The 81,579-nt window shown below is 65.0% G+C and carries 70 protein-coding genes and 3 tRNA genes (1 of these 73 running past the window's edge); 39 read left to right on the plus strand and 34 right to left on the minus strand.

Annotation, left to right across the window (positions count from 1 at the left end):
* From pdxA to QBJ92_RS03285, 3 genes are all read right to left on the minus strand, one after another.
* On the minus strand, positions 1-956 hold the 5' portion of the coding sequence (gene pdxA / locus QBJ92_RS03275) for a 4-hydroxythreonine-4-phosphate dehydrogenase PdxA (RefSeq protein ID WP_431358361.1). 16 nt of this gene lie to the left of the window's left edge; the window shows 956 of its 972 coding nt (coding positions 1-956); its start codon is at positions 954-956; the stop codon falls past the left edge of the window.
* Positions 957-996: 40 nt separating this feature from the next.
* Complete coding sequence (locus QBJ92_RS03280) at positions 997-2,418, minus strand: peptidylprolyl isomerase (protein WP_347342778.1); 1,422 nt, start codon at positions 2,416-2,418, stop codon at positions 997-999.
* A 101-nt stretch (positions 2,419-2,519) separates the two neighbouring features.
* Entirely contained in the window at positions 2,520-4,757 is a 2,238-nt protein-coding gene (locus tag QBJ92_RS03285; RefSeq protein WP_277968258.1) for an LPS-assembly protein LptD, read from the minus strand.
* Between the two features lie 166 nt (positions 4,758-4,923).
* Here QBJ92_RS03285 and QBJ92_RS03290 point away from each other — a divergent pair, with 166 nt between their 5' ends.
* From QBJ92_RS03290 to QBJ92_RS03305, 4 genes are all read left to right on the plus strand, one after another.
* Entirely contained in the window at positions 4,924-6,396 is a 1,473-nt protein-coding gene (locus QBJ92_RS03290) for a leucyl aminopeptidase (protein WP_277968259.1), read from the plus strand.
* A gap of 118 nt (positions 6,397-6,514) precedes the next feature.
* Positions 6,515-6,958, plus strand: coding sequence for a DNA polymerase III subunit chi (locus QBJ92_RS03295; RefSeq protein ID WP_277968260.1), 444 nt, complete (start codon positions 6,515-6,517; stop codon positions 6,956-6,958).
* A gap of 84 nt (positions 6,959-7,042) precedes the next feature.
* On the plus strand, positions 7,043-7,465 hold the full coding sequence (gene ndk, locus QBJ92_RS03300) for a nucleoside-diphosphate kinase (RefSeq protein WP_056058698.1): 423 nt from the start codon (positions 7,043-7,045) through the stop codon (positions 7,463-7,465).
* Complete coding sequence (locus tag QBJ92_RS03305; protein ID WP_277968261.1) at positions 7,458-7,991, plus strand: GNAT family N-acetyltransferase; 534 nt, start codon at positions 7,458-7,460, stop codon at positions 7,989-7,991. The genes ndk and QBJ92_RS03305 overlap by 8 nt, the downstream gene beginning before the upstream one ends.
* A 5-nt stretch (positions 7,992-7,996) precedes the next feature.
* Here QBJ92_RS03305 and QBJ92_RS03310 read toward each other — a convergent pair whose 3' ends face one another.
* Together QBJ92_RS03310 and moaA are read right to left on the minus strand one after the other, a co-directional pair.
* The gene (locus QBJ92_RS03310; RefSeq protein ID WP_277968262.1) at positions 7,997-8,776 is read right to left on the minus strand and encodes an NAD kinase; all 780 of its coding nucleotides are present in this window, start codon (positions 8,774-8,776) and stop codon (positions 7,997-7,999) included.
* Positions 8,773-9,786 (minus strand): GTP 3',8-cyclase MoaA, encoded by a 1,014-nt coding sequence (gene moaA, locus QBJ92_RS03315; protein ID WP_277968263.1) that lies wholly within the window; start codon positions 9,784-9,786, stop codon positions 8,773-8,775. Before moaA ends, QBJ92_RS03310 begins: the two co-directional genes overlap by 4 nt.
* Positions 9,787-9,930: 144 nt before the next feature.
* Here moaA and QBJ92_RS03320 point away from each other — a divergent pair, with 144 nt between their 5' ends.
* Positions 9,931-11,892, plus strand: coding sequence for a putative bifunctional diguanylate cyclase/phosphodiesterase (locus QBJ92_RS03320; RefSeq protein ID WP_277968264.1), 1,962 nt, complete (start codon positions 9,931-9,933; stop codon positions 11,890-11,892).
* Between the two features lie 10 nt (positions 11,893-11,902).
* On the opposite strand, the gene mfd is transcribed toward QBJ92_RS03320, so the two are convergent.
* Together mfd and QBJ92_RS03330 are read right to left on the minus strand one after the other, a co-directional pair.
* On the minus strand, positions 11,903-15,355 hold the full coding sequence (gene mfd, locus QBJ92_RS03325; RefSeq protein WP_277968265.1) for a transcription-repair coupling factor: 3,453 nt from the start codon (positions 15,353-15,355) through the stop codon (positions 11,903-11,905).
* A 43-nt stretch (positions 15,356-15,398) separates the two neighbouring features.
* Positions 15,399-15,665, minus strand: coding sequence for a succinate dehydrogenase assembly factor 2 (locus QBJ92_RS03330; RefSeq protein ID WP_277968266.1), 267 nt, complete (start codon positions 15,663-15,665; stop codon positions 15,399-15,401).
* 85 nt (positions 15,666-15,750) lie between these two features.
* On the opposite strand from QBJ92_RS03330, the gene recG reads away from it, so the two are divergent.
* A complete protein-coding gene (recG, locus tag QBJ92_RS03335; protein WP_277968267.1) occupies positions 15,751-17,808 on the plus strand; it encodes an ATP-dependent DNA helicase RecG in 2,058 nt (685 codons plus the stop codon).
* A gap of 2 nt (positions 17,809-17,810) precedes the next feature.
* Here recG and QBJ92_RS03340 read toward each other — a convergent pair whose 3' ends face one another.
* From QBJ92_RS03340 to serS, 5 genes are all read right to left on the minus strand, one after another.
* Entirely contained in the window at positions 17,811-18,125 is a 315-nt protein-coding gene (locus QBJ92_RS03340; protein ID WP_277968268.1) for a PilZ domain-containing protein, read from the minus strand.
* Positions 18,126-18,271: 146 nt separating this feature from the next.
* Positions 18,272-19,498 (minus strand): tyrosine--tRNA ligase, encoded by a 1,227-nt coding sequence (gene tyrS, locus QBJ92_RS03345; RefSeq protein ID WP_277968269.1) that lies wholly within the window; start codon positions 19,496-19,498, stop codon positions 18,272-18,274.
* 51 nt (positions 19,499-19,549) lie between these two features.
* A complete protein-coding gene (locus QBJ92_RS03350; protein WP_431358358.1) occupies positions 19,550-20,581 on the minus strand; it encodes a peptidoglycan DD-metalloendopeptidase family protein in 1,032 nt (343 codons plus the stop codon).
* Between the two features lie 241 nt (positions 20,582-20,822).
* The gene (gene surE, locus QBJ92_RS03355; RefSeq protein WP_277968270.1) at positions 20,823-21,587 is read right to left on the minus strand and encodes a 5'/3'-nucleotidase SurE; all 765 of its coding nucleotides are present in this window, start codon (positions 21,585-21,587) and stop codon (positions 20,823-20,825) included.
* Entirely contained in the window at positions 21,587-22,867 is a 1,281-nt protein-coding gene (serS, locus tag QBJ92_RS03360; RefSeq protein WP_277968271.1) for a serine--tRNA ligase, read from the minus strand. The genes surE and serS overlap by 1 nt, the downstream gene beginning before the upstream one ends.
* Before the next feature lie 1,213 nt (positions 22,868-24,080).
* Between serS and dksA the strand changes: the two genes are divergently transcribed.
* Positions 24,081-24,542, plus strand: a complete 462-nt coding sequence (gene dksA / locus QBJ92_RS03365; protein ID WP_277968272.1) for an RNA polymerase-binding protein DksA — start codon at positions 24,081-24,083, stop codon at positions 24,540-24,542.
* A 92-nt stretch (positions 24,543-24,634) separates the two neighbouring features.
* A complete protein-coding gene (locus tag QBJ92_RS03370) occupies positions 24,635-25,018 on the plus strand; it encodes a PilZ domain-containing protein (RefSeq protein ID WP_277968273.1) in 384 nt (127 codons plus the stop codon).
* Between the two features lie 44 nt (positions 25,019-25,062).
* Here the strand turns inward: QBJ92_RS03370 and QBJ92_RS03375 are convergent, their stop codons facing one another.
* On the minus strand, positions 25,063-25,221 hold the full coding sequence (locus QBJ92_RS03375) for a YdcH family protein (RefSeq protein ID WP_277968274.1): 159 nt from the start codon (positions 25,219-25,221) through the stop codon (positions 25,063-25,065).
* Between the two features lie 178 nt (positions 25,222-25,399).
* Here QBJ92_RS03375 and QBJ92_RS03380 point away from each other — a divergent pair, with 178 nt between their 5' ends.
* Together QBJ92_RS03380 and QBJ92_RS03385 are read left to right on the plus strand one after the other, a co-directional pair.
* Positions 25,400-25,597 (plus strand): YdcH family protein, encoded by a 198-nt coding sequence (locus QBJ92_RS03380; protein WP_277968275.1) that lies wholly within the window; start codon positions 25,400-25,402, stop codon positions 25,595-25,597.
* Positions 25,598-25,692: 95 nt separating this feature from the next.
* Positions 25,693-26,157 carry a DUF1465 family protein gene (locus tag QBJ92_RS03385; protein ID WP_431358362.1) on the plus strand — a complete coding sequence of 155 codons (465 nt, stop codon included), beginning with the start codon at positions 25,693-25,695 and terminating at the stop codon, positions 26,155-26,157.
* A gap of 6 nt (positions 26,158-26,163) precedes the next feature.
* On the opposite strand, the gene QBJ92_RS03390 is transcribed toward QBJ92_RS03385, so the two are convergent.
* Positions 26,164-27,123, minus strand: coding sequence for an NAD(P)H-dependent flavin oxidoreductase (locus tag QBJ92_RS03390; RefSeq protein ID WP_277968277.1), 960 nt, complete (start codon positions 27,121-27,123; stop codon positions 26,164-26,166).
* Positions 27,124-27,236: 113 nt separating this feature from the next.
* Between QBJ92_RS03390 and QBJ92_RS03395 the strand changes: the two genes are divergently transcribed.
* Positions 27,237-29,822, plus strand: a complete 2,586-nt coding sequence (locus QBJ92_RS03395) for a M1 family metallopeptidase (RefSeq protein WP_277968323.1) — start codon at positions 27,237-27,239, stop codon at positions 29,820-29,822.
* Between the two features lie 269 nt (positions 29,823-30,091).
* The gene (locus tag QBJ92_RS03400; protein ID WP_277968278.1) at positions 30,092-31,243 is read left to right on the plus strand and encodes an acyltransferase family protein; all 1,152 of its coding nucleotides are present in this window, start codon (positions 30,092-30,094) and stop codon (positions 31,241-31,243) included.
* 30 nt (positions 31,244-31,273) lie between these two features.
* On the opposite strand, the gene QBJ92_RS03405 is transcribed toward QBJ92_RS03400, so the two are convergent.
* Positions 31,274-33,169, minus strand: a complete 1,896-nt coding sequence (locus QBJ92_RS03405) for an ABC transporter ATP-binding protein (protein ID WP_277968279.1) — start codon at positions 33,167-33,169, stop codon at positions 31,274-31,276.
* Positions 33,170-33,332: 163 nt separating this feature from the next.
* Entirely contained in the window at positions 33,333-33,857 is a 525-nt protein-coding gene (locus tag QBJ92_RS03410) for a gamma carbonic anhydrase family protein (protein WP_277968324.1), read from the minus strand.
* A gap of 117 nt (positions 33,858-33,974) precedes the next feature.
* Here QBJ92_RS03410 and QBJ92_RS03415 point away from each other — a divergent pair, with 117 nt between their 5' ends.
* The 5 genes from QBJ92_RS03415 to QBJ92_RS03435 all read left to right on the plus strand — a co-directional run bounded on the left by QBJ92_RS03415 (position 33,975) and on the right by QBJ92_RS03435 (position 39,423).
* Positions 33,975-34,421 (plus strand): YaiI/YqxD family protein, encoded by a 447-nt coding sequence (locus tag QBJ92_RS03415; RefSeq protein ID WP_277968325.1) that lies wholly within the window; start codon positions 33,975-33,977, stop codon positions 34,419-34,421.
* A gap of 92 nt (positions 34,422-34,513) precedes the next feature.
* Positions 34,514-35,413, plus strand: a complete 900-nt coding sequence (locus tag QBJ92_RS03420) for a glycosyltransferase (protein ID WP_277968280.1) — start codon at positions 34,514-34,516, stop codon at positions 35,411-35,413.
* A gap of 87 nt (positions 35,414-35,500) precedes the next feature.
* On the plus strand, positions 35,501-36,091 hold the full coding sequence (locus QBJ92_RS03425; protein ID WP_431358359.1) for an RNA polymerase sigma factor: 591 nt from the start codon (positions 35,501-35,503) through the stop codon (positions 36,089-36,091).
* Entirely contained in the window at positions 36,084-37,037 is a 954-nt protein-coding gene (locus QBJ92_RS03430) for a FecR family protein (protein WP_277968281.1), read from the plus strand. Before QBJ92_RS03425 ends, QBJ92_RS03430 begins: the two co-directional genes overlap by 8 nt.
* A gap of 355 nt (positions 37,038-37,392) precedes the next feature.
* Positions 37,393-39,423, plus strand: a complete 2,031-nt coding sequence (locus QBJ92_RS03435; RefSeq protein WP_277968282.1) for a TonB-dependent receptor — start codon at positions 37,393-37,395, stop codon at positions 39,421-39,423.
* A gap of 20 nt (positions 39,424-39,443) precedes the next feature.
* On the opposite strand, the gene QBJ92_RS03440 is transcribed toward QBJ92_RS03435, so the two are convergent.
* The 3 genes from QBJ92_RS03440 to QBJ92_RS03450 all read right to left on the minus strand — a co-directional run bounded on the left by QBJ92_RS03440 (position 39,444) and on the right by QBJ92_RS03450 (position 43,163).
* Entirely contained in the window at positions 39,444-40,814 is a 1,371-nt protein-coding gene (locus QBJ92_RS03440; protein WP_277968283.1) for a cell wall hydrolase, read from the minus strand.
* Positions 40,815-40,965: 151 nt separating this feature from the next.
* On the minus strand, positions 40,966-41,886 hold the full coding sequence (gene cysK / locus QBJ92_RS03445; protein WP_277968284.1) for a cysteine synthase A: 921 nt from the start codon (positions 41,884-41,886) through the stop codon (positions 40,966-40,968).
* Positions 41,883-43,163 carry an MFS transporter gene (locus QBJ92_RS03450; RefSeq protein ID WP_277968285.1) on the minus strand — a complete coding sequence of 427 codons (1,281 nt, stop codon included), beginning with the start codon at positions 43,161-43,163 and terminating at the stop codon, positions 41,883-41,885. The genes cysK and QBJ92_RS03450 overlap by 4 nt, the downstream gene beginning before the upstream one ends.
* Positions 43,164-43,336: 173 nt before the next feature.
* Between QBJ92_RS03450 and pdhA the strand changes: the two genes are divergently transcribed.
* Together pdhA and QBJ92_RS03460 are read left to right on the plus strand one after the other, a co-directional pair.
* Complete coding sequence (gene pdhA / locus QBJ92_RS03455; RefSeq protein ID WP_277968286.1) at positions 43,337-44,380, plus strand: pyruvate dehydrogenase (acetyl-transferring) E1 component subunit alpha; 1,044 nt, start codon at positions 43,337-43,339, stop codon at positions 44,378-44,380.
* On the plus strand, positions 44,380-45,801 hold the full coding sequence (locus tag QBJ92_RS03460; protein WP_277968287.1) for a pyruvate dehydrogenase complex E1 component subunit beta: 1,422 nt from the start codon (positions 44,380-44,382) through the stop codon (positions 45,799-45,801). The genes pdhA and QBJ92_RS03460 overlap by 1 nt, the downstream gene beginning before the upstream one ends.
* Positions 45,802-45,883: 82 nt before the next feature.
* On the opposite strand, the gene QBJ92_RS03465 is transcribed toward QBJ92_RS03460, so the two are convergent.
* From QBJ92_RS03465 to QBJ92_RS03475, 3 genes are read right to left on the minus strand one after another with little or no spacing between them, the layout of a single operon-like run.
* Complete coding sequence (locus QBJ92_RS03465) at positions 45,884-46,645, minus strand: TadE/TadG family type IV pilus assembly protein (protein ID WP_277968288.1); 762 nt, start codon at positions 46,643-46,645, stop codon at positions 45,884-45,886.
* Entirely contained in the window at positions 46,645-47,271 is a 627-nt protein-coding gene (locus tag QBJ92_RS03470) for a TadE/TadG family type IV pilus assembly protein (RefSeq protein ID WP_277968289.1), read from the minus strand. The genes QBJ92_RS03465 and QBJ92_RS03470 overlap by 1 nt, the downstream gene beginning before the upstream one ends.
* A complete protein-coding gene (locus QBJ92_RS03475; RefSeq protein ID WP_277968290.1) occupies positions 47,268-49,238 on the minus strand; it encodes a TadE/TadG family type IV pilus assembly protein in 1,971 nt (656 codons plus the stop codon). Before QBJ92_RS03475 ends, QBJ92_RS03470 begins: the two co-directional genes overlap by 4 nt.
* A 144-nt stretch (positions 49,239-49,382) precedes the next feature.
* Here QBJ92_RS03475 and QBJ92_RS03480 point away from each other — a divergent pair, with 144 nt between their 5' ends.
* Together QBJ92_RS03480 and QBJ92_RS03485 are read left to right on the plus strand one after the other, a co-directional pair.
* Positions 49,383-50,051: a squalene/phytoene synthase family protein gene (locus QBJ92_RS03480; RefSeq protein WP_277968291.1), complete on the plus strand. Its 669-nt coding sequence runs from the start codon at positions 49,383-49,385 to the stop codon at positions 50,049-50,051.
* A 59-nt stretch (positions 50,052-50,110) separates the two neighbouring features.
* Positions 50,111-50,590, plus strand: a complete 480-nt coding sequence (locus QBJ92_RS03485) for an EF-hand domain-containing protein (protein WP_277968292.1) — start codon at positions 50,111-50,113, stop codon at positions 50,588-50,590.
* A gap of 4 nt (positions 50,591-50,594) precedes the next feature.
* Here QBJ92_RS03485 and trmFO read toward each other — a convergent pair whose 3' ends face one another.
* Positions 50,595-51,926 carry a methylenetetrahydrofolate--tRNA-(uracil(54)-C(5))-methyltransferase (FADH(2)-oxidizing) TrmFO gene (gene trmFO, locus QBJ92_RS03490; RefSeq protein ID WP_277968293.1) on the minus strand — a complete coding sequence of 444 codons (1,332 nt, stop codon included), beginning with the start codon at positions 51,924-51,926 and terminating at the stop codon, positions 50,595-50,597.
* Positions 51,927-52,058: 132 nt separating this feature from the next.
* On the opposite strand from trmFO, the gene QBJ92_RS03495 reads away from it, so the two are divergent.
* A complete protein-coding gene (locus QBJ92_RS03495) occupies positions 52,059-52,493 on the plus strand; it encodes a DUF488 domain-containing protein (RefSeq protein ID WP_277968294.1) in 435 nt (144 codons plus the stop codon).
* Positions 52,494-52,511: 18 nt separating this feature from the next.
* Here the strand turns inward: QBJ92_RS03495 and QBJ92_RS03500 are convergent, their stop codons facing one another.
* The 4 genes from QBJ92_RS03500 to yaaA all read right to left on the minus strand — a co-directional run bounded on the left by QBJ92_RS03500 (position 52,512) and on the right by yaaA (position 57,170).
* The gene (locus QBJ92_RS03500; protein WP_277968295.1) at positions 52,512-52,868 is read right to left on the minus strand and encodes a DUF952 domain-containing protein; all 357 of its coding nucleotides are present in this window, start codon (positions 52,866-52,868) and stop codon (positions 52,512-52,514) included.
* Entirely contained in the window at positions 52,865-55,636 is a 2,772-nt protein-coding gene (gene gyrA, locus QBJ92_RS03505) for a DNA gyrase subunit A (RefSeq protein WP_277968296.1), read from the minus strand. Before gyrA ends, QBJ92_RS03500 begins: the two co-directional genes overlap by 4 nt.
* 89 nt (positions 55,637-55,725) lie before the next feature.
* Positions 55,726-56,421, minus strand: a complete 696-nt coding sequence (locus QBJ92_RS03510) for an SDR family NAD(P)-dependent oxidoreductase (RefSeq protein WP_277968297.1) — start codon at positions 56,419-56,421, stop codon at positions 55,726-55,728.
* A complete protein-coding gene (gene yaaA, locus QBJ92_RS03515; RefSeq protein WP_277968298.1) occupies positions 56,418-57,170 on the minus strand; it encodes a peroxide stress protein YaaA in 753 nt (250 codons plus the stop codon). The genes QBJ92_RS03510 and yaaA overlap by 4 nt, the downstream gene beginning before the upstream one ends.
* Before the next feature lie 197 nt (positions 57,171-57,367).
* Here yaaA and QBJ92_RS03520 point away from each other — a divergent pair, with 197 nt between their 5' ends.
* On the plus strand, positions 57,368-58,648 hold the full coding sequence (locus QBJ92_RS03520; protein ID WP_277968299.1) for a tetratricopeptide repeat protein: 1,281 nt from the start codon (positions 57,368-57,370) through the stop codon (positions 58,646-58,648).
* A gap of 61 nt (positions 58,649-58,709) precedes the next feature.
* On the opposite strand, the gene QBJ92_RS03525 is transcribed toward QBJ92_RS03520, so the two are convergent.
* Positions 58,710-59,177 (minus strand): Lrp/AsnC family transcriptional regulator, encoded by a 468-nt coding sequence (locus QBJ92_RS03525; RefSeq protein ID WP_277968300.1) that lies wholly within the window; start codon positions 59,175-59,177, stop codon positions 58,710-58,712.
* Positions 59,178-59,362: 185 nt separating this feature from the next.
* Between QBJ92_RS03525 and QBJ92_RS03530 the strand changes: the two genes are divergently transcribed.
* The 4 genes from QBJ92_RS03530 (at position 59,363) to QBJ92_RS03545 (ending at position 62,410) form a co-directional block, all read left to right on the plus strand.
* Positions 59,363-61,087 (plus strand): sensor histidine kinase, encoded by a 1,725-nt coding sequence (locus QBJ92_RS03530; protein WP_277968301.1) that lies wholly within the window; start codon positions 59,363-59,365, stop codon positions 61,085-61,087.
* A 2-nt stretch (positions 61,088-61,089) separates the two neighbouring features.
* Positions 61,090-62,127 (plus strand): polysaccharide deacetylase family protein, encoded by a 1,038-nt coding sequence (locus QBJ92_RS03535; RefSeq protein WP_277968302.1) that lies wholly within the window; start codon positions 61,090-61,092, stop codon positions 62,125-62,127.
* 13 nt (positions 62,128-62,140) lie between these two features.
* A tRNA-Ile gene (locus tag QBJ92_RS03540) sits at positions 62,141-62,217 on the plus strand.
* 116 nt (positions 62,218-62,333) lie between these two features.
* Positions 62,334-62,410: transfer RNA gene (locus QBJ92_RS03545), tRNA-Pro, on the plus strand.
* 54 nt (positions 62,411-62,464) lie between these two features.
* On the opposite strand, the gene QBJ92_RS03550 is transcribed toward QBJ92_RS03545, so the two are convergent.
* The 3 genes from QBJ92_RS03550 to ald form a co-directional block, all read right to left on the minus strand.
* Positions 62,465-64,966 (minus strand): putative bifunctional diguanylate cyclase/phosphodiesterase, encoded by a 2,502-nt coding sequence (locus QBJ92_RS03550; RefSeq protein ID WP_277968303.1) that lies wholly within the window; start codon positions 64,964-64,966, stop codon positions 62,465-62,467.
* 308 nt (positions 64,967-65,274) lie between these two features.
* A complete protein-coding gene (locus tag QBJ92_RS03555) occupies positions 65,275-66,624 on the minus strand; it encodes a hypothetical protein (protein ID WP_277968304.1) in 1,350 nt (449 codons plus the stop codon).
* Between the two features lie 41 nt (positions 66,625-66,665).
* Positions 66,666-67,772, minus strand: coding sequence for an alanine dehydrogenase (gene ald, locus QBJ92_RS03560; RefSeq protein ID WP_277968305.1), 1,107 nt, complete (start codon positions 67,770-67,772; stop codon positions 66,666-66,668).
* A gap of 130 nt (positions 67,773-67,902) precedes the next feature.
* On the opposite strand from ald, the gene QBJ92_RS03565 reads away from it, so the two are divergent.
* The 6 genes from QBJ92_RS03565 to trxB all read left to right on the plus strand — a co-directional run bounded on the left by QBJ92_RS03565 (position 67,903) and on the right by trxB (position 72,597).
* Positions 67,903-68,343 carry an Lrp/AsnC family transcriptional regulator gene (locus QBJ92_RS03565; RefSeq protein WP_277968306.1) on the plus strand — a complete coding sequence of 147 codons (441 nt, stop codon included), beginning with the start codon at positions 67,903-67,905 and terminating at the stop codon, positions 68,341-68,343.
* 175 nt (positions 68,344-68,518) lie between these two features.
* Positions 68,519-70,420, plus strand: a complete 1,902-nt coding sequence (locus tag QBJ92_RS03570) for a potassium transporter Kup (protein ID WP_277968327.1) — start codon at positions 68,519-68,521, stop codon at positions 70,418-70,420.
* Complete coding sequence (locus tag QBJ92_RS03575) at positions 70,417-70,938, plus strand: 2'-5' RNA ligase family protein (protein WP_277968307.1); 522 nt, start codon at positions 70,417-70,419, stop codon at positions 70,936-70,938. Before QBJ92_RS03570 ends, QBJ92_RS03575 begins: the two co-directional genes overlap by 4 nt.
* Before the next feature lie 58 nt (positions 70,939-70,996).
* Positions 70,997-71,073 (plus strand) — tRNA-Met (locus QBJ92_RS03580).
* Positions 71,074-71,139: 66 nt separating this feature from the next.
* Positions 71,140-71,523 (plus strand): VOC family protein, encoded by a 384-nt coding sequence (locus tag QBJ92_RS03585; RefSeq protein WP_277968308.1) that lies wholly within the window; start codon positions 71,140-71,142, stop codon positions 71,521-71,523.
* 108 nt (positions 71,524-71,631) lie between these two features.
* Positions 71,632-72,597 (plus strand): thioredoxin-disulfide reductase, encoded by a 966-nt coding sequence (trxB, locus tag QBJ92_RS03590; protein WP_277968309.1) that lies wholly within the window; start codon positions 71,632-71,634, stop codon positions 72,595-72,597.
* 27 nt (positions 72,598-72,624) lie between these two features.
* On the opposite strand, the gene QBJ92_RS03595 is transcribed toward trxB, so the two are convergent.
* From QBJ92_RS03595 to QBJ92_RS03605, 3 genes are read right to left on the minus strand one after another with little or no spacing between them, the layout of a single operon-like run.
* Entirely contained in the window at positions 72,625-73,419 is a 795-nt protein-coding gene (locus QBJ92_RS03595) for a hydrolase 1, exosortase A system-associated (RefSeq protein ID WP_277968310.1), read from the minus strand.
* Positions 73,407-74,120 (minus strand): hypothetical protein, encoded by a 714-nt coding sequence (locus QBJ92_RS03600; protein WP_277968311.1) that lies wholly within the window; start codon positions 74,118-74,120, stop codon positions 73,407-73,409. Before QBJ92_RS03600 ends, QBJ92_RS03595 begins: the two co-directional genes overlap by 13 nt.
* Positions 74,121-74,127: 7 nt before the next feature.
* Positions 74,128-74,400, minus strand: coding sequence for an acyl carrier protein (locus QBJ92_RS03605; protein WP_277968312.1), 273 nt, complete (start codon positions 74,398-74,400; stop codon positions 74,128-74,130).
* Between the two features lie 115 nt (positions 74,401-74,515).
* On the opposite strand from QBJ92_RS03605, the gene QBJ92_RS03610 reads away from it, so the two are divergent.
* The 6 genes from QBJ92_RS03610 to QBJ92_RS03635 all read left to right on the plus strand — a co-directional run.
* Complete coding sequence (locus tag QBJ92_RS03610) at positions 74,516-76,018, plus strand: AMP-binding protein (RefSeq protein ID WP_277968313.1); 1,503 nt, start codon at positions 74,516-74,518, stop codon at positions 76,016-76,018.
* On the plus strand, positions 76,015-77,244 hold the full coding sequence (locus QBJ92_RS03615) for a pyridoxal-dependent decarboxylase, exosortase A system-associated (RefSeq protein WP_277968314.1): 1,230 nt from the start codon (positions 76,015-76,017) through the stop codon (positions 77,242-77,244). Before QBJ92_RS03610 ends, QBJ92_RS03615 begins: the two co-directional genes overlap by 4 nt.
* Positions 77,245-77,347: 103 nt before the next feature.
* Positions 77,348-77,992, plus strand: coding sequence for an XrtA/PEP-CTERM system exopolysaccharide export protein (locus QBJ92_RS03620; protein WP_277968315.1), 645 nt, complete (start codon positions 77,348-77,350; stop codon positions 77,990-77,992).
* Between the two features lie 13 nt (positions 77,993-78,005).
* The gene (locus tag QBJ92_RS03625; protein ID WP_277968316.1) at positions 78,006-79,526 is read left to right on the plus strand and encodes an XrtA system polysaccharide chain length determinant; all 1,521 of its coding nucleotides are present in this window, start codon (positions 78,006-78,008) and stop codon (positions 79,524-79,526) included.
* The gene (locus QBJ92_RS03630; RefSeq protein ID WP_277968317.1) at positions 79,523-80,470 is read left to right on the plus strand and encodes an exopolysaccharide biosynthesis protein; all 948 of its coding nucleotides are present in this window, start codon (positions 79,523-79,525) and stop codon (positions 80,468-80,470) included. Before QBJ92_RS03625 ends, QBJ92_RS03630 begins: the two co-directional genes overlap by 4 nt.
* The coding region (locus QBJ92_RS03635) for a hypothetical protein (protein ID WP_277968318.1) at positions 80,467-81,579 on the plus strand (1,113 nt) is incomplete at its 3' end. The genes QBJ92_RS03630 and QBJ92_RS03635, both read left to right, overlap by 4 nt.

Genomic DNA, 81,579 nt, shown 5'->3' on the forward strand with positions numbered 1-81,579 from the left:
GCGCGACGATCGGCAGCGTCGCCCGCCAGCCGGATCGCCGCGATCATCGCGCCCGGTTCGGCAATGTTCTTGCCCGCGATATCGAACGCGGTCCCGTGATCGGGCGAGGTCCGCACGATCGGCAAACCCAGCGTGATGTTGACGCCTTCGTCGAAATACAGCGTCTTGATCGGGATCAGCGCCTGGTCGTGGTAGCAGCACATCACCGCATCATAGTTCAGCCGAGCGCGCGGGTGGAACAGCGTGTCGGCGGCGAACGGTCCGGTCGCAGCGATGCCCTCGGCGCACAATTGGGCGACCGCCGGGGCGATGATGTCGATTTCCTCGCGCCCGATCGCGCCGCTTTCGCCCGCATGCGGATTGAGCCCCGCGAACGCGATGCGCGGCGCTGCGATACCGAAGTTGCGAGTCAGCCCACGCGCAGTCGCGCGGCCCTTGGACACCAGCAGCTCGACCGACAGCAAGCCGCCGACATCCGCGAGCGCGACGTGCGTCGTCATCGGCACGACGCGCAGGTCAGGACCGGCCAGCATCATCACCGCATTCTCACCCGCAATGCCACAGCGTTCCGCGACGAATTCGGTCTGGCCCGGGTAATTGAACCCGATGTGGTAGAGCTGCGCCTTGGAGACCGGCGCGGTCACCAGCGCGCGCGCGGCGCCCGACCGGACGAGGCCCGCCGCAAGCTCCAACGCGCGCAACGCACAGCGCGCACCCGCGACGTCGGGATGGCCGGGAACGATCTCGCCGCCATCCTCCACCGTCAGCACGGGCAGGGCATGGTCGAACACGCCGCGCGCAGCGTCCGGGTGGAGGATCGCCTCGACCGGGCCATCCCATACCGCCGCGATCGCGCGCACGTCGCCCGTCGCGAAGAACGCCGGCAAACCGGCATCGCGTCGCTTCATCCAGGCCTTCGCCAGGATTTCCGGACCAATCCCGGCCGGGTCGCCCATCGAGACGACAAGCGGCGCGAGCTGCGTCGAGGCGACCGTCTCAACGATATTCGATGATCGCATCACGGCGGAGATCGCGCAGCAACTGGTTGGCGCGCAAATTGGTACGTGCGTTCTCCATCTGGCCGCGCACCTGCTCCACGCCGGGGACCGTGCTGCCCGACGCTTCGTCGCGACCGCACAGCACGAGCGACCGGATGCCGTCCTTGGCCGAACCGAACGGCGGGGTGGACTCGCCGACGCTCAGCTTTGCCATGATGTCGCGCAATGCCGGCGGAAGATCGCGGATCCGGACCGAATCATTGTCGACGACTTCGGCACCGAGCGCCGAGGCGACCTTGGCCACTTCGCCGCAACCCCGGATCGTCTTGGACAGTTTCGCGAATTCTGTGACTCGCGCATCAGCCTGCGCCTGCGAGATCCCTTCGGGGAAGCGCACGCTGAGCTGCTTGAGCGTCAGGCGCGAATCGAGCGGGTCCGCGACGCCGACCTTGCGCGTGTCGACCAGATAGATGATCGAGAAGCCGCCGGGGACTTCGATCGGCCCGGCCAGATGCTCGGGCTGCATCGTCTTGATCGCCTCGACCAGCGACGGCGGAAGCTGTGCCAGCTGGTTCTCGTTGAGCCACCCGAGATCGCCGCCGGTCGAGCGCGTCGACGCCTCCGACATCGCGCCAGCGTAATAGCCGAAGCTGTCGTCGCCTTTCTCGCGCTTCTGGATCGACGCCATGATCTGCTGTTCCTGCGCGAACACTTCCTGCGCGCGGTCACCGCCTGCGGACAGATAGATCTCTCGCACGTGATATTCGGTCGTGCCCTGCTGTTTCTTCAGCTTGTCGATGATTGCCTGGACTTCCTCGTCGCCGACGCTGATGTCGACCTTGCGGCGCAGGTAGCGATTCCACGACAGCTCTGCCTCGACCTGCCGCTTGAACGAACGCTCCGACGAGCCGACGCTGCGCAGATAGGTGCGCATGTCCGCGGCAGACTTGCCGAAGTTGCTGCGGACGATCGAATCGTAGCTCTTGTTGACTTCCTCGAGTGAGATTTTGACGTCCGCGGTCTTGGCTTCCTGGATCTGGAGCGTCTCGTCGATCAGCTGCCGGATCACGAGCAGGCGGTATTGCGCCATTTCCTGTTCGGACAGCTTCATGTCGCGCGCGGCGAGCAGAAAGGCGAGGCGCTGGTCGACGTCGGTCCCGGTGATCACCGTTCCGTTGACGATCGCGGTCGGCTTGCGGACGTTGGGATCCACCTTGCCGAAAATCTCTGGATTGCTCGGCAAATTGAGATTGCCGGTACGATCGACCGATGCCTGCGGCGGGGCACCATCCTGTGGCGCGGCGTCGGGAGCGGTCTGCGCGATCGATCCCCCCGCCATGGCGAGAGAAGCCGCGAGCATCGTACCGAACCCGAAACGGCGCACCGTGCGCGCCGTCTTGCCTGTAGTCGTCGTCACCAAATCTCAATCCCATTCCGCATGGCCGAACCCTGGCCATGCCCCTAATGCGGCCATGTGGCTGAACCGTGGCTTAGCGGCCACAGGTCGTACGCCTATTAGCGTTAGCGCCCCAAATTCTTGAACGCCAGCGTCAACAGATAGCTGTTGCCGCTGCGCGCGTCGCCGGTGTTCTGGTAATCGCGCCGCCACGTGACGCCGAGCCGAAGGCAATCGTCTTCATATTGGACACCCAGGCGGTGGCGAACCGGGTCGAATCCGTCCGCCAGCGACAACGAGTCCTCGCTGCGATTGGTCAGGTCGACCACGGTCGAGCCGAACGCCGACCAGAACCGCGCGAACTGGATACGCCCGCCGAGGCGGATTTCCTCGCGGTCACGCAGATCTTCCAACGTCGGGTCGATGTTGCGGTTGAGCCGGAGATAGCCGACCAGGAAATAGGTGCTGCGCGAACCGACGGTGGCGTCGAGCTCGTTGCGGCGTACCGCGAACCCGTCCTTGTCGAGCCGATAGCGATGGATCACCGACACGAAGTCGCGGAAGCGCAACTCGGTCCGTCCGACGACATCGGACAGGCGGCGCGACAGACCGGTGCCGTCCGGAAAGAACGGCGTTTCGCTGTTGAGGCGGTAGCTCTGCCCGATGTTGGTGCTGAACGACAGCCCGGGCAGGTCCACCTGCCAGTCGGCACCGTAGGTGAGGCGGGTCGAGGCCTCGAAACGATCGTATCCGGGGAAGCGATTGAGCGCGAACAGGTTCGAATCTTCGAGATCGACCGAGCGGGCATCCTCGTTCGGGATCTCGAGCGACCCGGTCTGCGGCGAGGTCACCACCTGGAAACGCGGAATCAGCCGCTGCGTACCGCTCAAAAACGTGCCGATCAGCGGATATTTGATGTCGACCGCGAACGCCCCGATCAGGCGCCCGTGGAACCCGTCCACGCCGCGATAGCTCGCCACCGAGGTCGAGATCGCGTCGTTGGTGTTGTACACGTCGCCGCGTCCGAATGCGGTAAAGGTTACTTCCTGCCCCCAGGGGGTAACCTTGCGCAAATCCCAGCGGGCGCTGGCGAAGGCGCGTTGGGTGTCCTGCCCATCGGTGCGGCTTATGGCGAGGCTGTTGACCTGGAATTCGAACGTGCCGCCCAGCAGGCTGTTGGGCATGCGGCGGCGATAGTCGATCGCGGGCAGTGCGAACGGCTGGGTGCCCTGTGGGTCGGCCGCCCGCAGCGTCTGCACATACCATCCCGCGAGCGAGAAATAGCTGTTCTCGTCGATCCGCTCGAGATTGATCGTCGTGCGCAACCGATCGTCGCGCGAGATGTCGTAGCGGCGCAGGAAGGTTCGGTCGCTGGCAAGCCGGAGCGAGCCGGACACGCTCCAATTGGGGTCGAGCTGGAACCGCCCCGAAGCGTCCAGATAGCCGCGGAACGAGTTGGGCGTGTTGGGCGGGGTCGGTAGCAGCAAATTGTTGCTGCGCGGGCTTTCGGTGACATAGCCCGAAATCCGGTACGCACCGAGCGTGTTGAGCGCCTGATAGTCCGCCTGGAGCATCGGCAACACGCGGCTGAAGATCCGCGGCGTGATGGTCAGGCCGCGGTTGGGCGACAGCGCGATGTGGTAGGGTTGCGCGAATTCAAGCCCGTTCACGCGTCCGTAGCGGAAATCCGGGCTCAGCAGACCGCTGTCGTTCCCGCCACCAATCGGGTTGGAGAAAGCGGGCAGCGGGATCGACGGCAAGCCGAACAGATCGATCCGCGCGCCCTTGTAATAGATCCGGCTGCGCTCGGGCCGATAGATCACGCGGACCGCGGTGATCTTCCACGACGGTTCCTTCGGGCAGTTCGAAGCGTCGGTAACGGCGCAGGGGGTATAGGCCGCGTCCTCCAGCGTGACGGTCTCGTCGAGCGCACGCGTGCCCTTGCGCGCCGCCAGCCTTCCGCCTTTTTCGAGGACCAGCAGCATGTTGTCGACCATGCCGTCCTTCAGCGCATCGGTCAGTTCGATCGAATCGCCATAAGCGGTGTCGCCGCCGGGATTGACGATCGCGATGTTGCCGGTCGCCATGACCTTGCCGGTCTTGCGGTTCCACACGACCTTGTCCGCGCGCAGGCGATCCCCCGCGCGGTACATGCGGACGTCGCCGGTCGCGGTGACGATCTCGTCGTTGATGTCATATTGCAACGTGGCGGCGTTGAACTGGACCTGATCGTCGCTGACGCTCGTCGTCGCGGCCGGGGGCGGCGGGGCGACGGTACGGGTCTGCAGATCCTGCGCGACGGCGGGAAGGGCGATCAGCGCGGCAGGCGCGACGCAAGTGGCGAGGAAAACAGCACGCTTCACGGCGGTAGAACATCCAAATGCGATGGGGCCGGCGGCCGTTGGTCGATCATGCCCTATCGCATCGACGCGGAGCCGCTGCAATCGCGCAAAGCGCGCTTTGCCAGCGACGGCGCACTGGCCTAGAGACTGACGACTCACCGTGACCGACCGATCGAGGCTTGTTTCCATGCATATCGAGTTTTCCAGTGCAGCCCCCGCAGCCGATGCGACGCTTGCCCTCATCGTCGAAAAGGACGGGCTGTCGCGGCTCGCCAGCGGCTTTGTCGGGCAGAGCGCGATCGATCTGCTCAAGGCCGCGGCCAAGGCGAGTCGCTTCGACGGCGAGACCGGCGCGATCGTCGAGACGTTCGTCGATCGGGACGGCAGCGCGCAGCGCGTGCTGTTGATCGGCGCCGGTGCCGGCGGCGAGATGGACTTTGAAAAGGCCGGCGGTGCCCTGACCGGACGCCTGCTCACGTCGGGAGTCACTCAGGTGAGCGTCGATTTCGCCGGTGCGGGCGCAACCGGCAAGGCCGCCGCACGGTTCGCCGGCGCAGCCGCGCAGCGCAGCTGGCGGCATGACATCTATCGCACCAAGCTGCCCGAAAAGTCGAAGCCGACGTTGACCAGCATCGTGCTCCACAACGCGCCCGACGGTACCGATGCCGCCTGGGCACCGCAGAAGGCGCTGACCGAGGGTCTCGAACTGACCCGCACGCTCGTCGCGGAACCGCCGAACGTCATTTACCCCGAGAGCTTCGTCGCCAAGGTGCTGGCCGAGGTCGAGGGGCTCGGTCTCGAAGTCACCGTCCTCGGCGAGGACGAAATGCACGCGCTCGGCATGGGCGCGCTGCTTGGCGTGAGCCAGGGCTCGGTCAAGAACGCGCAGCTGCTCGCGCTCAAGTGGAGCGGTAAGGGTGCTGGCGATCCCGATCTGGCGCTGGTCGGCAAGGGCGTGACGTTCGACACCGGCGGCATCTCGCTCAAGCCCGGCGCGGGCATGGAAGACATGAAGTGGGACATGGGCGGCGCAGGCGCGGTCGTCGGCGCGATGAAGGCGATCGCCGGGCGCAAAGCCAAGGCCAACGTCATCGGCGTGTGCGGCCTGGTCGAGAACATGCCCGATGGTAACGCGATCCGCCCGGGCGACGTGCTGACCTCGATGTCCGGCCAGACGATCGAAGTGCTCAACACCGACGCCGAGGGGCGTCTCGTGCTGTGCGACGCGCTGACCTGGGTCCAGCGGACGCATCGCCCCAAGACGATCGTCGATCTGGCGACGCTGACCGGCGCGATGATCGTCAGCCTCGGCCACGAACATGGTGGCTGCTTCGCGAACGACGATGCTCTGGCCGACCAGTTGCTCGCGGCGGGCAAGGCCTCGGGCGACCTGCTGTGGCGCTTCCCGATGAGCGATGCGTACAACAAGCTGATCGACTCGCCGATCGCCGACATGAAGAACGTCGGCCCGCGCGGCGCCGGATCGATCACCGCGGCGCAGTTCCTGCTGCGCTATATCGAGAATGGCGTGAAGTGGGCGCATCTCGACATCGCCGGGATGGTCTGGTCGGACAAGGCCGGTCCGAACCACGAAAAGGGCGCGACCGGCTATGGCGTGCGCCTGCTCGACCGGTTCGTGGCGGAAAACTTCGAAGGCTGATGTGCCAGCGGCTTCTGTTCTCCTGCGAAAGCAGGAGTCCAGGAGTCCGATAAGCCGCAGGCGTTATCTTGCATGACCTTGGGTTCCTGCCTTCGCAGGAACACGGCGAAGGAAAGCAATGCAGGTCGATTTCTACCACCTGACGCTACAACCGCTCGACCGCGTGCTCCCGCGCATTGCGGAGCGAGTGGTCGGCGGCGGCGGGCGGTTACTCGTCGTGGCGGAAAGCGGCGACCAGCGGGCTGGGCTTGACCGGTTGCTCTGGACGTATGCGCCCGAAAGCTTCCTTCCGCACGCGCAGGTTGCGGGGGACGACACCGATGCTGCCCAACCGGTCCTGATTTCGTCCGCCACCGATGCCATCAACGCCGCGCGCAACATCGCGCTCGCTGACGGCGTGTGGCGGGAAGACGCGCTGAAATTCGACCGCGCGTTCCATTTCTTCGACGACGAGCGGATCGTCGAGGCGCGCGCGGCGTGGCGCGCGCTGGGCGACCGCGACGGGGTCGATCGCCGGTACTGGAAACAGAATGACGAGGGCCGCTGGGAGCAGGCCGCCTGAACCGGCGCTGCGGCTTGCATCGCTCCGGCGCGCCGACTAGGGGTCGCGCACTTCCATCCTTCATCACACAGGAGCTTCACGGTCATGGCCGCGAACCGCACGTTTTCGATCATCAAGCCCGACGCCACGCGTCGCAACCTGACGGGTGCCGTCACCAAGATGCTCGAGGAAGCCGGCCTGCGTGTCGTCGCCTCCAAGCGCATCCAGATGACCCGCGAGCAGGCCGAGGGCTTCTACGCCGTTCACAAGGAACGCCCGTTCTTCGGTGAGCTGGTTTCGTTCATGATTTCCGGCCCGGTCGTCGTTCAGGTTCTCGAAGGCGAGAACGCGATGCAGCGCAACCGCGACATCATGGGCGCAACCAACCCGGCGAACGCCGATGCCGGCACGATCCGCAAGGAGCTCGCCGAGTCGATCGAAGCCAATTCGGTCCACGGGTCGGACAGCGACGAGAATGCCGAGATCGAGATCGCCTATTTCTTCAAGCCCGAAGAAATCGTTGGCTGATTCCAACTGGCGCGTGCGGGCGGCAGGGGCGGCGGATGCCGATGCCCTGTCGCTCGTCGCGTCGGCGACGTTTCTGGATACCTACGCGGGGTCGCTCGACGGCAGCGACATGGTCGCGCACTGCGCCGCCAATAACCGGCCCGAGAAATTCGCGGGCTGGATCGCCGACCGCAGCGATGCGGTAACGATCGCCGAAATCATCCCCGGGTTTGCGCCCGTCGGGTACGCCGTGCTGACCAGCACGGTCGACTTGCCGGTCACACCCGAACCCGGCGACATCGAGCTGCGCCGGATCTACACCTTGTCGCGGATGCGTGGGTCGGGGCTTGGCCCCGCCCTGATGCAGCATGTGCTGGACGACTCCGCCCGTCTGTCCTGCCGCCGGATCCTGCTCGGCGTATGGGGCGAAAACCACCGCGCGCACCGCTTTTACGAGCGCCAGGGCTTCACGGTCGTCGGAACGCGCCAGTTCCGAGTCGGCACCGTCGTTCACGACGATCTCGTCTACGCGCGGACGGTCGTCTGATCGGCTCAGGCCGCGAACTGCTCCATCGTGATCCGGTCATCGAGCGCATGTTCCGGGTCGAACAGCAACGTCAGCTCCCGGTTTCGGTCGATCACGATCTCGACCAAAGCCACGTCTCGAATCTCGCGTTGGTCCGCCACCGCGCTGACCGGACGCTTGCCGGGCTCGAGCACACGCAACCGGATTCGCGCCTTGTCCGGCAGGATCGCCCCGCGCCAGCGCCGTGGGCGGAACGGACTGATCGGCGTCAGCGCCAGCATGTTCGACCCGAGCGGCAGGATCGGCCCCTGTGCCGATAGGTTATAAGCGGTCGACCCCGCCGGAGTCGCGACCAGGATCCCGTCGCAGGCCAGTTCGGGCAGCACGACCCGGTCGTTGACCGTTACTTCCAGCTTGGCGGTCTGGCGCGTTTCGCGCAGCAGCGACACCTCGTTGATCGCCGGCAGCGCATGGACTTCGCCGCTGATCGTCGTCGCGGTCATCGCAAGCGGGACGACCTTGAACGCCTTGGTGCGTTCCAGACGCCCCTCAAGACCATGCGAGCGCCATTCGTTCATCAGGAACCCGATCGTGCCGAGGTTCATCCCGAACACCGGCACCACCGGTTTGCGCCGCTCGAGCATCGCATGCAGCGTCTGCAACATAAACCCGTCGCCACCGAGCGCGACGATCATGTCGGCCTCCTCGGGCGGGACCCAGTCGTGACTTTCGGTCAGCGTCTGGAAAGCCGCTTGCGCCGGGGGGGTAGGCGACGCGACCAGCGCCCGTCGCAACGGCTGGTTCATCCGCCCGTGACGCTCATGTGCCGTGCGACCGCAGGGGCGGCGGCATCGATGTCAAAGTCGTGGCGCGCGGGCTTGGTCAGCATTGCGCCATCCAGCGCAGCATCGAGCCCATCGACGCCCTGTTCGCGCAACACCGCCTTGAGATCGACCTTATCGTCATGCCCTAGACACGTGTAGAGTACACCCTCAGTCGTCAAGCGCACGCGGTTGCACGTATCGCAGAAATTCCCAGTCAGCGGGGAGATCAGGCCAAGCTTGGTGGTCGTCCCGTCGACTCGCCAGTAGCGGGCGGGGCCGCCGCTGCGATGCGAATCCCGGACCAGCGGGAACTTGCCCGACAGATCGTCGAGAACCGCGGTGAGCGGAACGAAGCGGTCAGCGCGATCTTCGTCGATCTGGCCCAGCGGCATCGTTTCGATCAACGTCAGATCCAGCCCTTCGGCAATGCACCAGTCGAGCATCGGAGCGATATGGTCCTCGTTCAGCCCCTTCAAGGCGACCATGTTGATCTTTACGGACAGCCCGGCATCGCGCGCCGCAAGGATGCCGGCCGTTACCCGGGCCACGTCGCCGTGGCGCGTGATGTAGCGGAACGTCTCCGCGTCCAAGCTGTCGAGGCTGACGTTGATCCGCCGCATTCCCGCCGCGACCATCGCTGCGCTATGCTCGACCAGCGCATTGCCGTTGGTCGTCATCGTCAGCTCGTCGAGCCCGGTGCCGACGTGCCGGCCAAGACGCCGGACCAGTTCGCCCACGTCGCGCCGCACGAGCGGCTCGCCGCCGCTAAGCCTGATCTTGTTCACGCCGCGCGCGATAAAGCGTTCCGCGATGATCGCGATCTCTTCCAGGCTCAGCAACGCACTGCGCGGAAGGAACGTCATTTTTTCGGACATGCAATAGCGACAGCGCAAATCGCACCGATCGGTCACCGAAATCCGCAGATAGCTGATCGTCCGCCCGTGGCGATCCTGCAGCGGGCGGTTGAGAGAGGGGGAAAGTATCGCCATCATCCTTGAGCTAAGCCTTGGGATCATGCGGAACAAGTCCGTCACGCACCCTAGGCCATCATGTTGTAATCTTCTAAACCCCGCTCGGGCACATCTGCTCCCGCCGATCGAAGAAAGACGTCCGCCATCGCCCCGCCGTCCGCTCCTTTGTTCGTTTTGTCGTTCCGCCAACGCGACGAACTCGCTTCGATTGCCGCAACCGGCGGATGGCACGTCGTCGCGGCGCGCCGCGCGGGGGGCGCCGAACGGAGGTTCCTGTCGAGCGGCGCCGCGGTTGCGGTCGTCGATGCGCGGGGAGCAACCGCAGAGGGAATTTCGGCCACGGCAGCGCTGGGCAGCGCGGTCGAAGCCAATGGCGGCGCCCTGCTGACGCTCGTTTCGCGCGGCGAAAATGCCTCGATCACCGCGCTTTATGGCGCCGGGGCAACGCATTTCCTCGCAAGCCCCTTCAGCGATGCCGAATTCCTCCAGGCTTTGCGATTCGCCGCGCGGCATGCCGAGCGAATCGCTCGCGAATGGCACACCGGCGCGGTGTTTACGCCGCTCGGGTGGCGGTACACGCTCGCTGATCGTTCGCTCGTCCTCACGCCAGGACTTGCCGCATTGCTCGATTGCGCAGAGACGCTGACGGTTCGGGAGATGCTGCGCCTTTTGGATCGAAACGACCGGCTGGCGGCGACGTCGGCATTCCGGCGGATGTCGCCGCAACGATCCGCGACGGCATTTGCGCATGACATTGCGGGGGTCGGTCGGATCGTCCAGCACCTCCAGTTCGATGCCGCCGCTGGCCAGATCGACACGGTGGTCGAGCCGCTCGGCACGACGCCCGAACCCGCCGCCGAAGTCCGCGAGGCGCTTTCCGGCGCGCGCGACGCCGGAAGTGCGCGCCGCTGGATCACCCGTCATCTTGGGGAGGCGGCCGGCCCGCCGCTCCACCTCCTGCTCATCGCGCTCAATCGGTTCGAAACCGTCAACACCGCTTACGGGCGCGTGGCGGGGGACGCGCTGTTGCGATCCGCGCAAACCCGGATCAACGACGCGGTCGTCGAGATGCTCGGGCGGGATGCGCTGGTCGCGCGGATGGGTGGTTCGACCTTCATGGTTGCGACGCAAGCGCCGCGATCGCGCGTGGACCTGGTCGCGGAGCGAATCGTCGGGGCGCTGACTCGGCCGTTCGTCAGTGGCGATACGATTGCCCTGCTCGGATGCCGGATCGGGCTGGCGGAGGCGGGGCCGGAGGACGATGCCGCCCGGCTGCTGCGGCGCGCCAGCGAAGCGTTGGCTGAGGCGCGCGAATCAGACAGCGCCACGTTGCGCGTCGCCGACGCGGAGAATGGCGGGGCGACGATCGGACGACTGGCGGTCGAGCTGCACCATGCGATCGAACACGGTGACATCGGCATCCTGTTCCAGCCGCAGGTCTCGATCGCGACCGGAAAGATCGTCGGCGTGGAAGCACTTGCGCGTTGGCAGCATGCGACGTTCGGCACGATCGGGGCGGAAACGCTGTTTGCCGCCGCGCAGCGCGCCGACCTCGAAATCGGACTGTCGGATCATATCCAGCAGCTCGCGCTCGCCAAGGCGGCGAAGTGGCCAGCGTTGCTTGCCGACGTACGCCTGTCGCTCAATCTCACCGCCGCCGATATCGCACGGCCCGGATTCGCCGACCTGTTCCTGGCACGGGTCGATGCCAGCGGGTTCTCCCGCAAATGCCTCACGCTCGAAATTACCGAAAGCGGGCTGATCGAGGATCTCGGCATCGCGTCGGCGTTGCTGTCGCTGCTGCGCGGGGCAGGGTGCCGGACCGCGATCGACGATTTCGGGACGGGCTATTCCAGCCTCGCGTATCTCAAGGCGCTTCCGCTCGATTATCTCAAGATCGACAAGAAGCTGGCGCAGGACATCACCGGCTCGCCGCGCGACCGGATCGTCGTGCGCGGCGTGATCGACATGGCGCGCTCGCTGGGGCTGACCGTCATCGCGGAGGGCGTCGAGACACAGGAGCAACTCGACGGGCTGGCGACCGAAGGCTGCCAAATCTACCAGGGCTTCCTCTGCGCCGAGCCGCTGACCGAACCCGCGCTGATCGCCCTGCTCGACCGGTCGTAACGAGCGGCGCTTAGCCCGCCGCCCGTGCCAGTCCCTTCGACAATTGCAGCGCACCATGCAGCCGCGCCTTGGGATCCCCCCAGCTGCGCGTCACCACCAGCTTCGAGTCGGGCCGCAACCGCGCTACGCCATCGAGTTTAGCGACCCACGCCAGCAAGCCATCGATATTGGGCGGCTTGTCGTCGAAGAACGACACGAGTGCGCCCTTCGGGCCGACATCGATCTTGGACACGCACGCCTTCTTGGCGTTGAGCTTGATCTCGATGAGGCGGACGAGGTTTTCGGTCGGCCCCGGCAGCGCGCCGAACCGATCGATCAGTTCCGCCGCGAACCCTTCCAGCGCATTCTGGTCCTCGACGTCGTTGAGGCGGCGATACAGGCCCATGCGCAGATCGAGGTCGGGGACATACGTCTCGGGAATGAGGATCGGCGCGTCGACGGTGATCTGCGGCGAGAAATCCTTCGGCCGCAGCCGCTGCCCGCCTGCCTTGGCGTCCATGATCGCCTCTTCCAGCATAGACTGGTAGAGTTCGTAGCCAACCTCCTTGATATGCCCCGACTGTTCGTCGCCGAGCAGATTGCCCGCACCCCGCTGGTCGAGGTCATGGCTGGCGAGCTGGAACCCGCCGCCGAGGCTATCGAGATCGGACAGGATCTTGAGCCGCTTCTCCGCGGTCTCGGTCAGGATCCGGTCGGCAGGCGTGGTGAGATAGGCATAAGCGCGCGTCTTGGCGCGTCCGACACGACCACGAAGCTGATACAGCTGCGCTAGCCCGAAGCGATCCGCGCGGTGGATGATCATCGTGTTCGCGCTCGGGATATCGAGCCCGCTTTCGACGATCGTGGTCGAGACGAGCACCTCGAACTTCTTGTCGTAGAACGCCGACATCCGCTCCTCGACCTCGGTCGGCGACATCTGCCCGTGTGCGACGACGAAGCGGATCTCGGGGACGGATTCCCGCAGGAATTGCTCGATCTCCGGCAGATCCTTGATCCGCGGTGTCACGAAGAAGCTTTGCCCGCCGCGATAATGTTCGCGCAGCAACGCCTCGCGCAGGACGATCGGGTCCCACGGCATGACATAGGTCCGTACCGCGAGCCGATCGACCGGCGGGGTCTGGATCACCGACAATTCGCGCAAGCCCGACATCGCCATCTGGAGCGTCCGCGGGATCGGGGTCGCGGTCAGCGTCAGGACGTGGACGTTGGCCTTGAGCGACTTCAGGCGCTCCTTGTGCGTGACGCCGAAGCGTTGCTCCTCATCGACGATGACGAGCCCCAGGCGCTTGAAATCGATGCCCTTCGCCAGGATCGCATGCGTGCCCACGACGACGTCGAGCGTGCCGTCGGCAAGCCCCTCCTTGGTCGTCTTCGCTTCACCCGCGGGCACGAGCCGCGACAATCGCCCGACGTTGAGCGGAAAGCCTTCGAGCCGCGCCTTGAAGTTGTTGAAATGCTGCCGGGCGAGCAAAGTCGTCGGACAGACGATCGCCACCTGCAACCCCGCCATCGCCGCGGCGAAGGCGGCGCGGAGCGCAACCTCGGTCTTGCCGAAGCCGACGTCGCCGACGACGAGGCGGTCCATCGGCGTGCCCTTTTCGAGATCGCCCATGACGTCCTCGATCGCGCGATCCTGATCCTCGGTTTCCTCATACGGAAAGCGGTCTACGAACGCGGCATAGCCACTGTCGCGTTCGATCGTGTCCGCCGGACGCAACGCGCGTTCGGCGGCGGTCGCGATCAGTTCACCCGCGATTTCGCGGATGCGTTCCTTCATCCGGCTCTTGCGGCGCTGCCACGCCTCGCCCCCGAGCTTGTCGAGGCTGGCACCGTCGGAATCGGCGCCATAGCGCGTCAAAACCTCGAGATTCTCGACCGGAACGAACAATTTGTCGCCACCAGCGTACGTCAAAGCGACGCAATCGTGCGGTGCCTGGCCGACCGGAATCGAGGTCAGCCCTTCATACCGACCGATGCCGTGGTCCGCATGCACGACCAGATCGCCCGGCGTGAGCATCGCCAGCTCGGCGAGAAACGCATCTGCCGACTTCTTGCGCTTGGTCCGCCGGACGAGCCGGTCGCCCAGCATGTCTTGCTCGGTCAGCAGCGCGACTTCGGGCCCGGAAAAGCCATGGTCGAGCGGCAGCACGAGCAAGGCGACCGATTTGGCACCGACGCCGAGCGCCGCCTGCCAGCTGTCGACCTTGACCGTGTTGGTCAGTTCGTGATCGGCAAGCAACCCAGCGAGGCGATCGCGCGACCCGGTCGAGTAACTGGCGAGGATCGCTTTCTTGCCGGATTTCCGAATCTTGTTGAGGTGCTCTACGACGGCTTCGTAGATGTTGACGCCATTCGCCCGCTCCGCGCCGAAGTCGCGCGGGCCATCCACGCCGAAGTCGAGCACGCTCGCGCTCTCCGGTTCATGGAACGCGGTGATGCGGTGTGCGGGGGCGCCATCGAGCCGCTCGGCAAGGTCCGTGGCGGTCAGGTACAAGGCGTCTGGCGGCAGCGGGCGATAACTGCCCGGGTCGCTCGACTGCGCCTTGACGCGATTGCCGTGGTAATCGGTGATCGCTTCGAACCGCGCCTCCGCCGCCGCAACCGCCCCGGCATCGCGGACCATGACCGCGTCGTCGCCGAGATGGTCGAACAGCGTCGCCATCTTCTCCTCGAACAGCGGAAGCCAATGCTCCATCCCCGCGAGGCGCCGCCCGTCGCTGATCGCCTGATACAGCGGGTCGCCCGTCGCGGTCGCGCCGAAACGTTCGCGGTAGCGCGCGCGGAACCGCTTGATGCTGTCCTCGTCGAGCAGCGTCTCCGAGGCGGGGAGCAGGACGAACCCGTCGATCCGCCCGGTGGTGCGCTGGTCCGCCGGGTCGAACGTGCGCACGCTTTCGATTTCATCACCGAAGAAATCGAGCCGAAGTGCTTGCGATTCCCCTGACGGATACAGATCGACCAATCCGCCGCGCACGGCGAATTCCCCAGCATCGGCAACGGTTTCCACGCGAACGTAGCCATTGGCTTGCAACAGTGTAGCAAGCCGATCACGCCCGATCCGTTCCTTCGGCGCAAGCCGCGCGACGAGCTGGCGAATACGGAACGGTGTCAACGTGCGCTGCGCGATCGCATTGACCGTCGTCACCAGCAGTTGCGGGCCGTTCGGCTTCTGCTGGAGCCGGTGCAGCGTCGCCATCCGCTCCGCCATTACGCGCAACGTGGGTGACGCACGGTCGTAGGGGAGGCAGTCCCACGCCGGGAAGGTCAGCACCTCCAGTTCCGGCGCGAACGTCTGCGCGGTCGAGGCGATCGCGCGCATCGCGGCTTCGTCCGGCGCGACGAACACTGCGCGGGCTTTGGCGGCGCGCGACAGGTCGGCGAGCAGCCACGGCTCGAACCCGGTCGGGACGCCCGCCAGCGTCAGCGGGGTCTTGGCAGTGAGGATCGTCTGAAGGTTGGGCATTCTTTTCTTTCTCCCTCTCCCCGCTTGCGGGGAGAGGGGGGTATTACTTGGCGACCGGCACGTAATTGAGCTGTTTCAACGCCTCGACGATCGACCCGGCATAGCGTTCCGGCGCGGGTTCGATTCCGATCGCCCAGGCCATGATATCGACGTCCTGTTCCTCGATCAGTTCCTCGAACAGCGCGATCTCGGCATCGCTCCAGCGTGCGTGCGCGGAATCGAAAAACCCGCCGATCAGCAGGTCGGCTTCCTTGGTGCCGCGATGATGGCTGCGGAAATGCAAGCGCTTGAGGCGGATATCTCGGTCCATGCGGATCCCAACGACAATTGCCCGATACCCGCGCGCGGGTGCTGGCGGCGGGGATCGGGGAGGGGTAAGAGCGCTTCAGATAGACATGCGACCCGACATCCTCAATCCATTGTTCGCCGAAGTTACGGCATTGAAGGGCATCGGCCCCGCGCTCGCCAAGCCGCTCGAGCGGCTCGGGCTCGCACGCGTGGTCGACGTGGCGTTCCACCTGCCGACCGGCTGGGTCGATCGGCTGCCCCGCGAAGAGCTCGACATGGCCGATTCCGGGCGGGTGATCGTCATCACGCTGACCGCCGTTTCGTATCGCAGCAGCAACGGGCGTGGACCGACCCGTGTTCAGGCGACCGACGCCAAGGGCAATTACGTCAGCCTCGTGTACTTCGGCGGACACCCCGGCTGGGCGAAGAAACTGGCGCCGCTGGGGGAACCGCGCCGCGTGTCGGGCAAGCTCGAGCATTACGGGCAGGACTTGCAGATGGTCCACCCGGACTATGTCTTGCCGCTCGACGAGGCGGGCGAGATGGTCGAGCGCGAGGCGATCTATCCGTTGTCGGAAGGCATGTCGTCGCGGCGGATGGGGCAGCTGACGGCGCAATCGGTAGAACGCGCGCCCGATTTGCCCGAATGGATCGAACCCGGCTTGCTCGCGAAACAGGAATGGCCCGCCTGGCGCGAGGCGCTCGCGCGGATCCATGCCGATCCCGCCGATGCGAAGGCGCGCGAACGGCTCGCCTATGATGAGCTGTTCGCGAATCAACTGGCGTTGATGCTCGTTCGCCAGTCCTCACGGGCGCGCAAGGGGCGGGCGCTGGCGGGGGATGGGCGGCTGCGCGACGCGCTGAAACTTCCGTATGAACTGACCGGCGCGCAGGCGCGCACCGTGCGCGAGATCGAAGGCGATCTGGCGCAGGCGCAACCGATGCTACGTCTGCTGCAAGGCGATGTCGGTTCGGGCAAGACGCTGGTCGCCGCGCTCGCGATGCTGGTCGCGGTCGAAGGGGGCGCGCAGGCCGCGTTGCTCGCCCCGACCGAAATCCTCGCACGGCAACATTATGAATCGCTGCGGCGACTGCTCGGCGGCTTGCCGATCGAGATCGCGGTGCTGACTGGACGCGACAAGGGGCGGGTCCGCGAGGGCGTCCTCATGGGGCTCGCCGCAGGGCAGATCCATATCCTGATCGGGACGCACGCGATCTTTCAGGAAACAGTCGCCTATAAGGATCTTGGCCTGGTGGTGGTCGATGAGCAGCACCGCTTCGGGGTCGCCCAGCGGATGCTGCTGCAAGCGAAGGGACGCAGCCCGCATTTGCTCGCGATGACCGCGACGCCGATCCCGCGGACGCTGACGCTCGCCAATTACGGCGAGATGGATGTCAGCCAGCTCGACGAAATGCCCCCTGGGCGCCAGCCGATCGAAACGCGCGTGATCTCGGAGGATCGGCTCCCCGAAGTGGTCGAGGCGCTGGCGCGGCATCTCGCGGATGGCGGGCAGGCCTATTGGGTGTGCCCGCTGGTCGAGGAAAGCGAAAAGAGCGACATGGCGGCGGCGGAAGCGCGCGCGGAGACGTTGCGCGCGCGCTTTGGTGACGCGGTCGGGCTGGTCCACGGCCGGATGAAGCCTGCGGACAAGGACGCCACGATGCAGGCGTTCGCCGAGGCGCGGCACGGCGTGCTGGTCGCGACCACGGTGATCGAAGTCGGGGTCGACGTGCCCAATGCGACGCTGATCGTGATCGAGCATGCCGATCGCTTCGGATTGGCGCAGTTGCACCAGTTGCGGGGGCGGGTCGGCCGCGGCGGCGGGAAATCGAACTGCCTGCTCATCCGCGGCGGCAGCCTCAGCGAAACCTCGCGCGCTCGGCTCGCGCTGATGCGCGAGACGACCGACGGCTTTCGCATCGCCGAAGAGGATCTTCGGTTGCGCGGGGCGGGGGAGTTGCTCGGGACGCGGCAATCGGGCGAGGCCGGGTTCCGGCTCGCGACCCCGGAGATGCTTGGCGCGCTGCTCCCGGTGGCGACCGACGATGCCCGCTTGCTGATCGACCGCGACGGCGGGCTGGAGGGCGTGCGCGGACAGGCGGCGCGGACGGCGCTGTACCTGTTCGAGCGGGACGCCGGAGTCGCGCTGCTCCGCTCCGGCTGAGGTCAGCGCCGCATCGCCTCAAGGACACGGGGATAGTCCGCCGTGTCGATCGGGGTCGGGAAGGCGAAGCCCATCCGGCCGCCGAGCACCCAGCGGATTTCCGCATCCCAGGCGCCAACGATCGGCAAGCTGATTTTCACGAGATCACCGACGCCGCCGGGCATGTCGCCACGCGCCATCAGGCCCATCGCGGTGATGTTAACGATCAACAGGGTCATCCCGCTGCCGTTCGGCGCGATGAACCGCGCGCGAACTTCAACCTCGTCACGCTCCAGGGCGCGCGTGTGTGCCGTCGTCAGCGCCAATGCCTTTTCCATCACCGGGTCCCTCGTGCGGAGCCGCCATGGCTACCCGTCCCGCATGAAGCAGCACCCAACGATCTTGGTTAAGAGTGCAATGTCCTCGCCGTGCGTACCCTCGAAACGGCGGCGTAAATGGCTGCAATCATGCGCAGAAACGGCGATTATGCGCGGATAAGGATGCCGTGATGCTTCTTTCCGGCGGCAATCCGCACGGGATCGTCGCCGACTGTGACGACCAACGTCTCGTCAATGACCTTGTCGGCGCCGACACGCGCGCCACCGCCCTTTATCAGGCGGCGCGCCTCACCCTTGGACGCAGCGAGACCCAAGCCAACGAGAGCGTCGATGATCCCAATGCCGCCAGTGACCGCAAAGGTCGGCAACGATCCGCCAGCACTGCCTTCCTCGAATGTTTTTCTTGCAGTTTCAGCGGCTTCTGCGGCGGCGTCTGTTCCGCGACACAAGGCCGTCGCGGCGTCCGCCAGTATCTTCTTCGCCTCGTTGATCTCGGCACCCTCGAGCGCCTCCAGACGCGCGATCTCATCGAGCGGAAGATCGGTAAACAATCGGAGGAACCGCCCGACATCCCGGTCATCGGTATTCCGCCAAAATTGCCAATAATCGAAATGCGGTAGCTGGTCCTCATGGAGCCACACCGCGCCCGCCATCGTCTTGCCCATCTTGGCGCCGTCGGCGGTCGTGATGAGCGGCGTCGTCACGCCGAACACTTCGGTCCCGTCCATCCGGCGCGCAAGCTCGATCCCGTTGACGATGTTCCCCCATTGGTCCGATCCGCCCATCTGCAGCCGGCACTCGGCGCGCCGCGATAGTTCAAGAAAATCATAGGCTTGCAGGATCATGTAGTTGAATTCGAGGAAGCTGAGCGATTGTTCGCGGTCGAGCCGGAGCTTGACCGAATCGAAGCTCAGCATCCGGTTGATCGAGAAATGCTGCCCGACGTCGCGCAGGAACGGGATGTATTCGAGCGCATCGAGCCACTGTGCATTGTCGAGCATCACCGCATCGGTGGGACCATCGCCAAAGGTCAGGAATCGCTCGAAAATCCGCCGGATCGAGGCGACGTTGGTCGCGAGCGTATCCTCGGTCAGCATCTTGCGCGCTTCGTCCTTGAAGCTCGGGTCACCGATCTTGCCGGTGCCGCCGCCCATCAGCACGATCGGCTTGTGCCCGCTCTGCTGAAGCCGCCGGAGCAACATGATCTGGACCAGGCTGCCGACATGGAGGGAGGGCGCGGTCGGGTCAAAACCGATATATCCTGGAATGACTTGCTTGCTTGCCATCGCATCGAGGGCGGCGGCGTCGGTCACTTGGTGGATGTAGCCGCGCGTCGACAGGAGGCGGAGCAGGTCGGAAGAGAAGCTGGTCATGCGCGCTGCTCTACAAAAGTCCGATCGCCACGTCACCCTGCAAGCGCCGGGTCAGATTGCGGGCAATTGCCGTTGCGGGTCGATCGGCGTGCGGCCCTTGCGCATCTCGAAATGTACCTCGGGTCGCGGGGCGCCGCCGGAATCGCCCGACAGCGCAATCGTCTGGCCGCGGCGGACCGATTGTCCACGCTGAACGAGCAACTTGCTGGCGTGTCCGTAAACCGTCGCCCAGCCTTCGCCATGCCGGATGATGATCACGTCGCCCAATTGCGGAATTCCGCCACCCGCATAAGCGACGACGCCGTCCGCGGCGGCGAGCACGGGTGTGCCGCGCGGGACCGCGATCTTGACACCGTTGTAGCGCTCGCCACTCGCACCCGGCCCGAACCGCGTGACGATCCGGCCATGGACCGGCCAGTCGAAGCCGCTGCTCAACCGCGTCGGTGCCGCGATCGCCTGGGTCGGCGCCAGAACGCGCGCGGAGGATGTGGTCGGCCGCGCCGGGCGCTGGTTCGCGGCGAGCGCAGGCTCGCTGCCGGTCACGAGATCGTCGATGTCGAGCGTGAAGGCGGCGGCGCGTTCGGCGGCGGTACTGCGCGACGCGGATCCCGGGATCAGGACGCGCATGCCGACGCGCAGCGTATAGGGTTCACGCAAATCGTTGGCGCTTACGATCCTCGACCAGTCGACGCCGTAAGCGCGCGATATCGCGATTCCGGTCTGCCCCGCCGCAACCCGGTGGTATCGTCCCCCCGGAATGGAAAGCCGCTGACCCGTGCGGACGGTAAACGGAGCGGCCAGCCCGTTGGCACGCGCGATCGCCTCCGATCCTGCGCCGGTGCGGTCACCGATTGCCCCGAGCGTATCGCCAGGGCGCACGACATAGGTCGAGGGGGCGACCTGCTGCGCGGACGGTGCGACCGGGCGGGCTTGCCAGGGGGATAGCGAGACTGGAGAGGAGCGGACCGTGCCGTGATCGTCGGGGTCAAGTCTTTCCGAATATCGCGGGCGATAGCCGCCTCGAGGCTCGTACGGCTGTTGATCGTCGCGGGGTTCGTATCGGCGTTCGGGGGCAGCACGCACCGGACGCTGCGGGCGGCTTCGCGGCGGTGGTGGTTGTCGGTAGGCGTCGTCTCGCCAGTTTCTCGGCGTCTCGTTCGGTGCCGATCGCGGGACGGGGCGGGCTGGGGCGGGGCGCGGCGCGGCGTTCGGGCGCGGGTACTCCCCGACAGGTCGATCATCCTGCGGAATGCAGGCGGGCAAGGCGAGAACCATCGCCGCAACCGGAAAGACCATCATCCCGAAAGGTCCCTTCCGCATCCCTTTAGCCGTACCGCTCCGCGAGCATGGCCATCGACGAACGATGCGTCAGGTCGAGATGCAGCGGCGTTATCGCGATGTACCCGTCTGCAATTGCTTCCAGATCGGTCGAGTGTGCAGGCGTGTCCACCGCCTGGCCCAGCGCAAACCAGTGATACTCATACCCACGCGGATCGTGGTTGGTGACGATGTTGAGCCGACCGTAATCGCGCAGTCCTTGCTGGACGACCTTGATGCCCTTGACGGCGTCCGCGGCGACCGCCGGGAAGTTTACGTTGACGAGGCTGCGCGGTTCGAGCGGCGCATCGAGCAGCGGACGCAGCACGCGTTCTCCCCAAGCCGCCGCCGCGTCGAACGGAACCGCGTCGCCGGCGCCTTCGCGGCTGTAGACCTGACTGAGCGCAATCGAGCGGACGCCCGCGAGCGCGCCTTCCATCGCCGCCGACACCGTCCCCGAATAGGTCACGTCCTCGGCCAGGTTCGCACCGCGGTTGACGCCGGACAGGATCAGGTCGGGTTTGTGATCCTGCATGATCCGCGCGAGCGCCATCATCACCGCATCGGTCGGCGTCCCGGCGACGGCAAATCGCTTGTCGCCATGGTGGCGAACCCGGATCGGACGGGTCAGGGTGAGCGAATGCCCGGCACCCGACTGTTCCTCCGCTGGCGCTACGACCCAGACGTCATCCGACAGGCGCGCGGCGATCGCTTCGAGAACCTTCAACCCGGGTGCGTGATAACCATCGTCGTTGGTCAGCAGGATCCGCATCAGCGCGCGGGCTCGAGCAGCGTCATCCCGCCGAGATACGGCACCAGCACGTCCGGAACGGTGACCGTGCCATTCTCCTGCTGATAATTTTCCAGCACCGCGACCAGCGTCCGACCGACGGCGAGGCCCGACCCGTTCAACGTGTGGACGAACCGCGTGCCCTTTTCGCCCTCAGGGCGATAGCGCGCGTTCATGCGCCGTGCCTGGAAATCGGCGCAGGTCGAACAACTGGAAATCTCCCGATAGCGATCCTGCCCGGGGAGCCACACTTCGAGGTCATAGGTTCGCGCACCGGTGAACCCCATGTCGCCGGTGCACAGCTTCATCCGGCGGAACGCAAGACCGAGCGCGATCAGGATCGACTCGGCGCAGGCAGTCATCCGCTCATGCTCGGCTTCGGAATCCTGCGGGGGAACGATCGAGACCATCTCGACCTTCTCGAACTGATGCTGTCGAATGAACCCGCGCGTATCGCGTCCCGCAGCGCCGGCTTCGGACCGGAAGCAGGCCGTGAGCGCGGCAAAGCGCAGTGGCAATTCGGTCTCGCTCAGAATGCGGCCCGCGACGATATTGGTCAGGCTGACCTCGGCGGTCGGGATCAGCCAGCGCCCATCGGTGGTGTGGAACAGATCCTCGGCAAACTTGGGCAATTGCCCCGTGCCGAACAGCGCTTCGTCACGCACGAGCAGCGGCGGGACGACCTGCTCATAGCCGTGCCGGTCCGAAAGCGTATCGAGCATGAACTGACCAAGCGCACGGTGCAGCTTTGCGGCGGCACCGCGAACCAACGTGAATCGAGCGCCGGACATCGCTGCACCCGTCTCAAAGTCCAGCCCGAGCGGCGGGCCCAACACGTCGTGCTCGATCGGTTTGAACGCGAAGGTCGGACGCGTCCCATGTTCGGCGACAACGACATTGTCGTCCTCATCGGCGCCTTCGGGGACATCGGCCAGGGGAAGGTTGGGCAATACCGCAAGGCATTCCTGCAGCGATTCGCCGAGCGCCTTGGCTTCGGCTTCGATCGTTGGAAGACGTTGCTTCAACAGCGCGACTTCTTCCATAAGGGCGGCAGAGGCGGTTTCGTCCTTTGCAGCCTTGGCGGCGCCGATCGCCTTGGAAGCCTCGTTGCGTCGTGCCAGCGCAGTTTGTGCTTCAGTGGTCAGCGCGCGGTGGCGCTCGTCGAGCGCCACCAGATCACTGGCAACCGGGGCTACGCCGCGCCGGGCAAGCGCGGCATCGAAAGCGGCGGGATCGTCGCGGATAAGGCGTATATCGTGCATGGTCCGGCTATGACGCGGCCCTGACGGCTAGGCAAGCCGCCGCACGGCCTTCCGGGGTATCAGGACGTCGCGGCGGTGCGTCGACCCCAGCGATTGCGGATGACGAGTGCCGCTGCCGCCGCGCCGAACAGCCATACCATCGGAGGCGCCGGAACCGGGGCCGGAGGTCCCCCCGGGGACCCTGGGACGCCGGTTCCCCCGGCGCCGGGGAGGTCCGATGGCACCGTGCTGCTTCCGCCGGAAGAGGGACGTTCCGCTGGGGAACCGTTTTCCGCATCGCCATTCGTCGGCGACCCAACCATCGGCATGCTCGTTGCACTACCTGATCCGCTTCCGGTTGATGAAGGGTTTGTCAGGAAAGTGGAACCACCCCCGGTTGATCCCGGACGGTTGGTACCGTCCCCCGGCAAGGAGACGGAGACAGTACCCGGGGTGTTGGAACCAATCATCGTGGCCCTGCCTGGAGCGCCGGCACCCGGCCCGCCCGTAAATCCGGCGGACAAAAATCCATTGCCGCCGAAACCACCCGCTCCACCGAGGATCGTCGGCCCGCCATATCCCCCACCGGTAAAGCTGGCTGGACCCGAACTTCCGCCAAGGTAGGTCGACGGATCGTTCTGCGCAGCGAGCAGGGCGTTTTGCGGCACGCCGCTGGTGCAGGGGGCAACGGGCGCGGCACGAACGCTGCGGTGCGCAGCCACCGGACGTGCCGCGTGCGCTGCCGGCCTGATCTTTCGAGGGGCATGATATGCGCGCGGTGGCGCACGGTCGACCAGATGAACCGCGCCGCCGCCCATGACCGCCCCACCGCATACGCACGCACAGAGTTTGGCCGCAGCCATCCGAACTGACATCACGCTTCTCGCTACTTGTCCGCGAATACAAACGCGGTCTTCCGCCCCGAAGATTGCCAGAAGACAGGTGGAGATTGCGTTAAGTCGGCCGCCGTGCGCGCAGGGGTCTGGTACTCCGCGGCTGATTTGTCTCGGTATGAAACGACTTCCAGCAATGGGGTTGTCTTTCCCGTCTCAGGAAACCGTTTCCGTCAAAATTGAAGGCTGTCTCGCAATCATTCGGCAAGAAAGACCAGCCGCTTGGTAACAGTGCTGCTTGTGGAGTGGCGGCGTCATGCTATAGGCGCGCTCACTAGGGAGTTGGCCCGGGGGGGTCCGGAGATGCACAACGCATCCGGTGACCGAGCGGAGAGATTGGGATGGCGACGGTCTTGAATCGATTGGACGAATCCGAGCAGTTCGCGGTACCGGAAGGTACTGACGACGGTTACCGACCGAGCGCCGATGAGGCGTTCATGAATCCGCGGCAGCTTGCCTATTTCCGAAACAAATTACAGGCTTGGAAAGAAGCGATCCTGCGGGAGGCGGCGGGGACGTTGTCACAACTGCAAGTGGACACGCTTCGCGAAGCGGACTTGACCGATCGCGCTTCGAGCGAGACCGATTGGTCGATTGAACTCCGCACACGCGATCGCCAGCGCAAGTTGATTTCCAAGATCGAAGCGGCGCTGCGGCGGATCGACGAGGGCGAATATGGATATTGCGACGTGACCGGAGAGCCGATTTCGCTCGCTCGCCTCGAGGCACGCCCGATCGCGACGATGACTGTCGAAGCGCAGGAGCGCCACGAACGACACGAGAAGGTTTCTCGCGAGGAATAGCCGGAGCGCCCCGGCCACCCCGATTTTAATCCGTTCTAAACCAGTTTTTGTGTATAGAAGCACTTTGAACGGGATCGGCACGACCTTCTGCAATGGACCAGTATTCGTCAGAGCATCCATCCGTTTCCGCTGATGACGCGGAATCGAATCGGCAGGACCCGCGCGACAGCCTGTTCCTGATGGCACTGTTACGATTGGCGAAGACCGACGAGGGGACCCCGGTCCGGGTGCGGAACCTCTCCGCGGGGGGCATGATGGCCGACTACCCTGAGGGGCTCGATCGCGATGTCACCCTTGAAGTCGAGATTCGCGGGATAGGTTGGGTTCCGGGGCACGTTGCCTGGTCGACCTCCGGACGAATCGGGATTGCGTTCAACCGTCCGATCGATCCGATGCTCGCGCGCAAACCTGTCGGGCAGGGGGCGCACACCCCGGTGTTCGTAAAACCAATCCTGCCGCGCGGTAACTTGCGTTAGATCGTCTGAAACGATCCGGGCGCATCGCGCCCGGACCAAGCGCCTTATTGAAGTTGTTCGATTTCCTGTTTGATCTGCAGCTTCTGCTTCTTCAATGCCGCGATCGTCGCCGTGTCGGGCAAGGGCCGTTGCGCCTCTGCGGCGATCTGACGGTCGAGCACTGCATGTTTGGCTGCCAGGGCCGAATGATGTGCGGTCTGCATACTCTGCGTACCTCCTTCATGTGCTGCTTGGGGAGGTGAGTAAACCATCACCGGTTGCTCTTGTCTCCCTATGATTTCAGGATCGCGAGATACATTCACCGATTTGTGCGACCGATTGCATTTTATCCGGACCAAGCGGCTTCGATTTGCTAAGCGAGAAGGATCGAATGGGGACCCGATGGACGATAGCCTGATCGCAAAGCGCTTGGAGATTCTACGAGTCGAACATCGCGATCTGGATTCCGCAATCGCGGCGTTGCTGGACGGATCGTCGACCGATCAGCTTCAGCTTGCCCGCTTCAAGAAGCGCAAGCTGCGGTTGCGCGATGAAATAGTGCTGCTCGAGGACCAGCTGGTACCCGATATCATCGCCTGATTGCGGGAGTGTTCCGTTTTGGGACGATCGGCGGTTCGTCGCACGGGCCGGGCGAAACCGTACCGCGCGCGATGCATTTGTGCGAGATGGACGCAATGACCGCAGCTTTAAACGAATCGCGAATGCACCGCCGCGTGATCGACACGCTCTACATGGACGCGATGATCCTCGCAGACGAAGCGCGGAGTTACTTCGACGACGGTGGACGCTGCGACCGCGAAGCGTTGGAGCCGATGGCTCGCGTCTCGTTCAGTTGCGAATCGCTGAAGGTGACGACGCGGTTGATGCACGTGATCGCCTGGCTCCTGACGCAACGTGCGGTCGACTCCGGGGAGATGGAGTTGCGTGAGGCACTGGATCCGTCGCGCCGGCTCGCGGACGCGCCGGCCAGTGACGGCGTGGCGCTTTTCGCGCTGCCGGCGGGAGCGCGCCGTCTCATCGCCGCCAGTTGCCAGTTGCACGACCGCGTCGCCCGGTTGGACTCGGCGCAGGGAAGCACGCCGCCGGTGGTGTCCAGCCCGGTCCATTCGCTACAGGGGCGTCTGGCGCTCGCCTTCTAGCGCAGCTCAGACGTTCAGCCGCGCTTTCGCCGCTCGGTACTGCCGCTCGAACCGATCGACCATGTCGGCAACCGACTCGACCCGGTCGATCACGCCGATGCCCTGACCCGATCCCCAAATGTCCTTCCATGCCTTGGGCTTCGACCCGTTGCCGGTGCCGAAATCCATCGTCTTCAGGTCCCCCTCGGGCAGATTGTCCGGATCCATTCCGGCGCGTTCGATCGAACCGCGCAGGTAGTTGCCGTGTACGCCGGTGAACAGGTTGGAATAGATGATGTCGGACGCTTTGCCGTCGACGATCCCCTGTTTGTACGCCGCGTCGGCATTGGCCTCGATGCTGGCGATGAACGGCGACCCGATATAGCCGAAGTCCGCGCCCATCGCTTGCGCGGCAAGCACCGCATCCCCCGTCGCGATCGACCCGGACAGCGCGAGCGGTCCATCGAACCACTGGCGGATTTCCTGAATGATGGCGAACGGCGAAAGCCGTCCCGCGTGGCCGCCAGCGCCAGCCGCCACCGCAATCAGGCCGTCCGCCCCTTTCTCTATCGCCTTGTGCGCAAACCGGTCGTCGATCACGTCATGCAGCGTGATCCCGCCCCAGCCGTGCACGGCGGTATTCAGGTCCTCGCGTGCGCCGAGCGAGGTGATCACGATCGGGACTTGCCATTTGGCGCAGGTCGCGAGGTCCGCTTCGAGCCGCTCGTTCGAGCGGTGCACGATTTGGTTGACCGCGAAGGGAGCAGCCGGGCGATCCGGGTGCGCGCGATTGTGCGCGGCCAGTTCCTCGGTGATGTGGTGAAGCCATTCGTCGAGCATCGCCTGCGGACGCGCGTTGAGCGCCGGGAAGGATCCGACGATCCCCGCCTTGCACTGCGCGATGACCAGTTCCGGTCCCGAGATGATGAACAGCGGCGAGCCGATGATGGGAAGCCGCAAGCGATCGAACAGCGGAGGAATGCTCATATGCGTTTCATAGCGCAACCGAAACGCCTGTCCAGCGAGCCTATAGTTGCAGCGGTAACTGAAACGCGTAAGGACCGTGAAAATCCTGCGATTCCGGAGTTCTGTGCGTGAAGATGTCCCTTGCCGCCGTTTTGCTGTCTGCCGTCGCGACTCCGGCGTTCGCCGTCGGGCAATTGCCGACCGGCGTTACCCCGTTGACCTATGACATCACGGTCCGTCCAAATGCCAAGGCGATGACCTTCGCCGGCGAAGAAACCGTGGCGATCGACGTAACCAAGCCGATGTCGACGATCGTCCTCAACGCCGCCGACCTGAAGATCTCGCGCGCGACGCTCGACGGCAAGACGGTGTCGTTCCGGCTCGACGAAGCCAAGCAGCAGCTCATCCTGACCCCCGGATCGACGGTAGCGGCGGGCAAACATGCACTCGCCTTTGCGTGGACCGGCACGATCAATACGTCCGCGGCCGGCCTGTTCGCGATCGATTATACCAACACTGACGGGTCCGCCTCGCGCATGCTCGTGACGCAGTTCGAAGCCCCCGACGCCCGCCGCTTCGCACCGCTGTGGGACGAACCCGCCTTCAAGGCGCGCTTCACGATCAGCACCGTTGCCCCCGCCGGGCAGACCGCTTTCTCGAACATGCCCGCCAGCAGCGTGACCAAGCAGAACGACGGCAGCACCCTGTATCGCTTCGCCGAAACGCCAAAGATGTCGAGCTACCTGATGTTCCTCGGCATGGGCGACGTCGAACGCAAGACGGTGATGGCGGGCAAGACCGAAATCGGCGTGATCACGCGGCGCGGCGTGGTCGATCAGGGGGACTATGCGCTGGCGCAGGGCAAGCGGCTACTGGCCTATTACAACGACTATTTCGGCCAGCCCTATCCGCTCCCCAAGCTCGACATGATCGCGGGGCCGGGGTCGAGCCAGTTCTTCGGCGCAATGGAGAATTGGGGCGCGATTTTCTACTTCGAGCCGGAACTGCTCTACGACGCGAAGCGCGCAACCCAGAGCGGCAAGCAGCGCATCTTCACCGTGGTCTCGCACGAAATGGCGCACCAGTGGTTCGGCGATATGGTGACGATGAGTTGGTGGGATGACCTGTGGCTCAACGAGGGCTTCGCCTCGTGGATGGAAAACAAGTCGAGCGTGGATCTTAACCCCGAATGGTATGCCGCCGCCACCGCGGTCGCGCAGGACCGCGAGGGGGCATTGCAGGTCGACTCGACCAGCGGCACGCACCCGATCATCCGCCACGTCGAAACGGTCGATCAGATTGGTCAGGCGTTTGACGGCATCACCTACATGAAGGGTCAGGCGGTCATCGGCATGCTCGAATCGACGCTAGGAGCGGATACGTTCCGCGCGGGCATCCGAAGCTACATGGCGAAGTACAAATACGGCAACACCGCCACGGATCAACTCTGGCAGGAATTGTCCGCCGCCGCCGGAACGCCGGTTGCGCCGATCGCGCATGATTTCACGCTGCAGCCCGGCGTGCCGCTGGTGACGATGGCGGGGTCGCGCTGTGTCGCCGGAAAGACCCAGGTCACCCTGTCGCAGAGCCGCTTCGCCTATGACGATTCCGCCAAGAAGGCCCAGACATGGCGCGTCCCGATGACGCTTGGCGTCCTTGGACAACCGGACAGTCGGGCGATCGTGCGGGGGCCAACGAACCAGGTCGTCACCGCACCGGGATGCGGCACGGTCGTGCTCAACCGCGAAAAAGCGAGTTACGCCCGGGTCCAGTATAGCGCGCCCGCGCACGCCGCAATCGTGCGCGATTTTGCCAAGCTCAAGCTGACTGACCAACTTGGTACGCTGGGCGACGATTTTGCCCTAGCCAAGGGCGGCAATCAACAGCTCGACCGCTATTTCGCGGACGTCGGCGCGATCGGGATCGAAGCGAACCCATTGCTGTGGCAGACCGTTGCAAGTCAGCTGTCGGACCTCGATGGCCGGGTGGCGAAGGGGCCAACGCGCGACGCAGTCAGCGCCAAGATCGTGCGCACGTTGCAACCCGTCATGGCGCGTGTGGGTTTCGATGCTGGAAGCGACGAAGGCGCGTTGACCGCCACGCTGCGCGAGACGCTGATCTCCGTGCTGGGCAATCATGGCGACCCCGCTGTTGTGGCGAAATCACGCGCGTTGTTTGCAGCATTGCAGCAGAACCCCGATGCGATCCCCGCGGCAATCCGAGCGCCGATTCTCGGAGTCTTCGCACACAATGCGACATCGGCGGATTGGGACGCCTTGCTTGCACTGACCGTCGCCGAAAAGAATCCCGTGACCAAGAACAGCTACGTCCGCCTGCTCGGCGCAGCGAACGACGATGCACTAGCGCAGCGGGCGCTCGACTTGCTCGCAACGGACCGCTTTACGGCGCCACAGAAGGCCAGCTTGTTACGCACGGTCGCAAACGAGCATCCCGACATGGCGTTTGATTATGCTGTCGCGCACATCGCGCTGGTCAATACACTCGTGGAGACGAGCACGCGCGCGGGCTTCGTCGCGGGACTTGGGGCAGGGTCGGACGATCCGGCAATGCCAGCCAAGATCAACGCCTTCGCTTCCGCCAATCTGCCCGCCGAGGCACGCGGGGCCGCGACACGCATCGTCTCGACGATGGCAGCGCGCCGTCAGGTCGATGCGCGGATCCGTGACGACGTTGCGGCATGGGGGCGGACTGCTTCCTGATCATCTGGGACCGGCCCCGCCGCTGACGTTCGGCGCGGGGCCGACCGGTTGCGATCAAGGAAGTCGAGGCGGCGTAAGGCGGCCGTTCCGTTTTCCGACCCGTTTGCTAGAATCAACCCTCTGCATCGGTCGCCCACATTCGTTGGTCGACCGCTAAGAGCAGACGTAGCCAAGAACAGAATACCCCTCAAGGTGAGTATGGTCCTGCCTGCTGAGGCATGGTAATCGAATAGGTAACATAGAAAATAGCGATAGGCCGGGCCGGCACTATGCAGGATAAAATGGTGTATTTGTCCGGTGGAGGCTGCGCCGGAAATCACGGTATGCTTCCTTATAGCCTTTTCATTATGCCGCCTTCTGGAAAGAAGCGCTATCTGTATTCACTGGACCTCGCGCGCGGCGCAGGCGCAATTGCAATTCTGTTCTGGCACTATCAGCACTTCTTCTATCATGGAGCCGATCATCGGCGATCCGTTCCGATCGAACAGCAGCCGCTCTATTCCGTCTTCGGCTTGCTCTACCGCCACGGGGATTGGGCGGTTCAGTTCTTCTGGCTGATTTCCGGCTTCGTTTTCGCGGCCACATACGCGGGTCAGCGCGTTCCGGCGGCGGCGGCGTTCGTTCGGGTGCGGGCGTCGCGCTTGTATCCGTTACACTTTCTTACGCTGATCGTCGTTGCTGTCCTCCAATACGGCAGCGTCGCCATGCTCGGGCACTCGCAGATTTACGGTAACAACGACGCGTATCATTTTGGCCTCAACCTGTTCTTTGCCGCCTCCTGGGGGTTCGAACGCGGGAGCTCGTTTAACGGACCAGTCTGGTCAGTGTCGGTCGAAGTTCTGGTCTATGCCGTTTTCTGGCTGTGCATGGGACGCATTTTCAAGCGGGGCGTCGTCTTTCCGCTGGGCGTTGCGGCGTCGGCGCTTTTCCTAAGGTTCATTGCCCCGCCCGGCGACCTGAAACAGATCAGCACGTGCTTGGCGTATTTCTTCATCGGAACCGCGGTGTATGTTGCCTATCGCGCGGTGGAAGCGAAACCGATCGTTCTCCTTGTCGCGGCGGTTCCGCTGGGCGTTCTGGGGATCGTTGCGAGCCAAATGTCCGGACCGGTAGGCACTGCGGGATCGGTCCTGTTCTTGAGCGGCATCCTCGTCGCGGTCTGCGCGGTGGAGGCGTCGACGCAGGGGAGGCATCTGGAACGACTGCGCTGGATCGGCGACAACAGTTACGGAACGTATCTCTGGCACGTGCCGATCCAGATAGCGACGTTGGTGCTGCTCGACCGGTTCCGGATCGACCACGACATTGCTCGCAGTCCGCTGTTTTTGGCGGGGTTCATCTCGCTTGTGATGATCGTCGCCAGGATCTCGTACCTCTGGTTCGAGCGGCCACTTCGCAACTGGCTTCGTACTTCGTCCTGAGCACGACGAAGCCGCTCTACCGTTGCAGGGTCAGGCGCGGTCGCGCTCCGCCATATTGCTCCATGCGGAACGCATGGCGCGGTGTAACATCCGGCCCCGCGCCATCGACGCTCTGCGCAGCCGCCCGCTGGCAGCGACGAAGTCAAGTCCGGGCTGCGACGCCTGATCCAGTCCCTCGACCTGCATCAGCCAAAGCTGGCGGAACGCTCCATCCTTCTGGCGCAACAGTTGCTGCGGTGGTCCATCCTCGATCACGCGGCCACGCTCGACGACGATCACCCGGTCGAACCCGACGATTGTGGACAGGCGGTGCGCGACGGCAATCACGGTACGGTTGCGAACGAGGGCGTCCAATCCGTTCTGCACTTCCAGTTCGCTTTCCGAGTCGAGCGCGCTGGTTGCCTCGTCGAGCAGGACGATGCGGGCGTTCTTCAGGAAGGCGCGCGCGATCCCGATGCGCTGGCGTTGGCCCCCGGAGAGGTTCGAGCCGCGCTCCCCTACGACGCTGTCATATCCGTGGGGCAGGCGTCGGATGAAATCGTCGCATCCGGCCGCCTCGGCTGCCCCGTAGACGTCCTCGTCGCTGGCGTCGGGTCGCGCAATCCTGATGTTGTCGATCACTGAGCGGTGGAATAGCAACACTTCCTGCGGCACCACTGCGATCGCATCGCGCAGCGATTCTTGCGTCACGTGGTCGATCCGATTCCCGTCGATCATAATATGGCCGATCTGCGGGTCGTGGAACCGCTGGATCAACTGCAGCAGCGAAGACTTGCCGCCCCCCGACGCCCCGACGATGCCGACCTTCTGGCCGGCGGGAACGGTCAGCGACAAGTCGTGGATGATCGGATCGCTGGCATCGTAGCCGAAGGTGACGTTGGCGAGTTCGACGTGGCCCTCGCCGACGCGCAAGCGCGGCGCATGGGGCACGTCGCTCAGCGTTTGCGGGACGCCGATGATATCGAGCGTTTCGCGCAAATAGCTGAATTGCTGGCTGGTATCGATCACCGCCATCGCCAGATCGCGCGAGCCGTGCAGGATCCGGAAGGTCATCGTACTGATGATGACGACATCCCCGGTCGAGATCGCGCCAGTCGACCAGCGCCCGATCGCCCAGATCAGCGTCCCCCCGACGAGCACCGCCAGGGCGAGGTCGTGCAGGCCGCGCATCTGTTCGACGAAGAACCAGCCGCGCCGCTGTGCGCTTGCTTCCTCGTCGAGGAACCCTTCGAGCCGACTGAGTTCGCGGTCGCGCGCGGCGAAGGCCTTCACCACCCAGATGTTGCCGATGAGATCGATCAGCTCGCCCCCGGCGGTCCCGGCGTGTTGCGCGAAGGCGGTATGGTGGACGTGCCCCCGCAGCCCAAGCAGGATGAGCACGGCGGTGACGCCGAGAAAAACGGCGCCCAAAATCGCCGCCATTGCGGCGTCAATCGTCACGAAAATCAACATGGCGCCGGCAAAAGTGATGAGAGGTGGCGTCACTTCGCGCAGCAATCGATGCACAATTGCACCAAAAATCCCGGCCAGCCCGGAGATGCGGTGCCCAAGCGATCCCGCCCGCTGGTTCTGGAAGAAGGGCATCTGGTGCCCGGTCAGGTAGTTGACCATGTCGAGGCGAATGCCGACCCCGGAACTAACGGTCGCTTGCCCGAGGGTTAGTGCAGACGCTCGTTGCAGGACGCTCTCCAGAACCACCAGGCCAAGGAATCCGGCGAGCGCACCATACACCGCACCGCGTGCGCGAACCCCGCCGGTCATGGCGTCGATCAGCATCTTCATCGCATATTGCACGCCGATCGAACTGATCGATGCGGCGGCGACCAGAAGCCCCAGCACCATGAAAATACCCGGACGGGCGGCGACATAATGTGCGAGGAACCGTGTCGGGCTCTGCAGGAAGGGCAAGGAAGCGGCTCTGTCCATAGTCCGCATTTGCTGCAACGCAGCACCCCTGGATGCAACCCGAAGTTTCAGGATCAATCCGTATCCGGGGCAGTTGGTGCGTCAGACCGCATGAAATGAGCAGGTGGCCCATGCGGGCAACCCGGGCTGCGTCGCGATTTTCTGATGCAATTGTGAGGATGCGTCAGTCAATCCGCTTCAGACCCGTCGCATAGCGCTCCGCGTTCGACACGTAATGTCGAGCGGATACCAACAACATGGCCTTCGCCGCCGCGTCGAGTTCCCGAACCGCTCGGGCCGGACTGCCGACGATCAGGCTACCCGGCGGAAAGATCTTGCCCTCGGTGACAAGCGCGCCGGCGCCGACCAGCGAATCTTCCCCGATCACGGCATGATTGAGGATAGTCGCCCCCATGCCGACAAGCACACGATCGCCGATCGTGCAGCCATGCAGGATCGCGTGGTGGCCAATCGTGCAGTCTTCGCCGATCGAGAGGGGCGCGCCAGGATCGGAATGCCCCATCGCGCCCTCTTGCACGTTGCTGCGCGCGCCGATTGTGATCCGGGTGTTGTCGGCGCGGATTACGCTTCCAAACCACACACTTGCGTCTTCGCCGAGAACCACGTCACCGATCAGTTCGGCGCTTGGCGCGACCCAACTGTTGCTTCCCAGGGTGGGGGCTTTTCCGTCGATTTCGTACAGCGGCATGGGCCTGATCCTTAATGGTGGATCCTCTTGTTGCCATACCGGCATGGAAAGTCAGCAAGGCTTTGGGTAACGTCCCCGAATGATGTCGCAATTTCCCGTAGTTCCGTGACGTCGCCGTTGCACATTTACGTCGATGCCGACGCCTGTCCGGTGAAGGACGAAATCTACAAGGTCGCGCTGCGGCGGTCGGTGCCGGTGACCATTGTCAGTAACAGTTTGATTCGTATCCCGATTCATCCGCTCCTCGGGCGGATCGTCGTTGGGGCGGGGTTCGATGCGGCGGATGACTGGATCGCCGAGCGCGCCGGCAGCGGGTCTGTCGTCGTGACCGGTGATATCCTGCTGGCCGACCGTTGCCTCAAAGCCGGGGCTATGGTGCTGGCACCGAACGGAAAACCGTTCACCACGGCGTCGATCGGGAACGCCATCGCGGTGCGCGCGATCATGGCGGATTTGCGGGCGGGGGGCGATGCGATCGGAGGGCCGGCACCCTTTGCGAAGACCGATCGGTCGCGCTTTTTGTCAGCGTTAGACGACGTTCTGGTGCGGCTTTCGCGCCGTTAGACACACGTTTGGGAACGAAAAAGGTTCCTTCCTGTCCGGAATGTGTGCGGTTTACGCCGGGCCACGTCGTCATTGCAGCAGGGAGACCTGCCTTGCCGATCGCGACGCTTAACCTGAATCACTTGTACACCATTTCGAACGATTCGTCGAGTTCCGAGACCGAGACGCACTGGACCGTCGTCATACCGTTCTTCAACGAACGTGCGTTCATCGCGACCACGTTGGAGAGCCTCGCCACGCAGGACGTGCCGTTCGTGCTGATCCTGATCGACAACGGCTCGACCGATGGAAGCGGCTCCGCCGCCGCGGCGGCATGCCGCCGATTGGGACTTCGCTACACGCTGCTCGTCGAGCGGCAGCCGGGCAAGGTCAACGCGCTAACGACCGGGATCGCGCAGGTCGGAACCCGCTACGTCGCGACGTGCGATGCCGACACGGCGTACCCGAGCGATTATCTGCGGCAGGCGGGACGCTTGCTGGATGGTGGTGCCGTGGCGGCGGGGGCGTGCTTTGTCAGCCCCGGCGCCGACCCGCAGGAACAGGCGCGGGCCGGGCGCCGGATCGAACGCGCGGCCACCGTCTTTCCGCGCCAGTGCCACACCGGCGGTGCGGGGCAGGTCTTCCGCACCGCCGCCTTGCGGCGCGCGGGGCAGTTCGATTCGCGACGGTGGGGCTATGTGCTCGAGGATCACGAGATCATGCACCGGATCGCGCGACTGGGGGCGATTGCCTATAGCGGCGCGTTCCGGTGCACCCCGTCGCCGCGCGACCGCGACCGGGAATCGATCCGCTGGACGCTCGGCGAACGTCTCGCTTATCATCTGACTCCGGGGATCGCGCGCGACTGGTTCTTCTACTCGTTCCTGGCGCGGCGACTCGCGAGCCGCCGGCTGACCAGCGATCGAATTCGCGAACGGGCGTTCCAGACGCAGGACGGCGCGCCGCAGCAATCCGCCCACACCATCCTGCAAGAGGGGCGTCTGGCTGCCTGAACGTGCTTCGGTCGTGGCATACAAGCTTGCGAAGCGCGGAGATCACGGCTCTAGAATGGCGATAATGTCATGTGATTCTTCCATACTGTGACCGAAACCGGGTTGAAGGCGGTGTTCCTGCAGGAGCGACCGATGCTGCTGCGCTTGCTGGCAGCGCGGTTGGGCACGATGGAGGATGCCGAGGACGCGTTGCAGGACATCTGGCTCAAGCTCGATTCGCTCGATGGGAGCGAGCCGATCGGACGTCCCGTCTCGTATCTCTGTCGGATGGCATCGAACCTTGCGACCGACAGGCGCATTGCCGCGGCGCGGTCCGGCTCGCGGGAAACATCATGGCATGACGTCCAACCGGCGGCTGATGAACATCCGGATGCGGAACGCACGCTGATCGGGCGAGAGCGGTTGCGCGAGATCGAAGCGGAAATCGCGACGATGCCCGAGCGCATGAGGGTGGCGCTGCGCCTGTACCGGATTGAGGAACACCCCCAGAAGGAAATCGCCGCGCGGCTCGGAATGACGGTGAGCGGTGTCGAAAAACTGCTCCGCCGGGCGGTCAAGCAGATTTGCGATGGCCGTCGCGATGCAACGTCCGATGATAATCCGCCTTTGGAAAAGGAAACCAAGGCGGAATTGAGGCCGCTGAGTCGTCTGCAAGACGAAGGGAGTGGCCGTGAGTAGTGATGGCGCCGACAAGACCGATCAGGCGATCGACTGGCATTTGCGTCAGAACGACATGGACGACGCCGCGTGGCGGCGCTTCGTGGACTGGCTCGACGCGGATCCTGCAAACGCGGCGGCATATGATGCGGTCGCGCTCGATCTGGGCCTGATCGCCGATCATCCCGAACTGTTCCCGGTCGACGCCGCCGAAAGTGTGCCGCCCGCCGAGCGTCGCCGTGCGCGATCCTGGCTGCGGTGGGGCGTTGGCGGAGTCACGCTTGCGCTCGCTGCGAGCCTGTCGCTGGTCGTCCTCCCATCGCTTCCGAATACGGGCGCGGAACCCTATGTCGTAGCGACCAAACCCGGTGAGAAACGCGCGATCGCACTGGCCGATGGGACGCGGATTGACCTCAACGGCGCCACCCGGATCGAGCTTGATCGATCGAACCCGCGGATCGCGACGCTGGCGGCGGGGGAGGCGACCTTCCACGTCCGCCATGACGAAGACACGCCGTTCCTGCTGCGCTCGGGCCGCTTGAGCGTTCAGGACGTGGGTACGGTCTTCAACGCCGAACGCGAGGGCTACCGGCTCGATGTCCAGGTCGCCGAGGGTGCGGTGATGTTCCAGCCGCGAAAGGACAAGGTCCTGCTGCAAGCGGGGGCCGCCGTAACCGCGCGGGACGATACGGGGCATGTTGCGGTCTCGCGCGTCGATCCATCCCGCGTTGGGGGTTGGCGGACCGGAGACATCGTCTTCACCGGGGAACCGCTGTCGCGAGTGGTCAGCGTCCTGCGCCGTCTCGATGGCGTTGAAGTGGCGATCGAGCCGGTCTTGTCGCAGCGCCCCTTTACCGGCATGGTTCATCTGACGGGGGTAGCAGCGCAAGACGTGCCGCACATTGCCGCATTGATTGAGGCTGATTCGAATCACGATGGCAAGCGGTGGGTCATCTCACCCCGGTAGATTTCGGCTGTTTCGAGCATTCGCTCTTTACGGCATCGCCATGGGTATGGCCGCGCCCGCTGGAGCGCAGACCGTCCAGATCAAGCTGGGTTCAGGATCGCTTCAACAGGCATTGACCGAACTGGCCCGGCAGACCGGGGCCGATATCGTCAGTACCGAAACCGGTTTGTGGTCGTATGCTTCACGCGGCGTCTCGGGGAACATGACGACGCGTGCAGCGCTTGAGCGATTGTTGCGGGGGACGGGGTTTCACGCAGTCCCGATCGGTCGTCATGGGTTTCGGATCGTACGAAACCCCGTTTCCGCGCCCAAACCGATCGCGCCGATACGACATCAGCCTGCAAAACATCCTCCCGTGGCGAAAGCGGAGCCTGGACCGTCGTCCAGCGGCAAGGACATCATCGTAACGGCGACAAAGCAGCAGTCCCCCTTCCTGCGCTTTCCCGGCAGCGCGATCCTGATCGAGGGTTTCGCGCCAGAGAAACGGGGGCTGCGACCGATCGACATGGACGATCTCACGCGCGCGACCCCCGTGCTGCAGAACACCGAGCTTGGCGCCGGCCGAAACAAGATCTTCATTCGAGGGATTGCCGACAGCAGCTTCAACGGCGCGACCCAGTCCACCGCCAGCCAATATTTCGACGAGGTCCCGCTCGGTTTCGCGGGGCCGGAACCCGCGCTGAACCTGTACGACATGCGCAGTGTGCAAGTGCTCGAGGGACCACAAGGCACGCTGTACGGGTCGGGGGCGATCGGCGGGATCATTCGCCTGACGCCCAACCCGGTCGATCTCGACAAACCTTCTGCGGCGCTGACGGCTGGGGTTACGACGACGGACGACGGTGCCCCTGGGTTCGATCTGGCTGGAATGGTCAACATGCCCATCGCAAAGGGCCGTGGCGGCGTGCGCGTGGTCGGATATCGCCAACGGGCAGGGGGCTATATCGACGATCCAAGTCGGAATCTCTTCTCGATCAACCGGACCGATACGGTTGGTGGGCGTGTGACGGCACTTGCGGATGCTGGCGATGGCTGGATGGTGGAGTTCGGCGGGCTGTTCCAGGCGATCAACGCGGCAGATGCGCAATATGCCGAAGCCGGGGCGGGGGCACTCCAGCGCAAATCGCGCTTTGCGCAGCCGTATTCCAGCAGGATCAAGCTCGTGCGCAACGTTCTCCGCAAGCATTGGGACAACGGCCTCAATCTTGTGTCTGCTACGGGATATGTCGATGCGCAGACGGACGATACGTTCGATGCGACGCGCGCGCTCGGGAGTGTCGGGCCAGTGCTGTACCGCAATGTTCAGACCGACAAACTGTTCGTCCAGGAAACGCGGCTGACGCGCGCGCCGACGACGCGGATCGGCTGGTTGCTGGGCGTGTCCTATCTGAACGACCGCGACGTTCAGTCCCGCTCGCTCGGTCCACCAGGGCAGACCGCGACGATCATCGGGGTCACCAACCGCACGCAAAGCTATTCCGGTTTCGGTGAGGCGACGTGGCCGATCAGTCCTTCTTTCTCCTTGACGGCGGGAACGCGTTTGACCGCCGGGCGTACCGATGGCGAACCCACCGTCAGCCCGCGGAACAAGGGGTTCATCCGCGGGCGGGGGACGTTCCGAGTCGACCCTACGCTTGCACTGTCGTGGCTGGTGGCGCCGCATACCGCGGTGTTCGCGAAGGTGCAGTCCGGGTATCGGACCGGGGGGCTCGCGGTGGCGAACGGAGTCGGTCGGGTGACCGACTATCGTTCCGATTCCATCGTCGTCGGCGAAGCGGGGATAAGGCGACAACGCAGCGGAGAGACCGGCCTCGAGCTATCGAGTGCGGTTTCCTATGCACGCTGGCGTTCGATCCAGGCCGACCTCTACAGCCGGCGTGGGCAACCCTACACCGCCAATATCGGCGATGCCGACATTCTGGCGATCGAGGCGCAGGGGGACTGGGCACCGGTGCGGGCGCTGCACGCCCACTTTTCCCTGCTGTACACCTATAATCTGGTCGACGGGGCGTTGGCGCAACTGGCGCGGAGCCGGAACCGCCGGTTGCCCGAGACGCCGCCGTTCGCGGGCAATACCGGGCTATCCTATCAGTGGGCCGGTCATGGCACGCAGCGGTTCGACGTCGGGGTGGATGCGCGATACGTCGGGCGTTCCGTGCTCGGCACGGGCGACTTTCTCGAGCTGAGTCAGGGGCAGTATGCGACGGTTGGCGCGCATCTCGGCTGGCGCTGGCGTAACGTCGACATGACGCTGACCGGCGACAACCTCACGAACGTCCGCGGGAACCGGTTCGCCTTGGGCAATCCGCTCATCCTCGCCACCCGCTCGCAGACGACCCCGTTGCGACCGCGTAACCTGAGGATTGGCGCATCGATCGCGTGGTGACAGCGCCTCGGGGATGGGCCTCAGGGGGCGGATTTGGGGTCTGCGGCTTTCAGGACGGGTGCGGCCACGGTCGGGCGCGTGGCCGCAGCGGATTTGTCCTTGGGCGCCGCGTCTTTCCGACGGACGCCCGTCAACCCGTCCGATAGCATCGGGACGTGCGGCGGCAGTGCCGCCGCAGGGCTGGCCTCCTCGTCGGCCTTCAACGACTCGCTGACGATCTGCGCCGTCGTGAGGAAGGTTTGTGCCTTCATGCACTGGTTGGCCGCCGGGCGACGGAATTCGCGGCAATTCCACAAGGCCTTGTCATAGCCGCGCGAGCGATCGCGCAGGTAGCTGAAGGCCATGGACGCGATCTGGGACGGCTGAAGCGGCAGCGTTGCCGGGGTCTTGGTCGGATCAATCCAGCCCATGACCTTGCAATAGGCGCGGTCCCCGCAGGTACGGGTCGCATATTGCGCGAACCCGTCGGGCGACATCGTGTCGGGATCCAGCGTCACGAGGAAGCTTCCCGATGCGCCACTGACGGCGGGCGGGAGCGGCGTTTCCGCGGCGGTCTGATCGTACAGCGGCCCGGCGGCGCCCAGGAACGGCACACTCCCGTCGGCCGCGCCGCGATGCGCCTCCGAATAGGGCGCGAGCGCCGCGATGACGGGTTCGTCGCTCGATACGTGTCGGTTGAATGCCGGTGCGGTGCCCCACCATCCGGTCCAGCGGAAGAACAGGTGCGTATCGACCGCGGCGATCTTGTCGAGGCTGGCTTGCCAGTATGGGACGACCCAGTTGGTGTGGTAATGCGTCGCGTAGCCGACCTTGCCGAACACCGTTCCGTTCAACGCCGCCGCGGCCACGGTCCGCGCGCGGTTCCATTGCGTCTCGCTCCAGCGGTTGCGGATCAGCGCGCCGTCGCAGGCGAAGGTGAACTGGCAGCCGGTGCTGCGCTCCGAACCCTGGAAGACGACGCCGCAGATCGTCTTGGGGAACGCCGGGTGGCGGACCCGGTTGACGACCACCTGTGCGACCGCGCGCTGCCCGACGGTATCGTCGCCGGCTTCATAGAGGACCGCCGCCGCCATGCAGTCGGTCGCGCGCGCGCGTGCGGCCAGGTCGCCTGCGAGCCGGAACGGACGGGCCGCCGGGTTCGGGCCGTCGACAAAGGGAATGTCGGCATTGTAGGAGCGCGCATCCTGCGGATCGAGATCCTGGAACGCGACCGGTTCCACCGGCGGCAGCTCGGCCTTCGGGACGACGCGTTGCGGCACCGGGCGAATATGGTGGCGCCGCGGAACGGTCGGTGCGGTGCGGACGAGCAGGAGCGGAACCAGGATCGCCAGGAGAGCGATCGCGATCAGGACTGCGCGCAAGGCGAGGCTTGGCGGCGGGGAAGGACGCACGAGTTTCAGCGGATCAACAGGGGGCGCAGAGACGGGTTCACGGAAGGCTCCTGACCGAGATGGTCGGCGCCCTTAGCGCATTTATGCGGCGATGCGAAATACACGTCGCGCGCGGCCCGATCGACCGGCGCGACGTGCGTCCCGAAACGGATCAGCTCTCGGGCAGGAAGTCCGGCACCGACAGATACCGCTCGCCCGTATCGTAATTGAAGCCGAGCACCCGGACGTTATCCGGCAAGTCCGGCAGTTTCTGGAGGATCGCCGCGAGCGTCGCGCCGGAACTGATCCCGACGAGCATGCCTTCCTCGGCGGCGGCGCGGCGTGCCATGTCCTTGGCCACCGCAGCGTCGACCTTGATCGCGCCGTCGATCACCTGGGTGTGCAGGTTCGCGGGAACGAACCCGGCGCCGATGCCCTGAATCGGATGCGGGCCGGGCGTACCGCCCGAGATGACCGGCGATGCATCCGGCTCGACCGCATAGACCTTGAGGTCGGGCCATTCCTTCTTGAGCGCCTCGGCCACGCCGGTGATGTGACCGCCGGTGCCGACCCCGGTGATGATCACGTCGATCGGCGAGTCGCGGAAGTCGTTGAGGATCTCGATCGCGGTGGTGCGGACGTGGACGTCGATGTTGGCGGGGTTCTCGAACTGCTGGGGCATCCATGCGCCCGGCGTCTGCTCGACGAGCTCGAGCGCACGCTCGATCGCGCCCTTCATGCCCTTCTCGCGCGGCGTCAGGTCGAAGGTCGCACCGTAAGCGAGCATCAGGCGGCGCCGTTCGAGCGACATGCTCTCGGGCATGACGAGGACGAGTTTGTACCCCTTGACCGCCGCGACCATCGCGAGGCCGACGCCGGTGTTGCCGCTGGTCGGCTCGATGATCGTCCCGCCCGGCTGGAGATGGCCGTCGCGTTCGGCCGCTTCGACCATCGCAAGCGCGATGCGGTCCTTGATCGACCCGCCGGGGTTCGAGCGCTCGGACTTGATCCACACCTCGGCGCCGGGAAAAAGCTTCTGGATCCGGATATGCGGCGTGTTGCCGATCGTATCCAGGATTGTGTTCGCCTTCATGACTGCGCAACTCCTGCGGGGGTCTTGGTTAAAGCTATGTCGGGCTGGTCGAACGTCTTGGCAAGCCTGAGTTCGGGAAACAGCCGGACCCAGAGGATCGTCACGACGATCGCGCCGATCCCGCCGAACATCACCGCGCCGACGGGGCCAAGCAGCGCGGCGAGCAGCCCACTCTCGGCTTCGCCGAGTTCGTTCGAGGCGGAAATCGTCAGCTGCGATACCGCGCTGACGCGCCCGCGCATCGCATCCGGCGTGTGCAACTGGATCAGCGACTGGCGGACATAGACCGACACCATGTCGCCACATCCGGCCACCGCGAGCGCGGCGGCGCTGAGCCACAGGTTCCGCGAAAGCCCGAAGACGAGCACCGCTGCGCCGAAGACCATCACCGCGGCCAGCATCTTGACCCCGACGTTGCTCTTCATCGGGCGGACCGAGAAGACCAGCGCGGTGACGGTCGCGCCGGCGCCCATGCTCGCGGCCAGGATACCGAGTCCCTGCGGCCCGACATGGAGGATGTCGCGCGCAAAGACCGGCAACAGCGCGGTCGACCCCGCCAGCAGCACCGCGAACAGGTCGAGCGTGATCGTCGCCAGAACCAGCCGGTTGTGGCGGACGTAGGCGAACCCCTCGATGATTCGGTTAAGCGGGCGCTGGTCGGGTTGCGAGGGCGGCTGCGGGACCGGACCGATCAGGAACATCGCCACCAACGCTACGGTGAGCAGCGCGACGACGACCCCATAGGCGAAATCCGGATGCACCGCGAACATCAGCCCGCCAAGGCTGGGCCCGGCGATCGACCCGACTTGCCACGCGATCGAACTCACCGCGATCGCAGTCGGCAAGCTCGCGCGTGGGACGAGATTGGGCGCGAGTGCGGAATAGGCCGGTCCGGAAAAGGCGCGGACGATGCCGAACACGACTGCCGCGGTGAACAGCGCGGTCAGCGTGAGCGTATGCGTCGCGGTCAGCACGCCGAGCGTGGCGGCGGTCAGCAACATCACCGTGGTCGTCACCCGCACGATCCAGCGGCGGTCGACCGAATCGGCGACGAGACCGACCACCGGGGTGAGCAGGAACAGCGGCAGGAACTGCGCCGCGCCAATCATCCCGAGCAGGAACGCGGCTTCGCGAATCCCCATGGTGGCGCGCGCCAGACCGTACACTTGCCATCCGACGATCAGCGCCATGGCGGTGATCGCGACCGTCCCTGCGAGGCGTGACGCCCAATATGCGCGAAAATTGGGAATGCGGAACGGGTGGAGAGTCTCTGCCATTACCGCACGCCTTAGGCGCAGCCGCGCGGGGGCCGCAATCATCGACTTTCTTGCCCCGCTGAAACTTGCGTTCGTTCGGTCTGTCATCAGTGATTTGACGCCAGACATTGATATGCGCGGCGCAACGGGCCTATAGGCTCGCGACATTCCCCAGGATACGAGGTTGATCGTCCGTGGCCAAAGCCCCCGCCCTTCGTAAAGCTGAACCCCCGGTGCCGAACCGGGAGCGTCCCGATGAACCGAAGCCCTACGAGGCTTCGAAGGACGAGCTGATCGAGTTCTACAAGCAGATGTTGCTGATCCGCCGTTTCGAGGAAAAGGCGGGCCAGCTTTACGGTCTCGGTCTGATCGGCGGGTTCTGCCACCTGTACATCGGCCAGGAAGCCGTCGCGGTCGGCCTGCAATCCGCGCTGACCGAAAAGGACAGCGTCATCACCGGCTATCGCGACCACGGCCATATGCTGCTCTGCGGTATCCCGCCGCAGGACGTGATGGCGGAGCTCACCGGGCGCGCTGCCGGCATTTCGAAGGGCAAGGGCGGCTCGATGCACATGTTCTCCGTCGAACATAAGTTCTACGGCGGGCACGGCATCGTCGGCGCGCAGGTGTCGCTCGGCACCGGTCTCGGCTTCAGCCACAAGTACAAGGGCGACGGTGGCGTTTGCCTCGCGTATTTCGGCGACGGCGCGGCGAACCAGGGCCAGGTCTACGAGAGCTTCAACATGGCCGAGCTGTGGAAGCTTCCGGTCATCTACGTGATCGAAAACAACCAGTATGCGATGGGGACGAGCGTCAACCGCGCATCGGCCGAAGACCAGCTGTATCGTCGTGGCGAAAGCTTCCGCATCCCGGGTATCCAGGTCGACGGCATGGACGTGCTGGCGTGCCGTGGCGCCGCCGAGGAAGCGCTGGCCTGGGTTCGTGCCGGCAAGGGGCCGATCATCCTCGAGATGAAGACCTACCGCTATCGTGGCCACTCGATGTCCGACCCTGCGAAATATCGCAGCCGTGAGGAAGTCCAGGCGGTCCGCGACAAGTCCGATCCGATCGAGCACGTCAAGAAACTGCTCGAGGAAAAGGGCGTCACCGAAAGCGATCTCAAGGTCGTCGAGCAGCAGATCCGCAAGATCGTCAACGAGGCGGCCGATTTCGCTGAACAGACGCCCGAGCCCGATGCGGCCGAGCTCTATACCGACGTTCTGGTGGAAAAATACTGATGCCGATTGAGATCAAGATGCCCGCACTTTCCCCCACCATGGAGGAAGGCACGCTCGCCAAGTGGCTGGTCAAGGAAGGCGACGTCGTGAAGTCCGGCGACATCATGGCCGAGATCGAAACCGACAAGGCGACGATGGAATTCGAAGCGGTCGATGAAGGCACGATCGGCAAGATCCTCGTCGCCGAAGGCACCGACAACGTGAAGGTCGGCACCGTCATCGCGACGCTCGACGGCGAGGGCGAAGAGCCGTCGTCGGGCGAGCGTGCGGGCGATTCCGCCAATGCACAGCCCAAGGAAGCGCAGCCCGCCGACAAGGCGCCGCCAGCCCCCGAGAGCAACGTGCCGATGGCCGCCGAGAGCGGCACGCAGCAGCTCCACGCCGCTGCCGAGCAGAAGGCCAAGGTCAGCGACCCCGCGATCCCCGAGGGGACCGAGATGGTCAAGATCACGCTGCGCGAAGCGCTGCGCGATGCGATGGCCGAGGAAATGCGCGCTGACGAGCGCGTCTTCGTGATCGGCGAGGAAGTCGCGCAATACCAGGGCGCGTACAAGGTCACGCAGGGCTTGCTCGCCGAGTTCGGCGACAAGCGCGTGATCGATACGCCGATCACCGAATACGGCTTTGCCGGCGTCGGGGCGGGCGCGGCGATGGGCGGGCTTCGCCCGATCGTCGAGTTCATGACCTTCAACTTCGCGTTGCAGGCGATCGACCACATCATCAACTCCGCCGCCAAGACCAACTACATGTCGGGTGGCCAGATGCGCTGCCCGATCGTGTTCCGTGGGCCCAACGGTGCGGCGTCGCGCGTCGGCGCGCAGCATTCGCACAACTTCGCGGCGTGGTACGCCAGTGTTCCGGGCCTGATCGTGATCGCGCCGTATGACGCGGCGGACGCCAAGGGGCTGATGAAGGCGGCGATCCGGACCGATGACCCGGTCGTCTTCCTCGAGAACGAGCTGCTGTATGGCCGCACGTTCGAGGTGCCCAAGCTCGATGACTACGTCCTGCCGATCGGCAAGGCGCGGATCATGCGCGAGGGCAAGGACGTGACGATCGTCAGCTATTCGATCGGCGTCGGGCTCGCGCTCGAAGCGGCCGAGAAGCTGGCTGGCGAGGGTATCGATGCCGAAGTGATCGATCTGCGCACGCTGCGCCCGCTCGATACCGAGACGGTGCTGGCGAGCCTCAAGAAGACCAATCGCCTGGTCATCGCCGAGGAAAATTGGGCGACCTGCTCGATCGCTTCGGAAATCCAGGCGGTCTGTATGGAGCAGGGCTTCGACGATCTCGACGCCCCGGTGCTGCGCGTGACCAACGAAGACGTGCCGATGCCGTATGCGGCGAACCTGGAAAAGCTGATGCTCGTTACCGCCGACAAGATCGTCGCCGCGGTGAAGAAGGTGACCTACCGCGGCTGAGGCCTTGGTATAGCGGTGTGAGAAAAGGAACGGCGCGGGGGGATCTTCCTACCGCGCCGTTGCTGTGTTCCCGCGTGGGGCGTCAGCTCGTGTACAGATCACAGGTGGAGCGTTTGGCGGCGGGCGAAGGGTTGGACACGAGCGCGAACGTCCGCCGGTCCCGCACGATGAACGACGCGACCGAATGCAGCCGCTGGTTCCCGAGCAACCACGTTCCCGTGACGGGTACGTATTTGTAATTGACCTCGACGAACATCACGCCCGAGTCCTTGGGCGCGAACACCTTGCTGTCGGGATCGCCCATTCCGCCCTTGATGACGCTGCCGGGATGGCTCGCCGAATCGTCGGTTCCGTCGGTCTTGGTATTGGTCCCGGCGGTCGGATCATACGCCGCGCCGGTATCGTCCGCGGTCGAGGGCGTGGTGCCCTTGATCGTCGTCCGCCCATAGCTCGAGTCGTAGTCGGCGCCTTTCTGCAACCCCAGGCAGCGCTGCCAGTGGATCCGCTGAACGCCCCCCGATTCCTCCAGGCTCGAAACCGTGATGCGACCGTTGGTCGTCAGCTTGAGATCGTTGCTTTGCAGGCGAGTCGCCTGCAGCACGTCGTTGATATCGAATTCCCGCAGTTGCTGTTGCGCGAGCCCGTTATCGACTCCCACCCGGGACGCGTTGTCGGCAAGCGCGAGCGCGATCTGGCTGACCTTCATGTTCGCCAGCGCGAGGTTCGAAATCTCGATCCCGTACAGGCCAATGGCGAGGACGATCGGCAAGGACAGCGCGAACTCGAGCATCGCGACGCCGCGGCGATCCCCGCCCAGATGCCGCATGGTCTTGGGGCGCGCCATCAGGAGCACACCGGCGCCAATGCGGTCGCCGTTCCGGTCTGCGTCTGGTAGGGCTGGTTCTTGAGAAGCGTGCTCGCGACGATCGTTTGCGTCGTCGGCCAGCCGAACAGCCCCGAGACCGGGAAGACGCGCATGTAGGTGACCCGCATCGTGTAGACGGTCACGTCGCTCGCGCCACCCTGACCGCTGTTCCCGGATCCCGGGCTTGCGTCCCATTTACCGTTGCCGTTGATGTCGGAAAAGCATTCGGTCGATTGCCGGATACCGTCGTTATTGTCGTCGTTGAACGGTTCGGGACCCGCTTGCGCGAAACTGGTGAAGCTGGTGCGGGTCGAGCACCAGGTTCCGGCGGCCGGCGTGTCCGCACAGGATTGCGCCGTCGTGCCGATCAGTCCCGACATGACGCTCATGACGCGCTGGTCGAGCGTGCCGGTCTGATCCGCGCCACCCTGGATCGTGCCGTCGCGCGCCGCCTTCTGGACCGCGCCGTTGAGGACCGAGCGGCAATAGGTCTGGTACAACAGATCGCACAGACCCATCATCAGCATGATCATCACCGGCGCGACGAAGGTGAATTCCACCAACGTCGCGCCGCGGCGGTCGCGGATCAGCGCGCGCGGCTTCACTTGGAGACCCGCAGCATCGCGACTTGCTTCGCGATCGTCTGAAAAGCGTCATCCAGCCCCTTGTTGTTGCTGGCATAATAGGCCTGACCATCGGACGCGCAGGCGGTGAGCTGCGGGGTCAATGTCTGGCCGAACCCGATTACGAACACCTTGATGTTGCGGGCCTTCGCAGCGGCGCATTCGGCCAGGAAGCGCTGGTTGTGGTAGTTGGTATAGGTCGTCGCATTGGACGAATTGCCGTCCGTGACGCGCTTGTCGTAATATTCGATGCCGTACATGCCGTAGATCTGCTCGTTCGGCGCCATGTCGCCGTCCGTCATGAAAACGATGTACCGGTTGGGGGCGTTGCGACCCGGCCATGCCGAGGTATCCGCCTTGAAGATGCCGTTCGGGGAAATCATCCGCGTTCCCCAGATCATCCCGGTGTCGTGATACGTACCACCCTGCGGAACGAAGTCGGATGCGTTGACATAGTCGCTGATCTGCGTGCGCGAGAGCGTGTCGAGCCGCTGGACTGGCTTGCCGCAGGACACAAAGCCCGACGAGATGTTGGCGTACATGTTCAGCGCGGTGAATGGGCCAAGCTGGTTCGTGCCCGTATAGTCCCCATACGGACTGGTCGAGTTGCTGTAGCTTGGGTACGACGCCGAATCGAGGCTTGTGAACGAAGACCGGTAATAGATCACGTCCGACCACATTGGGCGCCACTTGGTGTCAGGATCGGAATTCGGAATGAAGTCCGGGTCGAGATCCTTGGGGAGGTTCTTCTGGTCGAAGGTCAGCGCGCCTGCCGTAGTGTCCCGTTCCTCCAGGCAACCCTGCCATTTGCTGGTCGCGCTCGTGATCTTGGTGGGATCGTCGGTCGTTTGACCCATGACGAGCGGTGCGACGTCCCACACTGCGTTTTCGTAGCGCCAGTTCGGTTTCTTGGGCGTGCCGGTAACGGTGCACGTGCCCAGACCATTCGATCCGCTTTGCCCGTTATTGTACGCGAAACTCGTGGTGTAGAGGGTCGCCTGGCCGTTGGTCGTGAAGCCCGTTGCGGGGCTTCGCCCGGCGTAGCCGTTGCACGTCGCGGTGGTCACGTTGTTATACGTCGCCGTCGAGTTTGAAATCGCGGTGTTATTCATGTCCCCGATCACGCGACGCGTATCGTAATTCCAGCTGTTCACCATATAGAGCGGATAGTTCGCGATCTTGGTGTACGTCGGGTCGGTCGGCGATACCGCCGAGACGGCGAAACCGGCGTTGACCGTCGACGTGTAGGTGACGAAGCCGTAGCGGATATGGGTCGTCGGATCGGCAGTTTTTGCGACGGTATCGTAGAAGTTCAGCACGGCGGTCCGCACGCCGGACAGCTTCGAGCCGGAGACTTCCTGCGCATAATATCCCGTGGTCCCGTCGGGCCGCGTGTAGGTTTTCGTCGCGGGACTGCAACCCGACGTCTGCGATGCCAGGCAGGCCATCGATCCGGTCGTGTCGAGCACGAACATCACGTCGGTGTCGGCGACGTCGTAGCGCGCTTCGCACGTGACGTTGATGGTCACCGCGCTGGTGCCGATGATCTTGGAGACGGTCATTGGAACGGTCGCGGAGGCGGTGCCGGCGACTTGATTGTCCGACGTCTTGGTCGGCGTGAAGCTCACCTTGGTGCTGCCGAAATAGCCGGGGGCGGCCGGCGAGGTCGTATCCTTCTTGAAGTTGTTTCCGAAGAACGCCTGCGCCTGCGCGACGGCTTCCGCGTTGAGCGTCGCGCTGTCGCTGTCGATCAGACCCTTTCGGCCAGCCAGCGCCCCCGCGTCACACGCTTGCTGCAAGCGGGTCTTGACGACATAGAGGCGGCTCATGTCGACGGCGGACCCCACCAACCCGGTCAGCGGGATCAGAAACATCGCCATCATGGCGAGCGTGTTGCCGCGAACGTCGCGCGCGAGCGACGACATCAGGCCACGCGCGGGCGTTTTCATCCTGGGTGCTTGCCCCGCCATGCTGCCTTCGTCCCTTGTACCTGATCACGCGTCTTGGCCTGCGGCTATGCCGCAGGAGGGGATAATCGTGGGTGAGCGAGCATGGTTAAGCCTCGGTAACCCCGTGGCATTGCAGGGGTTGGCATGAGCGTGCCCGACGATCCCGAACGTGCGCTGGCGCTCTCCTATGCGCCGGTGGGGATGCGGGGTGCGATCGAGGCGCTGCTGGCGCTGGATGCAAGGCTTGGCGGAATTCTGCGGACGACTCGCGAACCGATGGTTGGCCAGATGCGGCTGACCTGGTGGCACGAAGCCCTGTCCGCGCTCGATACCGCGCCGCCACCCGCGCAGCCGGTTCTGCAGGCGCTATCCGCCGACGTCGTCGCGCGCGGGATCAGTGGGACGGTGCTGGCCGGGATGATCGACGGCTGGGAAATGTTGCTCGAACCCGAGCTGCTCGACCGGGATATGCTCGAAAGCTATGCGAAGCACCGCGGCGGGAAGCTGTTCCTGATCGCGGGCGAACTCCTCGGGGCAGCTCCGCGGGATCCGCTCGAGCGGGCCGGGGAAGGGTGGGCACTCGCCGATCTCGCGCGGCATTCGCGCGATCCGGTCGCGGCCTCGCGAACGCGCGATCTCGCGATGACGGTCTTGTCCGATGCGATGCAGCATCGTTGGAGCCGCAATGCCCGAAGTCTCGGTGCCATGGCGTTGAGCGCGCGGTTTGATCTGGCCGGCGACGGCGTCTCGGCGCCGGTCACCTCACCCGCGCGGATCGCGCGACTGGCGTGGCATCGGCTTTCGGGGCACTAGGCTTTTCCGGCACCGCCAAACCGGATATCTCTCGGGTCGGGGACTTGGGGGGATGAACGATGTGGCGGTATATCGCAGGATGTTTGGCGACGCTTGCCTTGGTCACCGCGGGCGTGTTGCTTTACAATCGCAACGCGCGCTCGGTTGCCGCTTTGCCGCTCGCAGCGTTTCAGCAAGGCGCACCGGGAAGCGAAGACGCAAGCCTGCCGGATTCTGCCCCAGCCGCAACCGAAGAGACGCGGGCGGCGAAGCGTTTCGCGCGGTATGACCAGGACGATAACGGCGCCGTTGCGCGGGAAGAGTATCTTGCGCCCCGCCGCAAGGCGTTCGCCAAGCTGGATGCCAACCATGACGGCGCGCTGTCGTTCGACGAGTGGGCCGCGAAGACCGAGGCCAAGTTCGCCCAGGCGGACGCGGACAAGTCCGGCAGCATGACCCCCGCCGAATTCGCCACGACCGCGCCGAAGCGCAAACCGCCGCGCATCCGGCGGGACTGTCTGCCAGCAAGTGCCGCCGCCGCGCCCGCCGACGACGGCTGAACGATCAGGCCACCGCCAGCCAGTCGCCGAGCGCGGTACGGGCGCGATCGGTGTACATTTTCTTCCGGTCGGCCTTCTTGGTCCGGCCGGGGATTGGCGGGAACAGGCCGAAGTTGACGTTCATCGGCTGGTAGGTATCCGCGATTGCTGCGCCGGTAATATGGTGAAGGAGCGCGCCGAGCGCGGTCGTTACCGGGGGCGGCGTCATCGCGCGTCCGCCGAGTTCGGCCACCGCGAACCGCCCCGCCATCAGCCCGACCGCAGCGCTTTCGACATAGCCTTCGCAGCCGGTAATCTGCCCGGCGAAGCGGACGTTGGGGCGCGACTTCAGCCGCAACGTCGGGTCGAGCAATTCGGGCGAGCGGATGAAGGTGTTGCGGTGCAGGCCACCCAGCCGCGCGAACTCGGCATTCTCGAGTCCCGGGATCGTGCGGAACAGGCGGACCTGTTCGGAATGCTTGAGCTTGGTCTGGAAGCCGACGATGTTCCACAGCGTCCCGCTGGCATTGTCCTGCCGCAACTGCACGACCGCATAGGGCCAGCGCCCGGTGCGCGGATCATCGAGCCCGACCGGCTTCATCGGCCCGTAGCGCAGTGTATCGACCCCACGCGATGCGGCGACTTCGATCGGCATGCAGCCTTCGAAATAGGGCGTGTTCTGCTCCCACTCCTTGAACTCGGTCTTCTCGCCTTCGATCAGACCGGTGTGGAAGGCGATGTACTGCTCTTGGTTGAGGGCGCAGTTGATGTAGTCCTTGCCTTCGCCCTTGTTCCAGCGCGACTGGAACCACGCGGTGTCCATGTCGATGCTGTCGAAATGGACGATCGGCGCGATCGCATCGAAGAACGCCAGCGAGTCGGCACCCGTCGCGGACCCGATGCTCGAGGCTAGCCCGGCTGCGGTCAGCGGGCCGGTCGCGACGATCACGGGGGTGTCCGGCAGGGTGTCGACGCGTTCCCGCACGACCGTGATGTTGGGATGCCCCTCCAGCGCGGCGGTCACGCCCGCCGAGAAACCGTCGCGATCGACCGCGAGCGCGGACCCGGCGGGGACCTTGTGAATGTCGGCTTCGCGCAAGATCAGCGACCCCAGCGTCCGCATCTCCTGATGGATCAACCCGACCGCATTGCTGTCCGCATCGTCCGAGCGGAAGCTGTTCGAGCAGACCAGTTCGGCCAGCCCGTCGGTCTGATGCGCGGGGGTCATCTCGCCGCCACGGTCCGCGGGTGCGCCGCGCATTTCCGAGAGACGGACCTTGAAGCCCGCCTCGGCGAGCTGCCATGCGGCCTCCGACCCGGCGAGGCCACCGCCGATGATGTGAATGTCCTGTGTCATGCGTGTCTCTTTGGCGATCGTGGCACACCGGTCAACCATTCCTCCGCAGGTCGGGGTGGTTGCGACCGGGTAACCCACGATACCATATGGCTATTGGCGGCACGGTTCGTCGCTCGACCGGGAACGCTTCGCATGAAAATCTTCACGATCGGCTATGAGGCTGCGACGATGGACGGGTTCCTGTCCGCGCTCACCAGGGCGGGCGTTGCGAGCGTCATCGACGTTCGCGCGTTGCCGTTGTCGCGGCGGCCCGGGTTCTCGAAAACGTCGCTGGCGGCGTCGCTTGCGACGGTCGGGATCGACTATATTCATCTGAAGGCGCTCGGCACGCCCAAGGCGGGGCGCGATGCTGCCAAGAAGGGCGACGTGGCGACGCTCGAAGCGGTTTACGCCGATCAGCTCGAACTTCCCGAGGCGCAGGTGCAGGCGGCCCGGATGCTCGAACTGGCGGCGGAGCGCCCTAGCGCGCTTCTATGCTACGAACGCGACCCCCGGCATTGCCACCGCACGCTGTTGCTGGAGGCGGAGGTAAAGGGGGCCGAGGTCGTCGACCTGTACGTCGATTAGGCGGGTAGTGGTCGGCGGTCAGCCCGCGACGGGCAGCGCCACCTTGCCATCATCGCCGCGCGTCAGCGGACCGTAGGCAATCACCGTCTCGAGCAGTAACGGCCCGCCGTACAGATGCGGGAACAGCTGACCGCCGCGCGACTCCTCCCACTTCAGCCCCGGTCCGAACGATCCAAGATCGACCGCGGCGACATGCAGATCGCTTTGTCCGGCGAAATGCTTGTCGACGGTTTCGGTCAACTGCGCGGCGGTCGACAGATGGATGTAGCCATCCGCCAGATCGACCGGCGCGCCCTCGAACGATCCGTCCGCTTCCAGCGTCGCCATCTGCTCGGCGGTCAGCACCTTGTACGCGGTGAGGGGCAGCTCGCTCATTCGCCATCCTCCGGGCCAGCCGCGCTGTCGTCGCTGGTGTTCGCGCCGTCGTCGGGTGCGAGTTCGACCTGGGTCAGGTCGCGGACGTCCGCCTCGGCGTCGCCTTCGGCTTCCTCGATCCGTGCCGCCGAGACGACATGCTCGTTCTTGCCGACATCGAACAGCCGCACGCCCGCCGAGTTCCGCCCGATCACGCGCATCGAGCCGAGCGTGGTGCGGATCACCTTCGCCTGATCGGTGACGAGCATCAGCTGGTGCCCCTTGGTCGCGGCGAAGCTGGCGACGACCGGACCGTTGCGCGGGATGTTGTCGATGTTGGTGATGCCTTGGCCGCCACGACCCGTGCGGCGATAGTCGTAGGCGGAGGACAGCTTGCCGTAACCGTTGGCGCAGACCGTCAGGATGAACTGCTCGCGCTCCATCAATTCCTGATAGCGGCCGGTGTCCATCGTCGGCTCGCCGTCGCGCTCGCCCTTCCACGGCGCGAAGCGGAGGTAATCCTCGCGCTCTTCCGGCGTCGCGCCGACGCGGTGGAGGATCGAGAGCGAGATGACCTTGTCGTCGCCCTTGAGCAGCATCCCGCGCACGCCGGTCGAGTTGCGGCTCTGGAATTCGCGCACTTCGTCGGCGGCAAAGCGGATCGCCTTGCCCGCGCGCGTAGCGAGCAGGACGTCGTCATCCCCGCTGAGCAGCGCGACGCCGATCAGCCGGTCGTCGGCATCCACGCCTTCGAACTTCATCGCGATCTTGCCCGCGGTGGGCACGTTGGTGAACGCATCCATCGAGTTGCGCCGCACGCTGCCGCCCGCAGTCGCGAACATCACGTGGAGCTTGGCCCATTCGGCCTCGTCCTCGGGCAATGCCAACACGGTCGAGATCGTCTCACCTTCGGCGAGCGGGAGCAGGTTGATCATCGGACGACCACGCGTGGCCGCGCCACCTTCCGGCAGCTTCCAGACCTTCATCCGGTAGACCTTGCCGAGCGTCGAGAAGAACAGGACCGGGGTGTGGGTGCTCGTCACGAACAGGTTCGTGATCGCGTCCTCATCCTTGGTCGCCATGCCCGCGCGGCCCTTGCCGCCGCGGGCTTGTGCACGGAACGTGTCGAGCGTGGTGCGCTTGATGTAACCCTGCATCGTCACGGTGACGACCATGTCCTCGCGCTCGATCAGATCCTCATCGTCGATGCCGTCAGCGGCAGCGGCGATTTCGGTCTTGCGTGGCGTCGCGAATTCGGCGCGGACCGCGACGAGTTCCTCGCGCATCACCGCGTACAGCTTCGCGCGGTTGCCGAGGATCTCGAGCAGTTCGGAAATCGAATCGGCGAGGCCCTGGAGCTCGTTCCCGATCTCGTCGCGGCCCAGCGCGGTGAGGCGGTGAAGGCGCAGATCGAGGATCGCGCGGACCTGCGCTTCGGACAGGCGATAGGTGTCGCCGGTGACCTCGGCTTCGACCGCCTCGACCAGCTTGATGTAGGGCGCGATCTCGGCGACCGGCCAGTCACGGCTGAGCAACGCTTCGCGCGCGGCGGCGGGGCTGGACGATCCGCGGATGATCTTGACGACTTCGTCGAGGTTGGTGACCGCGATGACGAGGCCGAGCAACAGATGTGCGCGCTCACGGGCCTTCGCCAGTTCGAACTTCGAACGCCGCGTGATCACTTCCTCGCGGAAGGTGATGAACGACGTCAGGATGTCGCGCAGGTTGAGCAGCTCGGGGCGTCCGCCGCGGATCGCAAGCATGTTGGCGGGGAAGCTCGATTGCGCAGGCGTGTGCCGCCACAATTGGTTGAGCACCACGTCCGGGGTCGCATCGCGCTTGAGATCGATGACGATGCGGACGCCTTCGCGGTTCGATTCGTCGCGAATGTCGCTGACGCCTTCGATCCGCTTTTCCTTCGCGGCATCGGCGATTTTCTCGACCAGGCCGTTCTTGCCGGTCTGGAACGGGATTGCGGTCAGGACGATCGAGCGACGGTCGCCGCGGCCTTCCTCGATGACGTAGCGCGAGCGCACGATCACCGAGCCACGCCCGGTCTCGTAGGCCGAGCGCGCACCCGCACGGCCGAGGATGATCGCGCCGGTCGGGAAATCGGGGCCGGGGACGATCTCGATCAGTTCGTCGGTGGTGACTTCGTCGCGTGCGCCGGTCGAGGCGTCGATCAGCGCGAGCGTCGCGTCGACGACTTCGCCGAGATTGTGCGGCGGGATGTTGGTCGCCATGCCGACCGCGATGCCGCCGGCGCCGTTGACGAGCAGGTTGGGGAAACGCGCCGGAAGGACTGCAGGCTCGCGCTCGGAGCCGTCATAGTTGGGGACGAAGTCGACCGTGTCCTTGTCGATGTCCTCGAGTAGCGAATTCGCGACCTTGGCGAGACGCGCCTCGGTATAGCGCATTGCCGCGGGCGGATCGGGATCCATCGAGCCGAAGTTGCCCTGACCGTCCATCAACGGCACGCGCATCGACCAGTCCTGCGTCATGCGCGCCAGGGCATCGTAGATCGAGCTGTCGCCGTGGGGGTGATATTTACCCATCGCGTCACCGACGATGCGCGCACACTTGCGATACGGCCGGTTGTAGACGAACCCGCTTTCCGACGCGGACCACAGGATGCGGCGGTGAACCGGCTTCAGGCCGTCACGAACGTCGGGTAATGCACGCGCGACGATCACGCTCATCGCATAGTCGAGATAGCTCGACTTCATCTCGTCGACGATCGAGATCGGAGCAATATCGGAAGGGTCGGCGAGTACGGTCTCGTCGGTCAATTTCTGGCGCCTTCGGCTGTGTTACGGGATTGCGACAACCCTAGCCGGTCGCGGGCGCGAACGCCACCCCCGCGCGCCATCCGAAACGATCAGAAGGGAACCTCGGCGCCTTCATAATCGAAGAGTTTTCCGGAGTCCGGCACCTTCAACCCCTCGATCGTGTCGAGCAATTGCAACGCGGCGCGCTCGGCATCGAACAGACGACCCGGCTGGACGTTGCCCTGGAACGGTTTGGACAAAGCGGTGTCTACGGTGCCGGGGTGCAGGCCGACGACGATCGCGCGGTCGTTGCGGCGCTTCTCCTCGATCGCAAGCGTGCGGATCAGCTGGTTGAGCGCCGCCTTGGACGCGCGATAGCCATACCAGCCGCCGAGCTTGTTGTCCGAGATGCTGCCGACGCGCGCCGATAGCGCCGCGAACACGCATCGTCCGCTGCGCGGCATCAGCGGCAGAAAGTGTTTCGCGACGATGGCGGGACCGATCGCGTTGATCGCGAAGGTCTTGGCAAGCCACTCGGGATCGAGCTCGCGGAGTGACTTTTCCGGGCCACGGTCGCCATCGTGCAGCACGCCGGTTGCGATGACGATCAGCGTGGGCGCCGGCCCCTTCGACACGGTCGCTGCCGCCGCTGCGATCGTCGCGTCGTCGAGCAGGTCGATATGCCGGTCGCCGTCATACGACCGTGCGAAACCGTACACCTTGTCGAACGTCGCCTCTTCCACCAGCGCGGCCTCCAGTGCCGCACCGATCCCGCCGGATGCCCCGATGATGACCGCCGAACTCATGCGCGGGTGAACCGCCAGCGATCGGGCGTGCTTTCGTCCGGATCGAACCGATAGCCGTCGCTGTCGAATCCCTGCATCGCGTCGATGTCCGTGATGCGATGTTCGCACATCCAGCGCGCCACCATGCCGCGCGCCTTCTTGGCGTGGAAGCTGACGAACCTGGGACCGTCCGGGCCGGGTTCGCGAAAATCGACGTCGATGACCCGGATGTCACCGAGCTTGCCGGACACCGCGTGGAAATACTCCTGGCTCGCGAGGTTGAGAACGACCCCGGATCCTTCGTCGGCCACCGTCTGGCGGACCGCATGTGCGATCCGGTCGTCCCACCAGTCATAGAGCGTCTTGCGCCGGGGTGCCCAGCGCGTGCCCATTTCGAGCCGGTATGGTCGCATCGCATCGAACGGGCGGAGCAGGCCGTACAGTCCGGAAAGAAGGCGAAGATGATCCTGCGCGAAATCGAGCGCGGGAGCATCGAGCGTCGCGGCCTCCAGCCCGGTGTAGACGTCGCCTGCAAACGCGAACAGCGCCGGGCGTTCGGGCGATTCGGGAAAGCTCGCAAAGCGATCGGCGTTGAGTTTCGCGAGCTTGGGCGAGATGCTCATCAATTCGGCCAGCCGTTTCTGCGACAGATGCGATGCCGCTTTCGCAAGCGTCGTGGCTTCGGCTTCGAACTGGGGACGGGTCGGATCGATCGGCGGCAGCGCGCTGTCGTAATCGAGCGTCTTGGCGGGGGAGAGCAGGGCAATCATGGTCCGCCGCGGTAGCCGTGCGGCGCTTGCGCGTCAAAGTGTTGCCACGGCCGGAAGACGGGAACTCGCGGCGGTTCAAGCGTTGTTCAGCACGGTCGCGACAATCGGTGTCGCTTGACGGTGTTACCCGTGACGCTAGAGCGGCTTGGCATTTCCCCCGCAAGGTCGCCCGTTCGAGGCATGAGGAGAGTTCGGCAATGAAGAAGATTTCGAAAATGGCACTGGCCGGGGCGCTTGTCGTCTCGATCAACGGTGCTGCGTTGGTCTCCCCGGCGTTCGCGAAGAAGAAGGAAGAAGCTTCCAACGCGCCCACGATCTCCAAGGAAGTTCGCGACAACTTCATCGCGGCAAAGGCTGCGCTGGACGCAACCCCCAAGGATCTTCCCAAGGCTGAAGCCAGCATCACCGCGCTGGATGCCGCAGCAAAGTCGGATTACGAAAAGTACATCGCAACCAGCCTGCGTCTTGCCCTGGTCAGCGCGCAGAGCGCCAGCCAGACCGACGCACAGCGCGCCGCTGCGCTTGCCCCGCTGCTCGACGCGCTGATCGCCAACCCGGCGACCCCGAAGAACGAAGTCGCGATCCGCACCAACGAGCGCGCCGGCTTGTACTTCACGCAGAAGCAGTATGCCCAGGCCGCCGCCGGGTATCAGAAGGCAAAGGACCTCGGGTACACCGATTCCGATCTGCTGCTGAACATGGCGCGTTCCAAGGTCGAAGCCGGCGACGTCGAGGGTGGCGTTGCGGCGCTCGATCAGGCGGTCAAGGTTGAGGAAGCCGCTGGTCGCGTGCCGCCTGAGGCGTGGTACAAGTACGCGTTCACGCGCCTGTACAAGGCTGGCAAGGATGAGGCTGGCGACGCATGGACCGCTGGTTGGCTGTCGCATTACGGCACCAAGCAGAACTGGCGCGCAGCAATCTACACGTTCGGCTTCCAGGGTCCGAACGCTGCCAAGTACAGCAAGAACCGCGTCGATCTGTTCCGCCTGATGTGGGCGACGAAGAGCCAAGCTGGCCAGACCGAATATCTGCAATATGCCGATTCGGCGCTGAAGGTCGGTTTGCCGAACGAAGCCAAGGTCGTTCTCGACGAAGGCATGGCGTCGAACGCCGTTCCGGCCACGAACGTCCTCGGCAAGGAACTGGCCGGTCTTGCAAAGACCGGTATCGCGGGCAGCACGCCGGCAGCGACCAAGGAAAAGAACGCACAGGCCGCCGCAAAGGGTGATCTGGCCGGGCAGGCGGGCGACGCCTATTTCGGCTCGCGCAACTATACCAAGGCCGTCGAGATGTACCGTCTCGCCGAGAGCAAGGGCCCGACCGACGCGGACCGCAACAGCCTGCACCTCGGTATGGCGCTGGCGCTGTCTGGCGACAAGGAAGGCGCGAAGGCCGCGCTCGCCAAGGTTGCGAGCGAGCCGAACAAGTCGATCGCGCGTCTGTGGCAGACCTATGTCGCGGCACCGCCCGCCGCGTAACGTATCCAGCAGGCATAAAAAAAGGGCGGTCCGATCGGGCCGCCCTTTTTGTTTGTGGCGCTCAGGCGCTGCGGATCGGGATCCCGGGGAGCGACTTTGCGGTCCTGATCGTCAGCGATGTCTTGACGCTGGCGACGTTCGGCGCGGGGGTCAGCTGCGTCATCAGGATGTCCTGGAACCCCTTGAGATCGCTGGCGACGATCTTCAGAATGAAATCGATCTCGCCGTTCAGCATGTGGCATTCCCGGACTTCCGGGATGGTGGCGACGTGCTGTTCGAACGCGGCGAGATCCTGCTCGGCCTGGCTGCGCAAGCTGACCATGGCGAAAACCGTGATCGGATATCCGAGAGTTGCGGGGTCGATTTCCGCGTGATAGCCGAGGATGGCACCGGCTTCCTCGAGCGCACGGACACGCCGCAGGCAGGGCGGGGCGGTCAACCCGACCTTTTCCGCCAGATCGACGTTGGTCATGCGCCCGTCATCCTGGAGCAATTCCAGGATACGCCGGTCGATGGAATCAAAGGACATTACGTAAAGCTCCTGAGCAAAGCGCCGATCGCGTCGCATGGATGGCGCGCGATATAATATAATTGCGGCAGAACGCAATTGTCCCACATTGCTACGACGCAAAATCTTCGGTTCCGAAAGCGTTTGCGTCCGGGTAGAACCCAGGCGACGCTCGACCGTACTGACACCCCTGAGGATTGCCGCTTTTGCGTTTCGACGACAGCCTTGAAACCGTTCTGTCCGGCGACATGTCGTCCCCGATCGGAGCGCAGCTCGCCTGGCGGCAATTGGTCGATCTGGTCGGGCGGGGCCGGGTCGAGGCCAGCGACCGCGTGATCGAGCGGTTGCGGTCTATCCGCGCCGCCGTCCCGCCTCCGGTACGGACCGCGAGTGCGCGGGCGGTGGCAGACGCTTCTCCGCCGCTGTCCCTCGTCATTCTGTTTGCGGAGGACGAAATCGCGGTCGCCGCGCCGGTGTTACGGGTCGTGCAGTTGATCCCCGCTGACTGGGCCGAACTGCTGCCGCTGCTGTCCCCGACGGGCCGTTCGATCGTCCGGCATCGGCGCGATTTGCCGTGCGAAGTGATTGCGATGCTAGCAAGCTTCGGTAGCGTCGATTTCGTGCTGGCGTCCCCGGAGTCCGCGCCCGGTTCCTACGTCGATTCTGCTATTGCGACCCCGCGCGATCCGGACCCGCAGGCGTCCGAGCTCGACGATCCTGCGCCGGTCGAAGCGGAGGTTGCGGCGGAGGTTGCGGCGGAGGAGCGTGCACCGAGTGCCGCCCCCAACGGCGCCTCCGAAATTGCGGATATGCTCAAGCGGATCGCCGCGTTCCAGCGCGCCCGTGCGTCGTCTTCGCGGGATTCCGCCCCCGCGAACGACCCTGCCGTCGATTCCAGCGAGGAACGCTTCACCTTCGAAACCGATTCGGCGGGCGTGATCCGCTGGGTCGAAGGCGTATCGCGCACGACGATGATCGGCTTCACGCTTGCACAGGTCGCGAGCGAAGGACTGTCCGGTGTCGATGCTGCGGTTGCAGAGGCGTTCAAGGAGCGGTCGGCATTTGCCGATCTCGGTCTCTTCGTCGCGGGACAGTCCGATGCTGCGGGCGCCTGGCGGCTCAGCGCGGTCCCGCTGTTCGATCGCGCGACGGGGCGGTTCAACGGTTACCGGGGGAATGCCTGTCGCCCGCACCCCGCGCGGGTTGCCGATGGCAACCCCGCGCGGGTTGCCGATGGCACCATGCCCAATGCCGCCGCCATCGCGGATGCCCTGCGCCAGCTCGTGCACGAATTGCGGACGCCGACCAATGCGATCGCCGGTTTCGCCGAGATGATCGAGACCGAAATGCTCGGTCCGGTGCCCGATGTGTACCGCGGGGAGGCGACAGAGATTCGCAACCAGACCGCGGATCTGCTCGTCGCGATCGAGGATATGGACGCCGCCGCGCGGATCGAAGCCGACGCTGCGCAGCCACGGTCGGATGGATTGTCGATCGCCGATATGCTCGATCGGATCGCGACCGACCTTGCACCGCTCGCGACGCTGCGCGGCGCGACGATCGCGCTTCATGGTCTGGACGAAACCCTGCGCATCCATGGCGACGGCCGTGCGATCGAGCGGTTGATTGCGCGGTTGCTCGCGACCCTGGTCGCCGCGACGAATGCGCGCGAGCAGATCGGCGTGGTCGTGTCGCGCAAGACCCCGTCGCGGATCTGCCTGGTGTTCGATCGTCCGCGCGATCTGGCAAGTCCTGCCGACGAACCCGATTGGGACAACGATACACGCTCGCTTGGGACTGGCTTTGCGCTGCGACTGACCGGAAAGCTCGCGTCCGAGCTGGGCGGCACGCTCGACATCGACCGGACCGTCTTGACTTTGGAGCTGCCCATCGGAGACTTTGGACGGATGGAGCAGGTTCTCAGCAACTGACCGTGGTCGATCCGGCTTCATCGCACGGCTATCGGCCATCTCCACCAGCGCAAGCGGACCGGATTGTCTGGCCTCCGTCTTTCGGGACACGCTTCATCGTCTTCGTCGACACCGAAGAGGAGTTCGACTGGAACGCGCCCTTGCGGCGGACCGGCTATGGTGTTTCGGCGATCGATGCGCTGCCGGCGTCGCATCGCCGTTTTGCAGAGCGCGATGTGCCGCTGACGCTGCTGGTCGACTATCCGATCGCGACCGATCCCCGGGCGATCGCCTGCGTCCAGGAGGTTCTCGCAGACCCCCGCTGCACGGTCGGCGCGCATCTCCATCCGTGGGTCAATCCGCCGTCCGATGAAATGGTCTCGGCGTATACCAGCTACGCCGGCAATCTCCCGCAGGAGACCGAGGCGGCGAAGCTGGACGTGTTGACCGACGCGATCGAAGCCGCCTTTGCAATCCGCCCGCGGTCGTATCGGGCGGGCCGCTATGGGATCGGGCCTGCGACGCTCGGACTGCTCGCATCGCGTGGGTATCTGGTCGATAGCTCGATGCGGTCGCGCTACTGTTATGCCGCCGACGGGGGGCCCGATTTCGGGGCGATCGACAATAATGCTTTTTGTACGGGTCCTGGCGGCGCGGTGATCGAGCTTCCGCTGACGACGACGCATATCGGTCTGTTTCGTCGTGGCGGGGAAGGACTGTATCGGGGGCTCCAGCGTGTCCCGCGCGGGCGCGGGATTTTTTCCCGGTTGGGCCTGCTCTCGCGAATCGCGCTGACGCCGGAAGACATGCCGGTCGAAGCGGCGCTCGAGGCGATTGCGGTCGTGCTGGGCGAGGGGCTCCGCTTGCTCAGCTTTGCCTTTCATTCTCCGTCGCTCAAGCCGGGGCATACGCCCTACGTCCGCGACGCGGAGGATTTGGCGCGATTTCACCACTGGTGGGACCGGATCCTCGAAGACTTGCAGCGGCGCGGCGTGGCGGCGGCATCGCTCGACGAGGTGATTGCGGCAGCGGGCTTGCCAGCGGCGCCCGGTGGACGCTAACGAACGGTTCGGGGGGCCTGTAGCTCAACTGGTTAGAGCTGGCCGCTCATAACGGCTAGGTTGCGGGTTCAAGTCCTGCCGGGCCCACCATTCTTTACTTGCCAACCGCCACCGCGCACGGCAAAGGCACCGGCACGCGACGCCCTGGTGTCGCAGTCCGGGAATGCCGGGCCAAGCGAACCCTTTTCGCTTCGCCCGAACGGGATCGGGGAGTGGCGCAGTCCGGTAGCGCGCCTGCTTTGGGAGCAGGATGTCGCAGGTTCGAATCCTGTCTCCCCGACCATCCTTTTCACCATCTATCCGCGGCTTCTGGACGGTTTTCCGCCGTTGCGGTTGCTCAGCTGTTGGCGACGATCTGCGCCGTGGGCGTCGGTGCAAGCAGGCGCCATGGTGCCGGTCGGCCGAAGCGATAACCCTGGACGAAGCGACAGCCCAGTTCGATCAGGATGTTCATCTGCGCCTCGTTCTCGACGCCCTCTGCGACGACCGTCTTTCCCAAACCGTGCGCAAGCCCGATGATCGCGCGAACAATCTCCTCGGCATTGTCGGATTCGTGCTCCAGCGCGGCGATGAACGACCGGTCGATCTTGAGCGTATCCACCGGGACTTGTCGCAAATGGCTGAGCGAGGCGTAGCCCGTTCCGAAGTCGTCCAGCGCGATCCGGACACCGGCATCGTGCAGCGTGTGCAGCGTACCGATCACCCCGTCGGCCGCGCGGCCCAGCATCACGCCTTCGGTCACTTCGACACACAAAGCGGCCGGCGAAACCTGGAAATGCTCGAGCCGGGCCAGAACGCGTTTCGCCGCAACCGGACCGGACAATTGCGCCGACGTGAAGTTGACGCACAGATACGGGATCTCCATCGGATTGTCGCGAAGGAGCCCGAGTGCGATGTCGAGGACATGGTCCTGTACGCGCGGGCCGATCCGTTCCTCGACCAGGATATCGCCGAACTGGCTCGGGATGAGCAAACCATGTTTGGGGTGCTGCCAGCGTAACAGGCCTTCATATCCAACGACGCGATCTTCCTGCAGGTCGACCAGCGGCTGAAGATACAGGCGGAACTCATCGCGTTGCATGGCGAGTTCGGCTTCCTGCGCAAACGCCGTGCTGACTTCGAGCAACGTGCGCAGCGCGGCGTCGTAGCGGTGGTGGCGGCTTCGGCCCAAGCGCTTGGCCTGGTACAGCGCAAGGTCGGCGTTGCGATACAGCAGGTCGGGCTCGCGCCCGTCGACCGGACAGCGTGCCGAGCCGATGCTGAGCGACAGCGCCCGCTGCTCGGTGCCATGATGCCAGATCGCGCCCTGCAACTGCATCAGGTCCGCCTCGACGAGCGCCGACCGGTCGTCGGCATCCGCGGCGACGATTGCGAATTCGTCCCCGCCGAGCCTGACCGGGATGGCGCCATGCGTTTCCGTAAGCGCAGCGAGGCGCGATGCGATGTGGCACAGCATCGCGTCGCCGACCGCATGACCGTGTCGGTCGTTCACGTCCTTCAAATGATCGATATCGATCAGGAACAGCGTGAACGGTGCGTCGCGCCGGGTGGCCACGTGGGTTTGCAACGCACTCTGGAACGCCGCTCGGTTGCCAAGGCCGGTCAATGGATCGGTCAGCGCGGCACTTCGCAGTTTCTCGGCCTCGATCAGCCCCCATTCGCGGCTTTGTCGCGCGAGCTCGAGCTCGTTGCACAAGGCGCGGAAGCGGTCCGACGTCGCAAGCGACAGGATGATGGCCTCGAACGCCAGCGCGGCGAACATCGCGATGTCGAGCGTATCGCCCTGCGGGAACATGCCGAGGTTGCGCAACACGCGCGCGGCAAAAATCGCGATGACCGGGCCCCAGCCGATGACATAGAACCAGACGACGCGGCTACCGCGCCGGATGGCGTACGCGATGCCCAGGAATGCCATGATCGCGCTGGCCATGACCGACAGGTTGAGCAAGCGATCCATCAGGATCGGGTGAAACACCGCGCCGTCGGTCGCAGCGAGCAATCCGAAAAGCAGCCCGATCCCGGCGAGCCCCCGGCCTGATCGATGCAACCACCGCGGTAGCAACCGGTCTTCGACGAGCGAAAGGAAGAACATGCCGCCGGCGGCGACGAGCAACCCGACCAGAATATAGTCGAGCGTGACCGCGCTCGGGCCGACCAGCCCGGGAATGAGGAGTCCCGCAACGTTCGACCAGGTCAAGCCATACGCCAGCGCGATCGCGATCCACGCAAGATACCATCGCTGGAACGGAAAGCGCCGACCCCGGTCGATCATCACGTTGTACGCGAATGCAGACAGCAATGTGCCGGAAAACAGTCCCATCAGGATCAACCAGCGATCGTGCGACTGCGCTGCTTCTTCGCGTGTCGCGGCGGTTACGGACCGGACCAGCGCCAGATCGTCGATTTTCTCAAACCCCAGGTAGACGGCACGGATCTCGTTCCCCCGGGGTTCGACCGGGAACCTCAGCACGCCACCCGGCGCACCGATACCGTGCATCTCGGTCCACCGTCGGTCCAGGCGGGTCACCGTTCCGTCGTGCTTGATCGTGATGAGGGCGACGCGTTCGAACCGCGTCTGGTCGACGATCAGGCGCCATTCCCGCGGCAGACGGCCGATCGCGGGTGCATCGAGCCGAAGCCACGTCCACCGACGGGTGTCGGGGCGAACGCTCCTATCGCAGGTGTAGCGAAGACGCTCCACCTCCGCAGTGGAGGGGAGGGCTGTGTCGGTAACGGCGAAACACGTGCTCTGCAGCAACGGAACGGCCGCAAGAGCAGGGCATTCCGGCGTCAGTATCGCAACGCATAGCGCGAAAATGCGAATAACCTTGCCGAACACTTCGCCCCCCTACGAACAATCCATCGACCGCTGCCATATCGGAGTGTGCGTCTGGTTAACGGCACCCCTTTTGCAAATTTGGTTTTAGCGAATTTCCCACGAAACCTGACGATGCCACCCACCGTCAGGATGAGCAACTCGTCCCCAGAAGACAAGCGTTCATGATCAATGACATGTTTCGCAAAGTTGGAACAGTTGGCGGCGCGTTCGCAATCGGCGAGCGTGGATGTTACCCGACCGACCTACAATCCCGATGCGCGTTTTAACGGCGTTGCTCTACACCAGTACGCACAAAAGTCGTGGCCCGCTCAAGGAAGCGCGCTGGAACCGGACCGATCGTTGGACCGAGATGATGAGGTCACTGGGGCCGGCAACGGGGATCGAAGGATCGTCCATCCGTCCGGAAGATAGTCGGCGGACATGTAGAAATAGAAAGCGCATGATCCGTCAGGACGGTAGCTTGCGCCTTTGAGGATCCCGAGCGCGGTCGTGCCGGTGAACACCGGGGCGCCGCTATCGCCACCCTTGCAGGTCGGTCCGGAAACGGCGACCCACGTTGGCAAGCACGCACCGCCGCACAGGTCGCCCGCGGGGGCGAAATCCGTAAACTGGACGACCGCGCAACTATACCCGGTCCGCTCGCCGCGATGGCACACGAAATCCCCTGCGCGCGTGCCGGCGCGGCTGCGCTGGCCGGTGACCGGACGGACGCGCGTCTTGGCGGTGTCGGCAAAGAAGGTCGGTGCCAGGGGTTCGGGGGACAGGTTGATCTGGACGTCGCGGTACCCCCAGCCCCATTGTGCGACGAACGGCAGAGGCACCAGCGCACCGGCGCGGTCGCGGTAGCTCAATTCGTCGACACAATGCGCCGCCGTCGCGATTGCCGAGCGTGTACCGTCGGTCACCGCAAACCCTGTGGTGCAGAGATACCGTTTGCCGTCCCCCGGATTGACGCCCTCGACCCGGGCGCCGCCTTCGACCGCGAGATTGACGTCGACATGGTCGACCGCACGAACCTGGACCGGGACACCCGCGATTGCTTCGATCCTCTGCCGGATCGCTTCGGTTCCGTCGCGCGCGTCGCGGTTGCCGATCGTCAGGACCAGTTCGCCGGTGCGCGGGTCGAGCCCCATTCCGGGCGGGGTGCGCAACGCCGCGCGGATCGCGGCCTGGTGATTGGTCATCGCCCAGATCACTTGGTCACGCGTCACGGGTGCGCCGGTGCGGAAGATGATCGGAACCGAAGAAACGCCGACGGTGACGCGGCGTTCGGCGACCGGTTCTGTCCCGGTGAGATAGACGGAGATCCGATACGTCGGGCTATGGTCTATCGCGATCCCGGCGAGCCGGTCTCGATACCGGTCGGCAATCGCGTCGGTCGCTGCGACGCTCGCTTCCTGCAGGATCAGACGCCGACGCGCTTCCTCGATCGAGACCGCAAAGTGCCGGGCATATTCCCGCGCATCGTCGGTGAGGGCCTGGTCGGTCGTTTCGAGGATCGGCGCGGGGAGAGCCGTTGCGTCGACGGGCGCGGTCCGCACCGGATCGACCGGGAGGATCCGGACGATCGGTGGTGGTGCGGGGGGTGCCAGCGTTTGCGCCATCGCGGGCGAAACCTGGAGAAGAAGTAACGCTCCGACGAGCTGGACGATACGCACGAGACGATCGTACCAGCTTCGCCGGAGCAGCGCGAGGCCGCTTAGTGCGTCCAGGCATCGAACGGGAGGTCGAGCGCCTCGGCGACGGCCTCATGCCGGATCTTGCCGTTGGACACGTTCAGTCCGTTGGCGAGGTGGGGATCCGCCGCCATCGCCGCTTCCGCGCCAAGCCCCGCGAGCTTCAGGACGAAGGGCAGCGTCGCATTGTTGAGCGCGAATGCCGACGTGCGGGCCACTGCGCCCGGCATGTTGGCGACGCAGTAATGGATCACGCCGTCGACTTCGAACACCGGATCCTCGTGCGTGGTGGCATGGCTCGTCTCGAAGCAGCCGCCCTGATCGATCGCGATGTCGACCAGGACCGAGCCGCGCTTCATCGTCTTGAGCATGTCGCGCGTGACGAGCTTGGGCGCTGCGGCGCCGGGCACGAGCACCGCGCCGATGACCAGATGTGCGTTCTTCACCGCCGCTGCGATCGCGGCTTTGCTGGCGTAGGCCGTCTTGATCTGGCTGCCGAAGAACATGTCGAGCTCGGCAAGACGCGCGTTCGAGATGTCGTAGATCGTAACGTCGGCGCGCATGCCGACCGCCATCTGCGCCGCGTTGACGCCGGACACGCCCCCGCCGAGGATCGCGACGCGCGCCGGGGCAACGCCGGGAACGCCGCCGAGCAGGACGCCGCGACCGCCCTGTTCCTTCTCGAGATAATGCGCGCCGACCTGGATCGACATGCGGCCGGCGACTTCGCTCATCGGCTTGAGCAGCGGAAGCGAGCGGTCGTGCGCGGTCACCGTTTCGTACGCGATGCAGGTCGCGCCCGACGCCATCAGCCCTTCGGCCTGCGGTTTGTCGGCGGCGAGGTGCAGGTAGGTGAACAGCAGATGGCGGCTTTCGAGCAACGCGATCTCGCTGGCTTGGGGCTCCTTGACCTTCACGATCATGTCGCTCTGCGCGAACACGCTGGCGGCATCCGGCAGGATCGACGCACCCGCCGCGACATAGTCCGCATCCTCGAAATCGATGCCGAGGCCAGCGCCGGTCTGGACCGCGACGCTATGACCCGCGGCAACGAGCTCGGCCACCGACGGCGGCGTGAGGCCAACGCGGTATTCGTGGTTCTTGATTTCCTTGGGGACACCGACGCGCATGAAACTCTCCATTTTCGTTGGCGGCAGAATACACCAGCCGAGCCGGAAAGTGCTTGCAAAGTCCGCGCGCGTCGGCCCTCCAACAGGACGATATTGCGTTGGATGCCGGTTTCGCGCACGGAATAGCCGTATGGATGCTATCGACGTCAAGATCATCGCGGAACTGGGGTCGGAGTCGGGCTTGACCAGCGAAGATCTCGGCGCCCGCGTCGGCCTGTCGCCGTCCGCCGCGCATCGCAGGGTCAAGGCGCTCGAACAGCAAGGCATGATTCTGGGCTATCGTGCCCGTTTGTCCCCTGCGGCGCGGGGCAACCCGTCGACCGTTTTCGTATCGGTCACGCTGACCGATCAGCGGCAGGCGACGATGCTGGCGTTCGAGCAAGCGCTTTCCCGCACCGCACAGGTCAGCGAGGCGCATCTGATGAGTGGTGAATCGGATTATCTGCTCAAGGTTCTGGTGCGCGAGGACGACAGCTACGAACGCATCCATCGCGAGGTGCTTTCGGTGCTTCCCGGCGTCCACCGTCTGGTGACTCAGTTCACGATCCGCACGCTTGCGACCGAGGCGTAAGGGTGGTCCCGCTTGCGGACATCCTGGCGGGGCGGCGCGTTGCGGGGGGACGGGGCGCGTGCTATTGCGCCGCACCATCGAGGCGCTGGCAACCTGCGGTCGATCCGACCTACTTGTTTGAAATCGGCTTGAGATCCAGAATATTGTGAGAACTGTGGACGCATCCGCAACTGACCTGACGACCGTAGGCGACCCCGCCACGATCGAGCCGGAACATCGCAAGAATGGGCTGCTTCGCCTGGCCGTCGGCGCGGTCGGAGTCGTGTTCGGCGACATCGGCACGAGCCCGATCTACGCGTTTCGAGAAACCTTCGCCGGGCATCACCGCCTTGCCGTCGATGCGCTGCACATCATGGGCGTGGTCAGCCTGATCTTCTGGTCGATGATGATCGTGGTGACGTTCAAATACGTCGCGATCCTGATGCGGGCGGACAATAAGGGCGAGGGCGGCAGTCTTGCCTTGCTCGCGCTGGTCAACGGACGGACGACGACGCGGCGCTGGTCGCGCGGGATCATCCTGCTCGGCGTGTTCGCGACCGCCTTATTCTACGGCGACAGCATGATCACGCCGGCGGTGTCGGTACTGTCTGCGGTCGAGGGGCTCAAGGTCGCTGCGCCGGGCTTGTCGCAATTCGTGCTGCCGATCGCGATGGCGATCGTGATCGCACTGTTTTCGATCCAGCGGAGTGGCACTGCGCGCGTCAGCCTGTTCTTTGGACCCGTGATGATCGTGTATTTTGCGGTCATCGCCGCGCTCGGCGTGTTGAGCATCGTCGAGACGCCCCAAATCCTGTGGGCACTCTCGCCGCATTACGCGTTCGAGTTCTTCGCATCGGACCCGCTTCCGGCGTTTCTCGCACTGGGATCGGTCGTCTTGGCCGTGACGGGCGCAGAGGCGCTGTATTCCGACATGGGGCATTTCGGGCGCAACCCGATCCGCGTGTCGTGGCTGTGCATCGTCCTGCCCGCGCTGATGCTCAACTACATGGGGCAGGGCGCGTTGCTCTCGCGGATCGGCATGCCTGCACTCGAGAGTCCGTTCTACATGCTCGCGACCGAGCATTTCCGCCTCCCCCTGGTGTTGCTGTCGATCGCGGCCGCGGTGATCGCGTCGCAGGCGGTGATCTCCGGCGCGTTCTCGGTGACGCATCAGGCGATCCAGCTCGGCTTCATCCCGCGGCTCCGGATTGAGCACACCAGTGCCGCGACGGTCGGCCAGATCTATCTGCCGTTGATCAACTGGATCCTCGGCACGATGGTGCTGCTGCTGCTGGTGTTCTTCCGGACGTCGTCGAACCTGACGTCCGCGTACGGGATCGCCGTCACCGGTGCGATGCTGATCGATACGTGTCTGCTGTCGATCGTCTTGTTCCGCTTGTGGAACTGGTCCCGTCTGCTCGCCATCCCGCTGCTGGGGATCTTCTTCCTGGTCGACGGGGCCTATTTCACAGCGAACCTCACCAAGGTTTCCTCGGGCGGCTGGTTCCCGCTGCTCGTGGGGTTCTTCATCTTCGTGGTGCTGACGACCTGGTCGAAGGGGCGGCAGTTGATGATCGACCGGATGCGCGAATCGGCCATGCCGATCAAGGTGTTCATCCAGTCCGCAGCGACGTCGGCAACGCGCGTGCCGGGTACCGCGGTGTTCATGACCTCATCGCCCGAAGGCGTTCCGCATGCGCTGCTCCACAACCTCAAGCACAATAAGGTGCTGCACGAGCGGATCATCCTGCTCACGGTCAAGATCGCGGACGAACCGTACATTCCCGAAGGGCAGCGCTGCTCGATCGACGACCTGGGTCTCGGCTTCCACCGGATGATCCTGCGGTACGGCTTCGTCGAGGAGCCTGACGTGCCGAATGCGCTCGCCAACGTGCACCGCTGTGGCGCGGAGTTCCGCATGATCGACACCAGCTTCTTCCTGGCCCGCCAGACGTTGTTGCCGTCGTCGCGTCCGGGGATGATGATCTGGCGCGAGAAGCTGTTCGCGTGGATGCTGCGCAATGCGGAAAGCGCGATGGAGTTCTTCCGCTTGCCGACCAATCGCGTGGTCGAACTCGGCAGTCAGCTGGAGATTTGACCGTCGACGCCCCCCCTGGCGCCCCGATCATCGTGACGGCGCTGTTCGGCCCTGCGGACACCGCGTTCTTCGACGATCTGCGCCGCACGCACTTTCCGCCCGAGCGGAACCAGCTCGCCGCGCACCTCACCATGTTCCACCACCTCGCACCGAGCCTGGAGCGGGAGTTGAAGCAGCGCCTGACCGCCGAGACGCGCGGTGTCCCAGCGCCGGTCGCGCGGATCTCCGGGCTGCTGTCGCTGGGGCGCGGTGTGGCGTTCCGAATCGCCTGTCCTGAACTGGAAGAGATTCGGGCCAGCTTGGCCGAAGCGTTCGAGACGGTCCTGACGCCGCAGGATCGGGCGGGCTGGCGTCCGCACGTCACCATCCAGAACAAGGTCGAACCGGCTGTCGCGAAGACGCTAAAGACGACATTGGAGGCCGATTTCCGCCCGCGCGACGTCCGGATCGTCGGTCTGGCGAGCTGGTGGTATCGCGGCGGACCGTGGGAACCGCTGTCTCGTCACATATTTGCGTAAAAGGCGGTTGACCGCGCAACGGTCCCGCACCTATAGCGCCGCTTCTTCGATACGGCTTGGCGGAGTAGCTCAGCTGGTTAGAGCACGGGAATCATAATCCTGGGGTCGGGGGTTCAAGTCCCTCCTCCGCTACCAAATCGGTAGCGTCGCCGTATCGAAGTGCTAAGCGTGCGCTCCCAAACAGACATAGGGAGCTGGAACGTGTTCAGTCATATCATGGTCGGGTCGAACGATACCGACGCATCGCGCGCTTTCTACGACGCGACTTTGCAAGCGCTGGGCGGCAAGGCCGGGATGGTCGATCCGTCGGGTCGTGTCGTGTACATGCACGACGGCAGCCTGTTCATCGTTACCAAGCCGATCGACGGCGCTCCGGCGTGCCATGCCAATGGCGGGACGATCGGTTTCGCAGCCAATTCGCCAGAGGCGGCGGACGCCTGGCATGCCGCCGGGCTCGCCAGCGGCGGGACGGCGTGCGAAAATCCTCCCGGGGTCCGTGAAGGCTCGTTCGGCAAGCTGTATCTCGCATATCTGCGCGATCCTGCCGGCAACAAGCTGTGCGCGCTGTACCGGATGCCCGCCTGAACCCCGTAGCGCGCCGCTCAAGCCCTTGCTTGACGGCGCGCGCCACCCATGTTGTCAGCCGGCCCGCTACGCCCCTGAAGGCGGCGGGCCGACAGGACGAAAGTGATCATGACCACCTATACCACGCGCATGTTGATCCTCGGTTCGGGCCCGGCTGGGCTGTCCGCTGCCATTTATGGCGCGCGCGCCGGGATGAAGCCGATTCTCGTCCAAGGCATCCAGCCCGGCGGGCAGTTGATGACGACGACCGACGTCGAGAATTATCCCGGCTTTGCGGACGTCATCCAAGGCCCGTGGTTGATGGAGCAGATGCAGAAGCAGGCCGAGCATGTCGGTACGCAGTTGATGTACGATACCGTGGTCGAGGTCGACCTGACCCAGCGTCCGTTCCGCCTGATCGGTGACGGCGGCGACGTGTACGAGGGCGACGTGCTCGTCATCGCGACCGGCGCGCAAGCGAAGTGGCTCGGGCTCGACAGCGAGGACGCGCTGAAGGGCAAGGGCGTCAGCGCGTGCGCGACCTGTGACGGCTTCTTCTATCGCGGCAAGAAGGTCGCGGTGATCGGCGGCGGCAACACCGCGGTCGAGGAAGCGCTGTACCTGACCAATCATTCCCCCGACGTGACGTTGATCCATCGTCGCGATTCGCTTCGGGCCGAACGCATTCTCCAGGAGCGCCTGTTCGCGCACAAGGGCGTGACGGTCCTGTGGAACAAGGAAGTCGACCAGTTCGTCGACGGCGGCGGGACGGCCGGGCTCGTCGCGATCGACCTGATCGACACGGTCACTGGCGAGAAATCGCGGCTCGATACCGAAGGTGGCTTCGTGGCGATCGGTCATCACCCGGCGACCGAGCTGTTCCGCGGGCATCTCAAGCTGGACGAAGACCATTATATCTGGACCGAGACGGGGTCGACGCGAACGAACGTGCCCGGCGTGTTCGCGTGCGGCGACGTGATGGACAAGGTCTATCGGCAGGCGGTCACGGCGGCGGGGACGGGCTGCATGGCCGCGCTGGATGCCGAGCGGTTCCTGGCCGAGATGGAATTCGAACTGGCCGAGGCTGCCGAATAGCACCGCAACCGGTGGCTGGAACGCCGGTCAGTCGCGCAGGATCGCGGCGAGGATCTGGCGTTCCAGCCACGCCGCGTCCGCCCCGCCGGCAAAGCTGTGGCTGGCGGTGTCGCAGACGTGCACTGGCACATGATCCCGCGTGGCATGGTCGCATGCGTCCCAAGCGTCTTGAAATGCGATGGCCGTGGCATCGTGCCGGGCGAGCAGGATCGTGGTTGCCGCCGCATTTCTGTTGATCGCCTCGATGCATTGGACGCCAAGGCTGTCGGGTAGGTGTGGGCGCGTTTGAACCAGCTTTCGCAAGCCGCGAGAAAGCTTGACGAGATTCACGCCACCGCGGGCGAGGCGGAGCCATTCGCGTGAGTCGCGCAGTTTGGTGCGGTACCGTGCCCGGATCGCGGCTGCGGGCGGTAACGTATCGGTTTGTTCGATGACCCATGGATTGGCGAGGATCAGGCGATCCACGCCGGCGTCGGCGCCATACAGCGCCAGCGCCGTTGCGGCATCGCAATTCCCGAACGCGATCAGTCGATCGATCCGGGCGACCTCGCGAAACCATGTCGCCGCAGCCGCAATGTCCGGTCCGGAGGAACGAGAGCCGCGATTCTCTCCGGTCGAATCACCAATCCCGCGCCGATCGAACCGGAACACCGGGATCCCCTGAAGCGCCAGCCGCTGGGCAAGGAGCGCCATGCCGCGATGGGCGCCGATCCGTATTTCGTTTCCGCCGGAGACGATCAGCAGGCCGGTCGTGCCGTGCGAACCGTCCAGCGTTCCGAACAGTGTTTCCCCCGCACAAGGAAATGCGGTTACCGTTCGCATGCGGCGATCCACGCGACGATGTCGCTGGCGAGCAGCGCTGCGAGTGTCGGGTCGTTGCCGGGTTCGGCGCGCCGCCATAGCGCTGATCCTTCGACCATTTGGTCAGCCGGTTGGAAAGCGTGGCTCAACCGGACGATACGCTGCGGAAGGTCACCGTCGCCGTCTGCACGCTCCGCCCGAAGGCTTTCGAGAAGACGCGCCGGAATCCGGTTCCCCGCGATCTCGACCAGCGGCGGCGTGCCGACATCCTGTTTGCCGGACGCTCCGGGACCGAGCCGATCCGACGTGCGCCTGATCCGATCGAGCACCTGAACGAGGTTGTCACCGCTCTGCGGCGCAAACAGCCAGCGTCCGGCTTTTGCAAGGTCCTGATCGAGCAATGCCCCGCTTCGCAGCGCAACCGAATAGGGCAGGTTGCGGTCCGACCTGCCGAGCGCTGCGCCCGCCGCCGCCATAGCCGAGCGCATATTCGCGAGTGTACACGACCGCAGATCCGTCAGGCTTTCGCCTTGCCCGGGTACGTCGGGCAGAACGCTCGCGACGCCGGCGTCGGCCAGCGCGCGGCAGAGCGTGACGGCAAACGCGCGTAGGCGGTTGGCTTCCTCGAACAAGGGCAGGGTGACGATCGCCAATGGTCCTTCGGAAGGACCGAAACGCAGCATCAGCTCTTTGCCGCCGCGCCAGACGTACTGGTCGATCACCCCGCCGTCATCGCGGCGCGTGCGCCGATGCGAAGCGGACGAGCGCGCCGAAACTCTCGAGCATTTCCCCGTCGACTTCGTCGTCTTCGATCAGAATGCCGAGCCGTTCCTCGATTTCGGTCAGCAACCCTGCCACCGCCATCGAATCGAGTTCGGGAAGCGCGCCGAAGAGCGGCGTATCGTCCTGAAACGCCGCGACCCGTGCCTCGCTGAGGCCGAGCACGTCGCGCAGGCAGGCGCGGATGGTTGTGTCGATCTCGCCATGGTTTTCAGGGAGCACGGAACGCCTCGATTGGATCTGGTTACGGAGGGTTGCGATAGAGAATGCGCGGCGCGCTGCCAAGGGCACTGCGCGCAGGGCCTTCACAGCCGAGCACGGCGGGCTATCAGAGGGCATGATCCCGCTCGATCCCACGCCGCATCCGATCGATACGTTACCGTCGCGCGGAAACGCATCGGATATCGCCCTGCTCGATCAGGACGGATCGGTGACCTTCGCGGATCTGGAGCGGATGACCGGTCAGATTGCGGCTCGGCTTGCCGCATTGGGCCTGCCGCCCGGCTCGCGGATCACAAGCTGGTTGCCCAAGACGCGGCTTGCGTGTGTGCTGCCCCTCGCCGTTCCGCGCGCAGGGTTGGTGCACGTCCCGATCAATCCCATGCTCAAACGCGCGCAGGTTGCGCATATCGTCGCGGACAGCGGTGCGGGGATGCTCGTGACCCAACCCGGACGACGCGAAACGCTCGAAGCGGGAGATATTGGCGGATCTTGCACGCTTGTCCTCGAAGCAGATCTGAGCTTCGAGGGGGCAGTTTTGCCACCCTCGACCGCCGATACCGACACCCTGGCCGCGATCCTGTACACGTCCGGATCGACCGGGCGGCCCAAGGGGGTCATGGTGACCCACGCCAATCTGTGGCTCGGCGCGATCAGTGTCGCGCGATATCTCGCGATCGAACCGAGCGACCGGGTGCTGGGCGTATTGCCGTTGAGCTTCGATTACGGCCAGAACCAACTGTTTTCGACCTGGGCAGCCGGCGCGCGTTATGCCCCGCTCGAGTATCTGACGGCGCGCGATGTGGTGAAGGGGGTCGCCAGGACCGGGGCGACCACCTTGGCCGGCGTGCCGCCGCTGTGGGTTCAGCTGCTTGAGACCGCGTGGCCGGAAGATGTTGCAAGGCAATTGAAACGCTTGACGAATTCTGGCGGTGCCTTGACCTTGCCGATGATTGCGGGGCTCCGCGATCGGTTTCCCGAGGCGCAGATCTTTCCGATGTATGGCCTGACGGAAGCGTTCCGCTCCACCTATCTGCCGCCGGATCTCGTCGCGGATCATCCGGAGTCGATCGGCCGGGCCATTCCCTTCGCCGAAGTGCTCGTCGTGCGCGCGGACGGATCGCGGGCGGATGCGGGGGAGGCCGGGGAACTGGTGCATGCCGGTCCGTTGGTCGCGAAAGGGTATTGGCAGGATGCCGAGCGGACCGCGCAACGCTTCCGCCCCGCACCGGCATGGGCGCGCGAAAGCGGGATGGCGGTGTGGTCGGGCGACACCGTGGTGGCGGACGCCGAGGGCCTGTTGCGGTTCGTCGGCCGCGACGACGAGATGATCAAGAGCGCCGGGAACCGCATCAGCCCGACCGAGATCGAGGACGCGGTCCTTTCCGGTGGAGAAACGCGCGAGGCGGTCGCGATCGGCGTGGCCGATCCCCGGCTGGGGCAAGCGATCGTCGTGGTCGCGCGCGGGGACGGCACGCGCGAAGCCGAATTGCGCGCGCGATTGCGCCGCGAACTGCCGAGTTTCCAGCAACCGCAACGCTATGTCTGGCGGGCGGACTTGCCGCGCAACGCGAACGGAAAGCTCGATCGGTCAGCGTTGAAAGCGGAGATCACGGCATGAAACCGATGGGCGCCATTCCGGCAGATTTCGGGATGACCACGCCGCTGCAAATTGCGGGGCAGACCGCCGCCGAATGGGTCGCAAACGCCGGCGATACGCCGCTGTTCGTCTACGATTTCACGGTGATTGCCGCCCGAATAGCGCGTTTTCGCAGCGCAATGCCGACAGGTGTCGATCTGCATTATGCGATCAAGGCGAACCCGTTCGCGCCGCTGCTGGCGGCCATCGCACCGCTCGTCAATGGCTTCGACATCGCCTCGGCCGGGGAGATGGATATGGCGTTGCCGCACAAGCTGGCGACGGCGATCAGTTTCGCGGGGCCCGGGAAACGCGACGACGCGCTGACGGCGGCAATCTCCGCCGGTGTCACGATCAACGTTGAGTCGGCAAACGAAGCCGCGCGCGCGCTCGACATTGCGGAGCGGGTCGGCGTGACCCCGCGGCTCGCGGTCCGGGTCAACCCGGATATCGAATTGCGCGGGTCGGGGATGCGGATGGGCGGGCGCGCCTCGCCGTTCGGGATCGATGCGGACGAAGCGGCGGCGGTTGCGCGTACGATCCTCGCCGCCGGGGCGGACTGGCGCGGGTGGCATATCTTTGCGGGATCGCAAGCGCTCGATCCCGCGGCGATCATCGAGACGCAGGCAGCAACGCTGGAACTCGCGGATCGGCTCAGCGAGGCGGCGGGCGCGCAGCCGCCGCTCGTCAACCTCGGCGGGGGTTTCGGCATTCCGTACTTTCCGGGCGAGCAGCCGGTCGACATCGAGGCGATCGGCGCGGCGCTCGGCGACCGGTTGAGCGAGCGTGACCGGACCGGCACCCGCCATGCGATCGAGCTCGGGCGCTGGCTGGTCGGAGAGGCGGGGGTGTATCTGACGCGGATCATCGATCGCAAGCACAGCCGGGGGGAAACCTTCCTCGTGGTCGATGGCGGCCTGCACCACCAACTCGCCGCTACCGGGAACCTCGGCACGGTGGTTCGGCGCAACTATCCCGTGGCGATCGCTTCGGGGGCGGGCGGTGCGACGGAAACGGTCAGCGTCGTCGGACCGCTGTGCACGCCGTTGGACCGCTTGGCCGACCGGGTTTTGCTGCCGGAGGGACGGGTCGGCGACCTGGTCGCGGTGTTCATGGCCGGGGCGTATGGGCTCACTGCCAGTCCGACGGCGTTCCTTGGCCATGCGCCGCCGCGGGAACTGCTCGTGGGGGCTCCTGTCGAGCCCTAACGCTATCTTCACCCCTTCCGGGTCATAGCGACACCATCACCGCGCGCGCGCCGCAGGACGTCAGACAAGACGCCACGGTCGCTGTGCCCGGCAGGAGGTGTTTATGGTGCGCGTTTCCCGGAGTATCGCAGGTATCGTGCTGGCGAGCGTCGTGGCGACGACGATGGGGGGGTGCGCGGGCGCGGATCGCCCGGTGCTGCCGCAAGCTGCGTTCGTCGCCGCGCAGGACAAGCCGAGCGAAGAATATATCATCGGTCCGCTCGACCAGCTCAATATCTTCGTCTGGCGCAATCCCGAGCTGTCGACGAAAGTCCAGGTCCGCCCCGACGGCCGGATCACCACGCCGCTGATCAGCGACATGCCCGCAGTCGGCAAGACGCCGCGGATGCTTGCGGACGACATGAAGATCTCGCTCGGCGAATACATCAAGGACCCGATCGTATCGGTGATCGTCGAGAATTTCTCGGGGACGTTCAGCCAGCAGATCCGGATCGTGGGGGCGACCGAGAAGCCCGCGTCGATCCCGTATCGCGCCAACATGACGCTGCTCGACGCGATGATCGCGGTCGGCGGGCTCAACCAATATGCCGCGGGCAATCGCGCCCGGCTGGTCCGCTACGATCGGACGAGCGGCAAGCAGGCGGAATATGCGCTGAAACTGTCGAGCTTGCTTAAGGACGGTGACAGCCGGGCCAACGTTCGGCTCGAACCCGGCGACGTCATCATCATCCCCGAAAGCATGTTCTGAGGGCGCGGCGGCAATGAGCGGGTTGTTTAACGAATTGCGCCTCGTGGCGTATGCGATCTGGATGCGGCGGTGGATCGCGCTGGCGATCGCCTGGGGTGTCGCGCTGCTGGGGTGGCTGGTGGTTGCGCAAATCCCCAACGTCTACGAATCCCGCGCACGCGTGTTCGTCCAGCTTCAGACGGTGCTCCCGTCCGCGGTCGGGATTACGGTCGCCGACCAGCAGAAGGACGTTGATACGATCCGCCAGACGCTGACGTCCGCGACGAGCCTCGAAAAAGTCGTACGAGGAACCGATCTCGCGGCGACGGTGCGAACCGATCGGGATCTCGCCGAGCGCGTCGCCGGTCTGCAGAAGGCGATCAGAATCACCGCGCAACAGGACAATCTGTTCGAGATCGTCGCGAGCGGGTCACGCCCGAAGGTGACGCAGCAGGTCGTGCAGAAGCTGATCGACCTGTTCGTCGAACAGAATCTGTCGGGCGACCGCGACGAGACCAGCCAGAGCCTGACCTTCCTCGACGCGCAACTGGCCGAGCGGCAGAAGCAGTTGGCGGACGCGGACGCCAAGCGCACCGACTTCCAGAACCGCTACCTGGGGAGCTTGCCGGGAACGGGGACGCTGACCGACCGGATGGCCTCCGCGCGATCGTCGATGGCGCAGGTCGAGAGCGACCTCGCCGCGGCGCAATCGGGGCTGGCAGCGGTCAACGGGCAGATGGCGGGGACGCCGTCCAATATCGCGGGCGCTGCGGGTGCCGTCAGCATGGGACCGGCCCGCGCCCGGTTGAACGCGATCCAGGGGCAATTGGCGGACGCCCGCGCGCGCGGCTATACCGAGGCGCATCCCGATGTCGTCGCGCTGCGCAATCAGCTTGCGGCCGCGCAGGCTGCGGCGAAGGCCGAGCCGCTGATCGTCGGGGGCGGGGCAGGGTCTTCGTCCAATCCGGCCTATCTGTCGATGCGTTCGATCCAGGCCGAGAAACAGGCGCAAGTTGCGTCGCTCAACGCACGCCGGGCGCAATTGCAGGCAGATCTGGACCGGATCACCGCGAAACTGTCGGGCGATCCGGCGGTCGCGGCGGAGCAGTCGCAGATCGAGAACGATTATCAGGTCCTGAAGGACTCCTACTCCAAGCTGCTTTCCGACCGCGAGACCATCAACCTGCGCGGGCAAGCGCAGACGCAGACCGACTCGATCAAGTTCAGCGTGATCGATCCCCCGTCGGCGCCGCGCGTTCCCGCGACCCCCAACCGGCCATTGCTGCTGACTGGGGTTCTGGTCCTCGCGATTGGCGCAGGCGTCGCGGGAGCGTTTGCGCTGGCGCAGCTCAAGACGACCTTTCCCACGGTCGCGCGGTTGGAAAAGGCGACCGGCATGCCCGTCATCGGCGGGATCGGGGAAATGCGCGGGCCCGCGCAAACGGCGACGCGGCGGCGCATGCTGCTCTATTACGGCGGCGCATTCGCCGGATTGGGCGTGGCGTATGTCGGGCTGCTCGGTGTCGAAATGATCCAGCGAGGATTGGCAGCATGAGTGACCCCTTCGCGCGCACATCGCCCGCGTCGCTGCTCGAGCGCGCAGCGGCGGTCTATGACTTCGAGGCGCATCTGCGGAGACGGGACGAAGCGACCGACCCGGTCGTTCGGGGGGTGCCGGACGAAGCGCCGGAGGGTGACCCCATCGTCGCTCCGGTACCGGAGACTCCCGCGCCACCGGCACCGCACGCCCTCGTTTCAGGCGTCTGCGCGCACGTCGATCGGGCGTTGCTCGCCGAGCGGCACATGCTGGTGCCCGGCGCGGCGGTCGGTGCGCTGGCCGAGGAATTCCGGCTGGTGAAGCGGCACCTGTTGATGACGGCGCGGTCGCTGCGGCCGCACGACGACGTTGCCGCGCGCACCTTCCTGGTCACGTCGGCCAATCCGGATGACGGCAAGACCTATTGCGCGCTGAACCTCGCCATCTCGCTGGCGGCCGAACGCGATGTCGAGGTTCTTCTCATCGACGCGGATTTTGCGAAGCCGGACGTGATGTCCCGGATCGGGCTGCGCGAGGGACCGGGGTTGCTGGATGCGCTGGCGGATCCGTCGATCGCGCTGGAATCCTGCGTCATCCGGACGGATATCCCGCAGTTGAGCGTGCTGCCGTGCGGAACCAAGACGACCATGGATACCGAACTGGTCGCCAGCGCGCGGACCGGAGAGGTCATCGCGCAATTGCTCGCGGCGGATCCACGCCGGATCCTGCTGTTCGATTCACCGCCGGTGCTCGCCGCTTCTCCAGGCGCGGTGCTTGCGAGCCATGTCGGTCAGGCGATCGTCGTGGTGCGGGCGGATCGCACCGGCGAAAGCGATCTGCGCGAAGCCGTCGCGCTGCTCGACGGATGCGAGCACCTGCAGCTTCTGCTCAACGCGGTCGCTTATGCGCCGGGCGGACGGCGGTACGGCAGCTATTACGAACGGCAGGATGGCACGCAGTGACGCCCTGCCGCCGTTTGTGGGTTCTCGGGGTGTCGGCGCTCGTCGCTTCCCCCGGGGAGTCCGCGGAGCGCCAGAAATCGATCGCGCCGTATATCGAGATCGGTCAGGTCGTGACGGCGGATCTGACCAACGATGACGTACTGACCTATTCGACTCTCGCCGCCGGCGTCGAGGCATCGTTGCAGACACGACGGACGCAGGCGCAGGTCAGCTATCGGTATGAGCGGCGGATCTCGTACAGCAAGCGCGTTGGCGACACCGACGTGCATAGCGGCCTCGCGCGCGCAGCGATCGGCGTTGCGCCGGGAGTCCGGATCGAAGGCGGGGCGATCGCCACGCGCGCGCGTTCCGACATAAGGGGGGGCGCGCCGGTCAATCTCGTCGGAAATGTCGACAATATCGCGCAGGTCTATTCGGCCTATGTCGGCCCGAGCCTGACCAAGACCGTCGGTCCGGTCGGGATCGCCGCGCGCTATCAATACGGCTACACCAAGACGGAAGCCCCAGGTCGGGTCGCGCTTCCTGCCGGAAGCCAGCCGCTGGACGTGTTCGATAGCGCGCAAAGCCATGTCGTCACCGCCAGCGCCGGGGTTCGGCCGGGGCGGGTGCTTCCGGTCGGCGTCACCGTTTCCGGCGCGTATGAGAACGACACCGCGTCGCAGCTCGACCAGCGGTACGAATCCGGGGTCGTCCGCGCGGAGGCGATCCTGCCGGTGGCGTCGACCCTCGCGGTCACCGCCGGGGCGGGGTATGAGAAGATCACCGTCATGCAGAAGGACCCGCTGCGCGATGCGGCTGGCGCACCGGTGGTGGATGCGCGGGGCAGGTTCGCGACCGATCCCGCAACCCCGCCGCGGATCGCCTATCAAACCGACGGGCTGATCTATGACGGGGGGATCATCTGGCGGCCAGGGCCGCGCACGTCGCTGCAGGCGCGGATCGGGCAGCGCTATGGCGGGATGACCTATAGCGGAACGCTGACCTACGCCGCGTCGCGCGCGATCGGCATGCAGATCGTGGTCTACGACAGTGTCGATACCTTTGCGCGGCAGTTGCGGCAGAGCTTGTCCGGCTTGCCGACGAGCTTCGTCGATCAGCGCGATGCCTTC

Origin of the sequence: Sphingomonas echinoides, assembly GCF_029623395.1 — a bacterium.
GTDB classification, from domain to species: Bacteria; Pseudomonadota; Alphaproteobacteria; order Sphingomonadales; family Sphingomonadaceae; genus Sphingomonas; species Sphingomonas echinoides_A.

Bases quoted from the DNA above. Each gene is read 5' to 3' on its own strand.
- QBJ92_RS03460 (WP_277968287.1), top strand. From the start codon at position 44,380: ATGCCGATTGAGATCAAGATGCCCGCACTTTCCCCCACCATGGAGGAA.
- surE (WP_277968270.1), bottom strand. From the start codon at position 21,587: ATGCGGATCCTGCTGACCAACGACGATGGTTATCACGCACCCGGGTTG.
- QBJ92_RS03610 (WP_277968313.1), top strand. From the start codon at position 74,516: ATGATCCCGCTCGATCCCACGCCGCATCCGATCGATACGTTACCGTCG.
- QBJ92_RS03330 (WP_277968266.1), bottom strand. From the start codon at position 15,665: ATGGACCGAGATATCCGCCTCAAGCGCTTGCATTTCCGCAGCCATCAT.
- QBJ92_RS03525 (WP_277968300.1), bottom strand. From the start codon at position 59,177: ATGTCCTTTGATTCCATCGACCGGCGTATCCTGGAATTGCTCCAGGAT.
- mfd (WP_277968265.1), bottom strand. From the start codon at position 15,355: ATGCCCAACCTTCAGACGATCCTCACTGCCAAGACCCCGCTGACGCTG.
- QBJ92_RS03615 (WP_277968314.1), top strand. From the start codon at position 76,015: ATGAAACCGATGGGCGCCATTCCGGCAGATTTCGGGATGACCACGCCG.
- trxB (WP_277968309.1), top strand. From the start codon at position 71,632: ATGACCACCTATACCACGCGCATGTTGATCCTCGGTTCGGGCCCGGCT.
- QBJ92_RS03380 (WP_277968275.1), top strand. From the start codon at position 25,400: ATGGACGATAGCCTGATCGCAAAGCGCTTGGAGATTCTACGAGTCGAA.
- ald (WP_277968305.1), bottom strand. From the start codon at position 67,772: ATGCGCGTCGGTGTCCCCAAGGAAATCAAGAACCACGAATACCGCGTT.
- QBJ92_RS03480 (WP_277968291.1), top strand. From the start codon at position 49,383: ATGAGCGTGCCCGACGATCCCGAACGTGCGCTGGCGCTCTCCTATGCG.
- QBJ92_RS03400 (WP_277968278.1), top strand. From the start codon at position 30,092: ATGCAGGATAAAATGGTGTATTTGTCCGGTGGAGGCTGCGCCGGAAAT.
- QBJ92_RS03370 (WP_277968273.1), top strand. From the start codon at position 24,635: ATGGACCAGTATTCGTCAGAGCATCCATCCGTTTCCGCTGATGACGCG.
- QBJ92_RS03565 (WP_277968306.1), top strand. From the start codon at position 67,903: ATGGATGCTATCGACGTCAAGATCATCGCGGAACTGGGGTCGGAGTCG.
- QBJ92_RS03410 (WP_277968324.1), bottom strand. From the start codon at position 33,857: ATGCCGCTGTACGAAATCGACGGAAAAGCCCCCACCCTGGGAAGCAAC.
- QBJ92_RS03295 (WP_277968260.1), top strand. From the start codon at position 6,515: ATGCAGGTCGATTTCTACCACCTGACGCTACAACCGCTCGACCGCGTG.
- recG (WP_277968267.1), top strand. From the start codon at position 15,751: ATGCGACCCGACATCCTCAATCCATTGTTCGCCGAAGTTACGGCATTG.
- QBJ92_RS03485 (WP_277968292.1), top strand. From the start codon at position 50,111: ATGTGGCGGTATATCGCAGGATGTTTGGCGACGCTTGCCTTGGTCACC.
- QBJ92_RS03290 (WP_277968259.1), top strand. From the start codon at position 4,924: ATGCATATCGAGTTTTCCAGTGCAGCCCCCGCAGCCGATGCGACGCTT.
- QBJ92_RS03495 (WP_277968294.1), top strand. From the start codon at position 52,059: ATGAAAATCTTCACGATCGGCTATGAGGCTGCGACGATGGACGGGTTC.
- QBJ92_RS03375 (WP_277968274.1), bottom strand. From the start codon at position 25,221: ATGCAGACCGCACATCATTCGGCCCTGGCAGCCAAACATGCAGTGCTC.
- QBJ92_RS03620 (WP_277968315.1), top strand. From the start codon at position 77,348: ATGGTGCGCGTTTCCCGGAGTATCGCAGGTATCGTGCTGGCGAGCGTC.
- QBJ92_RS03510 (WP_277968297.1), bottom strand. From the start codon at position 56,421: ATGAGTTCGGCGGTCATCATCGGGGCATCCGGCGGGATCGGTGCGGCA.
- ndk (WP_056058698.1), top strand. From the start codon at position 7,043: ATGGCCGCGAACCGCACGTTTTCGATCATCAAGCCCGACGCCACGCGT.
- QBJ92_RS03630 (WP_277968317.1), top strand. From the start codon at position 79,523: ATGAGTGACCCCTTCGCGCGCACATCGCCCGCGTCGCTGCTCGAGCGC.
- QBJ92_RS03500 (WP_277968295.1), bottom strand. From the start codon at position 52,868: ATGAGCGAGCTGCCCCTCACCGCGTACAAGGTGCTGACCGCCGAGCAG.
- QBJ92_RS03520 (WP_277968299.1), top strand. From the start codon at position 57,368: ATGAAGAAGATTTCGAAAATGGCACTGGCCGGGGCGCTTGTCGTCTCG.
- serS (WP_277968271.1), bottom strand. From the start codon at position 22,867: ATGCACGATATACGCCTTATCCGCGACGATCCCGCCGCTTTCGATGCC.
- QBJ92_RS03595 (WP_277968310.1), bottom strand. From the start codon at position 73,419: ATGCGAACGGTAACCGCATTTCCTTGTGCGGGGGAAACACTGTTCGGA.
- trmFO (WP_277968293.1), bottom strand. From the start codon at position 51,926: ATGACACAGGACATTCACATCATCGGCGGTGGCCTCGCCGGGTCGGAG.
- dksA (WP_277968272.1), top strand. From the start codon at position 24,081: ATGGCGACGGTCTTGAATCGATTGGACGAATCCGAGCAGTTCGCGGTA.
- QBJ92_RS03625 (WP_277968316.1), top strand. From the start codon at position 78,006: ATGAGCGGGTTGTTTAACGAATTGCGCCTCGTGGCGTATGCGATCTGG.
- QBJ92_RS03405 (WP_277968279.1), bottom strand. From the start codon at position 33,169: ATGGACAGAGCCGCTTCCTTGCCCTTCCTGCAGAGCCCGACACGGTTC.
- tyrS (WP_277968269.1), bottom strand. From the start codon at position 19,498: ATGACCAGCTTCTCTTCCGACCTGCTCCGCCTCCTGTCGACGCGCGGC.
- QBJ92_RS03395 (WP_277968323.1), top strand. From the start codon at position 27,237: ATGTCCCTTGCCGCCGTTTTGCTGTCTGCCGTCGCGACTCCGGCGTTC.
- QBJ92_RS03340 (WP_277968268.1), bottom strand. From the start codon at position 18,125: ATGGAAAAGGCATTGGCGCTGACGACGGCACACACGCGCGCCCTGGAG.
- yaaA (WP_277968298.1), bottom strand. From the start codon at position 57,170: ATGATTGCCCTGCTCTCCCCCGCCAAGACGCTCGATTACGACAGCGCG.
- cysK (WP_277968284.1), bottom strand. From the start codon at position 41,886: ATGAAGGCGAACACAATCCTGGATACGATCGGCAACACGCCGCATATC.
- QBJ92_RS03385 (WP_431358362.1), top strand. From the start codon at position 25,693: ATGACCGCAGCTTTAAACGAATCGCGAATGCACCGCCGCGTGATCGAC.
- QBJ92_RS03450 (WP_277968285.1), bottom strand. From the start codon at position 43,163: ATGGCAGAGACTCTCCACCCGTTCCGCATTCCCAATTTTCGCGCATAT.
- QBJ92_RS03390 (WP_277968277.1), bottom strand. From the start codon at position 27,123: ATGAGCATTCCTCCGCTGTTCGATCGCTTGCGGCTTCCCATCATCGGC.
- QBJ92_RS03465 (WP_277968288.1), bottom strand. From the start codon at position 46,645: ATGGCGCGCCCCAAGACCATGCGGCATCTGGGCGGGGATCGCCGCGGC.
- QBJ92_RS03310 (WP_277968262.1), bottom strand. From the start codon at position 8,776: ATGAACCAGCCGTTGCGACGGGCGCTGGTCGCGTCGCCTACCCCCCCG.
- moaA (WP_277968263.1), bottom strand. From the start codon at position 9,786: ATGATGGCGATACTTTCCCCCTCTCTCAACCGCCCGCTGCAGGATCGC.
- QBJ92_RS03475 (WP_277968290.1), bottom strand. From the start codon at position 49,238: ATGAAAACGCCCGCGCGTGGCCTGATGTCGTCGCTCGCGCGCGACGTT.